Source organism: Paenarthrobacter sp. FR1, assembly GCF_051106045.1.
Taxonomy (GTDB): domain Bacteria; phylum Actinomycetota; class Actinomycetes; order Actinomycetales; family Micrococcaceae; genus Arthrobacter; species Arthrobacter nitroguajacolicus_A.
In genome coordinates this window covers 1-114,756 of record NZ_JBPFSF010000007.1, presented here as the reverse complement: position 1 = coordinate 114,756, position 114,756 = coordinate 1, and the positions used below count along the sequence as shown (strand labels likewise).

Below are 114,756 nucleotides of genomic sequence, written 5' to 3'. Positions count from 1 at the left end.
GGCAAGCATCGGGGTCAGCGTCCCCGCAGCCGCCGCGTTGTTGGCCGCTTCGGGTCCGGCGACACCCTCGATGGCTCCCTTGCCGAATTCCTCAGGGTGCTTGGTCAGGCGCTTCTCGGTGACGTAGGAGAGGAACGTTGGGATCTCGGCACCGCCGGCGGGCAGGGCGCCGAACGGGAAGCCGAATGCCGTACCACGGAGCCACGGCTTCCAGGAACGGGACCAGTCCTTCTTGCCCATCCACGGACGGCCTACCGGAATGACATGGAGCGGTGTGCGGCGCAGGTGGGCAGCAACCCAGAGGGCTTCACCGACGGCGAAGATCGCGACGGCGACCACCACGATGTCCAGGCCGTCCACCAGCAAAGGCTGGCCGAACGTCAGGCGGCGTTGGCCGGTAACGGAGTCGATACCCACCAGCCCGATCGCCAGGCCCAAAGCCAGAGAGGCAAAGCCGCGGAGCCTGGACGAACCAAGCACCGCAGTGACGGCCAGCAAAGCGAGGATCATGATCGCAAAGTAGCTCGGAGCGCCAAGGCTGACGGCGAACTGCACCACGATGGGTGCGAAGACGGCGAGCAACGCGGTGCCGATGGTGCCGGCGATGAAGGAACCAATGGCGGCGGTGGCCAGGGCTTGTGCCGCCCTGCCCGCTTTGGCCATCTTGTTGCCTTCGATGGCCGTCACCACCGACGACGATTCACCCGGAGTGTTCAGGAGGATCGAGGTAGTGGAACCGCCGAACATGCCGCCGTAGTAGATACCGGCGAACATGATGAACGCACTGGTGGGTTCCAACGCGGCGGTGACTGGGAGCAGCAACGCTACGGTCATGGCCGGGCCAAGCCCGGGAAGGACGCCGACGGCGGTGCCCAGGAGCACGCCGATGACGGCGAACAGGAGGTTCATGGGGGTCAGGGCGGTGGCGAAACCGTCCATCAATGAGGACCAGACGTCCATTAGAGGATTCCTTCCAGGAGCCCGGCAGGCAGTGCGATGCCCAGGCCGAGGTAGAAGCCGTAGAAGGTCAGCAGGGACAGGGCTATGGAGATCAGGCCGTCACGGATGTAGCGGCGGCTGCCAAGAGCCAACACGCTGCCCCAGAACAGGATGGTTCCGGAGATGACCCAGCCGGCCCAGTCGATGAGCAGGACGTTCAGGATGAAAGCTCCGGCCAGTGGGAGGACTGTTTTCCAGTCGGCCGGGTGGGCCAGGTCAACGTCTTCGCCACCTTCGGCTTCGCCCTTGCCGCCGCGGAGGACGTTGATGGCGAGGAGGACGGCGCAGACAATCAGTAGTCCGGAAACAATGAACGGGACGGTCTTGGGACCCACCGGGTCCGACTGCGAGTACGGGGTGACCAGGCCGTTCGCGTCCAGGAAAACCAGGACGCCGACCACGCCGAGCAGGAGGGAGACCCCCAGCTCGGCGCGGCCTTTCAGGCCTGTGGCTAAGGAGCTCACGCCAACCCGAGCTTGCTCAGGACGTCCGCCACCCGCTTGTCCTGATCAGTCAGGAACGTCTGGAATTCATCGCCGGTAACAAAGGCATCGGACCAGCTGTGGGTCTTGAGCGCTTCCTTCCAGCCAGCGGAGGCGTGCATCTTCTCAAGGGCGGCAATGAGGGACTTCTTGTCCTCGTCGCTGATGCCCGGAGGAGCCACGATGCCGCGCCAGTTGGTGAAGATCAGGTCAATGTTGGATTCCTTCAGCGTGGGTGCGTCCACGCCTTCAAGACGGTTCTCGCCACTGGTCGCCAGGACACGGATCTCGCCGGACTTGATCTGCTGCAAGTACTCACCGGCACCTGAAGCTGCGAAACCGAGCTTGTTGCCGAGGATGGCTGGGAGGAGGTCGCCACCGCCGTCGTAAGAAACGAAGTTGACCTTGGTGGCGTCGATGCCGACAGCACCGGCCAACTGCATGGGCAGGAGGTGGTCCGGGCCGCCCGGCGAGGAGCCACCGCCAACCGAGATGGAACCCGGGTTGGCCTTCCACGCGGTCACCAGGTCGTCGATGGTTTTGTACGGGGAGTCCTTGCCGACCATGATGGCGCCCGGTTCCTCGATGAGCTTGGCCAACGGTGTGGTCTCAGTCAGCTTGGACTCGGACTTGTTGGTGTAGCTGGCTCCAACAACACCCAGGCCCATGAGCATGGTGAGGTCGCCGTTCCCCTTTTCATTGACGATGCGGGCCAGGCCAACAGTGCCACCGGCGCCCGCCAGGTTGAACACCTCGGTGTTGGTGGAGATCTTCTCGTCATCCAGGACCTTCGCGGCGGCACGTGCCGTGGTGTCGTAGCCACCACCGGGAGTGTTCGGCACCATGATCTGAAGTCCCGTGATGGGTCCTGCTGCGCCGGTGCTTTCAGAACCGGTGGACTTACCTGTGGCACCGCAGCCGGTGGCCATCAGGGCGATGCCGGCGGCGACGGCGGCGACTCGCAATGCGCGGATCTGGCGCATGGTGTTCCTCTTCTCATCATTGAAAATTCGGTGCAGGGCCCTCAGCGTTGTGCCCCGCTCACTTGATGCTAGGTGCGTACGTGACGGCTATCACTCTTGTGTTCGCAGTGATCTTTAAGTTCATTGCGTTCACGGGATTGGACCTCTGAGCTGGTCTTCCGTGCCGCTGGGGTATAGTTCCGATACGCCACGGGGGAAGCTGTTGCCCGCCCCCTCACTGGCACCATCAAAGGAACCCAGCAGTGACTCGACTGACTCGACTGCCTCAACGAAGAGGCATGTCCCTTGCAGGGCAGTACCTTGTGCTGCAGTTGCTGATCGTGTTGGCCGTTCTGGTAGCAGTCGTTGCCATCTCCCTGGCCCAATCAGCTGCCGCATTCGAGCGGACTGAGGGCCGCCGGGCGTTGTCCGCCGCAGAGGCACTGGGCAACAACCCGGCAGTACGGGCCTTGCTGCCGGAGGCGGAACCGCGGGTTGGCTCAGCGCTCCCGGCTGTTGCGGAATCTGTCCGTACCGTTTCAGGCTCATCCCATGTTGCCCTGGCAAAGCTCGACGGCACGGTGGTGGCTTCTTCCGATCCCAGCCTTCTGGGCCAGCCGCTGCCCTTGGGTGAAAGCAGGGTCATGGAAGGGCGTGCCTGGACCGGTGTCCTGTCCGGTAGCAGCGGTGCGGTGTTGTCCGCCCACGTCCCCGTTTTGGATGACAGCGGAACCATGATCGGCATAGCCTCCATCAGCCGCAATTATCCATCCACCATCGAGCGTCTTGGGGACGCCGTTCCCAACCTGCTCACCTACTTGGGCGTGGCCAGCGTCTTGGGTGTTGCAGGTTCATTCCTGCTGTCCCGGCGCGTCAAGCGGCAGACCCTCGGTATGGAGCCTCGGGAAATCACGGGCCTCGTGGAGAACCGCGAAGCAATGCTGCAGGGACTGAAGGAGGGCGTGGTGGCCCTGGATCCCCACGAGCGCATCACGGTGGCCAACCAGAGCGCCCGGCAACTCCTTGGGCTTCCACCGGATTGCGTAGGGAAGAAGCTGCGATCCCTGCACGTCGATCCGGCATTGAAGGTGGTCCTCACCCGCGAACAGTCAGACCCGGATCAACTGGTGCTGGTGGGGGAGCGGCTGGTGGTCATGAACCGTGTTGCCCTCCGCTCGCACGGCCGCGACATCGGCTCCGTCACCACGCTGAGGGACCGGACAGAGCTCTCGTCCCTGGAGCGCGAACTCGGCGCTACCCGTACTGTCACCGATACCTTGAGGGCACAGGCACACGAGTTCGCCAACCAGCTCCACGTGATCTCCGGTCTCATCCAGATTGGCGAATACGACTCCGTAGTCCAGTTCGTCAACGGCGCCACCGTGGACAGGACGCGGCTCAACGACGACGTCACCAGCCGGATCGAGGACCCTGCGCTCGCAGCACTGCTGATTGCCAAAGCCAGCCTGGCTACCGAGCGTGGTGCGGAACTCAAACTGGACCCGCAGTCCGCGCTGTCGCGCGTCAAGGATGAACTCTCCCGGGACGTCACCACCGTGGTGGGAAACCTGGTGGATAACGCGTTCGACGCCGTCACCGGCCTTCCGGGGGCGTCGGTGCGGGTGCTGGTGGTCGACTCAAAGGACGGGGTCGCGGTCACCGTCCGGGACAACGGCCCGGGGGTGCCCTCCGGCTCCACCGAGGACATCTTCCGCCAGGGTTTCTCGACGAAGGAACCGGGTCAGGGCGATGCCAGGGGCTTCGGATTGGCGCTCTCGAGGGTGATTTGCCGACGATCCGGTGGAGACTTGACGGTGGCCAATGACAACGGTGCAGTCTTTACGGCACGATTCACCAAGCACGATGCAGATTCCACAAAGGGGGCAGCGAAGACATGATCAAGGTCCTGATTGTCGACGACGACTTCATGGTGGCCAAGGTCCACGCAGGTTTCATCCGGCGGACTCCCGGCTTCGAGGTGGTGGGTGTCGCCCACACCGGGGCGCAGGCATTGACGGAAGCACGGCGGCTGCAGCCGGATCTGGTGCTGCTGGATATACACCTCCCAGACATCAACGGCTTGGACCTCATGCACCAGCTGCGGGACGTCGCCCCGGACCTGGACGTGCTGGTGATCAGCGCCGCCCGGGAAGTGGAAACGGTCCGGAAAGCCCTGCGTGGCGGGATTGTGCACTACCTGATCAAGCCGTTCTCCCAGTCCGATTTACAGGAACGGCTGGAGCACTACCTCAGCGCCTACCAAGGGCTGGATGCTTCGAAACATGAGGCCGAACAGTCCGACGTCAACCGAGTTTTCGGGCTGAGTGGTTCCGAGCGGACCCTGCCCAAAGGCTGCAGCGTGGAGACCTTGGAACTGGTGGAGTCCGCATTGAAATCAGCGTCGGGTGATTTGTCAGCCGCTGAGCTTGCCGAACAACTCGGGACCTCCCGTGTCAGTGCCCGCCGCTACCTTGAGTACCTCCACGACGAAGGCTCCTTGGACGTTCGACTCAAGTACGGCGTCGGACGTCCTGAACGGCGATATGTGCTGAAGGGGCGGTGAGGTACCAGCGGCCCGGTTGCCAACGCAGGCCCATAACGCCTCACGGCGGGACCGACATTGTGATTGCTGGGCCTGGCTGGAGAGCAGAGAGCCCTCGACCAGATGTGCGCCGTTTGGCTCCAGTCGAGTGGCTCCACACCGAAACAGGGCCTAAACGGCGGCGAGTGGCTGTTGTTTGAGTTCGTTCAGCCGCGTTCGAAGTTCGTCTGAGGTCGGAGGGTTGGCGCCGGGTCGGCTCACGGTGATCGCTGCGGCTGCCGCTGCGGTCTGGCCGATGGTTTCGAGTGCTGTAGGGGCAAGCCCCTTTTCCCCTCTGGCCAGCAGCTCATAGATGAGGGCGGCCATGTACGAATCACCGGCACCGATGGTATCTGCAACGTGGGTCTTCACGGAGGGCATGCTGCGGCGGGCTGCGGCGGTGGCCAGAAGTGCGCCTTCCGAGCCCCGGGTGATGATTGCCAGCCGAGCCCCCTGTTTGAGGAGCACGGATGCTACGTCGTCCAGGGAGGACCCGGGGTACAGCCATTGAGCATCTTCATCGCTGAGTTTGATGACGTCGGTGAAGGGGAGCAGGTCTTCGAAGATCTGCTTTGCTTCGGCATGGCTGCCGAGCAGGGCTGGGCGGATGTTGGGGTCGTAGGTGACCAGGCAGGAGTCGTGACTTTGTTCGAGGAGGGCGCGCACGGTGGTGGCTCCGGGAGCCAGGAACGTGGCGATGGATCCGGTGTGAAGGATTTTCGGAATCATCGCCGGCGCTAAGGCGGCGAGGTCCCATACGATGTCGAACTCGTAGCTTGCGGAGCCGTCGGTTGCGAGCGTGGCGGTGGCGGTGGCGGTGCGCTGAAGGGACTCTGATCCGGGAAGTAGCTCGACGCCCGCGCTGTGGAGGTGCGTGGTGATCGCGGCGCCGTGTTCGTCCCCGCCGATTGCTGTGAGAAGCCCGGTCGGTACTCCCAGGCGACCCAGCCCGTAGGCGACATTCGCGGGGGAGCCACCTGGGTAGCTGATGGTTCCTTCTCGGGCGTTCACAATGTCGATCAAGGCTTCGCCAATGACGACAACATCCAGTTGCTGTTGGGCGGAGCCGCTCGGGTAGGTGCTGTGCATCTCGGTACTTTCGGTCAGGACGGCGGACGTATGGGTCCGTCCGCGGACCTGTCGGCAGGTCCACGGACGGAGAAATGGGTTCCGGTTGGACGGAAGGAAGGGTTCGGAGTGGACGTCAGGCCTTGGCCGCACCTGTCATGATGGCGACGGCGTCGGTCATGGAGTGGGATTGCGGGGTGATCGTGGCCGCGCATTTGCCCAGCCGCTGGATGTGTATGCGGTCAGCAACGTCGAACACATGGGGCATGTTGTGACTGATCAGGATGACCGGCAAGCCCCGGTCGCGAAGGTCACGGACCAACTGGAGCACCTGGTTGGATTCGCGGACACCCAAAGCCGCTGTCGGTTCGTCGAGGACCACCACTTTGGACCCGAAGGCCGCTGCCCTGGCCACGGCTACTGCTTGGCGCTGGCCACCGGAGAGATTTTCGACCGGAACCGTGACGTCCTGCAGGGTGGATATGCCCAACCGGGTCAGTTCCTCCTTGGCTTTCTTGCGCATGCCCTTGGTGTCGAGCATCCGCAACAGGCTCCCGAGGGGGCCGGGCAGGCGCTCTTCGCGGCCGAGGAACAGGTTGGAAGCGACATCGAGTGCCGGCGATACGGCCAGGTTCTGGTAAACCGTTTCGATTCCGTGGACACGGGCGTCCTGGGGTCGCTTGAAGTGGACCTGCTGCCCGGATACGAAGAGTTCTCCGGTGTCCGGGACCTCGGCGCCGGTGAGGCATTTGATGAGCGTGGACTTACCGGCGCCATTATCGCCGATGACGGCAAGGACTTCGCCCGGGTAAAGGTCCAGGCTGACGCCGTCGAGACCGACGACTCGACCGAAGGTTTTGACGAGGTTCCTGGCTTTGAGGATGGGCTCACGGGTTTCGGTACGGGGGGCTTCGTATTGTGTAGCGGTCATGACTTGACCTTTCGGATCCACTGATCGACGGAGACGGCAATGATGATCAGAATGCCCACGGCGAGGGTTTGATAGAGCACGTCCAGGCCGGCGAGGGACAGTCCGTTGCGGAAGACACCAACAATCAGCGCTCCGAGGAGCGAACCCCAGATCGAGCCGCGGCCGCCGAAGAGGCTGGTGCCACCGATCACGACGGCGGTGATGGAGTCCAAGTTCAGGTCGACGCCGGCGTTGGGGCTGGCGGCGTTGGTGCGGCCGATCTGGATCCACGCTCCGATAGCGAGGACTGCGCCTGCGGCGAGGTAAACACTCATCAGGACGCGGTTGACGGGGATGCCAGCCAGTCGGGCTGCTTCTTTGTCGTCTCCGACGGCGTAGACATGCCGTCCCCAGGCGGTCTTGCCCAGGATGAAGGCGACGGCGACGTAGAGGAGGAGCATCATGACCACGCCGGTGGAGATCCGGACAGGTCCTATGGGAAAGGTGCTGCCAAGCCAGGTGAGCATGTCCGGCATCGCGGAGCCACGCACGGTGCTGCCGCCGGAGTACAGGAGCGTCAGGGCGATGAAAATGTTCAAGGTTCCCAGCGTCACGATGAACGGTGGGAGCCGGAATCTTGTGACCAGGAAGCCGTTCAGAGCACCGGATCCCAGTCCGACGACGAGACCGGCAATCAGCGCAATCGGGCCCGGGATGCCGTTGCTGACCGCGAGTTGCGCGATGACCATTGAGGACAGGATCATCACCGCACCTACGGAGAGGTCGATTCCGGCTGTGAGGATGATCAGGGTTTGGGCGATCGCGAGGGTGCCGACCACGGCTACCTGTTGGGTGATCAGGGACAGATTCTCAACTCGCAGGAACCGGTCATTGAGGAGCCCGAAGACAATCACCGCGATCAGCAGGACAATGGCGGGGCTAAGGGCTGGGTATCGGTGGAGAATGTTGCGGATTCTGCTGAGGGGAGTCTGGCGGTCGAGGAATTCCTCGGCCAGGTCAGCATGCCCGGCACTTGGCGGGCCGGCGGTCTGTTGCTGGGTCACTTTGGGTTGCTCCTGAACTTCCATGTTCTGTAACTGCTGTGCGCGGGGAGACGCTGCTTGGCTCGCCTCCCCGCGTTCTGTGAGGTTCTACTTGCCCCAGCAGACTTGGGATGCTTCGGTGGTGGTGATGCTCTTCACGCCATCGACGGGCTTGTCAGTGACGAGTTCGACGCCTGTGTTGAAGAAGTCCAGGCCTTCGGAGTTGGCCGGCTTCTTGCCTGTCTTTGCCAGATCAACGATGGCCTTGACACCCAGCTCGGCCATCTTTACTGGGTATTGCTGCGCCGTTGCGCCGATCACACCGGATTTGACGTTGTTCACACCTGTGCAGCCACCGTCAACGGAGACAATCAGGACGTCCTTTTCCTTGCCAGCCGACTTCAGGGCCTCAAACGCGCCGGCGGCGGCGGGTTCGTTAATCGTGTAGACAACGTTGACATTCGGGTTCTTGGCCAGCAAGGTCTCCATCGCGGTCCGTCCACCGTCTTCGGCGCCTTGGGAAGCCTGGCTGCCAACGATTTCGTAGTCACCGCCCTTGCCGCCCGTGTAGGTTCCGGTCTTGGCTTCGTCGCCGTTTTTCTTCTTATCCGCAGTGTCGATACCAAGGCCGGTCAGGAAGCCCTGGTCGCGGTTGTAGTCCACCGAGACCACCTTGTCGTCAAAGAGGTCAATGAGAGCGATGACGGCCTTCTTGCCCGCCAGTTGCTGGGCGGTCCACTTGCCAATGAGCTCGCCGGCGTTGAAATTGTCGGTGGCGAACGTGATGTCAGCGGCATCGGCAGGGTCCGGGGGAGTGTCGAGGGCGATGACGAACAGGCCGGCGTCCTTGGCCTTCTTCAGGGCATCCACGACGGACGGGCCGTTGGGGGTGATGAGAATTCCCTTGTCGCCCTTGGAGATCGCATTCTCGATGGCCTGGATCTGGGTGTCCTCGTCGCCGTCCGCCTTTCCGGCAGCAAGCTTTAGATCGACGCCGTCGGCCTCGGCGGCCTTCTTAGCGCCGTCTTGCATGGAGACGAAGAACGGGTTGGAGGTGGTCTTGACGATCAGCGAGACACCGATTTTTTCATCTGGCCCTGCGCTGGATGAAGGAGTGGAGCTCCCTCCACAGGCGGTCAGGCTAAGTGCGCCGAGCGTCAGGACTGCACCGGCAGCAAGAAGGCGAGTCCGGGCGGACCGCGTGACTTTGGAACTCAACATTGAAACTCCTGTTTTTGTGGCTGTTGGAGACGCTTTTTCAGCGACTGACAACGTTGTCAGGTAACATGTAAGCAAGCTCACACGATAGAGTCAAGTGTTAATTCCAAGTTGAGGAGCAGCCAGTTGACAACGGTGTCTAATCGTTACCAATCCGATTCCGGGCGTAAGCGCCCGACGATGAAGAACGTGGCCGATCTCGCGGGGGTCGGGATAAAAACCGTTTCGCGAGTAGTAAATAACGAGCCGGGGGTGTCCGAGGCGACCCGCCAGCGGGTAATGCGTGCGACCGAACAATTGCAGTATCACTTGGACATCACAGCGGGCAGCCTGAAGCGTTCCGGACGTCAGACCCAGTCCATCGGCTTGCTGCTCCCGAGCGTGTCCAACCCGTTCAGCGGGGAGATTCATCGGGCCATGGAAGACGCACTGGCTGTGCGTGGAATCGCCGTCTTCGCTGCAAGCCTGGACGATGATCCTGACCGGGAGAGGAAGCTCATTTCGGCTTTTCTGGGCCGTCGGGTCGACGGGCTGGTGCTGACTACCATCGCCAAGAGCCAGGCTTACATGATCCCGGAGCACTCCAGGGATTTACCGCTGGTGTTCATTGACCGAGAGCCTGCCGGGATTGAGGCTGACGCGGTCGTCACTGACAACGAAGTTGGCGCGGCAAAGGCGGCGGCCCATCTCACACAACATGGGCACTCCCGTCTCGCTTACCTTGGGGACCGGACAGACATCCAGACTGCAGGGAGGCGTAAGGCGGGGTTCCTGGACGGTGTAGGACGAGCCGGCATCTCCGTGGTCGACGTCGATGTCCGGGAGGACCTTCACGATGAGGAAACCGCGTTCCGGGCGGCTTACGAACTGCTGACGAGCGAAAACCCCCCGACGGCCATCTTCTCCAGCCAGAACTTGGTGACGTTCGGCGCCATGCGGGCCCTGAAGGCCCTGGGGATGCATCACAAGATTGCTCTCATTGGTTTTGATGACTTCACCTTGGCCGACATGATGGACCCCGGCATCACGGTGATCGCCCAACACCCGGAACGCATTGGCAAGCTGGCAGCTGAGCGGATCCTTGCACGGATCGATGGTGACAAAAGCCCCGCCCGAACTCATGTCATCCCCACGGAACTGATACAGCGAGGTTCCGGCGAAATCCGCCCCTCCAGTTAATCCGAACAAACACCAGAAGAATCCGAAAACCAACCGAGCAAGGACAGGCAATGACCAAGACACTGTATGCAGAGTTCACCGTCAAGGAAGGCAGCGAGGCCCGCGTCGCGGAAATGATGTCAACGCTTACCGGGCACGTCCGAAACGAGCCCGGGAATGTGACGTTCCTGCCGTACACGCGGGAAACCAACCCGCGGGAGTACTTTGTCTTCGAGGTCTACCGGGACGAGCAGGCTTTTCAGGATCATATCGGTGCCGAATACGGACGGGAGTTCAACGCCGAACTTGCTGATCACATTGAAGGCGACGGTTCCGTCCTGACCTGGCTGACTCCACTGGTGTAGTGCTCCCGTGCCGCCCGCAGTGGTTGAACGATGCGGCCAGCAAAGGATGCGGTGGCCGGCGAAAGCCGGGCACCGCACCTTTTCTGTTTCTGCCAGTCCCGGTGTGCTTACTTCTTACCGGGAAGGAACATTGATTGTTCCATGGGAGTCACTGTGAGGGACTTCAGCTGCGCTGTCCCGCCTTCTGCGAAGAGGGCCATCTTGTCCGCGCCGGCGTTGGGGAATACCTGGTCGGTGATGGTCTTCAGCCCGTCTGCGGTGAATACTTCCACCGATGAGCGGTCCACATAAACCTGCAAGGTGATATTGCCCTTCTTATCCAAAGTGACCGGGGCGTCCTCGATGGAAGAGAATGCCGGGTGGAAAGTGGTGTTCCCGGACTTGGTGCGGTCAACGAAGATTTTTCCGGTGGTGGCGTCATAGCCGATGACGGTGGAGGAGTTGCCGTCGCCCAGGACGGTGATGCCTGACTTTTTTGCCGTTCCCGGCGCGAAAGTGATGTCCACTCGCTGGACCTGCCCCGAGGTGGCCGCGGGCAGGGGGGTTGTTCCGGCCTTGATGGCGCCGCCCTTCTTATCCGTGTAGCTGGGTTTCTTCGCCAGCTTGTCCACCTGCTTGACCACGTTTTGGGCAAGGCGAGGTCCGTCCGGAGTCTGCGTCAGCTGCACCTCCCGGGGCAGTGACATGGAGCTGCGCCAAGGATTGGTCGGGATGTTGTTGGCGTAGTCCCAGTTGCTCATCCACCCCAGCATGACCCGCTTGTTATCGGGCATGTTCGCAAAGGAAACGGCCGCGTAGTAGTCGCGTCCGTAGTCCAGCCAGTCATAGGCTTCCAGTCGGGACTGTGCGGCCGTGGAGCTGGCCGTGAACTCATCGGCGAGGATGTGCCCCCAGCCGAATCTGTTGTTGTCGACAACCTTGATGTGCGCCTGCTGGCCCACGAATTCCTTGACATTCCAGGAGGCCCAATCCAAGGTTTCACTGTCGTTGCCGGTGGCCGTGCGGACTACCTGCCCGTTGACGACCAGGTTCACCGTTTCCTCATCGGACCTGGGAACAGCGGCGGTGTCAGTGAGCATGACGTGGTCAAGGGTGAGATGGCCCCATCCTCCCGTAGCCTCGTCAACGATCCGCAGCTGTGCATTCTGTCCCGAGAACTCCGAAACGTCCCAGCCTTTCCAGTTCAACAAGCCGGAATTGTCGCCCGCCAGTGAGCGGACCACGTTGCCGTTGACGAGAAGCTGGACGGCAAGGGTCTGGCCGGAGTCCGCCGCGCGGTTGCCGCCTCCGACCAGCATGGACATGAAGTTCTTGGTGATGGGGAACGCCGGGGAGGTCAGGGTGCCCTGGCGGTCATCACCGGGCACGGTGCCGGTTTCGAAGGTGTTGATGCGCTTGGCCCCGATGTAGTAATCCCCGCCGCTGGTGGCGGGTTGGAAATTGGGGGTCAGGTCTCCGGTTCCGGTCCAGGCGGCGTCGGCCAGCGTTGTACCGTTGGGCACTTCGAAGCCGTCAAACTTCAGCTCTCCTGGCGGTGGGGTGTTGTCCAGTTTGTCGGAGACACGGGGGTGCTTGCCGCCGCCGACGAGGAAGTTAAGGTAGTCATCGGTCACCGTGAAGGTTGGTGACTGCATGGAGCCCACCGGCCAGTCGCCGTCGTTGAATGAGTTGATGAGGCCGGCTCCGCCGAATCCGGTGACCGGGCTCTGCCCGGGGAGGGAACCGGCTGCCGGGGTGTCGCCGAAGGGGCCGTTCTTCCAGTTGCCTGGTTCGTTGTGCAGGGTCCAGCCGTTGTAGGTTCCGTCGTTGAAGCCTGCCAAGACAGTGCCGGCCGGCGCTTCGGCTACTGGTTCGGTGGTGTCAGAGGTGAAGGTGGTGCCGTCGAAGTCGCCCACGAAGTACTGGCCGCCGGAACCGCCCGCGACGCCGCCTGGATTGATGCTTACGACCATGACCCATTTGATGTTGTTTTTATCCCCATCCACTGCCAGCGGGAACAAATCGGGACATTCCCATTGGCCGCCGGTCGCGTTGGCGGGTCCGAATTCACTCAGGGCCGTCCAGTCCTTGAGGTTGCTGGACTTGTACAGGAGAACCTTGTGATCCTGCGCTTCGACTGCCGTCATGACCCAGTAGCCACCGCCGGACGGATTGTCGTACCAAAACACTTTTGGATCCCGGAAGTTAGCTGAATTGCGGTTCAGCACCGGGTTTCCTGAGTATTTGGTCCACGTCTGGCCGTCGTCGATGCTGTAGGCAAGGGACTGGGCCTGCAGGCCACGGTGGGGTGAGGGGTCCTTGTAGGCGCTGGTGTAGATGGCCACCAGCGGGGGATTCTTCTTCGTTCCGAAGCCCGTGGTGTTGTCCTTATCGACCACAATGCTGCCGGAGAACACGTCCTCCTGCGCATCGGTGGACAGCGCCAGCGGCTGCTCCTGCCAGTGAACCAAATCCTTCGACGTGGCATGACCCCAGGACATATTGCCCCACGTGTTGCCGGAGGGGTTGTGCTGGTAATACATGTGGTAGACGCCTTTATGGAAGACCAACCCGTTGGGGTCGTTCATCCAGTTCTTGGCGGGCGTGTAGTGGTAGGCAGGTCGAAACTGCTCACTTCCCACCTCCGGTGCCGCAGAGGCTGGCGCCACACCGGCCAAGATGCCCGAAAGAGTCAGCCCCGCCAGCGTCAACGCGGACGTCGCTGCCCGCACCCTACTGATAGTGGATTTCGTCATTATTCTTCTGTTCGCCCTTCATTGCGCGTGCCCATCCCCAATTAGACAACGTTGTCAGTGCCTGTAAGTTATGACATGTCCATCGGACAAGTCAACGGAATTTTCGGAGTTCCACCGGGGGCTCGAAAGACGCGACTATGAAGACATCGTTGTCAGATGCGGTGTCGAAAAGATCTCCCATACGGCCGCAAGCGCGACGATTCCCCGCTCCAGGAGTTTGGTCAGCCGCCCATCCATTGAGGCCCGAAAGGGCGGGGGGCTCGCGAAATCGATCACTGCCTGCCTGGCCAGTGGGTGCCTGCCTCCAGCGAGTGGGCCCCAGCGCGCCGACGGGTCGGATGACTCAACAACTCCCGCGCCGAATAGGGGTGTTGACAGATTCCGAGTAACGCGGGTAACCTGAGTCACATGTCCGGGAGGTAACGCGCGTTACCAACGTAGGGTTTCCACCCGGTCTTCCAAACAAGAAGGTTTGGCGCAGACCCAAATCAGTGAAGAACACCGGAGCATTCGATGGCGAAAAGCACCAACCCAGACACCCCCATGGCTGTAAAGCAGCGGGGAATCACCATGAAGGATGTCGCCAAGCACGCCGGTGTTTCCCGCACAGCTGTTTCGTTTGTGCTCAGCAACCGGGAGAACGCGAGTATTTCCGAGGAAACCCGGACCCGGATCAACGACGCCGTGCAGGAATTGGGCTACCGCCCCAACGCCGGCGCCCGTGCGCTGGCATCCCGACGCAGTGACTGGTACGGGATCGTGACGGAGATCGTCACGGCTCCGTTCGCCGTCGACATCATCAAAGGAGCCCAGGACCAAGCCTGGCTTGACCGCCGGTTCCTGCTCATCGCGCCCTCCGACCAGGCCGATGCCGTGGGACCCAACCAGGGCCTGGAAGATGCTGCTACGGAGAAGCTGTTGGAACAACGGGTGGAAGGACTCCTCTACGCAGCCACCTTTCACCGGGGCGTTCACGTCCCCGAAAGTGCCAACGAAGTCCCCACTGTCCTGATCAACTGCTTCGACGCAGACGGAAAACTGCCCTCGATCGTCCCTGATGAGCGTGGGGGAGGCCGGGTCGCCGTCGAACGCTTGCTCCGCGCCGGCCACACCCGGATCGGAGTCATCAACCTTGACCCAGTGATTCCCGCTGCGGTAGGGCGATTGGAGGGTGCCCGCGAAGCACTCGCCGCTGCCGGACTGGAGCTGGATCCGGAATTGGTGGTGTCCGGATATGCAACGGCTGACGGCGGCTACGACGCCGCGTGCCAGATACTGGATCGCTACCCACAAAAGGAGAGGCCAACGGCGCTGTTCTGCCTCAACGACCGTATGGCGATGGGCGCTTATGACGCCATTAAGGAACGGGGCCTGACCATCCCCGGAGACATCGCCGTGATCGGCTTCGACAACCAGGAACTCATTGCGGCCTATTTGCGGCCAAAATTGACCACGGTTGCGTTGCCCTTCGAAAAAATGGGCGCCCTGGGCGTCCAGACACTCGCAGCTCTTACAGCAGGACAGCCGATCCTTGCCGACCAGCAATTGGTCGACTGTCCGCTGCTAGAACGCTCTTCGGTCTGACCGCGAAATCAACCTCGAAGAGCAAACCCTTACCCACCCCTTCACCTTGCTGATGAAGACAGGAAAGAGATAACCATCATGACACAACCCCGATACTTCCGGGCTGCCCGGATGACGGCGGCAAGCCTTGCAGTGGGCGCAATGCTGCTCACCGGCTGCACGGCCAATGTCACCAAAACAAGCACCTCCGACGCCGGAGCGAACGCCAGCGCGTTCCTCACTATCCCGCGTGAGGACATGGGCACGTTCGTGCAGAACTTCAACCCGTTCGCTCCCACGGTGAACCCGATGGTTCAGCAGTCCATCTACGAATCCCTCCTGATCTTCAACCCGGCCAAGGGAGAAACGGTGCCGTGGCTGGCCACCGAGTGGAAAGCAGCCGAGGACGGCAAGTCGGTCACCTTCACCCTCCGTGATGGTGTGAAGTGGTCCGACGGGCAGCCTTTCGTGGCTGACGATGTTGCCTACACGTTCGAACTTCAGAAGAAGATCAAGGGTGGCTTCGAGTACCTGGACACCGTCACCGCCGAGGGAAATAAGGTCACGTTCAACTTCAACAAGCCATGGTCACCGGCACTATACGACGTCGGCCAACTCACCATCCTGCCTAAGCACATCTGGTCGGCTATGCCGGACCCGGAAAAAGATGCCAACGCCAAGCCGGTCGGTACCGGACCGTACACCGAAGTTGATACTTTCCAGGCCCAGTCCTTCGTGCTGAAGAAGAACCCCAACTACTGGCAGCCTGAGAAGCAGAAGATCGCCGGCATCAAGATGCTCGCTTTCGCAGGCAACGACGGTGCCAACCTCGCCGCAGCGAACGGGGACGTGGACTGGGCCCCGCAGTACATTCCGAACATCGAAAAGACCTTTGTCTCCAAAGACAAGGAACACCGGCAGTACTGGTTCCCGGCTACGGGTGCCATGATCAACTGGCAGCTCAACACCACCAAAGCGCCGTTCAACGATGTCGACGTCCGCAAAGCACTGAGCATGGCCGTGGACCGCGAGCAGGTCACAAAGATCGGCATGAGCGGTTACGCCAAGCCGGCCGACTGCACCGGGTTGTCCGGCAACTACGAGACCTGGAAGAACACCCAGGTCAAGGACAACTGCACGTGGACCAACCACGATGTCCAAAAGGCCAACGAGCTCCTGGACAAGGCGGGCTACCCCAAGGGAGCTGACGGCAAGCGCACGTTCAAGGACGGGAAGCCTTTCGAGTTCAAGATCTCCGTGGGCGCGACGTCCTCTGATTGGCTGTCCGTGGCAAACGTGATCGCACAGAATTTGGCCGAGGTGGGCGTTACTGCCAAGGTGGAGTCCCCTGACTGGGCTGCAGTGGTTGCCGGCTACGAGACCGGCGACTTCGACTCCGGGATCGTCTGGAGCGCCAACGATCCCAGCCCTTACAAGTACTTCAACACCTCCATGGGCACCTCCACGGTCAAGCCGGTAGGCACGAAGACATTCGATAACTACCACCGCTTCGGCGATGCGAAGGTCGATGCCCTGCTGGCTGACTTCGTTGCGGAGGCCAACGAGTCCAAGCAGAAGGACATCGCTAACAAGCTGCAGGAAGAGTACAACGACGTAGCACCGTTGGTGCCGCTGTTCTCCGGCCCTGAATGGGGCGCCTTCAATGACACCCGCTTCACCGGTTGGCCCACCGAGGACAACCCTTACGCCACGCTCTCCGTCCGTTCACCTACGACGGTGCTGGTCCTGACCACGCTGGAACCGCGCAAGTAGTCCCACCCGCCACGAAGGTGTGCCTGGCTGGCCTCACAATGCACGCCCGGCGGCCCTCTGCCGCTGATCAGGCCACTCGCGTCTGACCCGGCAATACCGCCGGGCGTGCCCCCACATTTCCGCAATTCCCGAATGGAGGGAAACCGTGCGCTTCATCCTGCGCCGCCTGGGTTTCTACCTGATCGCCTTCTGGGCATCCATCACCCTGAATTTCCTGCTCCCGCGATTCATGCCGGGCGACCCCGTGTCCCGCATGTTTGCCCGCTCCCAGGACCGAATGCAACCTGAACAGATCGAGGCCCTGCGCAAGCTGCTGGGTGTTGATGATCGGCCCATTTGGGAGCAATACATCGACTACATGCACAACATCTTCACCGGGCAGATGGGCGTGTCCATTTCCCGTTTCCCCACCCCGGTCACCGAGGTCATCTCGTCCCAAATCGGCTGGACGCTCCTGCTGGGCGGAACCGCACTGGTGATCGCCGCCGTCGTGGGTAACCTGCTGGGCATCCTGGCCGCTTGGCGGCGCGGGGGAGCCATCGACTCCGCGCTTCCGCCCGTGCTGGTGTTCATTGGCTCGTTCCCGTACTTCTGGCTTGCGATGGGTGCGCTGTACCTGTTCGGCGTAGTGCTGGGTTGGTTCCCGATCCGGCATGCGTTCACGGACGGTTTGGAGCCGGCGTTCACCTGGGAGTTCATCGGCGACGTCGGTGCCCACCTTGTGCTGCCGGCGCTGACGATCGTTCTGGTGTCCATCGGCGGCTGGATGCTCGGCATGCGCAACACCATGATCGCCACGAATTCCGAGGACTACATCACCATGGCCGAAGCCAAGGGACTCCGCCCCGGCCGCATCATGCTCCGCTACGCAGCACGCAATGCCATGCTCCCGTCGGTGACGAGTTTTGGCATGGGACTGGGATTCGTGGTGGGTGGCGCGCTGCTTACGGAGGTGGTGTTTGCGTACCCCGGCGTCGGCTACCAGCTCCTCAACGCCGTCCAGGGACTGGACTACCCGCTGATGCAGGGCCTGTTCCTGACCATCACCGCTGCTGTTCTGCTGGCCAACTTCCTGGTGGACATCCTGTACGTCCGCCTCGACCCGCGCGTGCGCAGCATCTAGAGGACTGATCATGACAACCACACTTCTGAAGCAGACAACACCAACACCGGCTGTCCGCAAGCCCAACCGCAGCTTCATCCACGGCCTTATCAGCAACAAGAAAGCGCTGACGGGCATGGCCGTGATGGTCATCTTCCTTGCACTGGCTTTGCTGGCGCCCGTGCTGTTTCCTGGCGATCCCTCAAGGATCACCGCCATGGCTTCCCTTGAACCATCGGCCGAACACTGGCTGGGGACCACCGCCAAAGGACAGGACGTGCTCGCGCTGACCGTCCACGGCTCACGGAGTTCTTTGTTCGTGGGACTGACCGTGGGCCTGGCATCCACCTTTATCGGCATCCTGGTTGGCCTTGCTTCGGCATACTTCGGCAAATTCATTGACGAAGCACTGTCCTTGGTCACCAACGTTTTCCTGCTTCTGCCCGGCCTCCCACTCCTGGTCATCCTGGCCGCCTTCCTTCCGCCGGGTCTGGGCACAGTGATCCTGGTTCTCGTGGTCACCGGCTGGGCCGGGTCAGCCCGCGTCCTGCGCTCACAAGCACTATCCATCCGCTCCAAGGACTTTGTAGCCGCGGCCGTGGTGTCCGGCGAACGTGCAGGCCGGATCATGTTCCGCGAGATCCTGCCCAATATGGCCTCGATCGTCATGGGCACCCTGCTGGCGTGCGTCATTTACGGCATTGGCGCCCAAGCGGGCCTGGAGTTCCTGGGCCTGGGCGATGTCAGCACGGTCTCCTGGGGCAACAACCTCTTCTGGGCCGGCAACGAAGGCGCGCTGCTCACGGGCAGTTGGTGGGTCTTCGTACCCTCAGGCGTATGTATCGCGCTGGTCGCGTTCGCCCTTGCCCTGATCAACTACGCCGTGGATGAAGTCACTAATCCGCGGCTGCGAAAGATCAAGACTCCGAAAGACACCGAAACGAGCGCCGCCAAATGACCATCTCCCAAGTTTCCTTCGGATCCCACGAACCCGTCCTGGACGTCAAGGACCTCACGGTCAAGTACATCGGCGACACCCGCTCTACCACCGCCGTCGATCATGTTTCCTTCAGCATCGGCACCGGTGAGGTGTTCGGTCTCGCGGGGGAGTCCGGCTGCGGCAAGTCCACCATCGCAAACTCGATCATGAGGCTCCTGAAGGATCCCGCAAAGATCGCCGGTGGAAGCATTTCCTTCGGCGGCAAGGACGTCCTTGCCATGAGCCCTGAAGAACTGCGGCGCTTCCGCTGGCAGGACGTGGCCATGGTGTTCCAGTCGGCCATGAACTCCCTCAATCCGGTGCTGACCATCGGCGAACAGATCGTGGACATCTTCACCACCCACGCCGGTTACTCCCGCAAGGAATCGCTGCGCCGTGCCGGTGAACTGCTGGAGCTCGTGAGGATCGACCCCGCTCGACTCAAGTCCTATCCGCACCAGCTCTCCGGCGGAATGCGTCAACGTGCCGTCATTGCCATGGCCGTGGCGCTCAAGCCGTCACTGTTGATCCTGGACGAGCCCACCACCGCACTGGACGTGGTGGTGCAGCAGGAAATCATGGCGCAGATCAAAGAACTGCAACGCGAACTCGGCTTCTCCGTCCTCTTCATCACGCACGATATGTCCCTCATGGTGGAGCTTTCACACCGCATGGCCGTGATGTACGGCGGCCGGATCGTAGAGACCGCAAAAGCCCAGGACGTCTACGCCACCCCCCGCCACCCCTACACCCAGGCGCTTATGAGCGCGTTTCCGCCACTCACTGGGCCCCGCGTACCGCTGACAGGCCTGCCCGACGGCGTGAAGTTCCGGAACATCCCGGACCTCACCGAGGTGGTACCCGGCCATTTTGTGGCTCCGTTTGGTTCCGACGCTTCGGTGATTGATTCAGCAAACCTGGAAGGAGCTGCGCGATGAGCCACTCCCTGATGACCCCCTCAGCTGTGTCCAAGACCGGCACCCCTGCCCTGGAGATTCGCGGCCTGGGAAAGACTTTCCCGATTGGTGGTTTGTTCTCCCGCGATTCTGTCCGCGCCTTGCACGGGATCGATCTGACCATCGGCAACGGCGAGATTGTGGCGCTCGTGGGGGAGTCCGGTTCAGGCAAGAGCACTCTGGCTCGCTCTGTGGCACGGCTCGAGAAGCCGAGCTCGGGCGAGATCCTCATTGATGGCGTCGACGTCCTCAAACGCGACCGCTTCCAAGCATCACGGGCGTTTCGATCCCAACTGCAGATGGTGTTCCAGGACCCCTTTGGCTCCTTGAACCCGGCCCACAGGATCGAGCATTTCCTGCGGCGTTCCTTGGCGATCCACGGCAAAGGCGGCGGTTCCGGGGAGCAGACCCAGCGGCGGCTCGAAGAACTTATGACCACTGTTGGCCTGGAAGCTGACATGCTGAACTCATACCCGCACGAGCTCTCGGGCGGCCAGCGCCAACGCGTAGCGATAGCCCGGGCCCTGGCCGTTGAACCCCAGGTTATCCTGGCTGACGAGCCTACCTCCATGCTGGACGTCTCTGTCCGGATCGGCGTGCTGAACCTGATGCGCAAGCTCCGCGACGAGCAAGGTATCTCCATGCTCTACATCACCCACGACCTCGCGTCTGCCCGCTACTTGGCGGACCGGACGGCGGTCATGTTCGCCGGTGAGCTCGTTGAAGAGGGCGAATCCTTGGACCTGTTGGCCAACCCTGCGCACCCCTACACGCAACTCCTGGTCTCGGCCGTCCCGGATCCGGCCCGGGCAGGCTCTTACGATCCCGTCCGCCGGGCCGAATTGCGGCAGGCGGTCATGGCCTCGACACACTGCGTGTTCGACGGCGACCCGAACCAGGCCTGCTCTGCCGAAGAGCCCGTCCGCCATCAGGTGGGGGACCCCGCAAACCGCCACTGGGTGCGCTGCCACTTGTACCGTCCGTGGGCCGCTGCCGGTGGCCATGCCCTGGCGAGTGAACCTATCCAAACCGGCCACCCGGCGTCGAACGCTCAAGAAGAGGCTTCCGCATGACTGAACTGACCCATCCGCTCGCCACCGTTCCGCAGGATGAGTTGGTGACCCGCGCCGAAGCCGATCCGCTGAGGCCGCGCTTCCACTTTGTCTCCCCGGCCGGCTGGCTCAACGACCCCAACGGCGTCAGCCAATGGAACGGAACCTACCACCTCTTCTACCAGTACAACCCGGAAGGCGCGTTCCACCATCGCATCCAGTGGGGCCACGCCACCAGCCCCGATCTCGTCACCTGGACAGACCAGCCGGTTGCCTTGGAGCCTTCCGTAGGACCGGACGCTGAGGGCTGCTGGTCGGGGGTGTTGGTGAACGACGCCGGCACACCCACCTTGGTGTACTCAGGGCGGTTCGAGGGTAAGGAACTGCCCTGTGTCGCGGTGGGATCACCGGACCTGCTGAGCTGGACCAAGGAAGCCGCGAACCCCGTGATTGCAGCCCCTCCAAGCGGAGTGGAGGTCACTGCGTATCGCGACCACTGCGTATGGCGGGAGGGAACCAAGTGGCGACAGTTGGTGGGATCAGGCATTCGCCACCGCGGTGGGACGGCGTTCTTATACGAGTCCTCAGACCTTCGCTCCTGGGACTACGTCGGCCCCTTGTTCATCGGCGATGCGTCCCAGGGTGATCCCTCGGACACGGACTGGACCGGAACCATGTGGGAATGCGTTGACTTGTTCAGGGCGGGTCGTGGAACGTTGGGGTCTGCACCGAATGACAACTCGCCGGATGTGCTGGTCTTCTCTGCATGGGACGACGGCGATACCCGCCACCCGCTGTACTGGACCGGTCGCTACGCCGGCGACACCTTCAAGCCCGAGGCGCTGCACCGACTGGACTACGGAGGTCGTTTCTTCTACGCCCCGCAGTCTTTCCAGGATGAGTCCGGCCGGCGCGTCATGTTCGGTTGGATGCAAGAAGGCCGAAGTGATGCGGCAATGGTGGAAGCCGGCTGGTCCGGGGTCATGAGCCTGCCGCGTGTCACCACTTTGGCGAACGACGGAACCCTGGAGTTCGCACCTCTACCCGAAATCGAGAAACTGCGCAGAAATCACGTCAGCGTGCCGGCCCAGGTGTTGGTGGGGGACGGAACGCCCGTGACAACGGGAGTGTCCGGCAACCAGTTGGACCTTGAGCTGGATGTGCAGCTGGCTCCCGGTGCAGAGCTTCGGCTCGGAGTGCTGGTGTCCACGGATGGTGCTGAGGAAACGCTGATCGTGCTGAGCCGGCCCGCCGACGGAACGCTCGCTGCCACGCTCCGTCTGGACCGCACCCGCAGCAGCCTCAACCCTTCCGTTGATGTGGAAGACAAGTCCGGACCCCTTCCCATGACGGACGGTCGTGTTCGCCTGCGCGTGTTGGTGGACCGGTCCGCCGTCGAAATTTTCGCCAACGGAAAGCCGCTCACGGCCCGTATCTACCCGACTTTGGGCGGCGAGCACGTCACCCTGGCTGCCACTGAAGGTTCGGTGCGGCTCCTCACATTCGATGCATGGACCATGGCTGGGGTTTTTGAAGAGACCCGTAGCCTCTTGCCGGAACGGAAGTAAGACCCATGGAAAAATCACTGTCAGTTTCCCGGCGCGGACTTCTGACCGGCGCCGGTGCGGCCGCGCTGGGCGGCTCCCTGGCGCTGTCCACCCCCGTTGGGCCCGCCTCGGCGGCAGGTAACCCCTCGAAAGGATCGTCCCGGATGCGTCCCGTCTATCACTTCAGCGTGACCGACAACTGGAAAAACGATCCCCAACGTCCCATCTACCTGGATGGGGAGTACCACTATTACTACTTGTACAACGCCGACTACATCACGGGTGGTGGCGGCACGTCCTGGCGCCGGGCCACCACTTCAGATCACGTCGCGTTCCGGGACCGTGGTGTCGCGATACCGAAGTTCAGCAACGGCAATGGTGATTGTTGGTCCGGATGCCTGGTGGTGGATGAGGGAAATACTGCGGGATATGGTGCGGGAGCAGTCATTGCCCTTGTTACGCAGGCGCCGGAAGGCCGGCAAGCGCAGTACCTCTGGTACTCCACGGACAAAGGCCGTTCCTTTAAGCCGGGAGGCCAGGCGCCGGTACTGCCCAACCCGGGGGTGCCTGATTTCCGTGATCCCAAGGTGATATGGGATGAGGACCGTGGCAGGTGGTTCATGGCGAATGCCGAGGGACAAAAGCTGGGCTTCTACGCCTCCCGGGACCTGCGGTCCTGGAAACGTGTTGGCGAGTTTCTTCGCAGCGACTTGGGGCTTCTGGAGTGCCCTGACCTCTTTCGGATGACTGCCGACGACGGCACTTCGCATTGGGTCTTGGGCACCAGCGCCAACGGCAAGGGCCGCGGACTGCCAGCGACTTATGCGTATTGGACTGGGGCTTTCGACGGCAGTTCCTTCACGCCTGACCATTCCGAGCCGGAATGGCTCGATTATGGCTTCGATTTCTATGGTGCAGTGACGTACCCGCATCACGATGCGTCGGGGGCGGAGGACCCAACCCTCCGCCGGGCACTTGGTTGGGCCAATTTCTGGGATTACCCCCACAACACCCCAACCCTTGCCACTGACGGCTACAACGGCGATGACATGATTGTCCGCGATGTCCGGCTCAAGCGTGGAAACGGGGCCTATTACCTCGCATCCACCCCCACGTCTGCACTGGGGGAGCACGTGAAGCGCACACATCGACTGGGTGATGTGGCGGTTGCCGGTACTCATGACCTGAAGATCCGCTCGAACGCCTACGATCTGAGCTGCGAGCTGGTCTGGGACCCGGCGGCACCGCCGGCCAATCTCGGACTGGAGGTATGCCGTGCGCCAGATGGAGGCAGGCATGTGGCCGCAGGCGTCTTCCTGCGTGGCCCGTTTACCTACGTCAACCGCCGCCCCACGATCAACCCCACAGCGGGTGAAACCCAAACCCCGGTAGACCCCTCCGCAGGGAGACTCACGCTACGCATCCTGGTGGACCGCACCAGCGTGGAGGTGTTCGTCGGCGACGGGCGTGTGGTGCACTCGCACCGGGTCTTCCCTCTTGAAGGCGATGACGGCATCCGCCTCTACGCCCACGAAGGAGCGGCCACATTCCGGAACCTGACCATCCGTGAGTTCAAGTAAGGTCTAGGGTTTCGCTGAAGCCGACTAAGCCCCAACCGTCTTCAGGTAGTTCCGGATCCCATCCACCACCAGTTGGTGGTCATCGTCCGAGCTCAACCCGGAAACCGTAACCGCCCCCACCACCCCGGCACCACGCACGCGGACGGGGAACGAACCGCCGGCCAGCGTGTAATCCTCGTGGGCGAGCCAGCCCCCACCTACAGGGCTGTGGCCGCGGGCGGCGAAATCTTCGGAGAGCAACGCTGTGCTGTGCTCAAACCGCAGGACGGACGCGGACTTCCGGCGGATCCACTCTTCCTGGTCCGACGTTGCGCCGGGCAGGACACAACGGAAGAGCACGATGTTGTGGCGGCGGATGTCGATCGCCACTCCGAACTCGGAAGCGATGGCGTGGTTGGCGATGAGCGAGCCGAGCCGCCAAGCGTCGTGATGATCGAAGCTGGCGAAGACCAGCTCTTCTTCCTGCTGGCGGAGCTCGGTAAGGCGCGGTGAATCAGTCATTGTCGTTTCCTTCCAAGACGGCGTCTGAGTCGTAGCGGAGCCCTATCTGCCTGCGGATCTCATCCATCGCTGCCATGATGGCCACGCTCTCGCTCGGCGGCAGGATGGTTCCAGCAGTGGAACCGGCCCTGACCAGGCGTTCCAGCTCGGCTGCCTGGTACTGCATGCCCCGGCTGTTCACGGGCTGGTCGTACCGTTCGATAACGCTGCCGTCAACGGCATGAACGGTGAACGGCACGGGGTTGTACCAAGTGTGTTCGATGTCGATCCACCCCTCGGTGCCGATCACCATGGCCCGGTTGGCGCTGGCGGCGTCGAGTTCACAATCCACTAGTGCTTGCTGTCCGCCTGGATAGTCAAAAATGGCGGCCGTCTGCCGGTCCACACCCGTCGCGGTCATGGACGCGCTTGCCCGGATTGCGGCAGGCGTGCCAAGGATGTCGAACGCGAAGGAGATCGGGTAGATCCCCAGGTCCAGCAGCGCGCCACCGCCCAGAGCGGGATCGTTCAGCCGGTGGGCAGGGTCCTTGGGCAGGCTCTGGTTATGGCTGGCCACCACCTTCCGGACCTCGCCAATGGCGCCTTCCTGGATCAGTTCGCGGATGCGGATCATATGGGGGAGGAATCGCGTCCACATGGCCTCCAAAGCCACCAGGCCTTTGGCTTCGGCCAGAGCTACGATCTCCTGGGCTTGGCGGGCATTCATGGTGAACGCCTTTTCCACCAGCACGTGCTTGCCGGCGTTCAACGCCATGAGAGCGTTCGCGTGGTGGAAGGGATGCGGTGTGGCGATGTAGATGACGTCCACGTCATGGTCCGCCACCAGCGCTTCGTAGCTCCCGTGCGCCGTGGTCACACCGTATCGCCCAGCGAACGCCTTGCTTGATTCAAGGTTCCGCGAGCCAACGGCCTGCACGGTAAAGCCGTTCCCGTTGAGGTCCTGCGTTTGCAGGCCAGCGATGAATCCGGTGCCAAGGATGCCCCAGCGAATCGGGGAGGGAGAGGTCACGTCGTTAGTCCTTCGTTGAGTCTGCGAGTGGGTAGGCCACGAACGCAAAGTGCGTCGAGTCCGGCGACCAGCTGTTGACGTTGAGGGTACCTTGGCCGCCGAAGAGTGGCCATGTATGGAGGGGAACGGTCCAGTCCTCGGTCGAAACAAGCACGACGGCGACCGGCACGTCGGCGGGGTGGCCAACAGTACCGCTGGGGAACCGGAGATACGTGGCGTGGCTGCCATCGCGGGAGAGGTGCGGGAACCAGTCGACGGTCTCTGAATCGAGGAGTTGTTCAAAGTTGGACCCGTCCACGCGAATCCGGGCGAGCTGGGCATGGCCGGGCGCCGTGGTGAAGGACTCAGTGTTCAGGTAGAGCCATTTCCCATCGGGCGAGTACTCCGGGCCATCGCAGTGGCCTGAACCGACGTCGAGGGGCCTTGCATCGACCCGGGCGGCAGCACCGCCGTCGGACGCTATGGTCATCAGGCGACCCGGCTGCGTAAAGTCGCCGGCTTCGATCCCCACATACGCGAGTTCCTTGCCATCGGGGCTGACGCCGTGGAGGAAATGGAAGCAGCCGTCGTCATCCGTGATCCTGGTAGCGGGGCCACCCTCCAGCAGTCCACGGTAGATATGGCCGTCGTTGGCGGAGAGGAAGATGCCTTCGCCACCCGGTGCCAGGACGTGGTCGTTGTTCAGGGCCGGGATGCCGCTGAGTGGGATCTGGGTCAGTTTCGCAGTGGAAGCGTCAAGACGCCACAGTTTTCCGTCCCCGTTCAGGATGAGGGCTGAACCGTCCATGGTCCAGTTCGGGGCTTCGAGGAGAATGTGGTCAGTGGCGTAGAGGGTTTCGCTGTGGCCCGTGACCGACGCGATCCACACCTCGCAGCGCTGGCCGGGTTGAAGGGTGCGGATCACGGTTGGCTCCTTGCCACTTTAATGGGAGTTTTTGTACAGCTAACGCCCTGAAGAAGGCTTCAAAAGGGCGTTAGCTGTACAAAAACTCAGGAGGGTTAGTCCTGGCTGAAGGCGGCGTCGAAGCTGGTTTGGGAGGCGGGGAAGTCGAACTTCTTGAGGGCCGCGAGGGCTTCGGGGGCGCCGTGGAGGCGGTCCATGCCGGCGTCTTCCCATTCCACGGAGATGGGTCCGTTGTAGCCGATGGCGGTGAGGGCGCGGAAGGACGATTCCCAGGGCACGTCGCCGCGTCCGGCGGAGACGAAGTCCCAGCCGCGGCGGGGGTCGCCCCACGGCAGGTGCGAGCCCATGACCGTGTTCCGGCCGGTGGGGCGAAGCTTGGTGTCCTTGCAGTCCACGTGGTAGATCCGGTCCTTGAAGTCCCAGATGAAGGACACAGGATCGATGCCCTGCCACATGAAGTGCGACGGGTCCCAGTTCAGGCCGAACGCTTCGCGGTGGCCGATCGCTTCGAGGGTCCGGACGGTGGTCCAGTAGTCGTAGGCGATCTCGGAGGGGTGGACTTCGTGGGCGAAGCGGACCCCGTTTTCGTCGAAGACGTCCAGGATAGGGTTCCAGCGGTCGGCGAAGTCCTGGTAGCCGGCTTCGATGACCTTCTCGGGGACGGGCGGGAACATGGCCACGTACTGCCAGATGGAGGAGCCGGTAAACCCGACCACGGTGTCCACGCCCAGGGCGCGGGCGAGGCGGGCGGTGTGCTTCATTTCCTCGGCGGCCCGTTGGCGCACGCCTTCGGGTTCCCCGTCGCCCCAGACGCGGGAGCCGACGATGGCTTCGTGGCGGAAGTCGATGGGGTCATCGCACACGGCCTGGCCCTTGAGGTGGTTGGAGATGGCCCAGACCTTCAGGTTGTACTTCTCCAGGATGGCGAGTTTGGACTCGACGTAGCCGGGTTCGTCCCAGCGCCAGGCGTCCAGGTGGTCTCCGGAGACGGCGATTTCCAGACCGTCATAGCCCCAGCCCGAGGCAAGGCGCGCGACTTCCTCGAAGGGGAGGTCGGCCCACTGGCCGGTGAACAGGGTGTACGGGCGGGGCATGTCAGGCTCCTTCAATAGGGTTTGCGTGCAACTGGATCAGTGAGCTTTTGGCGGCCGCGGACTCTTCCACGGCAGCAAGGATGTGTTGGACGTTCAGGCCTTCTTCGAACGACGGCGACGGAGCCTCACCGGCCGCGATGGCCGTGAGGAAGTCCCGGATCTGGTGCGTGAAAGTGTGTTCCCAGCCGATGATGTGTCCCTGCGGCCACCAGGCTTCGAGGTAGGGGTGCTCGGGTTCGTTGACCAGGATCCGCAGGAAACCCTGTTCTCGGACGGGCACGGTAGCGTCCAGGAAGCCGAGTTCGTTCAGCGCTTCGAGGTCGAAGAGGATGGTGCCCTTGTCGCCGTAGATTTCGAGCTTGAGGGAGTTCTTTTGGCCCGTCGCCACGCGGGAGACCTCTACTGAGGCGATTGCTCCGGAGGCGAGTGTCAGCGTGGCCCAGGCGGCGTCGTCGACTGTTACATCTTCCAGGCCGTCAGCCCCGGGGCGGCGGTCCACGAAAGTGTGCAGGCGGCCGGAGACCTCGGTGACGGCATCGCCCAGGAGGAACAGGACTTGGTCGATCGCGTGGGAAGCGATGTCGCCCAGGGCGCCGGAGCCGGCGGTTTCCTTGCGGAGGCGCCAGGTCATGGGGGCTTCGGCGTCGGAGAGCCAGTCCTGCAGGTAGGCGGCGCGGACGTGCCGGACGGTGCCGAGGCGTCCTTCGGCAATGAGTTCGCGGGCCAGCGCCAGGGCTGGGACGCGGCGGTAGTTGAACCCGATCATGGACTGGACCCCCTGGGCCCGCGCCGTAATGGCCGCGGCAGTCATGGCTTCGGCTTCGGCAATGGTGTTGGCGAGCGGCTTTTCCACCAGAACATGCTTGCCCGCGGCCAAGGCGGCAGTGGCGATTTCCGCGTGCATCCACCCCGGGGCGCAGATATCGACAATGTGGATGTCGTCCCGTTCAATCACGGAGCGCCAGTCGGTGGCGGACTCGGCCCAACCGTACTTGGCTGCTGCCTCCGCTACTTGGGCGGCGTCCCGGCCAACCAGCACTTTCTGCTCGAAGGCCGGGACGTCGAAGAAGCTGGCCACGTTCCGCCACGCGTTCGAATGGGCCTTCCCCATGAAGGCATAGCCGATGGCGGCAACCCCTAACGGGGAGGATGCTGGGCGTTCGGCCGGGGAAGGCGTGTGGTCGGACGGGTGGGCGGGGGTGGTCATGTTCTTGTTCTCTTCCTATCGCCTTGCGGGCTGCTAGAGCGTTGCGGTTTCGGGCGCCCAGTCTTCAGGGAGGGCAGCCGAGACGGGTGCATTGCTGGTGACGTCCACGAACGAGCCGGATTCCACGGACTCGGCGATCGAGACCATGCTGTCCAGCACGTGGTAGGCGAGGTCGCCCGTGGCGCGGTGTGCGGTGCCGGCACGCAGTGCGCGGGCCATATCCAGCACACCCAGGCCGCGGCCGTTGGCAGGCCCGGTTGCCGGGATGATCTCCGGTTCTTCCGCGCCCGGACGCCACAGCTTCAGGTCGCCGTCGAAATAGTTCGGGTCCGGTAGTGACAGCGTAGCCTCCGAGCCCGTGATCTCCACGAAGCCCATCCGCAGGCGCGGCGATTCGAAGCTGAACACGCTGTGGCTGGATTGTCCGCCTTCGAACTGCGCCATCGCGGACACATGCGTGGGGACCTCGACGGCGAATTCCTCGCCGGCCTTGGGCCCGGAACCAATGACGCGGGTCGCCTTGGCGGAGGAGCCGACGGCGGCCACCTTGCGGATCGATCCGAACGTCTGGATCAGGGCGGTCAGGTAGTACGGGCCCATGTCGAACAGGGGGCCGGCGCCGTGCTGGAACAGGAAGGCCGGGTTCGGGTGCCAGGATTCCGGGCCCGGCGTCTGGAACGTGGTCATGCCGGTCAGGGGCGTGCCGATGTCGCCGCGCTCGATGATGCGCCGGGCGGTCTGCAAGCCTGCGCCGAGGAACGTGTCCGGGGCGGTGCCGAGGCGGATCCCGGCAGCATCGGCTGCTTTGAGCAGGCCCAGCCCGGATTCGCGGTCCAGCGAGAACGGCTTCTCGGTCCAGACGTGCTTACCCGCGTTGACTGCCGCCGTGGCCACCTCGACATGCGCTGCCGGGATGGTCAGGTTCACGATGATTTCGACGTCGGGATGGTTCAGTGCCAGCTCAGGGGCACCGAACTCCGGGATCCCGTATTCCTTGGCCCGTGCCTCGGCGGCCTCCACGAAGAGGTCGGCGATCACCAGGACTTTCAGGTCGGGGAAGACGGTGAGGTTGTCCAGGTATTGCTTGCTGATGTTGCCCGCGCCGATAACGGCGACGCCGACGGGACCCTTGCGGGTGGATGGTGCGAAGCTCATGCCTTGGCTCCTTCTGCTGCATCTGCGCTGGCGGCGGCAGTCAGGTAGTTCAGGCTCTCGGTGATGCCTTCGAAGATGTCTCCTGAGTAGTCGTCGAATTCCACCACGCCAACTTCCAAGGACTTGGCAGCAGCGATGACGTCCAACACGGGGATGGTGCCCTGCCCGGCGGGCTGCTGGGCTTTGGTGTCAGTGTTTCCCGGGCCGTCCTTAATGTGGATCAGCTTCACGCGGTCACCCAAACGAGCCAGGAGTTCCACGGGATCCTGGCCACCTACGGCCACCCAGTAGGTGTCGACCTCAAGGACGAGTTCCGGATCCAGCAGTCCTTCGAAGTACTCCAGCGCTGTCTTGCCCTCGATGGTGGACTCCAGCTCCCATGCGTGGTTGTGGTAACCCACGCGAATGCCATACTCAGCACCCTTCTTGGCGGCAGCATTGAGTTTGGCTGCCGTGCCCTGGATGGTCTCGGCGTCCTGCCAGTGCTCGGCCGGCAGGAAGGGATCGATCACCGTGGTGATGCCCAGTTCCTTGGCCGCGGCGAAGATCTCATCCTGATCCTGGGACAGGAGCGGTGCGTGCCCTGAAGGAGCGGTAAGTCCGTTCTCCTTCAGCGCGGCTCCGAGCTCTTTGGCGGTAGCCACGAAGTTGTACGGTTCAACCTGCGTGAAGCCGATCCCGGCTACCTTCTTGATGGTTCCAGGCAGGTCCTCCTGGATGGCATTGCGGAGGGTGTACAGCTGGAGTGAGTACGACATTGGGTTCCTTTTCGGGAGAGGGTTGTGCAGGGAATTCAGATTGGTGAAGGGAGTTGGCGCCAGTCTAGTTAGCGCCCGGCAAGGGAGCCACCGATTCCGCCAACGCTGAAGTACTTATTCAGGGTGGCGAAGACGATGATCGGCGGAAGCATCATCACCACGGCCAACGCCATCACGGAGGTCCAGTCCGTGGCGTTCTGCTGGAAGAAGGATTGGACACCCATCGGCAGTGTGAAGATCTCGTTGGAGCGGAGGAACACGATGGCTACCAGGTAGTCGTTCCAGGCCAGCAGGAAGGCGAAGATGGCGGTGGAGAGGATGCCGGGCAATGAGTTCCGGAGCACCACTTTGGTGAAGGAACCGAACACCGAGCAGCCATCAATCCAGGACGCTTCTTCGAGGCTGATGGGGATGGAGTCGAAGTAGGCGGCCATCATCCAGGTGGCCACGGTCATGGTGGAGCCGACGTAGATGATGGTGATGCCCAGCAGGTTATCCACCAGGCCCATGCCTGCGAACAGGATGAACAGCGGAACAACGGAGGTGATGATCGGCAAGGACTGCATCACGAACAGCAGCAGGGAGTACCCGGACACGGCCTTGCTGCGGCCGCGGGAGAGGACGTAGCCGGCGGGCGCTGCCACAGCGACGGAAACCACCACGGTGGAAAGGGTGGTCACCAGGCTGTTCTGCAGCCACGTTGCGGCCAGCGTGCCGTTGAAGACATTGGCGAGGTTCTCGAAGGTGAGGCCGGTTGCCGTGCTGTTGACGCCGGGGGTGAAGGCCAGGACCACGGTGACCATGATGGGGACCAGGACGATCACAGTGATGGCCAGGATCAGGACGAAGCGCCACCAGCGTCCGCGCATGCCGGCTTCGGAGAGGACGCGGCGGGTCTTGCCCGTGTCTGCGATGCCGAGGGCCGGGCCGGATTCGGGGTGTGCGTGGAGTACAGCGCTCATTATTCGACGCTCGACTTTCGGATCTGGCGGTACAGGATGACGGAGATGACCACCAAGGTCATGGTCATGAGGAAGGCGATGGCCACGCCGGGGCCGGTGGCGAAGTCCTGGAAGACCGTGCGGTAGGCCAGCACCACCAAGGAGGTGGTGGCGCTGACGGGGCCGCCGCCAGTGAGCAGGTAAATGGTGGGGAAGTCGTTGACGCAGAAGATCGTCATGAGGATCCACGAGATGTAGGTGGAGCGGGCGATCAGCGGCAGGGTGATCTGGGTGAACTGCTGCCACTTGGAGGCGCCGTCCATGCTGGCTGCTTCGTAGACGGTGGTGTCAACGGACGCCAAGGCCGCGGAAATCATCATCATCATGAACGGGAAGCTGACCCAGACCTTGAACACCATGACGGTGATGGAGGCGAGCGTCGGATCTGCCAGGAACAGCGGGGTTCCAAAGCCGAGGCCACGGAAGATCGACGGAATGAGGCTGTCCGGGGTGGCCACGAGCCAGTTCCAGGCGGTGGATGAGACCACGATCGGTACCACCCACGGCAGGAGCAGCAGGACTTTGAAGGTGTTGCCGGCAGGGATTTTGGTCCGCAGCAGGAGGGCCACTCCCAGGCCGACGAGCCAGGAGCCGAACACGCCAACAATCGTGAACCAGAGCGTGAACTGCGCTGCTTTCCAGAACGCGGGCGAGGACAGGACGCTGGCGAAGTTCTCGCCGCCTACGAAGTTGCCGGTCTGGAGCAGGTCGCCGTCGTGGGTTGCCTGGACGGCGGCATGGATCAGGGGGTAGCCGTGGATCAGGACCAGCAGGACCACGGAAGGGAGCAGCAGCCAGAAGAAGGTCCGGGTGGTTTGTGCGCTGAGCTTGCTCTTGCGCCCCGGGGAGGCCCCCGAGCCGCCGGGGGCCAGCCCCCGGCGGGCCCGGGACAGGCCTGATGTAGCAGTGGTGGATGACATGGCAGGTACCGTTCTACTTCTTCAGGACCGATTCGAGGCCGGACTGGAAAGTCTGGAGCGCGGTCTTGGCGTCGGGTGCCTGGCCTGTCAGGATCGACTGGCTGAACTGGTTCAATGCCTGGCCGCCGTCGAGGGCTGCGAGGTTGGCGTTGAGCGTGCTGCCCTGGGCCGCGAAGGTCTTGGCAATGGGCTGCCAGTCCTTGACGATCTTCACGTTGTTGGGGTCGTCGGCGAACTCGGGGAGCTCGGTGATGGACTTGAACACCGGGAGGGCTGACATGAGCTTCTGCTTCCACAGTTCCTTGAGCTGGCCCAGGTAGTACACCAGGAACTCTTCCGAGGCTTCCTGCGACGGGGTGTTCTTGTACATCATGATGTTGTTCGGGAACACGATGGTGGCTTTGTCGCCGTGCGGGCCGGTGATGGGATCGGCCACCAGCAAGTCGCCGGACGTGTCACCAACGCGCTGCGGAACGTTGACCTGGAACAGCCCGAAGCCAGCCTTCCCGTCCTTCCACTGAGCCGACATGTTGTCCGTGGTGTAGCTGACGGCCGCGGGATCAACGATGCCGTTGGAGACGAGTTCACGGACGAATTCGATTGCTTCGACGTTACGGTCGTTGAGCAGGTCCAGTTCGCCGTCCTTGTTCCACACGCCGCCCCCGTTGTTGACCATCATCATGATCATGGAGTGGTTGCCGTAGTTATTGCCTGAGCCTGCTCCGGTGGCGAAGCCGAACGCACCAAGCTTCTTCAGCGCCTTGCCGGCTTCCAGCAGGGACGGCCAGTCAGTGGGCAGTGCCACGTTGGCCTTTTCAAACAGCGACTTCCGGTACCAGAACACGCGCATGTCCAGCTGCCACGGCACAGCCACATAGCCCTTGTCCGACTTGAACGGGTCCAGCACGCCGGGGAGGAAGTCGTCGAACTGGCCGTTGGACTTCAGCTTCTCAATGACCTTGTCCGCGTAAGCGATCTGGCCCTGCTGCTCGAACTGGAAGGCCTGGAAACCGCCGCCGGTGGATACGGCCGGGCCCGTCTTGGACGCGATGGCGGAGGAGAACGTTTGATAGAAGTTGTTCCACTGGATGATCTGGTAGTTGGCCTTGGCATTGTTCGCGCCGGCGAAGCCTTCAGCGATCTTCTTGGCGGAGTCGTTGTAGGCGGGCGTCGCCCATGGCATGTCCCAGAACTTGACGGTCCCACCGGCACCGCCGCCTCCGCTCTGGGTTGCTGAACCGCCACCGCAGGCGGCAAGGAGCGGCACTGAGGCTGCTGCTGCTGTCAGGCCAAGGAAATTGCGGCGGGAGAAGGGACGGGTAGCTGCTGACTGAACATTCATAGTGATTCCTTTCGGGACCGGCAACGCGATGGTGGCGTTGGTCTTCCGGTCCAGCTCAACTTTGAGTAGGGCAAACGGATACTGAATGGCTTGGTAGTGCTGTTGTGGTGGTAATTCAGGTGAGGGTTGCGATGGATTCCGAGGTTGCGGCGAAGCGCTGCAGATCGGAGGGGATGGTGCCGGCGTCGAGGTGTTCCTTGAGCCGGCGCCAGGTAGCGCGATGGGCGGATTCGTAGATGGTGGGAAGAAGCAGCTCGCCCTGCGGTCCGGTGACTCTGACCGTTGCCGGCCACGCAGCCACGGGTGCCGGCAGCGTGGCGCTGACACCGCCGTCGTCGGTCAACAGCGTGACGTTGACGCCCGCGGGCCGTGCGCCGGTCACGATGCCCTGCACTGCAACCGGCGCACTGTTGGCAAGCACCGCCGTCGCCGTGTAACCGTGCGGTCCGCGGGTAACCAGCCGGAGGTTCGCCAACGGTCCCGCCATGCGGACGACGGCGGAAAGATGGTCTGCGAGCAGCTCACCGATGTCGGTTCCCACCGGAGCGGTGGCGACGGTGTCGAGGACGGCGGCGCGGCCGGTCATGGAACGCATGGCGTCCTCGGCTGCCGGGAGGGCGGGGTTGGTCGCCCAGCGCTGGTCGAGGACCACCACGGCGGCGTTTCGTTGGGCGGTTGCCTGCAGGGATTCGGTGCTTTCCGGTGCCGGGTTCACCACCACCACTCCGCGGGCTCCCGCAGTGATGGCTTGTGCAGCGTCGGCGGTCCAGCCCGGACGGCCAGCGATGACGACGACGTCGGCTGCGTTTCCACCGACTGCCGGACCGAACGATTCGGGAAGGGACGCGACGGCAAGTGCCACGGCGCCGGCTTCCCGGGCCTCAGGCGTGGCCTGGACGGTGTACTGCTTGGTCTCCACGGGGGCGCTCATGCGTGGGCTCCTTCGGGGACGGCGGGCAAGGTTGTGTGCCGGGCGTCGAAGCGGGCAACCGTGGCATCTGCGATGTCCAAGGCGAACGTGAGGTCGTCGATGAGGGTCTGTGCGGGCGGTGGCTGCTTGGTGCCGGTGGCCAGGGCAGCGAGTTCACGCCACTCGCCTTCGTAGCCGTTGTGCTCGAAGGGGCCAAGGCTTGTGGTCACGGCACCGGTTGTCCCTCCGCTTTTCGAGAACGTCGCCACCGCGGAGCCGGCCTGGACGTAGGACGGAGTGAAGTCGATGCGGAGGGCGGCGTCGTCGGAAAAGGCCTCAAAGCTCCATTCAGGCTTCCAGGTGTTGTTCATGGCGGCACGGAGTTCGATGGTCCGGGTAGGGGTTCGCAGCGAGATGACGTAGCCAAACGGCCGGACATGGCGGGCCTCCAGCACTTCGATGTCCTTGAAGTCGGGCGTGAACCTGCGAATCAAGGGAAGGTCGTGGATTGCCAGTCCCATGATGCCGCCGCGGAGTGCGCCCTTGATGACCTCTGGGTCCGAGTAATCCGGGGAGCCGCCTGCTGGACGGGTGATGATCTCGGTGGCGAAGTCCTCAAATCGTGCGTTGGGCGGAAGGACGATGGAGGAGCGGATGGTGTGCGCGGTCTCGGGGAGGTCATCCCAGTTCTCCTGGGCAGCGAGCCAGCCGGGATCGAAGGTGTGCATGGCGCCCACAATGATCGGGACTCCGGTTTCCTCGCTGACGGCGGAGATCTGTGCGGCTTCTTCGGCGTTCATGGCGAACGGCTTCTCGCACAGGACCGCTTTCTTACCGGCTCGGCAAGCGACGATGACTTGTTCTGCATGGAACTGGTGCGGACTGCAGATGGCGACAATTTCCACCGCGGGGTCCCCAAGGAGGGCTTCGATGCTGGTGCTGTGGGCGGCCCCCACGCGGGCTGCGACTGACTCAGCCACGGCGGGGTCGACGTCCATGATGTGGCGGACGGTGAGGATGTCGCCCAAACGGGCGAGGGACGGCAAGTGGATGGCCTGGGTGACCGGGCCGGCGCCGAGGATGCCGACTCCCAAAGGGGCGACGTCTAGGTGGCTGGACAAGTTCAGTTACCTCTTCGTAAGCGGACTGGCTCTTGAGTGGAAGGGGAACTCGATGCTGCTGGGACTCATCATCGAGGGGCTTGCTGTGCTGCTCATCACAACCTAGGGGGACTTTTGTCGAGCGTCAAGCAAAAGTTGAAATATTGCCGACAAACTTCTGTTGCATGACACGCATAAGCAATCGTGCTTCACTAAAGGCATGACAACAGCCGCCGGAAACGACCCCGGAAATACCTCCGTCCTGGAGGCCGGCAATCTCTCGCGCGCTGGCGACCTCTTCCAACTTCTCCGCGACGGCCGAGCCCGCACCCGCGCCGAACTCGCCGTCACCACCGGGCTGGCCCGTTCCACCGTCGCGTCCCGCATTGACGCCCTCATCAATTCCGGTCTGGTTGGACCGGCCGGTGAGGCAACCTCCAGCGGCGGCAGGCCGCCGTCGCGCTTTGCCTTCAACCCCGCCGCGCGCGTCGTCCTGGCCGTCGACGTCGGAGCTACCCACGTGATTGTCGCCGTCACCGACCTCAGCGGAAGCATCCTCGCCGAGCGGCGGCTGGGCCAGGAAGTCGCCGACGGGCCGGAAGTCGTCCTGGGGCGCGTTGTCTCCGCCGGCCGTGAACTTCTCGCCGAAGCGGGCCGCGAACTTGGCGACCTCGCCGGCATGGGAATCGGACTGCCCGGCCCCGTGGAACACGACACCGGACGGCCGGTGAAGCCGCCGATCATGCCGGGGTGGGACGGATTCGACGTCGTCACGTACGTTCAGCGCTCGCTGCCCGTTCCGGTCTTGGTGGACAACGACGTCAACATCATGGCCCTGGGCGAACGAACCGCGTATTGGCCGGACCACCACAACTTTTTGTTCATCAAGGTAGCCACAGGCATTGGTGCGGGCATCATCAGCAGCGGTGAACTGCAGCGCGGAGCCAACGGCACCGCCGGCGACCTCGGCCATGTACGTGTGCCACGGGGCGACGACGTCCTCTGCCGGTGTGGCAACCACGGCTGCCTTGAAGCGCTCGCCTCAGGTCCCGCCGTCGCGCGTCAACTGCAGTCCCAGGGGCTGGAGGCTACCAACGGCGCTGACGTCCTGCGGCTGGTGGGCGAGGGGAATCTGCAGGCCATCCAGGCCCTGCGGCAGGCCGGACGCGACGTTGGCGATGTACTGGCAACCGTGGTCAACCTGCTCAATCCGTCCATGATCATCATCGGTGGCAGCGTGGGGGAGGCCGGTGAACACCTCGTGGCCGGCATCCGCGAAGTGGTCTATCGGCGCTCCCTGCCGCTGGCCACTACGCACTTGCGCATCGGTATTTCGATGGCCGGTGACCGCGCGGCCATCCTTGGTGCCAGTCAGATGGTCACCCAACACGTCCTGTCCCCGGCAGTGATTGAGGCCACGCTCCAAGCGACGGGATAAACGCCGTTGGGTGCAGCTTGGCAGCTGACGGCGTGATAGCAATGAAAGTGATGAAAACGCTTCCTGCCACCGTTCGCAGCACACCATGAGCCAATTCCTCGCCAAGATTCCCCGCGGCTGGCTGATCCTTGCCTGCATCGGCCTCATTGCCCTCAACATGCGCGGACCCTTCGTGGCCGTGGCGCCCGTGGTGGACCTGCTGCGGCAGGACCTGGGGTTCTCACCGGTGGAACTCGGGCTGCTGACCGGAATTCCGGTGCTCTGCTTCTCCCTCGCGTCCCCTTTGGCGTCGTTGGCAGGCCGCAGGCTGGGGGCTGAATTCGCCGTCATGCTCACTTTGCTGGGCGTGCTGGCCGGCGTGGTGATCCGCTCCAGCGGCGGGGGTGCGTTGGTGATGGCTGGAACGGTCATCATCGGCGTGGCCATCACCATCGGCAACATCGCGGTGCCGCTGATCATCCGGCGCGACTTCGCTCCCAGACGGCAGGCCACCGCGATGGGCGTATACACGGCCGCCCTGAACATCGGCTCCTTCCTCACCTCCGTGGCCACCGCGCCGCTGGCGGAGCTGGTGGGCTGGCGGCTTGCCCTGGCCGCGAGTGCCCTGCTGGCCTTGGCCGCGATCCTGTTCTGGGTGCCCACTGTCGGTGCACGGCGCGCGTTCGTTCCGGCGGCCGTGCCTGTTGCTCCTGCTTCCTCGTCCGGCGGCGTTGCGGGCGTCCGTTGGCTGACCGTGGGCCTGACTCTTGGCTTCGCGGGCCAGGCCTTCTCCTACTACGGCGTCACCGCGTGGTTGCCGAGCTTCCTGTCCGACGAACTCGCCATGGGCACCGCCGAAGCCGGCGCGGGCTCCTCGCTCTTCCAGATCTTCGCGATTGTGGGCGGCTTGGGCGTTCCGCTCCTGGCCCGCTTCGCCAGTACGACGACGGTGGCGGTCACCTTGAGCGCGCTGTGGCTGACGGTCCCCGTGGGTTTACTGCTGGCCCCTGGTTTCTGGTGGCTGTGGTCCTCGCTGGGCGGGGTTGCCCAGGGCGGTGGCATCACGGTGATCTTCATTGCCATCATCCAGTTCGCCCATTCACAGGCCGCCGCGGGGAAGATGTCCGCCGTGGTGCAGGGGGTGGGCTACTGCTTCGCCGCCCTGGCTCCCACCATTGTTGGGTACGTGCACAGTGTGTCCGACGGCTGGACGGTGCCGCTCTTCGTGATCCTCGGCTCGGTGCTCGCGTTCTGCGTGTGCACCACGTTGTCCGTGCGCTGGGTGGCCCGGCAGCGCTAGGTCGCTGCGCGGCGGGCGGGTTTGCCCCTTCCGCCGCCGATTCGGGGGTTCCCTGCGGAGGATGCCGTTCGCACGGCATCCTGTGCAGCGAAACCCCGAACCGGGAGGTCCTGAGCATGGAAATGCCCCGGTGCTGGGCTGCCTCCCCGACGGTCGGGGTCACTTGTTGCGAAGAGTGCAGGCAGCCCAGCGTCGGGGCTTGGTTCGTCGCTGCTAGGCGGCGACGAGTTCCTCCTCCGTGGCCTCTTCACGGGCCTCGGTGAGGAAGCGGGCGTACGCAGGAATGGTCAGGAACGTGGGGAACTCCTCGGCCAGTGTGACTTCCTCGAAGATGGCGCGGGCATCAGCGAAGCGGTCGCCGTCGAAGCGTTCCAGGCGGGCGAATTCCTCGTCCAACAGGTCCTCCACCCATTCACGGGTGATGATGTCGCCGTTCTCGACGATGGCGTGGGAGTGGATCCACTGCCACAGCTGGGACCGGGAGATCTCCGCGGTGGCGGCGTCCTCCATGAGGTTGTGGATGGCCACAGCCCCGTTGCCCCGCAGCCAAGACTCGATGTAGCGGATGCCCACCTCGATGTTCAGCCGAACCCCGGACTCCGTGATGGTGCCCTCGGTGCTGGCGATGTCGATGAGTGCGCGGTCATCCGGCGTGACGTCCTCGCGGCTGCGGTCCAGCTGGTTGGGGCGGTCTCCAAGAACCTCATCGAAGACCGAGCGGCATACCGGCACCAGGTCCGGGTGCGCCACCCAGGAGCCGTCGAAACCGTCGTTGGCTTCGCGGGTCTTGTCCGCACGGACCTTCTCGAACGACGCCGTGTTGGCCGCCTCGTCCTTCCGGTTCGGGACCGCTGCTGCCATGCCCCCAATTGCCATGGCACCGCGGCGGTGGCAAGCCCGGACCAACTGTTCGGTGTAGGCCCGCATGAACGGCTGGGTCATGGTTACCTGGCCGCGGTCCGGGAGCACGAAGCGCGGACCCCGGGTGCGGAAGTTCTTGATCAGGGAGAAGATGTAGTCCCAGCGCCCGGCATTCAAGCCGCTCGCGTGGTCGCGCAGTTCGTACAGGATCTCCTCCATCTCGAAGGCTGCCGTGATGGTTTCGATCAACACCGTGGCGCGGATGGTGCCCTGCGGAATGCCGAGCAGATCCTGTGCCAGGACGAAAATGTCATTCCACAAGCGGGCTTCGAGGTGGTTCTCGATCTTCGGCAGGTAGAAGTACGGGCCTTTGCCCTGAGCGAGCAGGCGGCGGGCGTTGTGGAAGAAGAACAGGCCGAAGTCCACGATGCCGCCGGCGATCGGCTTGCCGTCGATCAGCATGTGCTTCTCCGGCAGGTGCCAGCCACGCGGGCGGACCACGATGGTGGGCAGGTCCTCGGCCGACTTGAGCTTGTATTCCTTGCCCTCAGGGGTGGTGAAATCGATCCGGCGTTCCAAGGCGTCCGTCAGGTTCAACTGCCCCTGGATGACGTTTCGCCACGTCGGCGTGGACGAATCCTCCATGTCGGCCAGCCACACCTTGGCGCCGGAGTTCAGGGCGTTGATGGTCATCTTCTTGTCCACCGGACCGGTGATCTCGACGCGACGATCCTCCAAGCCCGGAGCCGGGGGAGCCACGCGCCAGGACGGATCGTTCCGGATTGCCTCAGTCTGCGGCAGGAAACGGGGATCCTGGCCGCTGGAAATCTGGTTGCGGCGTGCATGCCGCGCTTGCATCAGCTCCTGACGACGATCAGCCGTAGCCCGGTGCAGTTGGCCGATGAACTCCAAAGCGTCCGGCGTGAGGACCTCGTTCTGCCGGCAAATGGGCTGCGCGGTCAAGGTAATGCCATTGATAGTGAAGTTGTCAGTGAAGCTGTTCATGGGAATGTCCTTTCAAGGTCCCAACTGACTGGCAGTAGTGGTTGTTCTGAGCCTTCAAAACAACCACTACTGCTATCTAGTTGGGCAAGTTCTTAGTGGAATTGGCCTTCTTCGGTGGATCCCACCAGGGCCAAAGTGGATGCGTTCGGGTTGAGCGCGGTCGCGATGTCGTCGAAGTAGCCGGTGCCGACTTCGCGCTGGTGCTTGGTGGCGGTGTAGCCGCGGGACTCGGAGGCGAATTCCTTTTCCTGGAGCTCGACGTAGGCGCTCATGCCTTCACGTGCGTAGCCGTGGGCGAGGTCGAACATCGAGTAGTTCAGGGCGTGGAAGCCGGCCAAAGTGATGAACTGGAACGTGAAGCCCATGGCACCGAGTTCGCGCTGGAACTTGGCGATGGTGGTGTCGTCCAGGTGCTTGCGCCAGTTGAAGGACGGGGAGCAGTTGTAGGAGAGCATCTGGTCCGGGAACTCGGCCTTGACCGATTCGGCGAACTTGCGGGCCAGCTCCAGGTCCGGGGTGCCGGTCTCCATCCAGATGAGGTCGGAGTACGGTGCGTAGGCCTTGGCACGGGCGATGCAGGGTTCGATGCCGTTGCGGACCTTGTAGAAGCCCTCGGCGGTACGTTCACCGGTGATGAATTCCTGGTCCCGCTCGTCGACGTCGGAGGTGATCAGCGTTGCTGCCTCGGCGTCGGTGCGGGCGATGACCACCGTGGGGGTGCCGGCGACGTCGGCTGCCAGGCGGGCTGCGTTCAGGGTCCGGATGTGCTGCTGGGTGGGGATCAGCACCTTGCCGCCCAGGTGGCCGCACTTCTTTTCCGAAGCGAGCTGGTCTTCCCAGTGAACGCCCGAGGCGCCGGCGGTAATCATGGATTTCATGAGTTCGTAGGCGTTCAGCGGGCCACCGAAGCCGGCTTCAGCGTCGGCGACGATCGGGACAAGCCAGTCTTCAACGGTCTTGACGCCTTCGGCATACTCGATCTGGTCTGCGCGGAGCAGGGCGTTGTTGATGCGGCGGACAACCTGGGGTACCGAGTTGGCCGGGTACAGGGACTGGTCCGGGTAGGTCTGGCCCGAGAGGTTGGCGTCAGCGGCCACCTGCCAACCGGAAAGGTAGATGGCGCGGAGGCCGGCCTTGACCTGCTGCACGGCCTGGTTGCCGGTCAGTGCGCCCAAGGCGTTGGTGTAGCCGCCGGTGGGAGCTTCCTCGGTGAGCTGCTTCCAGAGCTTCTCCGAACCGCGCCGGGCCAGGGTGTGCTCTTCGGAGACGCGGCCACGGAGGCGGACGACGTCGGAAGCCGAGTAATCACGGGTGACGCCTTCCCACCGCGGGTTGGCGGACCATTCGAGTTCCAGCGCTGCTGCCTGCTCGCTTGCTGTCTCCTGTGTGGAGTGCTGTTCTGCTGGTTCAAACGATGCGGTCATTGCATGTCTCCTAATAATCCAAGCGGGGCTCCCCGGGCCGGCCTCCGCTGCACCTTTGCTGCATCGGCCGGCTTACCCGGGGTCTGTATTTCTTTTTCGTAAGACCTACTTTTCTGCACTTCCAAGAGGGTTGCTAGAGGAAAACTATGGAAAGAAATGCACTTCTTCGCGTATTCTCAAGAAATGTCGCCTGTGAGCTGGAATCGTGAAGTCGCGTCGCCGTCGTTGTCCCCTGCGTCCCCCGAACTGGACGTCATCAGCCTTGGCCGCCGCGTGCGCCATCTGCGCAAGCAGGCGGGGCTGACGCTCGATGACCTGAGTGCCGCCGTCGGGACCGCTCCAAGCCAGCTGAGCCTGATCGAAAACGGCAAGCGCGAACCCAAACTGGGGCTGCTGCAGCAGCTTGCTGCCTCCCTCAACGTGAGCATCGATCAGCTGCTCGGGGCCGAACCGCCCAGCCGTCGCGCTGCCCTGGAAATAGAGCTGGAGCGGTACCAGCGCGGACCGCTCTACGAATCGTTGAACCTGCCCAAAATCCGCATCAGCTCGCGGCTTCCGCTGGATGTGCTGGAGTCGCAGGTGGGGCTGCTTCAGGAGCTCGAACGCAAACTTAATGAGCAAGTCGCGACGCCGGAAGAGGCCCGCCGCGCGAACGGCGAGTTGCGTGCCATGATGCGTGAGCGCGGTAACTATTTCCCCGAGTATGAAGCCGAAGCGCAGAAGGTCCTCAAGGGGGTTGGTTACACCACGGGTCCGTTGAGCCAGCACGTCATTGCAGACATCGCTGAGAACCTTGGTTTCAGCCTGCATCACGTGGGCGATCTGCCACATTCCACGCGGTCGGTGACTGACTTGAAGAACCGCAGAATTTATCTGACGCAGAACCAGCGCCAGGATCACGACCCCCGCTCAGTCCTGCTTCAGGCCCTGGGTCACTATGTCCTGGGGCATGAAACTCCGCGTAACTACGGCGATTTCCTGGCGCAGCGGGTGGCCACCAACTACTTCGCTGCGGCATTGCTGCTGCCCGAGCAGGCCACGGTGGAGTTCCTCCAAAAGGCCAAGGCCGCCAAGGAGATCGCAGTGGAGGACATCCGCGACGCCTTCGCCGTGTCCTACGAAACAGCTGCGCACCGGTTCACGAACCTCGCCACCAAGCACCTGGGCATCACCACACACTTCCAGAAGACGCACCAATCCGGCATCATCTACAAGGCCTACGAGAACGATGGCGTGACCTTCCCGCAGGACCACACCGGGGCGATCGAGGGGCAGCCGTCGTGCAAGGCATGGACCTCGCGGGCCGTTTTCGATGTGCCGGACAAGTTCAGCGCCTACAGCCAGTACACGGATACGCCGTCGGGCACGTACTGGTGCACGGCCCGTACGGAGCGCTCCGCAGCCGGGGAGTTTTCGCTGAGTATTGGTGTGCCGTACCAGCACGTGAAGTGGTTCCGTGGCCGGGAAACGACTGCCCGTGCCACATCCAACTGCCCGGACCCGAACTGCTGCAAGCGGCCCCCGGCTTCTTTGGCGAACGAGTGGGCCGGTAACGCGTGGCCCTCCGCCCGGGCCCACTCGCACCTGCTCGCAGCCATGCCTCCGGGTGCGTTCCCCGGCGTGGACGAGACCGAGGTGTACTCCTTCCTTGCGGCGCACTCCGAGCGCTGACGCTCTCTCACATTCCAGCAGCATTTGGCGATCCCTCTCTCACATCGCGTGTGCCTGAGTTTGGGCTCTCGAGAGGCAGCCCTCGCAGAAAGGTTCGGTGCATGGCTGCGGACCACCGGGTTGCGACTGATTCGAGCGACACTTGACTCTGACACTGTGGAAGGCGGGAGAACTAAGACATGTTATCCATCGGAGCTTTCGCGCAGATCGGGCAGGTGACCCACCGCATGCTTCGGCATTGGGATGCCGCAGGTCTGCTCGTGCCAACTCACGTGGACGAGTACAGCGGCTACAGATCCTATGATCCTTCTCAACTTGAGCGTCTGCATCGAATCGTTGCCCTGCGCCAGCTTGGTTTCGGTCTCAATGACATTTCGTCGATTCTTGACCAAGGCGTCGAGGCTGATCGCATCGCAGCTCTGTTGCGGATCCGCCGCGCAGAGGTGGAGCAGGAACATCAGATCGCTGCTGGCCGTCTCCTTGACGTGCAACGGCGGCTCCATCTCATCGAGAAAGAGAATCACATGTCCCAGATCGAAATTATCGAGAAACCCCTGCCCGGCGTCCGTCTCGCAGCCCGCCGCGCGGTCGTAGCAGACCAACCTGAGGTCGCCGGTATCGTGGGCCCCTCCTTTGACGCTGTTGCCGAGATTATCGGCGATGAGTGTGGGGTTCTGACAACGCCGGTCGCGCAGTACCAGACCGTTGAAGAGGGCCTGCAGATCATTGCCGGCTACGCCTATGGGGGTCCCGCAGGTGAAGGCTTCGAGATCATCGAACTTCCCGCCGTGGAAACTGCTGTTTGCGGGGTCCATCTGGGCTCCATGGACCACATTGCCGAGAGCTGGCAGGCTCTCCACGCTGAGATATTCGCGCGGGGGCTTGTCCATTCAGGGCCATGCCGGGAACTGTATGTCCGAGCGATTTCAGAGGATCAGTCCGACTGGGTTACCGAGTTGCAGCAGCCTGTTCGCCGCGTCTAAGGCAATCCATGGTTCTTCCCATTGCTCGAATTGGAGATCCTTGCAGGGGGTAGGGCGCCCGTGGAGGATCACCCGCCCGTGGCTGGTCGAGGTGGCTTTGAATCAACACCTTGAATAAACGAGGGGCAGGAGTGGGGATCAGCGGACCAGCCGCTGCACCAGCACCGCTGCGGCGTTGACTACCTCGTCCGCCTCGCGCTTGGTGGCACTCAATGCCACTTCCTGGCCCGACACCGTCACGATGTCCGTGATCACGGCAACGGTGAGCCGGCCCAAGGTGTCGTCACTGGTCCCGAGGAGTACCGAATTTTGGCGGACCCACTCGCGTCCGCGTTCGCGCCGCAAAACCTCGAAGCCCGGGGGAGTGTCGCCTTCAATGAACACCCGCTCCAGCTCCCGGTGCTTCCAGGTGTAGTCGAAGTAGCTGCGGCTGCCCACGTTGAAGAGCGCCAGGGGATCGTTTTCGCCGGCCTTGCGGGCTTTGGCCACGGCCGCTGCAACGAGTCTCTCGTGCTCGTTTTGGTAGTCGTCCCACAGGGCAAGGAAGAGCTCGGTCTTGCCGCCGAAGTGGTGGTAGAGGCTGCCGACGCTCGACCCTGCGCGGGAAACGATGTCGGAGATGCTCGCGTCGGTGAAGCCATGTTCGACGAACACTTCGGTGGCCGCGTCCAACAGGGTGCGCTGGGTTGCCGCGGTGCGGGTCCACTGCCAGGAGCCCGCGTTGCTGGCAACGTCGGAGGTCTTGCGGACCATGGTGATGCTCCTCCCGCAGTCAGGACGAAGACCGGAGTGTCGACCCCGGCTATTTTTGGAATCCTACCCTCGGAAGAATCCACATAGCCAGCAGCAAGCCTTGACGGACCTATGAATCAGAGGAAATAATTCTGGAAGTCTGTTCTAGAAATACATGTTGCGGCATGTATCCGAATGCTGCGATTTTTGACGTCGGACGCCCCGAAACCCGGGTGCCGTTTTCACCGTCGGGCTGCAACTGGTTGAATCGCTATATAGCGCCAACTGGTCGCAGCCAAACAAGCCAGAGAGGAACGCGGCCTGATGTCCGTTTCAAGCAAGTCGTCCGGGATCACGTCGAACAGGTGGTTCAAGCCCGTCGTCGTCACCGCAGGAGCTTTGGTGGTGGCCCTGATCCTGGTGCTCGTCGCGCAATGGCTGCGGACCCTTCAACCGGTCCAGCAATTCCTGGTGGACTACCCCGGGCACTCGGCAGTTCCTGAAGGCACTCCCACTGGCTTCCCCGCCTGGCTGGGGTGGCAACACTTCCTGAACATGTTCTTCATCGTCCTGATCATCCGGTCGGGGTGGCAAGTGCGGACCACCACGCGTCCGGCCGCAAACTGGACCCGGAACAACAAGGGCTTCATCAAGACCAAGAACCCGCCAACCAAGATCAGCCTGGATCTGTGGTTCCACCTGACGCTGGATGCCCTCTGGGTTCTGAACGGCATCATCTTCATCGTGCTGCTCTTCGCCACCGGCCAATGGTTGAGGATCGTCCCCACCACCTGGGATGTCTTCCCCAACGCCATCTCAGCGGGACTGCAGTACGCTTCGCTGAACTGGCCAGTCGAGAACGGCTGGAACAACTACAACAGCCTCCAGCTCCTGACCTACTTCATCACGGTGTTCATCGCAGCACCTTTGGCCATCATTACCGGCCTTCGGATGTCCGGTGCATGGCCCAAGAGGGCCGCAATCAACAAGTTCTACCCGATCGAACTGGCCCGCAAGATCCACTTCCCGGTGATGATCTACTTCGTTGCCTTCGTGATCGTCCACGTGACACTGGTGCTGGCCACGGGCGCGCTGAGAAACCTCAACCATATGTACGCCTCGAACGACGACAACAACAGCTGGTGGGGGTTCGGTATCTTCGCGGCTTCGATCATCTTCACGGCGGCAGCCTGGTTCCTTGCCCGCCCGCTGTTCCTCCGACCCATCGCCTCGCTCATGGGTAAGGTCTCGCGCTGACCCGCACGTAAAGAACCCGCACGCAAGAACCCGCACGCAAAGAAACAGCCGCCCCGGAAGCGATCCGGGGCGGCTGTTCTCGTTGTGCAAGAGCTAGGACAAAGCGCCGCCCTGCCACAGAGCATCAAAGGGGGCCCCGGAGGATACACGGTTCTTGATGCCCGCCGTCACAAAAGCCTTCGCCGTACGAGCTGCTTCCAGCGGCGTTGCGCCCTTGGCCAGCTCGGCGGTCACTGCGGCAGCCAGCGAGCATCCGGCGCCGGACACGGCAACCTCGCCCACCTTCGCTGCCCGCAGAACTTCCAGCGTCTCGCCGTCGTAGTAAACGTCGACGGCGTCCGGGCCTTCCAGCCGCACCCCGCCCTTGGCGAGGACTGCTGCGCCGCTGATCTCGTGGATACGGATGGCGGCAGCCTTGAGCGACTCTTCATCGGTAATGGTCAGCCCTGACAGGGACTCGGCCTCGAAATGGTTCGGCGTGACGAAGGTTGCCAGCGGCAGGATCTGCGCCTTCAAAGCCTGGTCGGTGTCCAGTGCGTGGCCCGGCTCCTGGCCCTTGCAGATCAACACGGGATCCAGAACCACGTGCTTGAACGAGCCGTCCGTCAAGGCCTTCTCTACGGTGCTGATGGTTGCCGGGCTTCCGAGCATGCCAATCTTCACGGTATCCAGCACCGACGGTGCGCCGGAAGCGGCACCGTAGGCCGCCGTCGTGGCTTCCAACTGGTCCGCGATGACCTGCTGGTCCACCGGCACAAAGCGGTGGTTCCAGTTGTCCTGCGGGTTAAAGGAAACGATGCACGTGAGGTTCGCGATGCCGAACACTCCGAGTTCCTGGAAAGTCTTGAGGTCCGCCTGCGCGCCGGCGCCACCGGTCGCTTCGGAGCCGGCAATGGTCAGGGCAATGGCAGGGGCAACGGCTGAAGTCATGGTTTCCATTTTGCCAGTTGCCCTGCCGTCCGCCGATTCGAGGGCGGCTCAGCCGTGCAGACGCCGATATGCCGCTTCCGCTGCGGGGTGCAGGGGAACTCCCGCGGTGTTGATCAGAGTCTCGGGGCTGAGGAATTGGACGCCAGTGCTCGATTTCGGAACCAGGTCCTGGGCCTGTTCCACCAACAGTTCCACGGTCTGCCGAACCACATGGTCGGCCAGATCCCTCCGGCATAGGAGCAGATTCGCGACGCCGATGGTCCACACGGCGGGTGCGTCGCCGTAGCTGTTGGCGGGAATCAGGACGCGGTCATAGAAGAACCCCGACTCCGCCCGTGTTGCGGGAATGAGGTCGGAAAGATCCAGGAGCCTGACCGCAATGCCCTGGGCAGCGGCGGCGATGGGGGCCGTCGGAACGCCACCCGACTGGATCATGACGTCGATCGACCCGTCCTTCAGCGAAGCCAGTGCCTGGTTCAGGCCGAGGTTCACCTGCTTCAGAGCGCGGCCCGGGCCGGACAGCCCAGCGGCCGTAATGATGCGCCCAGCAGTCAGCGTGGTCCCCGAGCCAACTTCGCCCACGCCGGCGGTCTTCCCGGCGAGGTCGGCGAAGGTTTGGATACCGCTGTCCTCCCGCACGATGCAGTGGACGTAGTTCTGGTACACCTTGCCCAGCGCCACCAGGCCCTCTCCGGGCTGTGTTGATTTCCCGCCGGGAGCCGTTGCCTGGGCGGCTGCATCGGCCAGGGCGACGGCGAAGGTCGCCTCGCCGGACAGGACCCGCTGGATGTTCTCGAGACTCCCGCCAGTAGTGAGCGCAACGGCCCGTTCGGCGACGCGCTCCCGCTGGAGCAAGTCCGCCAGCAGCGTGGCGAACTCAAGGTAAAAGCCGCCTGATTCACCACCGGCAACCGTAAGTTCCCTTGGGCGTTCCTCCGGCGTGCAGGCGGCAGTTGATCCGAGCAGACCGCCCAGGCCAAGAGCGACGGCTGATTTGAGGGCGCTTCGCCGGGACAGATGATCAGGCATGCATGTCCTCCTCCGGCTTCGCGAATTCGAGGCGCGCCGTCAGGCCGTGCGGCTTGTGCGGTTCCAGGACCAGCCGGCCGCGGTTGGCCTGTGCCAGCCGCTCCACGATGGTCATGCCCAAGCCGTTGCCGGGGATCTTGCTGTGCTGCGGCGCGCGCCAGAACCTGCTGGTGGAGGCAGCGAGCTGTTCGGCTGGGAGGCCTGGACCGTCGTCGGAAATCACGACGGCGGTACCGCCTTGCGTCTGCAGGGTCGCCACTGTGATGTGGGCGCCCGGGGCGTACTTGATGGCGTTGGTGAGGAGTTCGCCCACCATGTGTGCAAGTTCGTCGGGGTCGCAGGCGATCTGGTTTCCGGGCGCGAGGCCTTCCAAAGACAGCTGGGATCCAGCATTCCTGGCTGCGGGGGCCGCGCGTTCCACTTCGCCCTGCAGGATCGGGAAGGGATCAATGACGGCGTGGCGTTGGTGCTCCGCTTGGTCCGCACGGGCAGCCCCTTCGAAGGCGCGATGTTCCGCAGTAGCCAGCTTCAGCACGCCGTCGAGCATTTCCTCCACGCGCTCAAGTTCCGCCACAACGCCTGCCGCCGCAGCCTTTTCCGGCTCACTTTTCAGCTCGAGCTGCAGAAGATCGATCCGCAAGCGCAGCGCGCCAACAGGGTTGCGGAGCTGGTGCGAGGTATCGGCGATGAGCCGGCGCTGGGACTCCATGCTGTCGGTCACGGTGCCGGCCATGGCGGTGAACGAACGGCTCAGCTCGCGCAATTCGGGCGGACCGGCCTCGGGAAGCTGACCCGTTTTGCCCGTGGTTTCCAGTTCGTGGACAGCCCTGCTCAGTCTGTGGACCGGACGGAGAACCCAAGCCGTGATGCGCGCTGCCGCCAGCAAAAGCAGGGCACCCAGGGCCACTGCGGCAAGCACGACGGCGATCCAACGCTCCCGTAGCTTCTGTCGCGCCGCGTCCAGATTCACCTCCATGACAACCTCACCAAGTACTTGGCTGGCCGTGCCGAAGGACCTTGAGATGGTGTCTCCGCCGGTTCCGAAGGCCCGGACAGGGTTGAGTGTGGTGTCGCTGAGATTGAGGCTTGCCCGGTTCAGTGCATTGCCGACGTCGGGGTGGTCCTCGCTGAGACCGCCGGAATGGATGATTCGCCCCTGCAACCTGATCAGGATTCCCTCGCCGTAGAGTTCGGAGTACCGATCCATCTCGCGCTGGAGCTGGGTAGTGTCGTTGTCTTCCGCGGCATCGCTGGCCAGCTGCGCGAAACGGTTGAGGGCTGCGACGCGGTTGATTTGCAGTTCCTGCGTGAGCTCCCGGCTGGCCGAGGTCAGGATCACGCTGGACACCGTCACCACGATGATCACCACCAGCAGGCTCAAGATGCCAAGTACGCGGACTTTCACGGCTGCTCAACGCGATAGCCGACGCCGCGCACGTTGATGATGAAGCCAGGCAACTGAAGCTTGGACCTGAGCCCGGTCAGGTGCACGTCCAAGGAACGTGAGTGTGCCAGGAAAGCGTCGCCCCAGAGGGCATCCAGGATCTGCTCGCGGGTGACCACCGAGCCTGCGTTCCTGACGAGGAGGCTGAGAAGGTCGAACTCCGTTGCCGTGAGGGCCAGTTGCCGTTCCCCGACGGCGGCCACGCGGCGATCGAGGTCCACTTCCAGTTCTCCGAGCACGATGCTGTGCGGAGCATCCTGGCCGGCGCGGTTGGTACGCCGAGTCACTGCCTCGATCCTGGCGAGCAACTCCACGAGTTTCACGGGCTTCACCAGGTAGTCATCAGCCCCCGAACGCAGGCCCAGCACCACGCTTCGCTCGTCGTCACGGGCCGTCAGGATCAGGATGGGAACTGTTGTGACTTGGCGCAGCTTCCGCAAGACGTCCAAACCGTCCATGTCCGGAAGGCCAAGGTCCAGCAGGATGACCTCGTGCTGTCGGTGGGCCAGGAGCGCGTCCTCGCCACGGGACACCCGGGTGTGTTTGTGGCCGGCCGAGGCGACGGCTGCGCTCAGGGCTGACGCCATGGCGTCGTCATCCTCGACGATGAGCACGTGCACGGTCTGATCCTTCGGGTTGCGGGCTGGTTCGCTACTAGAGCTTAACGTTGTGAGGCCCGCCCTGCGCCCTTCGGAGGATCCAAAGGGCGCAGAGCGGGCCTCGCAAGGCAGCCAGGTCAGGCGTTGACGAGGTCCTTCTTGTCGTCGTCGTCCTTCGCCGTGCCTTTGGCGACGAAGGCGTTGCCCTGCTCGGCATCCAGGTGCGTCGGCTTCTTGTTCTTGAGGGCGAAAATGTACACCAGCAGCGAGATGAAGATGGCGGCCGTGACGTAGGTGAAGAACATGTCCACCTGGCCGGACTTCTGCAACGCTGCACCAATCAGCGGAACCGTACCGCCGAACAGCGAGTTGGCGATCGCGTAGCCCAGGCCTACGCCGAGCGCACGGATGGACGCAGGGAACAGTTCAGCCTTCACCAGCGCGTTGATGGACGTGTAGCCACCCACCATCAGCAGTCCACCAAACATCAGCAGGAATGCCACGAACGGATCCTTGGTCCCGGCCAGCGCCGAGAGCAGGGGCCAGGTGAACAGAACGCCCGTCACACCGAACCAGATCAGCAGCGGCTTCCGGCCGATCTTGTCCGAAAGCATGCCGTAGACGGGCTGGAGCAGCATGAAGATGAAGAGCGCCCAGAAGTTGATCACGGAGGTATCCGTCTTGGCGATACCGGACGTATCGTTCATGAACTTCAGGATGAAGTTGGTGTATGTGTAGAAGGCAACCGTGCCGCCGAGCGTGATGCCGATGCAGATCAGCAGCGGCTTCCAATGCTTGGTGAACAGGAGCTTCATGGTGCCCGGCTGGGCTTCGCCTTCAACCTTGATGTGCGCAGCGCGCAGCTGATCGGCAGAGAGGGTCTCTTCCATGGAGCGTCGCAGCCAGAGCACTACCAGGGCAGCGACGCCACCAATCGCGAAGGGAATCCTCCAGCCCCACTGCGTCAGGTCTTCCTTGCTCATGGTGTTCTGCAGGATCACGAGCACCAGGAGGGCCAGCATCTGGCCGCCAATCAGCGTCACGTATTGGAAGCTGGAGAAGAAGCCACGGCGTTTGGCCGTCGCTGCCTCGGACATGTAGGTGGCGCTGGTTCCGTACTCGCCGCCCACCGAGAAGCCTTGGACCATGCGGATGAAGACCAGGAGGATCATGGCCCACAGACCGATGACATCCTGGGTGGGCATGATCGCAATGGCGAACGAGCCGGCGGACATCATGGTCACGCTGAGCGTGAGCGCGGCTTTACGGCCCTTGCGGTCGGCATAGCGGCCGAAGAACCAGCTACCGATCGGGCGCATGAGGAACGACGTCGAGAAGACGGCCATCGCTTCAAGGCCGGCCTGGAGATCGTCGGAGGAGTTGAAGAAGTGCGACTGGAAATACGCCGCAAATGCGGTGTAAACGTACACGTCGAACCACTCCACGAGGTTGCCCGCGGAGCCTTTGAGGATGTTGCTCACTGCCTTGCGTGTCTGGGCGGCTTCGCTCAGAGGTACAGCTTGTTGGGTGCTCATCAATGAACCTTCCTGGCGGCTGCGCATACGGCAGCCGTGTCTTGCATGAGTTCGTTCTGTCCATGAAGCTCGTGCTCATGGCGTCCTTGCGCATGGCTCTTCGTCGACTAAGAAAGGCCCTCCGGGGTGAAGAGGACATGTTCCAAACTATGGGTGATGCACGGCACAGCCATAGTTGGCCGGGCATTTCCTAACACTTCCTTAGGTTTCGGATGAGGCCGGTCAGCGCTCGCCCCACCGTCGCTCTCTCACATCCCGTCGTGTTTTGGTGGACGCTCTCTCACATCACAGGGATTTTCGGGAGTACCGTGCTGGCATGGCGAGATTATCGGGGGCGGCCGAGGGGACGTTGCCCAGCTGGAAGAGAGCCTTCGGCAATGTTCCGCTGCCTCCTGGACAAGTGACTGGGCTGGCGGTGTGCGTCCTGCTCCAAAGGCTGCATCCCGTGCGGCTTCCCGGTCCGCGGCTCCTTAACGGACTGGTGGGAACCGGACTGGTACTCGCCGGCGTCGGTATCAATACATGGGCACTTATTGAACGGCGACGACGGTCGGCTGGCCCGTTCGCTCTTGAGCGGCCGGACGTTCTGGTCACCAGCGGCCCATATGCGTACACCCGTCATCCGATGTACGTCGGTTGGTGGCTCGTCCATCTGGGTGCCGGCGGTTTAGCTGGTACGGCCTGGGGCTTTGCCACGATGCCTGCCGGGTCGCTCGCGGAACATTGGGGTGTGCTTCATGAGGAGGCCACACTGTCGGAGCAGTTTCAACAGGCTTACGCCGACTATTCGGCAAGGGTTCCCCGCTACGTCGGATTCCGGCGACGCGACCCTGGGGACCGCCGTCGTAATGGCGTGATGTGAGCGAGCGTTACCTCAACGGTGCGAATATCTGAGAGAGGATCGGGTGAAACCCTCACTTATGTGAGAGAGGGTTCTCCCGAGAGGGTTGCTCGTTCGTCACAACGAGCCTCCAGATGGCCAAGCGGCCGACGCCGGCCGCGAGGGCGATGGACAACGAGAACAGCAGCGGACCGGTTGCCGAGAGTCCGCCAAAGGGCAGGCACATGAGCAACCCAACTGTGAAGAAGGCCGCAACGTGAAGCCACTGGTTACGGACACGACGCAGGGCCAGGCCTACGAGTGATCCCACCACTGCGCCGACTACCCAGGCGGGGAGCAGACTGTAGATGAAAAGGATCAAGGCCCATCCCAGGGAGTGAAACGCCCAGAAGATGCAAAACGTCAGGTGCGCTACGGCGATTCCAACTGCCAGTCCTTTGCCGCCGAGTACCACTCGATCCTTCGCGCCGTAGCGCCAATCGCTTGACGGCCTCCGCACTGCCAGCGAGTACTCATCCTCGTCAGTCCATGGTTCCTGGCTCATGGCGACCTTCCTAGTGATGTGAGAGAGGGATCGGCTGAGGTGGTGGTTATGTGAGAGAGGGATCGGAATGCCCTGCGGCGATCTCGCCGAGCGCACCGGCCAACGAAGGGTACTCAAACGCGAAACCCGCGTCGAGCAACTTCCGGGGTTCCACCCACCGGCTCTTCAGCACCAGTTCGGTCTGGGTCCGGATGAGCACGGCCCCGGCCTCGAGCAGCCACGATGGCGTCGGGACGCCAAAGGGGACACCCATGCTCCGCCTGACCAATGACATGAGCTCACGGTTATCCACCGGCTGGGGCGTCGCCGCGTTCACTGGACCGCTAAGGCCAAGCTGCCCGTGGACGAACAGGACAACACGGAACAAGTCCTCCACATGGATCCAGCTGAACTTCTGCGTTCCGGGCCCCATGTGCCCACCCAAGCCGAGCCGGGCGAGGTTCCGGAGGGGGCTCATGACGCCACCTGCCCCCAGCACGATCGCCATGCGAAGCGGCACCTTGCGCGTGCCGGGCACAACCGCAGCCTCCAACTCGTTCTCCCAGGCACGGGCCACGTCCACGGAGAACCCGCTGCCCAATTCACCCGAGCCCTCGGACTGCGGATGGTCGTCCGCGTGCCGGTAAATGGTTCCGGTACTGGAGTTGATCCATGTACGGGGAGGTTCGGCACATCGCGCCGTAGCCCGGCCCAAGGCACGCGTTGTGAGAACCCGGGAGTCCAAGATCTCCCTCCTGTGCCGCTCGTCATAACGGCAATTCACGGATCGTCCGGCGAGGTTCACCAGCAGTTCGGCACCGTCCAGCACTTTGGTGATGGCGCCGTCGTCGTACCACTGCGCGTCAGCCGAAGCGTCCCGCCCAACGGTCCGGACCTGCCAGCCCTCTTGAAGGAACCGCCGCTGGAAGTAGCTGCCAATGAAGCCGGAAGCGCCCGCGATCACCACCGTCGACGGGGTCATGAGTCTGCCTTGACGTTGCGCACGAGTCCCAGGACGTCGTCGAACACTTTGCTCACGCCGGGAATCTTCGCGAGCGATAAGCCGCGCGCCACCAGTGGCGCGGCGCCGTCGATCAGCTTGCGGGTGCGGCGTTGGCCCTCTGACGTGTCGTAGACCCAGAACAGCGCGACTCCCATGTACGTCAGCCACAGCAGCTCGGGCAAATCGCCGCGCAGCTTCTTCGCGACGGCGGGGGAGGAGCCCTCGACGGCGGACCGGAAGATCGCGAGCGAGGCCTCGCGGGCGGCAGTGGACGCCTCACCGAACGGGTTGACGGGCGACGTCGGCCGGATCGCGGTGGCAATGAAGTCGGAGCCGAACTGGTGGTACGGGTTCATGACATCGACGCCGGTGTGCAGCACTGCCTTGAGTCGTCCGGCGAGATCCTGGACGCCTTCGAGGGCCTCGGCCGCCACCACCGCATGCTCGTCCTGCACCTGGATGTACAGCTCTTGGACCAGTTCGTCCTTGGACGCGAAGTAGTAGTAGGCATTGCCGACCGAGACGCCGGCCTCTTGGGCTATGGCGCGCATGGTGGTCTTTTCGAAGCCGATTTCGCGGAACATCTTCAGTGCGACGTCGGCCACCAGTTGGCGGGTCTGTTCACTCTTTGCAGCCATGCGTTGCTCCTCGCGGAAAGTTTTGAACGTGTTCAACAATGAGTATGCCATTATTTCTGAACGTGTTCAAAATGAGATTGGTGGGTGGGATGTGAGAGAGGGATGCCCGAAAAGGGGTGGGATGTGAGAGAGGGGCCGTGGGTGGGAGAATGGAAGCGGTGCCGGGCCGAATGCCCCACCACCCACAGTGCTAATACAGCGGGGCAACCTCACCTAGGAAGCCTGCGCGAACCACTAAGAAATGGATGACCCATGCCCTCGCCCTCCGGCTCCAGTACCTTGAGCAAGCCCGCTCCGCGCTTCGCTTCAATCGGCTCCCCGTACTTCGGCATCATGCTGGCCGTCATGGCCGTGGTGCTGATCCTGTCCAATATCGGCGCGTCCAAGGGCGTGGTGCTCGGGCCCATCATCACCGATGGCGGGTTCTTCCTTTTCCCGCTGGCCTACATCCTGGGTGATGTGATGAGCGAGGTTTACGGCTTCAAAGTGGCGCGGAAGGCCATCATTACTTCGTTCGCGCTCTCAGTGTTCGCGTCCCTCTGCTACTGGATCATCATCGTGCTGCCCGGCTTCACCGACGACTACGGAACCGCCAAGCAGGCTGCCATCGAAGGTGCCCTCGGTCCCGTGCCGCAGATCGTGCTCGCGTCGCTGCTTGCGTTCCTGGCAGGTCAGACCATCAACTCGTGGATCCTGGTGAAAATGAAGGCACGCACCGGCGAAAAGAGCCTGTGGGCACGCCTCATGGGCTCCTCCGTGGTGGGCGAATTCGTGGACACGTTGATCTTCTGCAGCATCGCGGCGTCGGTCATCGGCATCACGGACGCGGGATCATTCGTCAATTACGTCCTGGTGGGCTTCGTCTACAAGACCGCCGTGGAGTTCCTGTTCGTGCCGCTCACCGTGCTGGTTGTTGGCTGGATCAAGAAGCGCGAGCCCAGCTACGGAGTTAGCTAAGCACGCAGGAACAGCGCCACAGACGCGGGAGCTGTGCGAGATCGCCGGATACGAGCGGCGATCTCGCACGGATCCCGCTTCCCCGCACAGGCTCGGCGATCTCGCGAACCAGCACGACGGCGGTACGCGCGGCCCGCGTCGAGCTCACCGATGGAGGGCCTTCAGAACGCGCGCTTTGAACTCCTGCTCCTGAAACAGGTCCCGCCACTCCACCCGGATGAAGAACCAGCCGTCCTCAACGAGCGCTTTCTCCCGGCGTCGTTCCTCGAAGATCACCCGGTCCGTTCGGGCGTACTTGAAGTACTTGACCTCTCCGTCGAACTCGAGGGCCACCTTCTCCCGCTTCCACGCAAAGTCCATCCGATAGCGACCGATCCGGCTTTGCACCTCTACCTGCGCCGCGGGCATCGGTACCTTGAGCCGTTGGAGGAGTTCCCGGCATAGCGTCTCTCCTGCGGATTCGGAGGTGGGGTCAGCATTGGCCAAGCATCTCCGCAGAGTCGTGACTCCCCGCCTTCCCGACAAGGTGCCCGCGTGCGCCATCATGAGCGGCTTGTCCGCTCCGAGCCGAAGCGCGTGATCCATGATGATCAGGGCCTGCCGGTAGCTCAACGTCATGGCACAGTCCACCACCGTTCGTTCCAGGTCGGTCACCGGAAGATACTCCACCATGACGATCTGGGAGGGAGGCAACCGCAGCCTGTGGCCGCGGACATCCTTGCCAAGCCGACCGCTGGAGGGGTTGGTGGGAAGAATGAGATGGATCAGCTGGTCCACGTTCCATAGGAACAAGCCGTGCAGCCGAGCCGCAGAAGTATGACTGTAGACGAAGCCCCCATTGGACGTGATGAGAGTTCCGTGAGCATGCGCGTGTATCAGTTGTTTGCCGCGGGCATCGACTGGCTGTTTGTCCCACGCCGCCTTTCGGACGTAGCATCCCTGGCGCACGCGGAGAAGCTCACCCTTCCGGACGAGTTCGGCGATTGCGCGTGAACCAAGTCCCAGTTCATTGAGCTGTTGTGTGCGCCAAAGCGTTCCCAGCTGGGGGAGGGTCGACGTCTGTTTCTGACTCATGTACCAAGCCTTGGCTGCGCACACGGCCCAAGGTAGCCCCTGCTGCCGCTATGTGGACAACGCCTGAGATCGCTGTGCGCATGCCGACGACGCGGGAGCCGTGCGAAGTCGCGGCTCCGCTCCAGCGATTTGGCACCGCTCCAGCGATTTGGCACCGGACCAGCGATTTGGCACCGGACCCGCGATTTGGCTCAGCTCCAGCGAGTTGGCACCGGACCAGCGATGTCGGGGCGGGAGCGAGCCCATGCCGGGTCTACGAGTAGTACCGGCCCAGCGTCTCGGCCTTAAACTCGAAGAAGTCCCCGGATTCGATGGCCAGGCGGGCATCGTCCACCATCTTCACCACGAACCGCTCGTTGTGGATGGAGATCAGCGTTGCCGAGATCATTTCCTTGGCCTTGAACAGATGGTGGATGTAAGCGCGGGAGTAGTTCACGCACGTGTAGCAGTCGCAGCCGTCCTGCAGGGGGCCGAAGTCCGTCTTGTAACGGGCTCCGGACAGGTTGAAGCGCCCGAACGGGGTGTAGAACGCGGAATTCCGGGCCACTCGGGTGGGGGAGACACAGTCGAACGTGTCGGCGCCGTTCTCGATGGCCGTGAAGATGTCGTCCGGTTCGGAGATGCCCAGCAGGTGCCGCGGTTTGTCCTCGGGAAGTTCCTCGTTGCACCAGCGGACAATCGTGCCCAGGTTTTCCTTTTCCAGCGCACCGCCGATTCCATAGCCATCAAAGGGCATGGCGCCAAGGTCCTGGCAGGCCTTGCGGCGCAGGTCCTCATACTGGGCGCCCTGGATCACGCCGAACAGCGCCTGGTACGGCTTACCAACGCGGGACGCGGTCAGGGAAGCATGTTCCGCCAAGCACCGCAGAGCCCACAAACGCGTCCGCTCCAGGGATTCCTCCTGATACGCCCGAGAGTTCTGCAACGTGGTGAGCTCGTCAAAGGCGAACATGATGTCCGCGCCGATCTGGTGCTGGACCTGCATGGAGATCTCGGGGGAGAATCGATGCCGGTCCCCGTTCAGGTGCGACTTGAACCAGACGCCGTCATCGTCAATGTGCGCCAGCCGTTCCTTGCCGGGAGCCACGGCGTCATCCGGACCGGAAGAATCCACGTTCTTCATGTCGATGACCTTCTTGAACCCCGAGCCCAGGCTCATCACCTGGAATCCGCCGGAGTCGGTGAACGTGGGACCGGACCAGTTCATGAACGCGCCCAGCCCGCCCGCGGCATCGAGGATTTCGGGCCCCGGCTGCAGGTACAGGTGGTAGGCGTTGGCCAGGACTGCCTGGGCGCCGAGCTCAGCGATGGACTCAGGAAGCACTGCTTTCACGGTGGCTTTGGTCCCGACGGCGATGAACGCGGGCGTCTGGATGGTCCCGTGCGGCGTGGTGATGGTTCCGGTCCGGCCCAGGAACGCGCCGCCGTTGGCGTCTATTTGGGCGTCCGACGGCGAGCACGTTTCAGTGAGGCGCGTGCCCACCGAGAAGGAGAACTCTGATTGCCGGTGGGACAATCCGGGCAGCGCAGGAGAAGAAGCAGGAGCAGAAGAGGAAGCTGGCACGCTACCAAGTGTGCCAGCTTTACCGGGAGTAACCTGCGGAGCGGGCCCTACGACCCGTAGTTCTCAGCCTTCCAGTTGTCCCACGACGACCGGATGTCCGCCAAGGTGTGCGCCCCCAAATCGTATGTGGAGGCAATCACCATGGAGCCGCCGTCGGGCCTTTTTTCCGGAATCGGCAGCTGCTCGGCGACGATCAGGAGCCCATCTCCATGCTCGGCGTAGCTATGGACGGTGAGGCCAACCTGGTGCCGGCTCTTGAACCAGACCTTGCCGGAGATCTTCTCACCCGTGGCGAGGGTCAGCGAATACTCCTCCCCAACAGGCGGCAAATCACCCAGTCCCAGCTTCTCAATGGCCGGGCCGCCCTTGCCCGGGAGGGAGATAAAGTGCGTCCGCCGGTGCCCGTGCGGGTGACGTTCCAAGGCAAAGCGGAGTTGGTGCAGGAACGTGAGCCAGCCTTGGGTGATGTCCTCGTCCCAGTCGGCCCATTCGGAGTCGTGGTCCAAGGCAACCCTGGTGACCCTCACTTCCGTGCCGCCTGAGACCGGGTGGAGTTCGAAAATGTCTCCGCCGTTGACGGTCAGGCTGGTGTGATCGGGCCCTTCCACAACGTCCGTGTTGAAGTAGATCTGTTTGATTTCGTCGGTGAGATCGTCGGCTTCCCAGCCATGCCATTGGGCTACCAGCGACGGTTCACGCAGCATGGTCCAAACCTGCTGCGCATCGGCATTAACCACAACGCTCAGATTGTTCGTCATGGCCCCGAATCTACCGCCGTTCGCGCCCACATAACAGGTCTTGAAATCCCCCAAAAAGGCTTAAGCGCGCACCGATTCCAGCTCGTTGCCGATCCGCCGGGCCAACTCGTCCTCACCGATGGTCTTGGACCCGCCGTGGGCGCGCAGGAACATGAGTGCTTCCAGACGCAGGAACCGCCATTCGCGTTCGGCTTCGTGGTTGCCGTTGTCGATTGCGCGGAAGATTTCCTTGTCGTACAGGTTGGGTTCGTTGAGCGAGCGCTGGCGCACCCTGGCGTTGATCCGGGCCTTGAACGGGTCCTCTTCCTGGGACTCGGGGGCTCGGAGCAGCTTCTCGTACACGGCGGCACGCTCGGCTTGGCCTGCTTCGCGGCAGATGAAACTGGACAATGCCAATGCCCTCTCGATCGACGCCCAGCGATCCAGGTTTCCGTCAAAGGGCAGCACGTTCAGCAGGTCCGCGACGGCCAAAGCGTGGTCCGGATCGCGAAGCACGATGCATAGATCGAACGCGAGGTCGCTCAGGTCCCGGAGGCAGCTGCCGGATTTGGTGTTGATGCCTTTCGAGAGCCGTTCGGCAAGTACTTGAACGCCGTTCTTGCCCTTGTGGTTGGCGGCGGCGGCGCTCACCACAGCTTCGTGGGTTCCTTCGGGTTCGGGAATGAGCGCGAGTTCTTCAGCGCTCGGTCCGGTATACGTCGGCGGCGACTCGGGGCGCGGAGGTACGACGACGGCAGGTCCAGCGGGAGCATCGGCGTCGGCATCCGCGGCGGTGCTGGAGTCGGTGGTGCCGGAGTCGGGCCCGGGCGAGTCGGCTGTGCCGGCGTCGCCGGCGTCCGCGCCTGAGCCGGCCGCTACTCCGTCACCCACAGGAACACTGGACCCGACAGCTATCCGTACCGTGCCGCCGTCGACCATTGTCGCAAGCAGCAGGGCGGCCACGCCGTAGTCGTCGTTGTGCACCTCGATGCTGCGGATTTCCTCGGCTGGTCCGTCACCGGGCGGGAACACAAAGTCTCCGGGCTGCAGGTCCCCAGCCTGCTTCTCTCTGTACTGCTGTGTGGCTGGGCTGTGAGTCATCGGAAGTCCTTTGGTTCTCTTGGGGTCCGCCGTCCAGTCTACAAAGACCGGCCGCTGCAGGGCTCGGGACCCGCTAGAGAACCACGCCCGAGAATGCCAAGGCCTGCCGCACAAGGTTTCCGCGGCCGCCCTCGAATTCCTGCTGGACGTCGTCGCTCAGCACCTCCTGAGGCGTCATCCAGGTCAGTTCCAAGGCGTCCTGTCGCGGTTCGCATTCGCCGGTCACGGGGATGATGTAGACCAGCGACACAGCGTGCTGGCGGTCGTCCGTGAAGCCCGTCTGGGACGGGGCCGGGAAGTATTCGGCCACTGTGAACGGAACCGGGCTGATGGGCAACTGCGGGAAGGCAAGGGGACCGAGGTCCTTTTCCATGTGCCGCAGGAGCGCCGCGCGGATGGTTTCGCGGTAGAGGACGCGGCCGGAGACGAGGTAGCGCACCATGTTGCCGTCGGCGTCGCCCTGCAGGAGCGTGCCAACCTCGTTCACATACCCGAGCGGATCCAGCCTGACCGGAACAGCCTCCACGTAGACCATGGGGAGGCGGCCGCGGGCTTCGAAGAGGTCTTCATCTGAAAGCCAGCCTGGATACGGGTCGGGTGTACGTACGCTCATGGTTAAGTTCTACCCCATCCCCAGCCGAAGTTCCTTGGTGGCGTCCCGGCGGCTGGGCGGTTACGCTCTCGGCGGCATTAGAGCGCCAGAATCGATTCGAGTGGCTCCCCGGATGTTATGCGCGCAAGGATGTCCGGCTCGGCGGCGTCCGATTGCAGCGCCTTGGCCAGAACGTCCCGTGCAGCGTCGGGTGAAAGCACGATCAGCCCGTTGTCGTCCCCCAGCACCAGGTCGCCGGGGTTGACCTCCACGCCGCCGCACCTCACGGGGACGTTCACGGCGGACCCGTTCCCGTGGAGGCGCTTGGTGGTGAGGCACGAGGTCCCGCGGGCGAACACCGGCAAGCCGGTTTGCCGCAGTTCCAGCACGTCGGTGGCCACGCCATCAACCACGACGGCGGCAGCACCTTGGGCGAGCGCCGCGGCTGCCGTCACGGCCCCGACGGGCGCATGCCGGTGGTCGCCGAGCATGTCCACCACCAGGACGTCCCCGGGTTTGAGTGCCAGGAGAGCGCGGTTCATGGCGATGGCGTCCTGGTCGGCGATCCGGACGGTGACGGCTGGGCCGGCGATCTTCACGTTGTCCAGAAGCGACTGGACAGCGGGGGAGACGAAGCCCTCTTCGAGGAAGTGGCCGATGGTCGGGTAACTGACGTCGGTCAGGTCCTCCAAGCTGGTGGGGGTCACTGGGCAACCTCTGGTTTCCCGGCAAGGACTGCCACGCATTCAATTTCCAAGGAGACGCCCCACAAGCTCACGCACACGGTGGTCCGGGCAGGCTTGGCGGTTCCGAAGTACTCCACGTATACGCGGTTGTACTCTTCCAGCTGGTCCGGGCTGGTCAGGTAGGTGTTGATCTTGACCACGTGCTGCAGGCTGGATCCTGCAGCCGCCAACACCTCGGCGAGGTTCTGGATGGTTTGCCGGACCTGCCCTTCGAAGGTGTCCGGTTGATCGTCAAGTCCCGTGATGGCGGGGATCTGGCCGGAGGTGAACACAAAGCCGTTCGCAATGACCGCCGGGGAAAAGGGCCCGACGGCGGGCGCCTGGCCGGGGATGCCTGCCAGGCGCTCGATGGTGGTGACGGTCACCGGGCTGCCGCGGCTTCTGCGGAGCCAGCGGACGCGGGTGCCTCGTCGACGGCGTCGATGTTGCCGTACCGGGTTTCGGTCAGCAGGAAGAGTGCCACCAGGGACAGTCCGGCTGCGGCCATGATGTACCAGGCGATGGACGAGCTCTGACCCGTCATGCCCAAGAGCCACGTGGTGACGAACGGGGTGGCGGCACTGCCCAGGAGGCCGGACAACATGTAAGCCACCGACAGGCCGGAGTAGCGGACCTTGGAGCCGAACAGCTCGGCCAGGAACGTGGCGATGGGGCCGTAGTTGGCGCAGAACGCGGTCATCATGGCCAGGTAGGCGACGAAGAGCAGTGCCACCGATTTGGTGTCCATGAGCCAGAACATGGGGAAGGCGAGTGCTGCCTCGGCTGCCACGCCGGCGAAGATGATGGGTTTGCGACCATACTTATCCGACAGCTTGCCGAAGAACGGGATGAGGAACAGTCCCAGGATGCAGGAGGCCAGGACCACCCAGAGCATCAGGCTCTCGGAGTGGCCGAGTTCCTTCTTGCCATAGGAGACGCCGGAGGCCACCAACAGGGTGAATGTGCTGCCCGTGGAAAGGGTGGCGACGCCGCCCAGGACAACCTGCTTCCAGTACTTGGCCATCAGTGCCGCGAACGGCATCTTGGCCTTGGCTCCGGCGGTCTTGACTGCCTGGAAGGAAGGAGTTTCCTCGATGTGCAGGCGGATGTAGATGCCCACAGTGACCAGGAGGACCGAGGCCAGGAACGGGATGCGCCAGCCCCACGAATACAGGGCTTCGGTGCTGACGGTGGAGGCAACAATCAGGAAGGCCACGTTGGCGATCAAGGTGCCGGCGGGAACGCCGACCTGCACCAGCGAACCGTAGAAACCACGGCGGGCAGGAGGAGCGTGTTCAACGGTCATGAGCACGGCGCCGCCCCATTCGCCGCCGAGGGCCAGGCCCTGGATGACGCGGAGGAAGAGCAACAGGAGCGGGGCCATGATGCCGATGCTGTTGTAATCCGGCAGCAGGCCAATGGCGAACGTAGCTGCCCCCATGGTCAGGAGGGAGACCAGGAGCATGGACTTGCGGCCCAGCCGGTCACCGAAGTGTCCGAAGATGATGGCGCCGACCATGCGGGCAATGTAGGCGGAAGCGAAGGTGCCGAAGGCCAGCATGGTGCCGACGATTGGATCGAAGCTGGGGAAGAAGATCTTGTTGAAGACAAGGGCCGACGCCGTCCCGAAGACGAAAAGGTCGTACCACTCGACGGTGGTGCCAATAACGCTGGCGAGGGCAATCTTGCGCATCTTTGCCAGGTCCAGCCTGGATGTTGATGCGGAGGCAGTATCTACCGTGTGGGCCATCTGATTCTCCGGATGGGGTGCGGGGACGAGTGTCCGGTGCAAGGTAGCTCCAACTATGGTGTGTGCTCGATCACACCATCAATGGCATAACTTCCAGCAAACCGAGCCCGGGAATGTGAGAACACACACCGACGCCACGGGGCGCGGAATTCCCGACGCCGGGCCTCCTGGTGGGGGGCTGCTGCCTGCCGCCGCGGCTTGGTGGCCTCATTTTGACCCCAGACGAGCCGAAATCAACCCTTTTCGGTCACTTTTCGCCTTCGCAGCCGGAAAACAAGGTCAGGAAGAAACGCGGCCGCGAAAGTGTTAGGCCCACGCCACCACCAGCCGGGCCGTCTTTGCGGGAACGGCAAGGTCTATCCCCGTCAGCTCCTGGAACCGGTTGAGGCGGTTGAGGATGGTGTTGCGGTGGCAGAAGAGTTGCTCGGAGGTGACGGTGATGTTGCCCGTGCTGAGGTAGTTCCGGACTGTTTCCAGCAAGCGTTCGCGCTCGCCGCCCCGGCAGTCAGCCAAGGCCGCCTCGAGTTCTGCGGCGAGGTCCAGCCCGGCGTCTTGCAGGTTCTGTTGGGCCAGCCGCGCCCAGGCGGAATCGGCGGAGAGGGGGCCGGTGTCCCGGGGGCGGAGCAGGGCAGCCAGGCTTTCGGCGGTTCGGGCAGCCCCCGGTAGGGCGCGCAGGCCCAGGACTTCGGGCACGTACCCGCAAGGGACATTCACGACGCCGGGTGGCAGCTGCTGGCTGTCGACTTCCGGGCTGTGAGCCTCGCCTCGGGGTTCAGGTCCTCGCGTCCGTGCCGCAGGCAGCGCCCAGAAGACATAGGTGTTGCCGCCGGATTCGTGCAGGAACAACCGCTGCCGGGTGTGCTGCCCCGATCCGAACTGGGACGTGGCTGCCCGCAGCCGTGCACCGGGTTCGCCGCTGGCTGCCACCAAGGCAAACCGCGACTCCGGGTTGATGCCTAACGCGGAAGCCACTTGCGCGGAGGTTTCCAACGATGGGCTGCTCTGGTTGAACAGGCGGGCGATGAACTCGCGTTGGATGCTCGACTCTTCCTGGGCCATCCTGACCCGCTCGGTCAAGTAGCTCGTGTGGGTGCGGGTGGCGAATTCGTCCACGACGCTCCACACCTGGTCCACCCTGGTGGCCAGCAGGGCGGCATCTTCGGTGTGGGCGATCTCCAGCAGTTCGGCCCACAGGATGCTGAAGTCCAAGCGCACGGCGGAGGTCAGCGACTCCGGTGGGATACCGGCCCGGGCGCGCTTGGACCCGAGGTCGGAAGCGAAGTCCAGCAGGCCATCGCGGCTGTCGATGCGGCCATTCCTGAGGCCGCTGATCAGGCGCCGAAAAGTCTCCCGTGCTGTCTCCTGGATTTCCAGGACGGTCACTTGGCTTTCGCCGTATTCGGGGATCTCACGGACCCTCGTGGTGAAGGCCTGCGCCAAGGTGTCCAGCCTGCCCTCGAGCTGATCCACCAGCTCAGTCCACCGAACAGCATGCCCCGAGGTATCAGAATTGTGCATTCACACATTCTAGCGCCATGATTCCGTGGTGGATTGCTAGTCATTTTGGGAAAAACTACTGGCACTATGGATTGAGTCACACAAATTTGCCCGGGCACCCCCAACGTCCGGTCCCGTTCGCACTCATGGAGCAACAATGGCAAGCACGGTCAGCGGAGCCACGGACACCAGTCCCACGGCAGTACGCGTCGTCGATGAAAGCGTTACCAAGAAGGTGGCCCTGGCCGCCCTGGTGGGCACTGCGCTGGAATGGTACGACTTCTTCCTTTTCACCACAGCCGCTGCGCTGGTGTTCAACGCACAGTTCTTCGTCTCCCAGGACCCCTTCGTGGCGGCCATGGGATCCTTCGCAACACTCGCGGTAGGCTTCGTGGCCCGTCCGATCGGTGGCTTCATCTTCGGCGCCCTCGGAGACAAGGTGGGCCGCAAGAAGATCCTCATGGTCACCATCGTGGGCATCGGCATTGTCACCGGTCTCATCGGCTTGCTGCCGAACTACATGACCATCGGCTTGGCCGCCCCCATCCTCCTGGTGGCGCTGCGCATCGTCCAGGGACTCGCCGTCGGCGGTGAGTGGAGCGGCGCGGTGATCATCGCCGTCGAGAATGCTCCGGTGGAAAAGCGCGCACGCTACGCCGCCCTGCCGCAGATCGGTTCCCCGATCGGCACCATCCTCTCCTCCGGTGGCTTCTTCGGCATGCTGTTCCTGGTAGGACAGACCAACTTTGACGCTTGGGGCTGGCGCATCCCGTTCATCGCCGCCATCCCGTTGCTGGCCATCTCGCTGTGGATCCGCAGCCGCCTCAGCGAATCCCCCGAATTCGAAGCCCTGATGGAATCCGGCGAGACGGAGCACGCTCCCATCCGCGGCGTGCTGAAGAACAGCTGGCGGCAAATCCTGGTGGGCATGTGCTCGGCGTTGCTCGGCATTGGTGGCTTCTACCTCATCACCAGCTTCGTGGTCTTCTACGGCACCAAAGTCCTGAAGTTGCCCTCTGAACTCCTGCTCCTGGGCACCCTGCTTGCTGCGGCACTTGAGATCGCCGCACTGATCTGGGCAGGCCGCCTGGGCGAGAAGTACGGCGCCAGCAAGGTCATCCTGTGGGGCGGCGTGGCCTCGGCCATCATTGCGATCCCCGTCTTCCTGGCCATCGACAGCCGCAACCCCGTCCTGGTGGTCCTCGCCATGATGATCGGCGTCGCTGTCCTCTCCATCCCTTACGCCGTCTCCGGAACCGCACTGACTGCGCTGTTCGCCACGAAGGTCCGCTACACCGGCGTCGCCATCACCTCCAACACTGCAGGCGTCATCTCAGGCTTCGTGCCTCTGATCGCCACCGCCCTGGTAGCCGCCAACAACTCCTTCTGGCCTGGAGCGATCATCCTCCTGGTCGTGTCCGCACTGACTGCGCTCTCCGGCCTGTTCCTCCCCGCCCTTTCCATCGAAGAAGAAGGAATGAAGCATTGAGCACAACCACCGCCGGCCACCTGATTGTTAACCAACTCGAACGGGCAGGCGTCCAACGCGTCTACACCGTGCCGGGCGAGAGCTTCCTGGACGTCCTTGACGGACTGCACGGCTCGCCGATCCGGAACGTGGTGGCCCGGCAGGAGGGCGGTGCCGGGTTCATGGCACTGGCCGAAGGCCGCCTGACCGAGCTTCCTGGCATCGCCATGGTGACCCGTGGTCCGGGTGCTGCCAACGCCTTCATTGCCATCCATACCGCCCACCAGGACGCCACGCCGCTGATCCTGTTCGTCGGCCTGATCCCGGTGGCTGATCGTGGCCGCGAGTCGTTCCAGGAGTTCGACATCAATGCCTGGTTCGGCAGCACAGCCAAGAAGGTAGTGACCCTCGACGACGCCGCTTCCGCCGCCCGCGTGGTGGACGACGCGATCTTCACCGCCCTCAGCGGACGCCCCGGACCCGTGGTGATCGGCCTGCCGGAGGATGTTCTGGTGCATGTCGTTGAGGACGCCACTGTGGAACCTCGTACGGTTGCCCGTCCCGAGCCCGCCGCGGCCGAGCTGTCCGGCCTCACCCAAAAGTTGGAGAAGGCGCGCAAGCCGCTGGTCGTCGTCGGCGGTGAAGGCTGGACGCAGGAGTCCGGCGAGCAGCTGGCCGCGTGGGCGAGCCGCAACAGCGTCCCGGTGGTGGCCGACTTCCGCGCCTACGACGCCGTCCCGCACCGCAGCGACGCCTACGCCGGCTATCTGGGCTACGGCCGCAGCGACGCCAACTCCCAGCGCCTGGACGACGCCGATTTGCTGATCTTTGTTGGCTGCGTCCGCGGCGACGTCCTGTCCGACGGCTACAAGCGCGGGCTCGACGCCGAGACCGTAATAGTCAACGCCGATGCCAACCTCCTGGGCCACTTCGGCCGCGTGGACCAGCACATCATCGCGGACGTCAGCGCCTTCGCCGCTGTGCTGGCTTCATTTCCTGCGGCCGGCGAGCGCGAGGACGGCTGGTTCGCCAGCGCCCGCGCCGATCAGCTCACGTTCTCCACGCCGCGGCCCGACGGCGGCATTGGCGTCGACTTGGGTGTCGCCATGGAGGTCCTCAAGAAGGAAATGGACCCCGACGCCGTCCTGACGTTCGGTGCCGGAAACCACGCGATCTGGCCCGCTCGCTACCTGGACCACAACTCCGCCAACTCCCTGGCCGCTCCGCGTAACGGGGCCATGGGCATGGGCATCCCGGCGGCCGTAGCGGCGTCGCTGGCATACCCCGGCCGGCAGGTCATTTCCGTGGCCGGTGATGGCTGCTTCATGATGAACGGCCAGGAGATCGCCACGGCTATGGGCTACGGCGCCAAGTTCATCGTCCTGGTAGTGGACAACGGCATTTTCGCCACCATCCGCGAACATCAGGAAGCGCACTACCCGGACCGACCGTCCGGCACGCACATGACCAACCCGGACTTCGCGGCACTCGCCCGCTCCTACGGCGGCTACGGCGAGCGCGTGGACCGCACGGAAGACTTCGCTGCCGCGTTCCGCCGCGCCGTCGACTCCGGCCTCCCGGCCCTCTTGCATCTGCCGCAGGACCCCACCACGCGTTCCCCCAAGACATCAACAAACTGACCGGAGCCTCACCGTGATCCAGCTTCAGAACATCATCAACGGCGAGTCCGTGGACGACGCGGCCAGCCTGCCGTTCTTCGACCCCGCCACGGGCCAGCAAATCGGCACGGCGCCGGACAGTGGCGCCGCCGCCGTCGACTCCGCCTTCCAAGCCGCCGCCGCGGCTTTCAAGAGTTACAAGCGCACGACGCCGGGAACGCGCCAGTCGCTGCTGTTGCAGTTGGCGGACCTCATTGAGGCGAATGCCGATCGTCTCCTCGAGGCAGAGGTTGCCTGCACGGGCAAGCCAGCAGCCCTTACCAAGGAGCTCGAAATCCTGCGCGGCGCGGACCAACTGCGTTTCTTCGCCGGGGCCTGCCGGGTTGTTTCCGGCACGGCCCAGACAGAGTACGTTGAGGGCTTCTCATCCACCATCCGGCGGGAACCCATTGGGGTGGTCGCCCAGATCACGCCGTGGAACTACCCGTTCATGATGGCCATCTGGAAGATCGGTCCCGCCCTCGCAGCGGGTAACACCCTGGTCCTCAAGCCCGCCGACACCACACCCTGGTCAACCGTGGTCCTGGGGGAACTGGCCCAGCAGGTGTACCCGGCCGGCGTGGTGAACGTGGTCTGCGGTGGTCGGGAAGCCGGCGCTGCGATGGTGGAGCACGACATCCCGGAGATGGTTTCCATCACCGGTTCCACCCGGGCCGGTGCCCAGGTCATGTCGGCGGCTTCCAAGACCCTGAAGGACGTCCATTTGGAGCTCGGTGGCAAAGCGCCCGCCGTGGTGTTTGCCGACGTCGACATCCGGCGGACCGCGGGCGAAATCGCCCTTGCTGCCTTCTTCAATGCCGGGCAGGACTGCACGGCGGTGACCCGGGTGCTGGTCCACCAGGACATCCACACCGAGTTCGCGGCGGCTCTGGCCGACGCCGCTTCCGCCCTGAAGGTAGGGGGCGACGATGCCGACCTTGGTCCGCTCAACAGCGCTGCCCAGTTGGATCGCGTGGAGGGCTTCATGTCCCGGCTGCCTGCCAACGCCCGTGTCCTGTCCGGCGGCAAGCGCACCGGCACGGGCTTCCACTTCGAGCCGACGGTCATCGATGGCGTGTTCCAGACGGACGAAGTGGTGTGCGATGAAATCTTCGGCCCCGTGCTGACGGTCCAGCCGTTCGCCACCGAGGACGAAGCCATTGAACTGGCCAACGGCACCAAGTACGCCCTGGCATCCAGCGTGTGGTCCGAGAATCACGGTGTGGTGACCCGCGTGTCCAACGAGCTCGATTTCGGTGCCGTATGGATCAACTGCCACCAGGTGATTCCGGCCGAAGCGCCCCACGGCGGATTCAAGCACTCCGGAACCGGCAAGGATCTCTCCGTGTACGGCCTCGAGGACTACACGCGCATCAAGTCCGTCACCACTTCGCACCGCTAGAACCTGACATGAAACTCGATCTCCTCCTGCGGAACGCAGACATCATCACCATGGACCCGTCGCGCCCGGTGGCCAGTTCGCTGGGCATCTGGCAAGGGCGCATCGTGGGCCTCGACGAGGACGTCGCCGGGCTGGATGCCCGTGAGGTTTTGGACCTCGACGGCGCCACGGTAACGCCAGGCTTCATCGACGCCCATTGCCACACCACGTGGTTCGGGCTGGGCCTGGCGGAACTGGACGTCTCCGGCGCCCGCGGTCTGGAGGAGCTGTATGGGCTTCTCCGCGGTGCTGTGACTCACGGCGGGGCCGACCGCGGGGCGTGGCTTTTCGCCACCGGATTCAGCCAGACCCAGCACGGCGGTTCTTTCCCGGACATCGCCGAGCTGGACCGCATCACGGGGGAGCGGCCGCTGTTCATGCGGCACAACTCCGGGCACATGGCTGTGGTCAACACAGCCGCGTTGCGGCTGGCAGGTGCCGAGTCGCCGTCGTTCCCCGATCCCGACGGCGGAGCGATCGTCCGCGATGCAGCTGGACGTCCCACGGGACTCGTCCAGGAGACGGCCCAGGAACTGATCCAGCAGCTGATCCTGCCGTATTCGCTGGAGGACATCGAGGCCGCCCTCGAACGGGCAACGCTGTACTACGCGTCCGAAGGCATCACGAGCTTCACCGAGGCCGGCGTGGGTGGCGGGTGGATCGGGCACAGCCCGGCCGAGCTCGCCGCCTACCAAGGCGCCGCGGCGCACGGACGGCTCCACGCCCGGGCACAGGTGATGCCGGTGCTGGACGTGCTGCACGGACTCAACGGGCATGCCTCCGACAGTGTTGGCGCGGCCCCGGCCGGGCTGGACCTTGGCATCACCAGCGGTTTCGGAAACGAGTACCTGTCCCTTGGTCCCGCGAAGGTCTTCCTTGACGGCTCGCTACTTGGCGAAACCGCGGCCGTGAGCCACGAGTTCTGCAGTCACGGGCACAAGGACAACCGCGGCAACATTGGCTACTTCCAAGCAGACCCCGCCCAACTGCGGGAACGCATTGAGGCCGCCTACGCCGCCGGGTGGTCCATCGCGGCGCACGCCATCGGGGACCGGGCCATCGACCTCGCCGTGGATATCATCACGGACTGCCAAGCTGTGTACGGGCCGCGTCGGGTGCCCAACAGGATCGAACACGCCTCCATGACGCGCCCCGATCAACTCGCCAGGCTTGCGGACGCCGGCATCGCCGTGACACCCCAGGCAAGCTTCTTCCGGGACGGTGGGGACGGCATGACCGCTTCCCTCGGACCGGACCGCCTGCCGTGGGCGTACCGGGCAGCCAGCTTCCTGGAAGCAGGAGTGGTGCTCGCGGGAAGCTCGGACCGGCCCGTCGCGGACGGGAACGTCCTCCGCGGCATGCAAGCTTTTGTTGACCGCAAGACGGAGTCCGGGGCCGTCTTTGGCAACCCGGCCGAGCGCCTCACCCCGCAGCAGGCACTTGCCGCGTACACCAGCGCCGCCGCCGCAGCCACCGGATCCCTTGCGGAGAAGGGCACGCTGTCACCGGGCAAGCTCGCCGATTTCGTTGTCCTGTCCGCCTCACCGCTGACCGCACCGGCCATCAGCCAACTGCGGGTCTTGGCCACCGCCGTCGGAGGCCGTTTCACCCATCAATCAACCGACTTCAACGCTGAACTTTCCAAAGAAAGTCCGTTCGCGGGCCGTGTTTCAGCGACGCAGAGCTCATAGGGGAGACCATGACAACCACCACACGTTTCACCGCCCAGGACACCGCCTTCGTGCAGGACTTCCACACCATGAGCGCCTTCGGTGCCACCGAAAACGGAGGCGTGGACCGCCAGGCCGCCACCATTCCCGACGGCGAACAGCGCCGCTGGCTCGCGGGCCTCCTCGAGGAACACGGCTTCACGGTGAAGTTCGACCACGCAGGCAACCAGTGGGGCCTCTACGAGGCCGTGCCCGGTGCGCCCTTCGTGGTGGTCGGCTCCCACATGGATTCACAGCCGACGGCGGGACGATACGACGGCGCGTACGGCGTCCTCGCCGCTGCCCACGCCGCGTTCCGCCTGGCAGCGCGCTGGGAAGCCGGCGCCACGGCACCCACGTTCAACCTCGCCGTCGTCAACTGGTTCAACGAAGAAGGCAGCCGCTTCAAGCCGTCCATGATGGGCTCGTCCGTGTACACCGGCAAACTGGACCTGGAGGATGCGCTCGACACCAAGGACGCCGCCGGAATTTCCGTGCGGGACGCGCTGGACGCGATCGGTTGCCGCGGAACGTTTGAAGGGCCGGAGGCGGCCTACTGCGCCGAAATCCACATCGAGCAGGGACGCAGCATGGAGCGTGAGGGCGTTACCATCGGCCTGGTCAGCTCCAACTGGGCAGCGAACAAGTATGAGTTCGTGGTCCACGGCGAGCAGGCGCACACCGGGTCCACAGTGATCGCTGACCGCAAGGACGCCCTCCTGGGAGCGTCGATGCTGGTGGTCGCGGCGCGTGAACTCGCCGACCGCTTCCCGGGCGTCCTGCACACCTCGGTGGGGCAGCTCAATGTGTACCCCAACTCACCCGTGGTGGTCCCTTCCCGCGTGAACCTGCTCCTGGACCTGCGCAGCGCCGACGAAGCCGTCCTGGCCGAGGCCGATGCACTGCTGCACGCCCGCATCACGGAGATCGAACGGCTCGCCAACGTGTCCGTTGAAAAGAACCACTCACATTCCTGGGCCGTCACGCCGTACCAGCCGGAAGGGGTGGAACTCGCGGCCAAGGTTGCGGCGGACCTGGGGCTGTCCAACAAGGAAGTCATGACCCTCGCCGGGCACGACTCCACCAACATGAAGGACCTGGTCCCCACTGTGATGCTCTTTGTGCCCAGCGTGGATGGCATCTCCCACAACGAGCACGAATACACCAAGGACGAAGACATCGTCGCCGGGCTCACCATGCTCACCGAGGTGGTTGCCCGTCTATGTGACGGGGCGCTGGAAGACTAGCTTCCCGGGTTGGCCGGTGTCTGTTGTGCGGGGGCCTTCTTCACCACAATCGACGCCGGCGCGGAACCGCCCACGGCATCCGGATTGGCCACGTACAGGACGTCCTCGCTGATCCGCGCCTCAATTTTCGCCCCGGTGAGCCGTCTCAGCACGGGTTCCAACTCGCCGTCGTACTCCAAAGCCAGGTCCCCGGACCCGGCAACGGCGCCGTGGATCACGCGCAGGATGCCGCCGTTCTTGGTGCTGAAGGTGGCTGATTCGTCGTCCGAGGTCCGCGGCCGGGCACCGATGTTACGGAGCTCCTGGGCGGAACCGTCGACGTCGGGACTCACCCAGGTGGCCACCACCATGAGGGCCGGGTCGGCTCGATGCGAGGTAGCCCACGTGCCGTCTTCCGCTGTGTGGGCTTGATCGGCGAGGAACTGGAAACCGTCCTTGGCGGTCACTTGGACCGTGGTTCCGTGGGACGCTTCGGTGACGTCCGCCTGCGTGCCGTCCTCCCGAGTCCGGCGGGCGAACTCCTCCAAGATCCCCACCTCCACGCCAAACACCGTTGTCCCATCCTCCGGGGAACCGTGCGCTGCGGCATGCAGCGCGAGGCGACCGGATCCGGCGTCGAACTCCCGCCAGTCGCCCTGATCCACCACCTTGACCAGGCCCAGGGCGGTGAGCACCTCGGTCCATTGCTCCATGCGTGACGTGAAATGTAGGGGGCGGGCTCGCAACATTGGTCCTCCTGGGGTGTGGCAGGGCTTCTACGTTTCAGCCTAGGCCGTGATGGCTGTTTCCCTGCAGTGCCTGTTCACAGCAGAATGGGGCCATGCCCATTGAGCTTGAGGAACTTCTTATCCACGACGGGCCCGCGTGGCGCGCGTGGTTGGCCGAACACGCTGCCGACAGTCCTGGAGTGTGGCTGATCCTGCATAAAAAGGGCGGGAACGTCACGGAACTGGACTATGACGCCGCCTTGGACGAAGCCCTGTGTTTCGGCTGGATCGACGGCCAAGCGAGAAGCCGCGACGCCGAAAGCTACTTCCAGCGGATGACACCGCGGGGCCGCAAGAGCATCTGGTCCGTGCGGAACGTGGGGCATATCGCCCGGCTGGAATCCGAAGGCAAGATGACCGACGCCGGGCGTGCCGCCGTCGAGGCCGCCAAAGCCGATGGCCGCTGGGAGGCTGCTTACGCCGGCCCCGCCGACTCCGTCGTTCCGGACGACCTCGCCGCGGCCATAGCTGCCGTCCCCGAAGCCCAGGCCATGTTCGACGTCCTGACCTCCCAGAACCGCTTCGCACTTATCCACCGCACCAACGGGGTCAAGCGTGCCGAGACGCGGGCGCGCAAAATCGCCGGCTTCGTGGAGATGCTTGCCCGGCACGAAACGCCGTACCCGCAGCGCAAGAAACCCAACTGACTGGCATTAGTGGTTGTTTTGAAGCGTCATAACAACCACTACTGCGAGTTAGTTGGGGCAAGCGTCGCCGCAGCTTCCAGCGCCATCCACGCCTGAAGCTGCGTGGAAAGTTCGACGGCGGCACCCACCGGATACGTTTCCGTCGCCGGCCGCAGGGGATCGAAGGAGAACACCACGGCAGGGACTCCGCGACGGACCTTACTTCCAGCCTCTGCTTCGTGGCGTCCCGCCCAGAACGCTTCGGCTGTGCTGAGGACCAAGGACCTGGCTGTTTCCCTGGTGGTCGCGGAGAGCCGTTGGTCCCTTGCGGCCAACGCAAGATAGCGGAGCAGGATGCCGGTGAAGAGCCCGCCATCGCCGGTGCCATCGCCCCGGACGACACGCGTGCCTGGAAGCGTCAGCTCACGGGCCACGGCGTCCACCAGCTGGCCCGCCCGGCGCAGGTTGTCGTCGCCGCCGAGTTCCAGCAGCGCGCCCAGGACGGGGCCTTGGTTATAGGTGTAAACGGCGTCGTCAACCACCAACTGGCCGTTGCTGATCCGCAGGCCATCCAAATACACGCCGCGTTCGGGATGGAGGAGCTTGCTGTTGAGCCAGTTCACCAGCGATTGCGCCTGTTCACGGTGGTCAGTCCGCGCATAGTAGAGGGCTACGGGGGCAGTGGCGGGGGTGTTCTTGAAGTCCCGCTTGGTGCTCCAGAACGTTCCTCCGCCGAAGTCGTCAGTGGATGCCGAATCAAACTGCAGGGTCAGGCTCTTGCGCACATACGCATTACGACGACGGCCCGGTTTCTTGGTCTCCTCGGCCAGTTTCTCCAAGCGAAGCGTGGCGAGCGCGAGCCATGCCATGTCGTCGTAGTAATCGTTCACGAACCGGAACAGGTTGCGCAGGCGGATGGTGGTGACCAGCCTCGAAGCGAGTCGGCCCGCGCTGGGGCGGGAGCCGCCGTCGAACTTTGCTTTGCCCGCGAGTTCGCGGCGGCCGGCGTCCACCAGGCAATCGACGTAGTGCGCCTGCCACCAGTAGTGCCACGGGCCGGCGAGGCGCTGGGTGGCTTTGCCCGGCAGGCTCACCGCGCCGATGTGTGTGCCGGGCAGGAAGAACAGGCGCCGGCCGAAACTACGCGTCACGGAGCGGGCTGCTTGGTTGGCGCGCGCAGCCCATTCAGTCGCGTCAGCAGTGGAGGTCGGGCGGCCGGCAGGTTCGTGGACGGGCATGGGACCAGCCTATCGGGGCTGCCGGGGTGCACTGGCTCACAATTACAGTTAACATGCATTAACGGATTTGAGTCTGCATCAAGGAGGATGAATGGACATCAAGGGCACGGTCGCGCTGGTTACCGGCGGGGCGTCGGGGCTGGGGGCTGCCACCGCGAAGCGCTTGTTCGACGCAGGAGCATCGGTGGTACTGGTGGATCTGCCGCAGTCAGCGGGTGAAGACTATGCGGCGGAGCTCAACGACGGTTCGGGTTCGCGAGCGATCTTTGCACCCGCGGACGTGACCAACGAAGCGCAAGTCCAGGCCGCCGTCGATGCCGCAGTTTCGCTGGGGCCGCTCCGGATCGTGGTCAACTGCGCCGGGATCGCGACGCCGGGGAAGGTTCTTGGCCGCGACGGTGTGCTGCCCCTTGAGACCTTCAACAAGGTCATCCAGATCAACCTTGTAGGCACCTTCAACGTGGTCCGTCTTGCCGCCGCGGCCATGGTGGACAGCGAGCCAGTGTCCACGGAACTGGGTGGACCCGAGCGCGGGGTCATCATCAACACCGCGTCCGTTGCAGCCTTTGAGGGGCAGATCGGGCAGCCCGCCTACGCCGCCTCCAAGGGCGCCGTTGCGGCCATGACCCTTCCGTTGGCGCGCGAATTTGCCCGTTCGCTGATCAGGGTAGCAACCATCGCGCCGGGCATCTTTGAAACACCCATGATGGCCGGACTTCCCCAAGCAGCCCAGGATTCGCTGGGCCAGCAGGTCCCGCATCCTGCCCGACTGGGACGTGCAGCCGAGTACGCCAACCTGGCCGCCCACATCGTGGAGAACGCAATGCTCAACGGGGAAACCATCCGCTTGGACGGTGCCATCCGCATGGGGCTCAAATGATGGGCGACTATAGCGGCGGGCACCTCCCGGGCGGTTCCGCAGGGCCTATCCCGGCGTCGATAGCGGACCTGCCCACCGCAGACTTTTTCGACTTCGAGTCGCTGCTCAGCGTTCAGGAGCAGCGGAAACTCAACGAACTACGGGCATTCCTGGCCTCCGAAATCGCGCCGTACGCCGGGCAATGGTGGGAGAAAGCCGAGTTCCCTGAGCACATTCTCCCCAAGCTTGCGGCCCTTCGCCTCAGCGCGCCGGCGCAGCGTGGCTACACGCACCTCTTCGCTGGCCTGGTGATCGCCGAGATGACGCGCGTCGATACCTCCATCGCCACCTTCTTCATGGTTCACCACGATCTCTTCGTCGAGTCGCTCTACGACTTCGGCAGCGATGCGCAACAGGACCGCTATCTGGACGACGCCTCCAACCTCCGCACCACCGGTGCCTTCGCCCTTACCGAGCCAAACCACGGTTCCGATGTTGCGGGGGGAATGGAGACCACTGCGCGTCGGGTCGAGCGGGCAGAGTCCGACGGCGGTGACTACTGGGTGATCAACGGCGCCAAGCGCTGGATCGGCAACGGGACGTTCTGCGACTACATGCTCGTCTGGGCGAAGGAAGAAAGTGGCGGTGCCGTGCGTGCCTTCATCGTGGATGCTTCCCTGCCGGGCATCACGCGGACCCGGATTGAGAACAAGATTGCCCTGCGGACAGTGCAGAACGCCGACATCGTGTTCACCGACGTCCAGGTCTCGGAGGCGGATCGTTTCGCCGGCATCAGCAGCTTCGCCGACACCAACCACCTGCTGCGCGGCTCCAGGATCATGGTTGCCTGGCAGGCCGTGGGGCAGCAACTGGCAGCGTTCGATGTCGCCCGACAGTATGCCGTTGAGCGGATTCAATTCGGGAAGCCCTTGGCCAAGTTCCAGCTCATTCAGCAACACCTGGTGGATATGCTCGGCAATGCGGTAGCCAGCATGGGCATGATGGTCCGCATCGCGCAACTACAGGAAGACATCTTCTCGGACGCCCACGGCGTGCGTCATGGGGGCGCCGACATGGCGCAGGTGGCGCTCGCCAAGGCGTATTGCAGCGCCAGGATGCGGGAGACGGTGGCCCTGGGCCGTTCCATTCTTGGCGGGAACGGAATTGTCACCGACTACCGGATCGCCAAGATTTTCGCGGACGCCGAAGCCATCTTCACCTACGAAGGCTCCTACGAGATCAACTCGCTCATTGTTGGCCGTGCAGTGACTGGAGTTTCGGCCATCGCCTAGGCCTGACGTCCCAGTGTCCAAGCGCTAGTCCTGAGGGAGCTTCTCTCCGGCCTCAACCCGCACGTCGATGGAATTGCCTCGTACGGGCATAGGGCATGTCCCGTACGGCGTGAAAGCGCTGGGATAGTTGATGGTGCGGTTGAAGTCGATCACCACGGATCCATCCGGGCGGGGGCGGGGGATGAACACTTTTCGCCACTCGTCGGTAGTGTCGCCGTTGGTCTCGTCGTGGAAGGTCACGTTGAGCGCACCCAGTTTCTCCTCTTCGGCATGGAGGCGAATCTCATGCGGGACACCTGGCACGCGGAAAACCACCTCGCCCACGGAGCGGTGGACACCATCCACCAGGGGGTTGGCCGTGCCGATGGGTACGTCTTGGGGCTCGGCGTAGGCCTCGAACCGGCCCTCGATAACCCAGTCCGGGTTGTAGTCGTACGTGGGGACACTCCTGAACTCGGTCAGCACTGGAGATCCGTTGTCCCGTGTGCGGATGGCGTACTTATCCGCGCGCATAGCTAGCTCCACCACCACCTGTTTGCCATCGGCGCCACCGTATTGCACCCACATCAGGGACTCTTCGTCGTGCAGCACTGCGCTTATGGTGCCTTCCACCGTGTTGCCGGTCTCGACGAAAGTGAGTCCGTCCTCGGCGCTCGCCGAGAGAAAAGCCGTTGTGCCATCGGTAGACCAGAGACCCGGAACAAATTCGACATCCGAGGGTTTTTCTTCCAGCCATTGGAATGAAGTCAACGTCAACCAGCCATGGTCAGCGGCGAGCGCGGCATTTCGACCGGCACGAAACCGTTCCCATCGGGCGAGTTGGGCATCGGTGGCGATGGTGGGCGAGCTCATGGTTCTCCTCGGCTGGTGTTCGCGGTGTATGCACTGTTCTCATCTATGCACTGTGCTCAACTATCCGCTGGACCTCGGCATTCCCGGAATCCGTGGGCTGGGGACCGGGCCGTCAGCAGGCGTGGAACGACTCGCGCTGGCCCCCAACCCATGCCAGCGCGAGCCGTGGTTTTGCCCCTCTGTTACGACCCTCCTACTACGACCGTCGCCTCACCCAACGAGCACCAACGAACGCCAGCAAGGACCCGAGGGCCAGGAATGCGGCGGCCACGAAGATGAACGCCGATCCCTGGGCGCCGGTGTTGGCCAGCTGCTCAGAGGTATCCGCTTGGGTAGGTTTCGACGGTATTTCCGTGGGCACCACATTCACAGGGCTGGTGGGTGTGGGGGTGGGGGTTGCTGTGGTGGGGGTCGGTGTGGGTGTGGGGGTAGCTGTGCTGGGGGTCGGTGTGGGTGTGGGGGTTGCTGTGGGTGTGGGGGTTGCTGTGGTGGGGGTGGGTGTGGGCGCGGGCATGGTGGTGCCATCTCCGGTGCCGCCTGCGTCATTTCGACGAAGCTGTGCCACTACAGGGCTTTCTTTGCCTGCGATGGTCACTGTCCCACTGTTCTCGTAGACGTCCAAGGATGGGTCCGTCACCTTGGTTGCGACAAAGAGTTCCACATGCTCGCCTTCGGGGAGCCCGGTCCAGCTGACAGTGAGCTCCTGCGGGGTGCAGTCGATGGTCGCTGGGTACAGGTTGTTGTCATAGGGCTCAACAACGTTGCCGGTGCTGCTCACGTTCTTCCCAACGCGCGGCGTAACCCTGTTGCAGTCCATTTCCAGGCCGGGTGCGGGAGTATCGGTAACCACAACGTCGTTGGTTTCCGAGGCCATGGGGGGCATGGAGAATATCGATTCGAGCTCGGTCTGGGAGGAATCAATCCATCGCATTGACTTGCCGGCTGAGGTTGGTACGCCAGGGCCGCAGTCTCCGGTGCACGGCTCGATGACCACGGGGACCCGAACCACGCTGGATCCCACCGTGAAGGTCAGTTCCTTCGTTTCACCGGGTCCAGGCTCCAATGAGTACTGAGTACTGAATGAACATGTCCCACCAACGTTGAGCGGATGCGAGACCACGAAATCGGTCAAGGTGAACACCACCAGGCCTGCGTCGTTTGCCACCGCCGTGGCAACCGTCTCGCCGTCGGGGTTGTCCAGATTGAAAGAAGTAGCTCCGAACCAGCGCAGTTCGGACGGGAGCTGGATGCTGAAAGTGTCACCGGGTTGTGAATTGTCAGGGACGGACCATTCACAGGCCAGGTCCATTTGGTCCCATTGACTCGACACCACTGATTCCGTGCTGATGGTGATTTCCGCCTCCGTCAGGTTTGCGGCTTTGGCCGGCAACGCCCACATGCACACTCCCAGGAGGGTCAAGGCAGAGGCCAAGAGCGCGGCCACCCTCGACAAGGTTTTTAGATGGATCTGGTAGTTCATGAGATGGATGGTCCCTAACGTCCTCGGTGAAGTGTTCCGTCGGATGTTGAGTGTTCGTACCAACGGGTTCATGACGCCATCAGGTTGCCGTCCGGCCTATTTTGTTTCGCAGGAGGAGTCTTGGGCCGCTGCTGCAGGGGTGGCAGGCAATGACGCAGCCGCCGCGGAAAGCGGGTAAAACTTCATGTGCGCAGGACTCAGCGCACCGTCGCCCAGAGCTTCCATGGCGGCTTTGCACTTCACCAGTCGGGAAAGGTTGCTCTCGCTGAGGGGGAACAGAACATGGATGGCGGAGTTTTGGTACATGGCCGTTGCGCCGGTTCCACCTAGTTGCCCTTGGACCGTTTCCCCCATGCGGGCCAACAGTGTCCAGCAATGGCTGCGGCTGTCACGGGGTTGGGGTACGGAAATGACGGCCAGCGCGTGCCGCCCAAGGCACTCCGATCCAAACATTGACACTTCGTGGATCCGACGCTGGAAGTGGGCCTGGGTTGCAAGCCCGGTGTAGACATCCGTGCAAGAGATGGGAGGTGCCGTTTCCGCGACTTCTGCCCACCCTTCTGCCAACGACTGGAGGGCATCGACATCCGGGGTTTGCCCTGCGGCGGCGAACAGGGCTCGTAGGTCGGTCATCGTTTCACTGATGCTGACGCCATTCCTGGCGCGGGCGGCGCCCAGGGACTTCGCCGTCGCCCCCGGAATCATTGCGCGGGTTGCCAGTGACGTCACAACTGTCCGGACTTCGGGCAGGAACCAATCGGCGCGGAACCGCCAACCTGTCTCATAACTCGTGGTCTGCCATCTACGCAGCAGAAGGTGCCGCGAGAACGTGCATTCAGCGAATGAATTTGTCCGGAACGATGTCATATCCGAACAGTGCGCGGAGTGGCCATTTCGTGACGTGGTTGGTCCGGGGATTCGTTGCTAAAGACACTGTACAAAATCGCGTCACGACTGGCCGCCCCGAGTCACTTCATTAACATGGGCAGGTTTCTTTACGGTTTGGGGGTGCCATAGATGGCACAGCGGTCGCATGCGAGCAGCAGCAACGTGGACGTCGATAGCGACGGTCACCTTATAGATTTGGTCCGCGGCGGGGATATGTCCGCATTTGACGACCTCTATGAACGCCACCTCTCCATTGCCTCCACCGTCGCCCGGCGCAACGTGGACAACCCCAGTGATGCTGAGGACGTTGTGGCCGAGGCCTTCCAGTCCGTCCTGCAAAGCCTCGTCGCGGGCAAGGGGCCGGATACCTTCTTCCGCGCTTACCTGCTGTCCACTGTCACGAGGTTGTCCCACCAACGGAATCGCAAGGCTGGCAGGGTCCTCCCCAGCGGTGACGAATCTGTTCTTGACCAAACGTTGACCGATTCGGACGCCGCCGTCAGCGCTTTTGAGTCGCGGACGGTGGCCAAAGCTTTCCGCTCCCTGCCGGAACGTTGGCAGGCAGTGCTGTGGTATTTAGACGTTGAACGGATGAAGCCGGCTGTTGTGGCGCCAATCCTCGGGCTCTCTCCCAATGCGGTTTCGGCGCTCGCTCTCCGCGCACGTGAGGGCCTGAGGCGGCAATACCTGCAATGCCACATCGCTGATCAGCCTGATGCCAGATGTGCCGAGTGCGCCTCGAAGCTGGGCAACTTCATCCGAGGAGGCCTATCCAACGCCGCGGAGCGCAAGGTTCGTGAGCACCTGCAGGGCTGTTCCCAGTGCACGTCCGCGCTCGCTGAGCTAAAGGATGTTCAGGGAAGCATGAGGGCTGTACTCCTACCCCTGGTGACTGGCGTTCCCCTTGCACTGTGGGCGGGAAAAGGCGCGGGGCTGGGCGTTCTCGGAGGGATAGTCCCCGTCAAGGTGGCCATCGCTATTCCAACCCTTGCGCAACCGGTTGTTATGGCCGTCATCGCAGCAGCCGGGGTTGGGTTGGTGTTGGGGGCCGTGGGAATCGTGGACCACCTGACTCCGGATGCCTACATGGAGCAGCCGGCAGTCGCGACGGAGGCCACGCGGCTGGAAGGGGATCCCGGGTCGGCCGATCCAACCCCGACACCATCAGTCATTCCGGCTCCGGCGCCCCCCTTTCAGGCTCCACTGCCTGTCGCACCGGAGCCCCCAGCGCAGGAGGTTCCCCAGGAGCCGCTGGTCACTCCTTCTGCGGTTGCTCCTCCGGCTCGCACTCCAACGCCGGAGCCTTCCGCGGCATCACCCAGGACGAGTTCGGTGGAGATCACTGCATCGGCGGAGCGGAACCGCAACCCTGACTCCGGCGATACCACTGTGGAAGTGGACTTCACAGCTTCCGGCACCCAACCCCTAAGTGGCGGCAAGGCAGTTTTTTCAGTTGGGGAGGACTCTTGGATTGTGGAAGATTCCGTTAGCGCCCCGGATGGGTGGACATGCAGCGTGGAAAGCCACAAAGTTGTCATTTGCGCTACCAAATCGGTGCAGCGAGACGATCTTCACTTCCGCGTCACAACAGATTCCAAGCGGAAGCGGGACGTCCGTGTCCTGACGTATTCCCTGTACGGCGCCTATATAGCCCCGAACAAGTTTTCATATACCTATTGACCCGAACCAGCGAGTATCCACCTCGAATCAGTGAGCAGTATGGCGTCACGAAGCTCATCATCGGTGCACTCATCCATGGACGCTGCACGAACGGCAGATGTGCGCACGGACCTAGGGGGGAAATGAAAGCAACGTTGGGTAGGCCGGCGCAGACTCCTGTGGGGCGGTTCTGATGGCACGAATTTTGGTGACAGGAGTTGGCGGCGCCGCCGGTGCCTCATTGGCTCGCCAACTCATGGCCAAGGGCCACTGGGTCCTGGGAGTAGACAGGCAGCGCACCCGCCCCGGGGTTGCCGATATCGTGGCCGTCGTTTCTCCCTGTCGTGCCCCCGAATATCTCTGGGAGTTGCGTGGCCTCGTGGCCAAGTATGATATCCAATTCCTCATTCCGACTGTCAGCGAGGAACTGGTTTTAGCAGCCGAAGCCCGTGACGATTTCGCGCCGGGTGTGGATGTCGTGATCGCTCAACCGGCCCCTGTCCGGACGGCTAACGACAAATACCTGACCATGACCTGCCTTCAGAGCGCCGGGGTCAGTGTTCCGGCTTTCGGGCTGCCGAGTGTTCTTGGCTCTGTGCATGAAGCCATGGACACTCTGGGCGGGGCGCTGGTGGTCAAGCCCCGGATTTCACGAGACGGCCGTGGTATCCGGCTTCTGGAAAGAACGTCCGACGGCGGGGCCCGGGCCGCGCGCATCTGGGCCACCCTGGATGATTCATGGATTGTGCAGCGCTTTGCATCGGGGACCGAATATGCTTCCGCGATCCTTCGGGGCGGGTCCACCCCCGAGCCTGGGGATCTGGTTGTGGTCTTGGAAAAGACGTTGCCCCCAATGCCTCGAAGCGGTCGTTCCTACAGCATCCGAAAGCTGGACGGGATAGCAGAGCCGGATGTTGGCCGGTTGGCCACAGCCGCCGCATCCTCCTTGGGCCTGACAGGTCCTGTTGGCGTGGACATCCGGCGCATGCAGAACGGCATCCCGGTGGTGCTGGAGGTTGAGGCCCGGTTTGGGGCATACAGTGCCCATGCCCCACAGCTCGTGGACAACGTGCTGGGCCGTTACCTGCATGGCCAGCTGTTGGGGCGGTCTGCGTGACGCTGTCGGAACTCCCTGGAACTGGATGGCGCACCTGGTTTAACCGGGCTATGCCCGCGAAGGTTCGGTACTCGCTCATCGACGAGCGGCCTTTGGTATCCGTGATTGTGCCGGGCTGCAACCACGCCGAAGTCATCAATCAGTGCGTGGAGTCAGTCCTTGCAAGCCGCTACTTGCGCATGGAGATCGTTTTGGTGGACGGCGGTTCCACGGACTCTACTGCCCGTATTATGCAGGGTCTCGCCCAGCAGCACGATCGGGTGCGGTTCTTATCCGATGCTCCGGCCGGCGAGGGGGCGGCCTTGGCCCGTGGAATGGATGCTGCGCTCGGGGACATCTTGGTGGTGGTCGAAGCAGAGGCAGTCTGTGCCTCAGGAACTTTGCTTCACCTGCTTGAGGGATTCGACCATCCGAAAGTGGGTGCTGTGCGCCTGCTGGACGGCACTGCCGCCTTCAGGAACGAGGCGGTCAGGGAGGTCGGCGGGTTCCCGCCGGGAACCCCGGTGAGGGTTCTTGAATTGGCGCAGCGGGTCCACAAGGCTGGTTATCGTGTTCGGTCCCGGCCCGCTGGCCACAGCATCGGCGAAGTAGTCCATACGATCACCTGAACAGTTGGTACGGGGAAGGCTGTGGTGGCCCGCTCTTGCGGAGTACCCTGACCGCATGGGGATCGATGCTGTGGTTGCTCTGGTGGTCAGTGTTGCGCTGATCCTTGGTTCGATGTGGGCGGGTATGCGCCTGCTCCAGCGAGGGGTTCCGGCGAAAGGTGCCACGGGCACACTGGGCAGCGTCTTGTCCATGATTGAGCCAGCTACCGGCGCGCCCACCAGGTTGGAGGCCGCTGCAGCCCTTGAGGAGTTGCGGCAGCGGAGGCACGAAAGTCTTTCTGCAGGTCCGGGCCCTGCAGGCGACGAGCTGTTCGGCGGGAAGGTGATCCTTCCAGGTCCGTCCGAAAGTATCCCAAAAGGTGACGCCAGAATCTGAGACGTATTGCTTGCGTTTACTTCGGTACGGGTAAGATCCCGTAGGAAACATCAGTAATCCGGCTCACAGTATCCAGCGCAGTGTACGAGCCAAACCAGATCCCGAAGGTATGTATCCATGGTTCACACTGCCCATCAAGCCGCCGATCTTGCCGCCGAACTGCGAGCCGATGTTCGCCGCGTTTCCACTCTGCTGGGCGAGTCCCTGGTACGGCAGCACGGTCCGGAGCTGCTCCAACTCGTTGAGCAGGTCCGCCTGCTGACCAAGGAATCGAAGGAAGCCGCCCGCGGCGGCGCGGATGCCACCGGACCTTGGAGCGCGCACGACGTCGTTGCCCAGGTCCGCGAGTTGCTCGCCTCCTTGCCACTTGACCAGGCGACGGACCTGGTCCGGGCCTTCGCTTTTTATTTCCACCTCAGCAACGCGGCCGAGCAAGTGCACCGCGTCCGGGGACTCCGCACTCGCCAGGAGAAGGATGGCTGGCTGGCAAAGGCTGTTTCCGAGATCGCCGGCCAAGCAGGACCGCAGGTCCTGCAGGACGTCATCAACGAACTCGATGTACGCCCCATTTTTACGGCGCACCCCACTGAAGCGTCACGTCGTTCGGTGCTGGATAAGGTTCGGAAGCTGTCCGATGTCCTCGCCGAGCCCACTGCCGAGGGGACGTCCGCGAGGCGTCGCCAAGACCGCCAGCTTGCCGAGATCATCGACCAGATGTGGCAGACGGATGAGCTTCGCCAGGTCCGGCCCACTCCCGTGGATGAGGCGCGCAACGCCATCTACTACTTGAACAGCATCCTTACCGACGCCATGCCGGAAATGCTCACCGACCTCTCAGAACTCCTCGGCGAGCACGGCGTCGCCCTGCCGGCCAGTGCTGCGCCGATTCGCTTCGGCTCGTGGATTGGTGGCGACCGTGACGGCAACCCGAATGTCACTGCGGCCGTGACCCGTGAAATCCTGCAACTCCAGAACCAGAACGCTGTTCGCATCAGCATTGCGTTGATCGACGAACTCATTTCAGTTCTCTCCAATTCCACCGCGCTGTTTGGGGCCGATCAGGAGTTGCTGGATTCGATCACCGAAGACCTCAAGAACCTTCCGGGGCTGGACAAGCGCATCCTTGAACTGAACGCGCAGGAGCCCTACAGGCTTAAGCTCACGTGCATCAAGGCCAAGCTCATCAACACAGGGCGTCGCGTTTCCGGCTCGACGTACCACCAGCCCGGACGCGACTACGCCACCACGTCCGAGTTGCTGGCAGAGTTCGGCCTGCTCGAAGCGTCGCTGCGAAACCACTCGGCTGGACTGGTGGCGGATGGCGCCCTGGCGCGGGTGCGCCGGGCTATCGCTGCGTTCGGCCTGCACTTGGCCACGCTGGACATCCGTGAGCACGCTGACTACCACCATGATGCTGTTGGGCAGTTGGTGGACAGGCTCGGCACTGAAAAGCCGTACGGTGATCTGACCCGCGAGGAGCGCTTTGAGTTCCTCGGTGCGGAACTGGCTTCCCGCCGCCCTCTCTCAGGCCATCCGATCAAGCTCGAGGGCACTGCAGACGGGACCTACGACGTCTTCCGCAGCATTCGCCAGGCACTGCACACCTATGGGCCCGATGTCGTGGAGACCTACATCATCTCCATGACCCGAGGCGCCGACGACGTCTTGGCTGCAGCTGTCCTTGCCCGCGAGGCCGGGCTGATTGATCTCTTCGGCGCCAAGCCGCACGCCAAGATCGGCTTCGCTCCGCTGCTGGAGACTGTGGAAGAACTGCGCGCCTCGGCTGAAATCGTGGACCAATTGCTGTCCGATCCGTCGTACAGGGAACTCGTGCGTCTCCGTGGCGATGTCCAAGAGGTCATGCTCGGGTACTCCGATTCCAACAAGGAATCCGGAGTGATGACCAGTCAGTGGGAGATCCACAAGACCCAACGCAAGCTGCGTGATGTGGCCGCCAAACACGGCGTCCGGGTCCGTCTGTTCCATGGTCGCGGTGGTTCAGTGGGCCGCGGCGGTGGACCCACCTATGACGCCATCATGGCCCAGCCCAACGGCGTTCTCGAAGGTGAAATCAAGTTCACCGAACAGGGCGAAGTGATCTCGGACAAGTACTCGCTCCCTGAGCTTGCCCGCGAGAATCTCGAGCTGTCCTTGGCCGCAGTCATGCAGGGTTCCGCCCTGCACCGCACCCCGCGCACCTCGGAAGACGAACGCGAGCGGTTCGCCAACGTCATGGAGACCATCTCGGACGCCGCGTTCGCCCGCTACCGTAGGCTGATCGACGATCCCGAGCTGCCTGCCTACTTCCTTGCTTCCACGCCGGTGGAACAGTTGGGATCGTTGAACATCGGATCGCGTCCCTCCAAGCGCCCGGACTCCGGCGCGGGACTTGGCGGCCTCCGCGCCATCCCGTGGGTGTTCGGCTGGACCCAGTCCCGCCAGATCGTCCCCGGTTGGTTCGGCGTGGGGTCAGGTCTGAAGGCTGCCCGCGAGGCCGGCAGCACGGACCAGTTGGTCGAAATGATGGACCGCTGGCATTTCTTCCGCTCTGTGATCTCCAATGTGGAAATGACGCTGGCGAAGACAGACATGGAGATTGCGGGACATTACGTTTCTTCGCTCGTCCCGGAAGAACTGCACCGGCTGTTCCACATGATCCGTGACGAGTACGAACTCACTGTCGCCGAAATCGAAAGGCTCACCGGCGAGACCGAATTGCTGGATGCGCAGCCTACGCTGAAGCGTTCCCTGGAAATCCGTGACCAATACCTTGACCCCATCAGCTACCTGCAGGTGGAACTTCTTCGCCGCGTTCGCGAAGAGTCGGTGTCCGGCGCCGAGATTGACGAGAGGCTCCAGCGCGCCATGCTGATTACCGTCAACGGTGTAGCTGCCGGCCTGCGCAACACCGGCTAGCAGACGCTCTCTCACATCCAGCGGGCTTTTGGCGATCCCTCTCTCATTCGGTGAGAGAGGGATCCGCCCGGGGGTGTGGGATGTGAGAGAGGGATCCGCCCGGGGGTGTGGGATGTGAGAGAGCGTTAGGGTAGTGGGATGCCGTCGTTCCAGACCAAGTTGAAGATCACTGGCCTCAAACCGGGCAATGCACCTGAGTCAGTCATGACCGCAGCCGTAGAAGCCTTGGAAACCCGCCACCATGTGGAAGCCAACCAGCTGGATATCGTGGGTGGCGTCCCCCAGATCAGCCTGCGCTTCACGGTGAATGACCGCGACTACTCGGGTGAGAACGACGAAGCCCGGGCGTCGGCCGCCATGATGCGTGACGCCGTCGAGCGTGTTGCGGTGACCGGAAGCCTGTACGTGTTGCGCCGCAACCGCGGGCGCTGGGCCCCGGTCTAGAGGGTCGGCGCTACTCGGGTTGTGGCACGTCGCCGTCGTATGGTTCATCCACGGGTGACCGGGTTCCGCGTCGCCGGGTAACGATCAACCCGACCACTACGCCGATCACCAGTCCGACGCCCACGCCAATCAGGGAGCTGGCCCAGAAGGGGAGCTTGGTGGTGGAACCGGTGAAGTAGCCCAGGCCCACTTGCCATACCGCCCACAGCACCGCCCCCAATCCGGCGCAGAGGGAAAACCCGCGGACCGAAACGTTGGCAATGCCCGCAGCGGAGGATGTGGCGAGCCTGCCGCCGGGGATGAAACGAGCGCCGATGATGGCACCGTAGGTTGAGGATCGGCCGGCTTTGGCGATGGCCTCATGGATTCCGCGATGGATTCTGCGGCCCCACGACCAGCGGTCCAGGACGTGACTGATGCGCCGCTTGAAAAGCATGAACACGGCCATGTCGCCAAGCCAGGAAGCGAACGCGGCCAAGAACAGGATCAGCCAGAAGTTGGCGTGACCGTCGGCGGCCAGGGCTCCACCGGTGATGACCACCATCTCGGAAGGGATCGGCGGGAAAATGGCGTCGCCCAGCACAATGGGGACGATCCACAGGTAAATTGCGGATCCCCACGTCTCGGGGGCGGTGAAGTCCATGGGCACAAGGTACCGCACTTGCCGCTCATGCCGCGCCGGCGCCAGACTGGCGGCATGCGAATCGACATCCTGCACGACGACATCACCAAGCGCACTGTGGACGTGATCGTTAACGCGGCCAACTCTTCTCTGCTCGGTGGAGGGGGAGTGGACGGTGCCATTCACCGCGCCGCCGGCCCGGACCTTCTTGAGGCATGCCGAGAATTGCGTCGGACGGAACTGCCTTCCGGCCTGCCGGTGGGTGCCGCCGTCGCGACGCCTGGCTTCCGCCTCCCGGCACGCTGGGTGATCCATACCGTGGGACCCAATCGGCACGCCGGGCAGACCGATCCGGCGCTGCTCTCATCCTGCTTCCGGGAAAGCCTGAAGGTGGCAGCGGAGCTTGGTGCGCGCTCCCTCGCGTTCCCGGCGATCAGCGCCGGAATCTACGGTTGGGACGCCCGTCAGGTTGCCGAAAAAGCGTTCGACGTCGTGAGGTCCTTCTCGTCGTCAGCGTCTGTAGGGGCCGCTCCGGACAGCCTGCTGGAGGTGGTGGAGTTCGTGCTGTTTTCGGAGGAGACCACAGCGGTCTTCCGGTCCGTGTTTGAATCCTGACCGGCGGAAGGTCAGCCGTGGGCTTCGCTGAGCTCGAGCTGGCTCCGGTATTCAACGGGCTGCTTGGTGATGGGGTCCACGAACGTGATGCCGCGCGCCAGCAGCTGGAGTGGCTTGCCGTAGTCGTCCGGGGCCTTGTCCAGCAGATCCGGGTAGAAGGCATCGTTGACGATACCCAGCCCGAGCGAGGCCATGTGCACCCGGAGCTGGTGCGTCTTACCCGTGTGCGGCTCCAAGCGGTAGAGCGCGCGCTGGTGAGTGCCGGCGTCGAACGTTCTTGTCTGTTCAATGCGCGTCTCCGCATTCGGTTCGCCGTCGATGACTTCGGCCAGCAGGTAGCTGCGGGACTTGGTCATCCGGTTGCGGACGGTGGCGGGAAATTCGACGGCGGGAAAACCTGCCGCCGGTGCCGCGGCGGACACGCACTCGTATTCCTTCCGGACCTGGCGTTTCTCGAAGAGCACTTGGTACTTGCCGCGCGTTTCCGGGTTGGTGGAGAGCAGCAGCAGGCCGGCGGTCATGCGGTCCAGGCGGTGCATGGGGATGAGGTCCGGGAGATCCAGCAGGTTCCGGAGCCGGACCAGGGCTGACTCTTGGATGTACGTGCCGCCGGGCGTGGTGGGGAGGAAGTGCGGCTTGTCCACCACCAGGATGTGCTCGTCCTGGTGCAGGATGTTGATCTCCACCGGCAACCGCGTCTCCGGCGGGAGGGTGCGGTAGTACCAGATGAAGGTGTGGTCCTCCAGCTTAGTGCTGCGGTCCAGCGGCACACCGCCTTCGCCCACGATTTCGCCGGCGTCGAACCGGTCCTCGATGCCCTGGGGATCGATGTGTCCCCAGCGGTGCATCATGTAGTCCATGGCGGTGGTCCATGGGCCCTCGTCCGGCAGGCGCAGGCGAGTGGCGTTCACGCCGTCGCGCACGGGGAGGGGGGATTGCATCACCGAATGATTCTACTTTGCCTGCGTTGTGAGGCCTGCTTTGCGTCCAATTCGTGGCTGAAAGCGCGCAGAAGAGGCCCCACAACAGATGCAGCTTCCGAACATAAAAAAGTTCTTGACAATAAAAGTTGTCGGTAGCCATACTGGAAGCATGTTGGACATCGAAGTGATTGAGGACCCGGCTGCGGCGGAAGCGTCGTTGGACCCCATCCGCACCCGCATCCTCCAGGAACTCGCTGTACCCGCGTCGGCCACGCAACTGGCCACCAAAGTTGGGCTGCCCCGCCAAAAGGTGAACTACCACCTCAAAGCCCTGGAGCGCCACGGCCTGGTGGCATTGGTGGAGGAGCGCAGGAAGGGCAACGTTACCGAGCGCGTCCTGCAGGCGACGGCGGCCTCCTACCTCATCTCGCCGGGGGCGTTGGCGTCCGTGGCGCCGGACCCGCGGCGTTTCTCGGACCGGTTCTCCGCTTTCTGGCTCCTCTCGCTGGCCTCCCGGACAGTACAGGAGGTGGGCAAGCTCATCGCGGGCGCTGCCGTGGCCAAGAAGAAGCTGGCCAGTTTCGCTATCGACGGCGAGATCACGTTCCGCTCCGCCTCAGAACGCGCAGCGTTCGCCGAAGAGCTCGGCGTAGCGGTGACGCAGCTCGTGGATAAGTACCACGACGACGGTGCTGCCGCAGCGGCGGGCGGCGCACGAAAGCACCGGCTCGTCGTCGTACTTCACCCCGCACTCAAGACCCCTTCAACTGAAGTCACAGCAGAAAAGGACCACAACAATGACTGACAACCGTAAATTCGAAATCGTCGCGGACACCGAACTGCCCGGCACTCCGGAGCGAGTGTGGGAAGCGGTCACCAAGGGTACGCCGGCGTGGATGTTCCCCACTGATCAGTGGCCGGACGTGAAAACGGTCCAGGAATACCCGGGTCATCTGGTGTCCCGGATGGACGGTCCGGACGGCTGGTTCAACCAGCTGGAACACGTCCTGGAACCTGCGGAAGGCGGCCGCGCCAAGCTGCATTACGTCCACAGTGGGATCTTCGCTGACAACTGGGACGAGCAGTACGACGGCGCCAGCAAGCACACCGAGTTCTACCTCCATACGCTGGGCCAGTACCTGCAGCATTTCGACGGCAAGCCAGTGGTATTCACGGACATCCAGTCGCCTGCTTCGTCGCAGACGCCCGGTGGATTTGTGCAGCTGAAGCAGGCTTTGGGGGTGGACGGCGTCGCTGCTGGCTCGGCTTTTGAGGTGGAGCTCGACGGCGTGGGGCGGCTGAGCGGCGAGGTGGACTTCTCCAACGAGAACTTCCTTGGGCTGCGGACGTCGGACACGCTCTACCGCTTCTTTGGCCGGAACGCGTTCGGGGCACCCGTGGGCATGACGGTGCACGACTTCAGTGGCTCGGGGGATTCCGAACTCACGGCGAAGGCGTGGACCGGGTTCCTGGAGAAGGTGTACGCGTAAGGGGTACTCGCCCAACTGGCTGGCATTAGTGGTTGTTTTCAGCGCTGAGAACAACCACTAATGCCAGTCAGTTTCCGTTTAAGGGGCCCAAGCGCGCGCCACGGACTCGAGCGCGGCTTCGTAGATTCCCGGCCAGTCCGTTGCGGGGTGGTTCATCTGGGCCAACTCCAAAGCAACCAGCCCGTGCACCTGGCCCCAGATGGCCATCGCCACCACTGCGGGGTCGTCGGTCCGGAGCCGCCCCGCCGCCTGTGCTGCGGTGACGGCCTCCACCAGGGGGAGCATCGAGTCGGAGGCGACTTCCGGCGTCGGACTGCAATCAATATAGGCAGCCAAAGCGCCGCCAAACATGAGGCGGTAGAGGGCCGGATGCTCCAGTGCCCAAACGCGGTACGCCCGGCCGAGTTCCAAGAGCCCGCCGGTGGCGGCCTCCCGTTGGGATTCGCCGAAGGACCGGAAACCGTGGTCGACGGCGGCCGTCAACAGTTGTGCTTTCCCGCCGAACAGCGAGTAGATCGCCGTGGTGGACGTGTCCGCAGCGGCAGCGACGTCGCGGAGAGTCACGCGTGCCGGTCCCTCGCGGTCCACGAGTTCGGCCGTGACGGCCAGAAGCCGCTGCTGGACGTGCTGATCATGAACGATGGGTCTTGCCATGCCTCCAAGTGTTTCATAACATTGTTTCATAACAACGTTATAAAACCTCACCACAGGAACTTGGCGGTTCCCCAATCGAAGGATTCACATGGCACAGGAGATCTTCCCCGGACGGTTCACCGCGGACATCGGGCGCGACACAGTGACCGTCTTCCTCATCGGGATGCGGGCCAATCGGTGGTGGAAGACGGGCCGCGTAGCAAAAGTGGCGTCGGCAATGCCCAAGATGATGCAGCACCTCGCCGCGAATCCGGAGGCGGGCCTGCTGGGCAGCGAGCAGTGGTTTGGGCGGACCACCGTCCTGCTCAGCTACTGGGAAAGCCCGGAGCACTTGAGGCGCTTCGCCGCGGACAGGGATTCACCGCATCTGGGTCCGTGGCGGAAGTTCATGAAGGAGATCGCCGGCAGCGGAGACGTTGGCGTGTGGCACGAGACGTACCAGGTGCCGGCGTCGGGAATTGAGGTGGTGTACAACGGCATGCCGCTGTTTGGCCTGGCCAAGGCAACCTCGCACGTTCCCGTAGGGCCCGGCAGCAATACTGCGAAACAGCGCATGGGTTCGGCCGCGCGCGAGTCTGCCAAGTAGCTGACAATAGTGGTTGTTCTCAGCGCTCAGAACAACCACTAATGCCAGTTAGTTGGGATGTTAGGCGACCGCGACGGCGGCGGGCCGCTCAGTCTTGAGGGTCCGGCGGAGTTGGGGCGAGGCATCCAGCTTGTCCTGGGCGGCACGGAGCGCGCGGACGGCCAATTCCAGCTGGGCTGGTGGCAGCGTGTAGGGCACGCGCATGTAGTGCTCAAAGGCACCCCCCACTCCGAAGCGGGGTCCGGCCGCCAGTCGAACCCCGAAGTCCGGCGCGAGCACCGTTAGGGCCGTGCTGCACGGTGAGGGCAGGCGGCACCACACCGTGAGCCCGCCCCGCGGGCGCTCCAGCTCCCATTCCGGCAGATGCTCAGCCAGCAGTCCGAATAGCGATTCCCGATTGTGCCGGAGCTCCTCAAGCCGGGCGTCCAACGGCTCGGCGAAGGATCTGACCAGGCGCGCCGCGGCCAGTTGCTCAACTACGGGACCACCCAGGTCCATGACGGTCCGCGTTGCGACAAAGCGGGCAACCAGGTCCTCATCTGCCCGGATCCAACCGGTCCGCAGGCCCGCCCAGTGGGACTTGCTCAGCGACCCTATCGAAACCACCGCGGAACCGAAGGTCGACATCGGCGCGGTACGGACGCCGTCGAGGTTCAACCCCCGCAATGTCTCATCAACCACCAGTACCGTGCCCGCGGAAGCGGCTGCGCGCACCAGCCGTCGGCGCTGTAAATCTGACATGATGCGCCCGGTGGGGTTGTGGAAGTCCGGAACGAGGTAGGCCATGGCGGGCCGTTGGTGGTTCATCAGGGCCACCATGGCATCGATGTCCCAAGCCGGTGATGTGCCGGCGGGCAGTGCAACAGGCAGGGGTTTGCATCCTGCGGCGCGGATCGCGTCCAGGGCGTTGGGGTAGGTGGGATGCTCCACCATCACCCGGTCCTGCTTGCCGGCGAGGGTGCGCAGCACGATGTTGAGGGCATGCTGCGCGCCGGAGGTGACCAGGACCTGCTCGGGTGTGGTGGGGACCCCCTCCGCGGTGTACTTGTGGGCGATTGCTTCGCGAAGGGCCGGCACTCCCACTGCGTCGTATCCGAATCCCGGCAGGAGTGCAGGCAGTTCGGTCAGGGCGTCCGCGAAGGCCCGGTGCACTACCTCGCCCGCTGCGGACAACGACGCGTACGCCAGATCCAGGAGCCCCTCCGGGGCGGCGAGGCCCGGCATGCTGGCGGGCGCGGTACGGTGCGGAATGCAAGTCCGGCCCCGGCTGCCTTGACCGGCGGTGAGGAAGCCCTGCTCACGCAGGTTCGCATAGGCTGCGGTAACGGTGGTCCGGCTGAGGCCAAGTGTCTGCGCCAGCGACCGCTCGCTGGGCAGAGCGACGTCCAGCGGGATGCGGCCATCCATCACCAGCAAACGTACGACGTCGGCCAACTCGCGGTAAGCGGGCAGGGCACCGGAGTTCCAGGAGCCCAGAAGGCGGACGAGTGCTGTGGGATTCAATGAGCCGGGCATAAGACCAGTATTCCAAACTGGCTATGGAATACAAGGCCAGTTTTCTTGGAAGATGTAGTTCATGATGACCCGAAGAATCACACAACTCCTGATCGGCCTCGCAATGTATGGCATCTCCTTGGCCATGTTCATCCGGGCCGGCCTTGGCTTGGACCCCTGGGATGTGTTCCACCAAGGGGTGTCCGAAAAAACCGGGTTCAGCATCGGCGTTGTGGTGATCGCGGTCAGCTTCCTGGTTCTCCTCCTATGGATCCCCTTGCGGCAGATGCCAGGCATCGGGACCATCGCCAACGCAGTGCTGGTGGGCCTGTTCGCCGACCTCGGCCTTTGGCTCATTCCGGAGTTCTCCCACCTCGGCGGACAGATCGCCATGTTGGCCGGGGCCGTGATCCTCAACGGCATCGCCTCCGCCTGCTACATCGGTGCCCGCTTGGGCGCCGGTGCCCGGGACGGGCTCATGACGGGCCTGGTTCGGCGGACAGGTTGGTCCGTGCGGCTGGTTCGTACCGGCATCGAAGTGGTTGTCCTGGCCGTGGGCTTCCTCCTGGGCGGGTCCGTGGGCGTGGGCACTGTGGTGTACGCCCTCGCGATCGGGCCCATCGTGCAGGTCCTGCTGCCGAAATTCATGGTGCCGGAACGGTCAAAGGGAACGGCCCCCACGGAAGCCGTGGAGGCCGCAACCGCCGCCTAGCGGCGCCTAGGGAGAGGGAGCCGGTTGGCAACGCGGGCAAAAGTAGATGTCCCGTTCCTCGGTTCCATCCGGGCCGGCCAGCAGGCCACGGCGGATCGTGGCACCGCACCGCCTGCATGGTTGGCGTTCCCGGCCGTAAACCCAGTACCCGGGACGCAGGGCTCGTGGGCCCAGTGTGGTGCGGCGGCCAGGTCCAAGGTTTTCGCCCAATAGGCGTTTGGCGTCATTGACCGTCTTGGCCAGATCCGGGACGTCTCCGAGTGGCAGGGCCGGGTGGATGCCGGACAGGAAACAGGCCTCGCAGCGGTAGATGTTGCCGATCCCTGCCAGTTTCCGCTGGTCCAGCCATGCGAAGCCGACCGTAACATCCGGCTCGGCCCGGAGTCTGCGGAGTGCTTCCTCTTCGTCCCAGTCCGGGCCGAGGAGGTCCGGCCCCAAGTGTCCTACCACCTTGTCTTCCTCCGCCGTGGGCACTACTTCCAGGATGCCCAACGAGAATCCGACGGCGTCGGCGGTACTCGTCCGAAGGACACATCGTGCCGTGTGGCCGGGCTTGGTCCAACGACCACCGGGCTGGTAGATCATCCAGTTGCCTTCCATTTTCAGGTGGGAGTGGATGGTCAGGGCACGGGGTTTCCTGCTGGCGCCGGGCTCCTCATCAACGGGTCCCGCCAAGCGCATCAGAAGGTGCTTGCCCCGGGGCACCACCTCGGTGATGGTCCAGCCCGCCAGGTTGAGCGTGGCGAAACGTGGCACGCGGAAGTCCGAAGCGGTGATGATTTTTCCTGCCAACGCCTGGTTCAAGCGTGACGCGGCCCGCCAGATGGAATCGCCTTCAGGCACGGATCCGGAGTCCCTTCGGTGTTGAGTACGCGCCCGCGGCGGCCAAGGCAACAGCAATCGGTGTCTCAAGGAGATCGTGGCCGTTGACCTTCTCCATGAAGAGCTTGTCCACGGCACCGCGCCGCACCACATCAACCAACGCTTGGGCAGCAACTGCCAGCACTGCCTCGTCCTGGCTGAAGGTGAGCAGCGTCTTTCCGCCGCGTTCCACGTAAAGGACCAACGCGCCGTCGACCATCACCACCAGCGCCCCTGCCTTCCGCCCCGGACGGTGCCCCGATCCGGCGTCCACGGACAGCGCGGGCCAGGGGAGTGCGGCGCCGTAGGGATTGGCAGGGTCTGTTGCCGCCAGCGCCAACGCCGACGGCTCCGCCTTGGAGATGCGGGCGTCTTCCGTGAAGGACCTCAGCCGGTCCACCGTCGCGGGAACGGCGAACTGGGCCGCTCCGAGGTGCTCTATGAAGTAACCACGGCGGCACCGGCCAGCCTCTTCGAGCCGGGCCAGGACTTTGTACATCAGCCCGAAGCCCCCAATGATGTTCTCTGCCATGACCGAACCGCGGGTGAGCACGCCGTACCTGTCCAGCAGGAGTTCAGCCGTGCCTCGGGCATGGATGGTGGGGTCCAGTTCGGGCGCAGGCAGCGCAGACCACCGGCCCACAGCCGACGGTGGTGCGGGTGCGATGCCGCCGCTCACTGAGCCGTACCGTCCGCCGGTGAGACCGGGCGAACCCAGCAACCCGGTTCCGTGCGAGCGGCCAAGCCTGCTCATCCGCGGAGTCCTCGCCCTGGGGGCCTTGGCAACTTGCCGGTGGGCCGTCTTGCCGCCGGAGATCATGGCCCGCACGGGGGCGAAGGTATCGCCGGTGACGCGGCCGGCCCACACCAGGTCCCACAGGGCCGTAACGACGGCGTCGTCGCTGAGCACTGCATCCATGCCGCCTGCCACTTCGGTAAGTTGCCGGAAGAAGTAGCCGCCCCCGGCACTGAAGTGCTCAAGGAGCCGCTGCTGCGCGTCGCCCGGTTCAAAGTCAGGGGCGGGATTGAGGGTCAGTTCTGCGGAATCGGCCACGTGCAGGCTGATCCAGCCGTCGTTCCCCGGCAACGACCCCGCACCGGACCACAGCAGTTCCCCTGCAGCCATCAGCTCGTCCAGCATGGCCGGTTTGTAGTCCGCCACCCGGCTTGCCAACACCAGCGGTTCCCAAGCGGAGGCCGGGATAGGCACACCGGAGAGTTGGTCCACGGCCGTGATGATGCCGTCGAGTCCGCGCAGCGCCTGGCTGCGGGACTTCCCGGGGGCGGTCACGTTCTGCCACGCAGGCAGGAACCGCCCGTAGGCCGCCGTGTCCACGGGTTCCACTTCCGCTCGCAGCGCTGCGAGCGAACGTCGCCGGAGCTTTCTGAGGACCTCGGCATCGCACCACTCGCTGGACGGCGGAGCGTCAAGGGTCATAAGTTCCGGTTCAGCAGCCTCAGTGGGTTGCTCCGCGACAGCGTGTGGCCGGAACTCGCCTTCCACTACGCGGCCATCCCCAGCCAGGCGTTTCAGGGCGGTATTGACGACGGCGACACCTAGTCCCAGCCTTGCCGCTGCCTCAGCTGCCGTGAAGGGCCCGTGGGTTCGGGCGTAGCGGGAAACGAGATCGCCCAAGGGGTCGCTGACCGGTTCGATGAAGGCGAGCGGAACACCCATGGGCAGCGGTACGCCGATAGCGTCGCGCAACCGGGCCGCGTCCTCAATGGCCGCAAAACGCTCGACGCCGCCGATGGTCACCTTGAGCGCACGATTGGCTTTCTGCAGGGCTGCGAGGTGGGCTCCGGCGTCGAGGATGCTGCCCGGTGGTGCGGTCGGGGGCGTGTCCTCCATCTGCTCGGTCGCGTCGAGCTGTTCCGGAGCGTCGGGCTGCGTGCTTGTATCCGGCTGCTGGGCACCCTCGAGCCGCTCAGCCACCTCTTCAACGCTGAGTGGTCCGAGCAGCCGCAGGAGATCCGCCACCCCCTCCATCCCACGAACTCTTCGGTCCGGGGCGAGGCGCTGCAGCTCCCGTTCGGTGGAATCGATGACCGCTGCGTCCAGGAGTTCGCGAAGTTCCACGCGGCCCAGGAGTTCGTTGAGGAGCGTCGAGTCCAAGGCCAGCGCGGCGGCCCGCCGCTCGGCCAGGGGGGAATCGCCCTCGTAGAGGAACTGGGCCACGTACCCGAACAGCAATGACTTAGCGAAGGGGGACGGCTGCTGGGTGGTGGTCTCCACGATCCGAAGTTCACGCCGCTCAACGGATGCCGCAATGTCTTTCAGCGCGGGCAGATCGTAGACGTCTTGAAGACATTCGCGCACCGTTTCGAGCACGATGGGGAACGACGGGTACTTCCGGGCGACATCCAGCAACTGGGCAGAGCGCTGGCGCTGCTGCCACAGGGGTTGGCGCTTGGCGGGATTCTGGCGGGGGAGGAGCAGGGCCCTGGCGGCGCACTCGCGGAACCTTGAGGCGAACAGGGCGCTGCCACCGACCTCTGCCGTGACGATTTGCTCGAGTTCCTCGGGGTCGAAGAGGAAGAGCTCAGCTCCGGGTGGTTCGTCTTCCATCATGGGCACGCGCAGGACGATCCCGTCGTCAGCCGCCATGGCCGAGCCGTCCAGGCCGTAGCGCTGCTGGAGGCGCTGCCCCACGGCGAGGGCCCACGGGGCGTGGACCGGCATGCCGAAGGGACTGTGCAGGACCACTCGCCAGTCTCCGAGTTCATCGTGGAATCGCTCCACCACCAGGGTCCGGTCACTGGGGACGATCTCCGTGGCTTCTTTTTGCTCCCGGAGGTACTGGAGCAGGTTGCTCGCGGCGAAGGCGTCCAATCCACTGGCTTGGCAGCGCTCCATGGCTGGAGCCTCGTCGGCAGCCGAAAGTTCCCGAATGAAGGCACCCAAGGCGCGCCCCAGATCCACGGGCCGGCCGAGGGAATCACCCTTCCAGAACGGAAGTTTGCCGGGTTGGCCGAAAGCGGGGGACACCAGGACGCGATCATGGGTGATGTCCTCGATCTTCCAGCTGGTGGCACCGAGCGCGAAGACATCGCCTACCCGGGACTCGTAGACCATCTCTTCATCCAGTTCACCAACCCGGCGACCACCCTTGGCGGCGCGGGCAGAGGCTGTGGGTTCACTGCCGTCCGTACTGGCCGGGGAGGACGAGCCCTCAACTTCTGTGCCGATGATGTACACGCCGAACAACCCACGGTCCGGGATGGTGCCACCAGAGGTGACAGCCAGGCGTTGGGCGCCGGGCCGGCCTTCGATGGTTCCAGCGTGCCGGTCCCAGATGATGCGGGGCCTGAGTTCTGCGAATTCGTCCGAGGGATAGCGTCCGGCCAACAGATCCAAGGTTGCCTCGAACGCTGAGCGGGGCAGGCTCGCAAATGGAGCCGACCGCCGCACCGTGCTGAACCAGTCCTCCACGTCAATGCTGCCCAATGCCGTGGCCGCCACGGTTTGTTGGGCCAGGATGTCCAACGGATTGGCAGGGATGCTCAGGCGCTCGATCTGCCCGCTGAGCATGCGTTCCACGGTGACGCTGGTGTGGAGAAGATCAGCGCGATGCTTGGGGAACAGCACGCCCTCGGAGATTTCGCCCACCTGGTGACCGGCACGCCCCACACGCTGGAGGCCGCTGGCCACCGAGGGAGGCGACTCCACCTGGACCACCAGGTCCACGGCTCCCATGTCGATGCCCAGTTCCAGGGATGAGGTAGCAACCACGCAGCGCAGCCGGCCGGACTTGAGGTCGTCCTCGATCATGGCCCGTTGGTCCTTGGAGACCGAACCGTGGTGCGCGCGGGCCAGCACGGGGTCCGCACCAGTGGTGCTGCCGGCCTGGGCCATCATGTGTGCTGGCGTTGCCGTGGAGGCGGGGACGGCTGGCGCCGGAACGCCGGCGTTCGACTCGGGGGAAGCCCACTCGCCACCGCCCACCGCCATCAGTTGGCGTTCGGCATAGATTTCGTTCAACCGGGCGGTCAGGCGCTCAGAGAGTCGACGGGAGTTGGCGAAAACGATGGTGGACTGCTTGGACAGGACCAGATCGACGATCTGTTCCTCCACATGCGGCCAGATGGACGCCTGGGGCTGCAACCCGGAGGCCGGGCCGGAATCGAACGCGCCGGCAGCACCCTGCAGGTCCGACATGTCCTCTACAGGCACAGTGACGGTGAGGTTCCAGTTCTTCTTGGACGGCGGAGCGACAATCTCCACAGGAGCCTGTCCAGCCAGGAACTGTGCCACGAGTTCGCGCGGCTGCACCGTGGCCGACAGTCCAATGCGCTGTGCCGGCTTGGGCAGGAGGGCGTCGAGCCGTTCCAAGGAGACGGCCAAGTGTGCGCCGCGCTTGGTTCCCGCGACAGCGTGAACCTCATCAATGATGATCGTGTCTACTTCGCTGAGGGTTTCCCGGGCGCGGGACGTCAGCATAAGGAACAGGGATTCCGGGGTGGTAATGAGGATATCCGGTGGGTTGGTCAACAGCGTTCGGCGATCTGCCGCCGTCGTATCTCCGGAGCGGACACCCACCGTCACCAGCGGTGCCGGTAACCCCAGCCGCTTGGCGGTTTGGGTGATGCCGATCAGGGGCGCACGGAGGTTGCGCTCAACGTCCACGCCCAGCGCCTTCAGCGGCGAGATATAGAGGACGCGGGTTTTGGTCTTGGGGCGTTTGGCTCGGCCCTTCCCGTTGGCTGGCACTGTCTCGAGCCCCGGCAGCGTGTCGGTCGGCCTGGCATGCAGCCTGTCCAGTGCCCAGAGGAAGGCAGCGAGGGTCTTACCCGAACCAGTGGGCGCCACAACAAGGGCATGCGAGCCCGAGGAGATCGCGTTCCAGGCGCCGTCCTGGGCGGGCGTGGGCTCGGAGAAAGCGCCGAGGAACCATTCCCTGGTTGCCTGGCTGAAACGGCTGATGGCGCCATCCGGCGCCTGCGGCTCCTGCATCCCTCCATCATGCCCCACGGCCCCGACAGAATAAGCCGGAGCCGTGGGCCGAAGGTCAAACGGCCTGGAAAGCGGTGATGGTCAGGAGCTTGATGCCGGCATTGCTGCACGCGTCGTGAGGTTCGGCGACGAAGAGCGACGCTGTGTCGTTCGGCGGGTAGATCCGGAATCCTGCTGCAGGGACCTTGGTGCAATCGCCGTAGTTACCGGCTTGCGTGTACCGGATTTCGGCCCAGGCAGACTTGCCCGGTGCCAGCTCAATTTTGGTGACCGGGGTGGTGGTTTCGCGGGTCGCCGGTTCGCCGATGGGTTCGCCACTGGAATCGGCGGTCAGGGAGACGCCGGCGAAGCCTTCCAGTACGCACGGCGTGGTCCCGGAGTTGGTCAGGATCAACTTCTCGTAGATGCTGCCTGCTGCGCCGCCGCCGGTCGCATCGGTGGCCGCTGTCAGCGACGCCGCCTTGCACAGGGCTGGAGCGGCGGGCGCTGCCGACGTTGCCGTTGCGGACGGTGATGGTTGCGTGGTGGCCGTTTCAGAAGGAGAGGCCGATGCCGACGGGGATGAAGAAGTCGGCGGTGCGCTGCTGGTTCCTGAAGGGCTGGGGCTTGGCCCACACGCTGCAAGAAGCAGCAGTGAAGCGGCTGCCGTCGTCGTCACAAGGCCGGTTTTGATGCGCTGAGTCCACATGGGCACCAGCCTTGCGGCGCGTGTGACGCGAGTCAATTCAGCCACGGCCGTGACGGCGGATTGGCGCCCGGATCGTGATCTTCCGGGCGCCCAACCTTCCTCTGCTACTTGGTGGTGGCCTTGGCCGGGGCAGGCTTGGCGGAGCGGCTGCGGAAGAACGCCGCGCCACCGAGCCCAAGGCCCGCGATGCCCGCGATCAGGCCGGCCCAGCTCCGGGCCTGCGACCCGTCGTCGGTGACGGCAGCCGCCTGCACCGTGGACACGGTGGATGCCGCGTGGTGGTCGCCCGCTGCGTCGGCCGGGGTGATGGCGATGGCCGGCGCCGGCGACTTCAGGTCATCCTCGCTCTGGCCATCCTTGGGGATCTCGATCCAGTCCGTCTTGCCCGTTTCGCAGGTCTGGTACGTGGGGAAATAGATGGTCTTACCGGCGGCGTCCGGCAGCTTTACCGAGAGGACCAAGGCATCGCGCATGTGCGGATCCAGTGGCGCCTTGGCCGTGTACACGATCTGGCTGGTGCGCTTGGTGATGGATGTGCCGTCTTCCAGCTTCTTGGGTTCAGGCAGGTTCTCTGTGACTTTCTCCACCGTCCAGTTGGCGTTCACGGTGGGGGTTGCGTCGGTCAGTTCCTCGGGAAGGCTGATGGCCACTTTTGTGGTGCCGGATGTGCCGCAGCCGTGGGGTACACCGAAGGTCAGCAGCGCATACGAGTTCGCCGCGGTCTTGTTGGGATCGACGGAAACGTGCGCTGACGCGCCGGCGATGCCGGCCATCATCAGGGCTGCGGTTCCACCGGCAACGGCGGTGGCGGACAGGGTGCGACGGAGCGAGGACTTCTTCATGGGATTGCCTTTCGGGGGCGCCAAATGAGGGCGCGGGGGTACGGGTTTGGGCCCGTCACCTTGCAAAGGCTTGTGCTGGCTTTGCAGCTTTGGTGCTTTGCAGCTTTGGTGCCGGGCGGAACTAGGGAAGTACGACGGCGGCGGGCGGGCCGCGCCGGCTGTCTTGCCTGAGGTTCCGCCAAGGGCGGGGGATGAAAACGGCGGGTGCGGCGACAGCCACAGCCGAGGTGCCGGCGTCGGGCCTGAACAACAACGTGGGCAGGGCGACCAGCGGACGCAGCCACGCGGCCAGCTGCCACAGCGCATCCTCGCCCTTGGCCAGGACGACCGCCGAACCGAGAGTGGCAATGACGTGGCTCAGCACCATCAAGGCGCCGAAGGTGGTGCCGAGTTCATGCGTGTGTTCGGTGGCGGCATGGAGCGCCGGGCTTAGTGACTCGTTGGCCAGGTGATGGGCTGGACCTTGCGTGCTGGCAGTAACTGGCCCCAGGGCACTGAAGGCTTCATGCAGGGCGAGTTGTCCTGCGCCCAGGAGCGCGGCCATGGTCACGACGTTCAGCTTGAACCGCGTGGCCAGTGTTGTGGCCAGCGCCGTCAGGGCAATGAGTGCCAACAGGACCGGTGCCGTGGGGAGTACGCCGCCACCAGCGACGTGGGCTCCGGCGGCAAGAAGCACCACCACCAATGAGATCGCGCCGGACCGCAGCGCATGGAAGGGCGCCCTGGACTGCGATGTGCGCACGGGTCCCCCCCCATCTCTGTGACTGCTGCCGGATTGTCAGCGTTTTGATTCTATCGGGAGTTCGGTGCCGGCCCGTCCTCGGATGGGTCCTATGTGGATACGTGCGACGCAAGGTGAGTGCTAACCCCTCGAAGTCCGCACGAAGGTGGCTTTCGGTGGCTCGGGTACCTTCGCTGCAGCTCCGGAACGTCGACGGCGGAGCTCAAGTTTGAGGCTCTCCTCACCGCGCGCCATGGCCCATTGGTGATTGGCGGAGAAGGCAGGCTTGAGGAGCCAACTCAACCGTCTGAGGAGGGGCTTCGCGGCACTGACCCGCCAGTCGTAGGTGATGACAACCTCCGGGCCGTCGGCATCGAAGGTCCAGCGGCCGGTCCCGTTGAGGTCCCCTTGGGCTGTCAGTGCGAAGCCGTTAAGCGTGACCGGTTCGGTGATGGTGAGCCGCCAGCGCAGCGTGTACGGGAGCCAGCCCTTGGTATGCAGGTCGAAGGAGGCGCCCACGCCGTCGGGGCCGCCCTGGGCTACAGGTGTCACCGAGAGGTAGACCGAGGGCCACCATTGCTTGAGGGTCGTGGCGTTGCCAAGGACGCCGACCACTTCTTCACGAGTGCCTGCCACCCGCCATACAGTGACGAACGCATAATCCGTGCTTTTGCCCGCTAGTATGGCCACTGTTGCCTCCACGGTCCGCAGGTTCAGGGGGTGTCTGACGGCATCCGTGATTAATCTACTCTTGGCTGCGCGGAAGGGTTAGGTCCCGTCTCCTTCAGCGCTCGAAAGTGTTGAGGTCCCTCGGCAACCGGAGACCTAGTCGCCCGAGTTCTCCCGCGATGTGATGCCGAACGGCGGCGACTGAAGCTCAGTGAAGTTTCCGACGCTGGCCCGCACCGTGCATTGTGGCGTGATCTGCAAGGCCGTCACCGTGAGCCCTGAGCTGTCCACTGCCAAAGCACCGCCGCAGCCGTCAGCGAACCGCACCCCCTTCTCGCCGCCGGTTACGGAGGCGAGCATTTGCGAGGGTTTGCCGGACGCAGGACTGACGTACAGCGGATTGAGTTCATCGGCTCCGCCGGCCCACACCGGAACCAAGGTGATTTTCAAGGGGCTGGGCGTGACCACCCGGGCAGGCATCCGCACCTCCACACCCTTCAGGCGTTGGACGGGATACGCGGTGCCTTTGACTGCAGGGTCCTGAGTGGCGGCCGCGGTTGCCTCGGACCCGGCGCGCAGCCACGAGTCCATTGCCTTCTGGTCTGCGGGAGCCACCGGAACCTTGGCGGTCAGCTGCACTGATCCTCCAGCGGGGATCTCCACGCCGGACAGTTTCCATCCGCACGCAACATCCACACCTGTGATGGACGCCTGGTTGCGGCCCGCGGTGCCGCCATCCCACGTCACGGCCGGGCATGCTTCTCCATCAGCCAACCCCGGGATGACCTCAAGGAACTCACCGGACAACGGCGCTTTCTGTGCCGCGTAGGACACTGTCAAACGGACCTGGCCGGACGACGGCTCGTACGTGGCACTCCGGGAAATGGTGAGTCCAGTGGGTAGGGCTGGGTCTTGCAACTGCGCTGACAACTGCTGTCCGGGAGGCGTGGGCGCGGCCTGCTGGGTGGTGGGGGACAAAAGAACAAAGCCCACAACCATCGCCACGATCAGTAGGACCGCACCACCGGCAAGGAGCAGCGCTTTGCGGGTCCGCCAAAACGGAGTCGCATCCTTCTCCTTTTTCGACTCCTCCGCCGGGGGCCGCATTTCGCGGCGGGGCATGGGGCGGGCGATGGTTGCGCTGCCGGCCTGCCCGAGGTCCGGAACCACGGCATCGACGCCGGCAGCCGGGGCCGCCGCGAAGGCTGCGAGTTCGTCATCGGTAAAGGCGCCACGCACCACCGTGGCGGGACGCTCGACGTCGTCGAAGTCTTCGGGCGCCTCCCCCCGGGCGATCGGGCTGCTGCCGGCAAGACCGGGTGCCAGCCGCCGGAGCGTCGAAGCAGCCTCACGCGCAGTTGGGCGGGAAGCAGGGTCCTTGGACAACAGCTGATCGAGGATGCCCCAGAGTGCGTCGTCCACGGGAATGCGCGGTGGACGTGCGGAAACATGGCGGTATGCAACGCTGAAGTCCGTGCCGGGACCTGCGAACGGAGTCCTTCCCGCAAGGAGTTCGTACAGCAGGACGCCCGTGGAGTAGACATCGCCGGGAGGTCCGGACCGGCCTTGGCTGATGAGCTCGGGAGGCATGTATTGCGGAGTGCCGATGAGTCCGGTGGTCTGGCGGATTTTCTCGCCTACGACATCGGAAATGCCGAAGTCGGAAACCCTGATGTCCCCGGTTTCACGCTCGGACCACGGACGGGTGAGGAGCACATTGTCCGGCTTGATATCCCGATGCGTTACGCCTCGCGAATGTGCGAATGCGAGGGCGTCGAAGATTTCAGCGGCAATGTTTACGGCATCTTCGGGTGCCAGCGGTCCGGCTTCCTTGACCATGTCGCGTAACGAACCGCCGGCGATGTAGTCCATGACGATGGCCAGCCGTTCACCCTCAACCACCATGTCCCGCACGGTGACGATGTGGGAGTCCTGAAGTCCCAACAGCACGGATCGCTCGCGGACGAACCTCTCCACCAGGGACGGATCATCGGCATGCTCCGGACGCAACACTTTGGCCGCCAATGTCCGGCCGTCCGTCGAAGTGACGGTCCAGACCTCGCCAACAGCACCGGAACCCACCCGTTCGCCGAAGCGGTAAGACGCTCCGAGCGCCTGCCCCGTCTGTGCCAATTGCATGTCCGTACTCTCCAAAGCTATCGATCTGATTCCCCAAAGCCATCCAGCGCAAGGCGCCTGCTTCCCGTCGGCTCAGCTCCCGGGACTTACCGACTGGATGAGCGACACTTGCCCGCCCACCCCTATGTACCCGCGCCCGGCAGTCAGCGCCACGGGAGCCTTCCGCGGAAGGGTGGCACCCAGCAGTTCGCCGTCGTAATTCACGTCCGGCTGGAGCAGCACGCCCAGGCGCGATTTGCGGACAGTCTTGGTCCAGTGGCTGTACAGTCCTCGCAGATCAGTGGCCCGCCCGGCCGCGATGATACACAACCCCGGCGGCCCGGAGGCCACGATCCCGGCGATGGACTGATCGGTGTCCTCGAAGCGTTCGGCATCATCTATCAGCAGGAACACCGGGCCGCGCTCGATCCGCAGGGAAGCGAGCAGCGCCGGCACCTCGTCCGCGCCAACGGCTACCCGATCCAGGGTGGCCGTGGCCAAAGGCGAGCGGCGGTCGCAGATCCCCCAGACCTGGGCCGGACCCCGGGAGGTGGCTACGCCAGTAACGGCCTCGGCCAGGGCCAGCAGCAAGGTGGACTTGCCCGAACGGGCCGGTCCGGCGATCAAGGCGTGCTCGCCCTCATAGATTTCCAGGAAGGCGGGGGCGAGGTCAGTCTCGCGGATTCCCACGGGGATGTGCCAGGGCTCGGTTTCCAGTTGCGGCTTCACTCCCAAATCCGCCATGCTGACGTCAGTGGGTAGGCTCCGGATCGCCGTGGTCTTCGCCGGTGCATCTGCCCAGCTGTGCCGGACGCGATCCACAGCGGCCTCCAACCCGATTCCGGGAGTGGCAACGTGCATTTGCAGGGAGGTGCGAGGGTCCACGCAGCGCCCAGGGAGTGCCGCGGGGACATTCTTGGCCCGCACGCCCAGCGAGGAGTAGTCGTAGTTATCGGCGAGCCGGAAGAGCCACTTCTGAAGCGTTACTTCATTCATGACGGAGGGAACCGCTTTGGCACGGGTGGTGGTCACGGCGAAGGACAGGCCAAGCGCCGGGCCGTCGGCGTATGCGCGGTACAGCAGGCCCAGAAGTTGCTGCCCTTCAAAGTCCTGGAATTCGTCACGGAGGGATGCCAGGCCGTCAAGCAGCACCACCATGCGGCGATGCGTACCCGGTGCCGCGCGGCGGCTCTCCAGCTCAGTGCTCAGATGGCGCAGGAATCGGGCTTGCTGCTCTTTGGCACCGGCACCCGTTCCTACGTATGCCACGGTGTGCGGCAGGCGTTTCAGCATCTCAAGGTCCCCGGAGCCCATGTCCAGAATCATCAGATCCAGTTCAGTTGGATCTGCCTCCCTGGCAAGCGTCAACGCGATGGACGCCAGAGTGGTGCTCGTGCCGGAGCCTGCCACACCCATCAGCATCAGGTTGCCCACGGACATGTCCCATCCGGCTGCGGACTGGCGCTGCAGTTCTGGCTCGTCCAGCAGGGTCACCATCACGGCGGACCCATGGACGCGGCCCACTGTCGGTCGCCCTGGGGTAGGGGCGTGTGACGGAGAGGCCTCCGCCGCGAACCCGTCCAGCTCCACACGCTCACCCAACGCCTTCGGCCAGACCTGCCGCGGAGGAGCGTAGCCGGCCTCGGTATTGGCCTCCACAACGGCGTCGATGAGGAGATCCAGATCATTCTCGTCCACTGCTGCGGACCGCGGAACTGCCGGTGCCGGGGCGGGGACCCCGAACTGCCGGATGTCGCGGACATCGACGGCGGGACCGCCGTCGAGCTGTGCCTGACCGGTGACCAGCGCGGTCTGAACCGGCGTGATGTCGTCCTGGCCAAGTTTTACAAAGGCGCGGCCCATCTGCGCCCTGCCGATGGCAGAAGCGGCGGGTACGCCGATGACGTTGTTGGAGTCGTCACGGCTCTGGACACGTAGCGCCACCCGCAGGTTGGTGTTTGCGAGGATGTCGTCGCTGACCACACCAGCCGGCCGCTGCGTCGCCAGGATCATATGGACTCCCAAGGTACGGCCCACAGCGCCGATGCTGACGAGGGCGGTGAGCACGTCCGGGAAATCCTTGGCCAGCATGGCGAATTCATCCACCACCAGCAGCAGGCGTGGCATTGGTTCGGCCGGGTTCGTGGCCAGGTAGGCATTGAGGTTGTCGATGCCTTCGCCTGCCTCGGCGAAAACCCGCTGGCGGCGTTCCATCTCCGCTTCCAAAGCGATCAGGGCGCGGTCTGCCAGCTGTTCGTCCAGGTTGGAGATGGTTCCGATGGTGTGCGGCAGGCGTTCGCAGGCCTTGAAGGCGGCGCCACCCTTGAAGTCAACCAGGATGAAGTTGAGACGGGTCGGATCGTTGCGGGCAGCGAGGCCGGCCACGAGCGAGCGCAGGAACTCGGACTTTCCGGATCCGGTGGTGCCGCCCACAAGGCCGTGCGGGCCGTCCTTGACGAGGTCCAGGGTCAGTGGCCCGTTTTCGCCAGTACCTATTGGCGTGGAGACACCGGTGGGGGCCTGCCACAGCCGGCGGATCGTCGCCGCGTCGGGGCGCTCGAAGCCCAGCAGACCGGGCAGCCGGACCAGTGAGGGCAGGGACGCCCCGGGGACGCTGAGCTCCGGGTCGTCGAAATGCGCCAGGCGCGTGGCACAGCGCAGAGCCTCTTCTTGGTCGAGGCCTGCCAGGATGACGTCCTCCACGCGCGTCAGGTCTTCCGGCTGGTCCACGGTGGCCGCAGCATCCGTCCCCACCCTGATGATGGTGGTGCAGGACGCAGGCAATTGCTCTTCGGACGTGGCGATGACGATGCCCGCCACCCGGGGTGGGCGCTGCTGCGGGTTGATGTGGCCTCCCGGGACGGAACGGCCCATGCCGAGCAGTGCTCGGGCCGGGGCGTCCCTGCCTTCAGTGAGGACATCGGAATCGAGGACCACCATAAGAGCCGGCGTGGGCAGTTCTTCCACGGAGTCCTTAAGGGCGCGCAGCATTGCCAGGCTCGTCTCGCGGTGCGCGCACATCCATCGCTCGCCCGTGCTGCTGCCCGTTTGGCGGGTATGGGGAAGCCACGAGGCCCATTCCCACTCATCGGCCCGGCCGGCGTCACAGAAAACACCGATTGTCAGATCCGCCGGACCAACGTGCACCGCGGCCTGGGCTACAAGGGAGCGGGCCAAGGCCAAAGCGCCGTCCCGCGAGCCAACGATGCCCACCACGCCGGCGTCTGTGAGGTCCACGAGCACGGGTGCGGCCAAGAGACGGGCTGCGGTGAGGGATTCCTTGACTTTTTCGTCCGGACGCGAGCCTGCAGCCCGGTCCACTTCAGGCTTCCACGGCACATCACCGGTGCCGGCATGCAGGGCCAGGAAGTCGTCCGAGTCCGCACGGCGTTGCCACAGCGAGGTAGCCGGGAGCGCAGGACGACGTACAACCGTGGCGGGATCGGGGACCATCCGGTGTCTCCGGGCGGTTTCCACCTCGGCGGCCTTGCGGATCTGCTGCTCGAACTCCTTGAGCGCCCCGTCGAAGCGCTCTGCCTCTTCCTTGAGGCCGCGGGCGTGGCGGCGTTTCTGCTCGAACCACATGCCCACCGCCATCACGGGACTCAGCATGGCGAACATGGCGAAGCGCATGTCCCTCAGGATCATCACCATCGCAACCGCCATGACCAGTGGCGCCAGAACCGTGATGTAACTGAACTTGTTGGCCGGCGGCACGTCCTTGCGGCTCGGAGGAACCAACGGATCGCCGGCCGGGGCGCGGCCGGGACGCGGTGGTCTGTTGAAGGGAGCGGTTGAAGCCGGAGTCAGGTTGTGCAGGCTCCCCGGGGCGGGGGCGGGTGTTTCCTCCAGGTTTGGTCGGAGGAGAAGGACCGTGCCGCCTGCCGTGATGGTGGCTGTCTGAGTGACCAGGACTCCGTCCTCGCCCACGGGCTCGCCGTTGACCAAGGTGCCGTTGGTGGAGCCTCCATCCACCACCCGAAGTCCGTCCTCTTCGCGGCGAAGACGGAAGTGATCCCACGACGCGCTCTCAGTAGGCAGACTGAGATCGGCATGGGGAGACCTGCCGATGAGCATGTCGCGCCCCTGCGGAACCTCCACCACACCACCGGTGCGCTGACCACCGGCCAGCGTCAGGCTCCACCCACGTACGCGGTCCGGAACAGGCCAGGGCGCTCGCGAGATGCGGCTGCCTTCCAGCAGAATCAGTTCGGAGAGTGGCGTGGCACCCCGGACCTCTGTCTCATTGACGAACACCGGCTCGTCAGGCGAAACCCTGGGGCCCCCGGAGGCTTCCACTAAGTCGGACAGTGTGATGGCGGGCGCAGCGTGGGCAACCTCGCACTCAAAACGACGATCGTCCAAGTCGATCAGCACACGCACCGGGGCGCTCCTCCTCTAGTGGATCTGTTCCTGCAGACGCGGGGACAGGAAGGTTGGTTAGGGGCTGACTGGCGCCGGGACCCAGACAAGCCGCGGGGCGTTCTCATCCGCTGGACGGAGCCCGAGGTCCTGAGGGGATGCGTACACCGGGGTTGCTTCAGCGGTGAGCGCCTGCGATTGCGAGAAGTCCAGCGTGGGCCCGGCGAGGCCTTCTCCGGGACCGAAGGACATGGTGCGAAGAGACGCTGCCACCTTCGACGGATCGGTGCTCCCGGCCAGGGCGCCTGCGCGGACCAGGGCCACCACAGCGTCATGGCTGCGTGCGTCCGCAGCCCAGGCGTCCGCCGAGAACGGTGTATCGTCCGTCAGGTTCTTGATCTCCGGATTCCCGGTAGCCAGTCTGATGCCGGCGAGGAATGCGGACATTCCCCGCCCTTGGGCGTCCTGCTGGAGCGCGACAGCGTCGCCGGTTGCCAGCGCAATGCTGACCAGCTGTCCCGAAGCAGTGCCGTCCAGCTCCGAAAGCGAGGATGCGAACGCGGGGGTGGTGGCGCCGTCGGGAAGTACCAGCGGTACTGACACGTCGCGTGACTGGAGGGCCTGTACAAGCCGTGCCAAGCGCTGCGGGGTGGCCGCCGACACCACAACAGCGTCTGCGGGGTTGGCAATCCGTGTGCCCTCAGCATCAGCCGGCGCATCCTTGGACGGCGGACGAAGCTGGTCGCCTGTACGGATGGCAGCTTCCTGGGCCAAACCGGACACGTCGGCGAAGCCATCCAGTGCCAGCGTGTCCGCGGGTGCGACGGACGCCGGGACCTGGCCGCCGTCGCTGACCAGCAGCACCCGGCTCTTGCCGGCAAGGGCGGTCCCCAAGCCAGCCTGGACAGAGGCTGCTGTTGGTCCAGTAGTCCACGTGGTTTGGGTCGGTTCTGACGCCTCGCTGTAGGGCAAGATGACCGGGAGGTTGAGTTCCTCAGCCGCCTTCGCGGCTGCACGGGCTTGCGGCCCTGTGCTGGCTACGACAACACCGGACACACCCTGCTCGGCGAGTGCAGCGACGGCGGCGCGGGCGCCGTCTTCCGTCCCCCGGTCGTTGTGGGTGGGGAGGGCGACTGTTGCCCCGCCTTGGGCGAAACGCTGTGCCGCCACCACGGCACCCTGTGCTGCCCGGTTGTATTCGGTACCGGGTTCGCCGGACTGGCCGAACGTCATGACGATGCCGATCGAAAAGTCCGCCGGCAGGCCGTCAGCCTTCAGGGCAACTGGTACTGTCGCGGCCACAGGATCGGGCCGGGGAGCTTCCGCGGGGCGGTTCAGCGTGATGGTCAAGACCACGGCAGCAGCAATTACGACGGCGGCTCCCGCAGCGATCAGGGCGAAGAGACGGTTCCGGGGGCTCACGCGTTGCCGCCGATCTTCAGTGTGTACAGCGTCTGTGACGTCGCACCTGCAGGGACCTCGAGTTGGAACGGCGGCAGTTCATCCACCGCAGTGAGCGAGGCCTTGAACTGGGCCTGGCGCAGCAGGAGTCCTGCAACATCGCGGGAGCGGATGTTGGCGTAGCCTTCAGCGTTCTGGGAGGCCAACGCCAACTGGAAGTCCGCGGTATCCGCTTTGGCCGCGCTGGTCGCCATGGAGCCGAGCAGGCCCGAGCCGTTGACCGCGCGGTCGCCAAGATCCAGCATCACTTTGTTGAGGCTGGAGGCGAGAAGGGCGCTGGCACCTTCGACGTCGCGGGTGGAGCCGGACGTGCTGGACGCGATGTTGTCCAGCGAGGACTGTGTGCTCTTGGACAGGGCGGCTGTGAGGTCACCGCTCTGCCCCAACAGCTCGTCCCGCTGTTTGTTGACCGTTCCCTCGGCATCCTTCACAACATCGTCCGAAGTGGACTTCAGCCCGGAAATGGACCGGTTGAAGGCTGTGGTCACGGCTTCAGAGCTGGCATCGCCGATGTCGGCAACCTGACGTACTTGTTCGCCCACGGTTTTGTAGACCTCGGCAGCAGTTTCGGCGGAAACGTCGCGCAGGGAATCCTTGATCTTTTCGCCAAGGCCGTCCTGCTGCTCTTTCAACTTCGCCAGTGCGGTGGTCACTGTTCCGGAGGAGTCAATCGCGTCAGCGAGTGCAGCATCCAGCGCCTCAAGTCCCCGTTTGGTGCCGTTGACGTTTCCTGTTGCGGCGCCGTCGAGCGTCTTGACGGCCGTCTTGATCGCTTCGAGTTTGGTGTCGGCGTCGTCGAAGGTGGTCTCCAATGCAGAGAACGCCTGGCCGATTGCCTGGTCGGCAGCGGTGGTGTCGGTGGCTGCAAGAACCTCGTCCCAAGCAGCTGACTGGCCTCCAAGCCGAACGTCCAAAGGCTCTTTGAAGCCCGGGGGCGTATTCAGCGCGGGTGAGGGATTGCTGTCCTCATCAGTCGGTTCGCATGGCACGGACGTCAAATAGGAACGCAGCCGCTCAACGTCCTTCGCGGACAACTTGCCTTTGCCGGGGATGAGGCCGTCATCGGATAGCTTGCACAGCTCGTCTGCCACCTTCTGGTTCTGCTGCAGCATGGAGCCGTTCAGCCATGTCCCTTGACCGAGTTCGCCCTTTGCGGACTTGGCATTGGTGGCGATGGCGAGCAGTTTCTGCCGGAGGGCGTCCACGCTGGTTTGGGCAGCGGTGGCTGCTTTCCGCGTCGTGGCTGCAGAGTCGGCAGCGGACTTGATGGCCATGTCCAGAGCAGCCAGTGCCTTGCTGTAATCCTCGGAAGTTCCGGAGCCGTCAAGCATCGCACCGAGGTCGGTGCGCACTTTTTCAAGTGCGACGGCGGAAGTCGCCTGGTCTTTGATCGCGCCTTCGACGACCTGCGGCTGGAGGCCAGAGACAAGCTCGTCGCCCTTTTGCACCAGGCCCAGAAGGGCTCCGGTAACTGTCACGGCCGAGCCGTAAAGGGAGCAGGTCATGGAACCCTGCTCAGCGCACTCCGCAGGCGTGGGGTTTTCGGGTCCCATGGTGGCTTTGAGGGCGCCGGCAACAGTGTCCCTGCAACTCGCGCTGACTTTCGCGTAGGCATCCAACTGTGAAGACATCGTGAGGACGCTGGAGTACACCGTGGCCGCCGGCGATGCCTTGGCAACCTCAGCGGTGCAACCGTCACCGGTGATGGGAGCGACCGGGGGCGTGGCGGACGTATCGCCCAGCATCGCGTCCACGGCGGAGACCGTCAGCTTCAACTGGGACATGGTGGTGGATTGGGTGGCTGTGGTGGAAGACTCCAAATCAGTGCCGAGAACCTTCAGCTGCTGCTTCAGGTCCGACATCGTCGCAGCCAGTGCCTGGGAGTTATCGCGCAGTTCACCGGCTGTCTTGGCGCCGAGGGTCTGCGACGTTGCCTGCAGGTTCCGGCGAACCTCGGTGATAGTGGACCCGGCCTTGGCCAGGACCGTGTTGACGTCCGAAACCAGCGAGATTGTCCGGCGCTGCAGCTCCATTTCCGAACCTGTCCCGGACGAGAAGGCGCTGGAGAGCACTCCGTTGGCACTGAGGTCCGTATTGAGGCCAGGCTGAACAGCGACGTCGAATTCGGGAACCTGGAAGTCCTTCACGTCTGCGGCGAGACGCAGCGTCGTGCTCGCTCCGGAACGTGGGGGAGCCAGGACTGTGGCCCACTGGACCACGGTGGCGCCGTCTTCAGTGCTGCTCAGGACGCCGTTGGTACCTGTGGCGCCGTCGGCCGATCCGGCCCTGACATCGTCTGCGCGGACACCGGGAAGTTTCGTCGATGCGGCAATTGTCAGCGGGGCGCCTACCAAAGCGGTGTCGGAGCGGGTCTGCCCTGCGGCGTCATACTGGATGTTCTGCGGTTTGACGGTGAGGTTTTCGAGAGTCAGGTTGATCTCCACCGGACCGGTGTGGCCTTTCAGCTCAGCGAGGTCGGAGCCTGACTTTTCCCCGGCACGGTACTGAAGGCTCACACGCACCGGGAGTTCGCCCACTACCTGGGCGGTGTCGTACGTGGTGTTCTCCGCGGAGGAGTCCCCTGCAGCGGATACGGAAATGGTGGTGCCTTCAATCGTCTGGACTCCGGCAGCAGGGGACAAGCCCACGCGCACGCTCTGAAGGAGTTTGACGGGGTTGGTCACCGGCTCCGGCTCGGGAGTCTGGGTGCAGGATGTCGTCGCGATCAATCCCAGGGCAACCAAGGCGATGCCGAGTGCGCGGCCCGGGGGGATGCGACGCCCCGGGTGGTGCTGGTTAAAACTAGCCTGCCTGGGCATGGATCGTCCCCTCATTCGTTCACGGTGCCTTGAGTATCATACGGGGTTGCGCTCACGAATGGACTAATCCTTCCGCATAGAGATCGTGCAGGTCACAGCCGGAAACGCGAAGTAAGAGTTATTTGTCCGTTTGTTGGATTTATTGGGTGGTGTTGGTAGTTTAGGCATCGTCTGGTCGCCTGGACTGGTTTTGGTTTGGGTGTTGCGATTGTTCTTATTGGGAGGAAAGTTCTATGTCGCGTGTGTTGTCTACTGAGCAGGCCAAGGCTGCTATTGGTCAGGTGCAGTCGATTATTACTGGTGGGTTTACTGATCAGATTTCGGCGTTGGATGCGCAGGGTCGTGTGTTGTCGGATC

97 protein-coding genes (1 of these 97 only partly in view) are annotated in these 114,756 nt (G+C 63.8%); 38 read left to right on the top strand and 59 right to left on the bottom strand.

Features of this window, described 5'->3' with window-relative positions:
* The 3 genes in view from ACR30Z_RS14905 to ACR30Z_RS14895 are tightly spaced (each overlapping or abutting the next) and all read right to left on the bottom strand, a layout consistent with a single transcriptional unit that may run on beyond the window.
* Positions 1-960, bottom strand: the 5' portion of a protein-coding gene (locus ACR30Z_RS14905) for a tripartite tricarboxylate transporter permease (RefSeq protein ID WP_434373295.1). Its footprint begins 579 nt before the window's first position; 960 of the gene's 1,539 nt are visible here — the first part of the coding sequence; the start codon lies at positions 958-960; its stop codon lies off the left edge, out of view.
* The gene (locus tag ACR30Z_RS14900; protein ID WP_434373294.1) at positions 960-1,463 is read right to left on the bottom strand and encodes a tripartite tricarboxylate transporter TctB family protein; all 504 of its coding nucleotides are present in this window, start codon (positions 1,461-1,463) and stop codon (positions 960-962) included. The genes ACR30Z_RS14905 and ACR30Z_RS14900 overlap by 1 nt, the downstream gene beginning before the upstream one ends.
* Positions 1,460-2,464: a Bug family tripartite tricarboxylate transporter substrate binding protein gene (locus tag ACR30Z_RS14895; protein WP_144650226.1), complete on the bottom strand. Its 1,005-nt coding sequence runs from the start codon at positions 2,462-2,464 to the stop codon at positions 1,460-1,462. Before ACR30Z_RS14895 ends, ACR30Z_RS14900 begins: the two co-directional genes overlap by 4 nt.
* A gap of 278 nt (positions 2,465-2,742) precedes the next feature.
* Between ACR30Z_RS14895 and ACR30Z_RS14890 the strand changes: the two genes are divergently transcribed.
* A complete protein-coding gene (locus ACR30Z_RS14890) occupies positions 2,743-4,341 on the top strand; it encodes a sensor histidine kinase (RefSeq protein WP_434373293.1) in 1,599 nt (532 codons plus the stop codon).
* A complete protein-coding gene (locus tag ACR30Z_RS14885; RefSeq protein WP_434373292.1) occupies positions 4,338-5,006 on the top strand; it encodes a response regulator in 669 nt (222 codons plus the stop codon). Before ACR30Z_RS14890 ends, ACR30Z_RS14885 begins: the two co-directional genes overlap by 4 nt.
* A gap of 150 nt (positions 5,007-5,156) precedes the next feature.
* Here the strand turns inward: ACR30Z_RS14885 and ACR30Z_RS14880 are convergent, their stop codons facing one another.
* From ACR30Z_RS14880 to ACR30Z_RS14865, 4 genes are all read right to left on the bottom strand, one after another.
* The gene (locus tag ACR30Z_RS14880; RefSeq protein ID WP_434373291.1) at positions 5,157-6,113 is read right to left on the bottom strand and encodes a carbohydrate kinase family protein; all 957 of its coding nucleotides are present in this window, start codon (positions 6,111-6,113) and stop codon (positions 5,157-5,159) included.
* 115 nt (positions 6,114-6,228) lie between these two features.
* The gene (locus ACR30Z_RS14875) at positions 6,229-7,023 is read right to left on the bottom strand and encodes an ATP-binding cassette domain-containing protein (RefSeq protein WP_434373290.1); all 795 of its coding nucleotides are present in this window, start codon (positions 7,021-7,023) and stop codon (positions 6,229-6,231) included.
* The gene (locus ACR30Z_RS14870; RefSeq protein WP_434373289.1) at positions 7,020-8,066 is read right to left on the bottom strand and encodes an ABC transporter permease; all 1,047 of its coding nucleotides are present in this window, start codon (positions 8,064-8,066) and stop codon (positions 7,020-7,022) included. Before ACR30Z_RS14870 ends, ACR30Z_RS14875 begins: the two co-directional genes overlap by 4 nt.
* Positions 8,067-8,153: 87 nt before the next feature.
* Complete coding sequence (locus ACR30Z_RS14865) at positions 8,154-9,266, bottom strand: substrate-binding domain-containing protein (RefSeq protein ID WP_434373288.1); 1,113 nt, start codon at positions 9,264-9,266, stop codon at positions 8,154-8,156.
* 177 nt (positions 9,267-9,443) lie between these two features.
* On the opposite strand from ACR30Z_RS14865, the gene ACR30Z_RS14860 reads away from it, so the two are divergent.
* The gene (locus ACR30Z_RS14860; protein ID WP_434373287.1) at positions 9,444-10,442 is read left to right on the top strand and encodes a LacI family DNA-binding transcriptional regulator; all 999 of its coding nucleotides are present in this window, start codon (positions 9,444-9,446) and stop codon (positions 10,440-10,442) included.
* A gap of 50 nt (positions 10,443-10,492) precedes the next feature.
* Positions 10,493-10,786, top strand: a complete 294-nt coding sequence (locus tag ACR30Z_RS14855) for a putative quinol monooxygenase (RefSeq protein ID WP_434373286.1) — start codon at positions 10,493-10,495, stop codon at positions 10,784-10,786.
* A 107-nt stretch (positions 10,787-10,893) separates the two neighbouring features.
* Here the strand turns inward: ACR30Z_RS14855 and ACR30Z_RS14850 are convergent, their stop codons facing one another.
* Complete coding sequence (locus ACR30Z_RS14850) at positions 10,894-13,521, bottom strand: GH32 C-terminal domain-containing protein (RefSeq protein ID WP_434373285.1); 2,628 nt, start codon at positions 13,519-13,521, stop codon at positions 10,894-10,896.
* 513 nt (positions 13,522-14,034) lie between these two features.
* Here ACR30Z_RS14850 and ACR30Z_RS14845 point away from each other — a divergent pair.
* The 8 genes from ACR30Z_RS14845 (at position 14,035) to ACR30Z_RS14810 (ending at position 24,073) form a co-directional block, all read left to right on the top strand.
* On the top strand, positions 14,035-15,105 hold the full coding sequence (locus tag ACR30Z_RS14845) for a LacI family DNA-binding transcriptional regulator (RefSeq protein ID WP_434373283.1): 1,071 nt from the start codon (positions 14,035-14,037) through the stop codon (positions 15,103-15,105).
* Between the two features lie 78 nt (positions 15,106-15,183).
* On the top strand, positions 15,184-16,857 hold the full coding sequence (locus ACR30Z_RS14840) for an ABC transporter substrate-binding protein (RefSeq protein WP_434373282.1): 1,674 nt from the start codon (positions 15,184-15,186) through the stop codon (positions 16,855-16,857).
* Positions 16,858-17,002: 145 nt separating this feature from the next.
* Positions 17,003-17,980 carry an ABC transporter permease gene (locus ACR30Z_RS14835; protein ID WP_434373281.1) on the top strand — a complete coding sequence of 326 codons (978 nt, stop codon included), beginning with the start codon at positions 17,003-17,005 and terminating at the stop codon, positions 17,978-17,980.
* Positions 17,981-17,990: 10 nt separating this feature from the next.
* Entirely contained in the window at positions 17,991-18,917 is a 927-nt protein-coding gene (locus tag ACR30Z_RS14830; RefSeq protein WP_434373280.1) for an ABC transporter permease, read from the top strand.
* The gene (locus ACR30Z_RS14825) at positions 18,914-19,876 is read left to right on the top strand and encodes an ABC transporter ATP-binding protein (RefSeq protein WP_434373279.1); all 963 of its coding nucleotides are present in this window, start codon (positions 18,914-18,916) and stop codon (positions 19,874-19,876) included. Before ACR30Z_RS14830 ends, ACR30Z_RS14825 begins: the two co-directional genes overlap by 4 nt.
* Complete coding sequence (locus ACR30Z_RS14820; RefSeq protein WP_434373277.1) at positions 19,873-20,967, top strand: ATP-binding cassette domain-containing protein; 1,095 nt, start codon at positions 19,873-19,875, stop codon at positions 20,965-20,967. The genes ACR30Z_RS14825 and ACR30Z_RS14820 overlap by 4 nt, the downstream gene beginning before the upstream one ends.
* A complete protein-coding gene (locus tag ACR30Z_RS14815; RefSeq protein WP_434373276.1) occupies positions 20,964-22,514 on the top strand; it encodes a glycoside hydrolase family 32 protein in 1,551 nt (516 codons plus the stop codon). The genes ACR30Z_RS14820 and ACR30Z_RS14815 overlap by 4 nt, the downstream gene beginning before the upstream one ends.
* A 143-nt stretch (positions 22,515-22,657) precedes the next feature.
* On the top strand, positions 22,658-24,073 hold the full coding sequence (locus ACR30Z_RS14810; RefSeq protein WP_144650407.1) for a glycoside hydrolase family 32 protein: 1,416 nt from the start codon (positions 22,658-22,660) through the stop codon (positions 24,071-24,073).
* Between the two features lie 24 nt (positions 24,074-24,097).
* Here the strand turns inward: ACR30Z_RS14810 and ACR30Z_RS14805 are convergent, their stop codons facing one another.
* The 12 genes from ACR30Z_RS14805 to ACR30Z_RS14750 form a co-directional block, all read right to left on the bottom strand.
* Positions 24,098-24,574: a heme-degrading domain-containing protein gene (locus ACR30Z_RS14805; protein WP_144650243.1), complete on the bottom strand. Its 477-nt coding sequence runs from the start codon at positions 24,572-24,574 to the stop codon at positions 24,098-24,100.
* Positions 24,567-25,583, bottom strand: coding sequence for a Gfo/Idh/MocA family protein (locus tag ACR30Z_RS14800; RefSeq protein ID WP_144650244.1), 1,017 nt, complete (start codon positions 25,581-25,583; stop codon positions 24,567-24,569). The genes ACR30Z_RS14805 and ACR30Z_RS14800 overlap by 8 nt, the downstream gene beginning before the upstream one ends.
* A gap of 4 nt (positions 25,584-25,587) precedes the next feature.
* Positions 25,588-26,487, bottom strand: coding sequence for a TolB family protein (locus tag ACR30Z_RS14795; RefSeq protein ID WP_434373275.1), 900 nt, complete (start codon positions 26,485-26,487; stop codon positions 25,588-25,590).
* A 95-nt stretch (positions 26,488-26,582) separates the two neighbouring features.
* The gene (locus ACR30Z_RS14790) at positions 26,583-27,581 is read right to left on the bottom strand and encodes a sugar phosphate isomerase/epimerase family protein (RefSeq protein ID WP_434373273.1); all 999 of its coding nucleotides are present in this window, start codon (positions 27,579-27,581) and stop codon (positions 26,583-26,585) included.
* 1 nt (position 27,582) lies between these two features.
* The gene (locus ACR30Z_RS14785) at positions 27,583-28,788 is read right to left on the bottom strand and encodes a Gfo/Idh/MocA family protein (RefSeq protein WP_434373271.1); all 1,206 of its coding nucleotides are present in this window, start codon (positions 28,786-28,788) and stop codon (positions 27,583-27,585) included.
* Between the two features lie 33 nt (positions 28,789-28,821).
* Positions 28,822-29,943, bottom strand: coding sequence for a Gfo/Idh/MocA family protein (locus ACR30Z_RS14780; protein WP_144650252.1), 1,122 nt, complete (start codon positions 29,941-29,943; stop codon positions 28,822-28,824).
* The gene (locus tag ACR30Z_RS14775; RefSeq protein WP_434373270.1) at positions 29,940-30,701 is read right to left on the bottom strand and encodes a sugar phosphate isomerase/epimerase family protein; all 762 of its coding nucleotides are present in this window, start codon (positions 30,699-30,701) and stop codon (positions 29,940-29,942) included. The genes ACR30Z_RS14780 and ACR30Z_RS14775 overlap by 4 nt, the downstream gene beginning before the upstream one ends.
* 68 nt (positions 30,702-30,769) lie before the next feature.
* Positions 30,770-31,663, bottom strand: a complete 894-nt coding sequence (locus tag ACR30Z_RS14770) for a carbohydrate ABC transporter permease (protein ID WP_144650255.1) — start codon at positions 31,661-31,663, stop codon at positions 30,770-30,772.
* On the bottom strand, positions 31,663-32,622 hold the full coding sequence (locus ACR30Z_RS14765) for a carbohydrate ABC transporter permease (RefSeq protein ID WP_434373268.1): 960 nt from the start codon (positions 32,620-32,622) through the stop codon (positions 31,663-31,665). The genes ACR30Z_RS14770 and ACR30Z_RS14765 overlap by 1 nt, the downstream gene beginning before the upstream one ends.
* A gap of 13 nt (positions 32,623-32,635) precedes the next feature.
* Positions 32,636-33,964, bottom strand: a complete 1,329-nt coding sequence (locus ACR30Z_RS14760) for an ABC transporter substrate-binding protein (protein ID WP_434373266.1) — start codon at positions 33,962-33,964, stop codon at positions 32,636-32,638.
* A gap of 115 nt (positions 33,965-34,079) precedes the next feature.
* Positions 34,080-34,895: a hypothetical protein gene (locus ACR30Z_RS14755; protein ID WP_434373264.1), complete on the bottom strand. Its 816-nt coding sequence runs from the start codon at positions 34,893-34,895 to the stop codon at positions 34,080-34,082.
* Positions 34,892-35,995 (bottom strand): Gfo/Idh/MocA family protein, encoded by a 1,104-nt coding sequence (locus tag ACR30Z_RS14750; RefSeq protein ID WP_434373262.1) that lies wholly within the window; start codon positions 35,993-35,995, stop codon positions 34,892-34,894. Before ACR30Z_RS14750 ends, ACR30Z_RS14755 begins: the two co-directional genes overlap by 4 nt.
* 199 nt (positions 35,996-36,194) lie before the next feature.
* Between ACR30Z_RS14750 and ACR30Z_RS14745 the strand changes: the two genes are divergently transcribed.
* Positions 36,195-37,412, top strand: a complete 1,218-nt coding sequence (locus ACR30Z_RS14745) for an ROK family transcriptional regulator (RefSeq protein ID WP_144650266.1) — start codon at positions 36,195-36,197, stop codon at positions 37,410-37,412.
* Between the two features lie 85 nt (positions 37,413-37,497).
* On the top strand, positions 37,498-38,691 hold the full coding sequence (locus ACR30Z_RS14740; protein ID WP_144650267.1) for an MFS transporter: 1,194 nt from the start codon (positions 37,498-37,500) through the stop codon (positions 38,689-38,691).
* 213 nt (positions 38,692-38,904) lie between these two features.
* On the opposite strand, the gene aceB is transcribed toward ACR30Z_RS14740, so the two are convergent.
* Both aceB and aceA read right to left on the bottom strand, forming a co-directional pair.
* Positions 38,905-40,557 carry a malate synthase A gene (gene aceB / locus ACR30Z_RS14735; protein WP_144650269.1) on the bottom strand — a complete coding sequence of 551 codons (1,653 nt, stop codon included), beginning with the start codon at positions 40,555-40,557 and terminating at the stop codon, positions 38,905-38,907.
* A 92-nt stretch (positions 40,558-40,649) separates the two neighbouring features.
* Positions 40,650-41,981 (bottom strand): isocitrate lyase, encoded by a 1,332-nt coding sequence (aceA, locus tag ACR30Z_RS14730; RefSeq protein WP_144650270.1) that lies wholly within the window; start codon positions 41,979-41,981, stop codon positions 40,650-40,652.
* Between the two features lie 156 nt (positions 41,982-42,137).
* On the opposite strand from aceA, the gene ACR30Z_RS14725 reads away from it, so the two are divergent.
* Together ACR30Z_RS14725 and ACR30Z_RS14720 are read left to right on the top strand one after the other, a co-directional pair.
* Positions 42,138-43,652 carry an XRE family transcriptional regulator gene (locus ACR30Z_RS14725; protein WP_020608529.1) on the top strand — a complete coding sequence of 505 codons (1,515 nt, stop codon included), beginning with the start codon at positions 42,138-42,140 and terminating at the stop codon, positions 43,650-43,652.
* A 179-nt stretch (positions 43,653-43,831) separates the two neighbouring features.
* Positions 43,832-44,635: a MerR family transcriptional regulator gene (locus tag ACR30Z_RS14720; protein ID WP_434373261.1), complete on the top strand. Its 804-nt coding sequence runs from the start codon at positions 43,832-43,834 to the stop codon at positions 44,633-44,635.
* 138 nt (positions 44,636-44,773) lie between these two features.
* On the opposite strand, the gene ACR30Z_RS14715 is transcribed toward ACR30Z_RS14720, so the two are convergent.
* A complete protein-coding gene (locus tag ACR30Z_RS14715) occupies positions 44,774-45,388 on the bottom strand; it encodes a TetR/AcrR family transcriptional regulator (protein ID WP_144650276.1) in 615 nt (204 codons plus the stop codon).
* A gap of 303 nt (positions 45,389-45,691) precedes the next feature.
* Here ACR30Z_RS14715 and ACR30Z_RS14710 point away from each other — a divergent pair, with 303 nt between their 5' ends.
* Positions 45,692-46,624 carry a cytochrome b/b6 domain-containing protein gene (locus ACR30Z_RS14710; protein WP_434373260.1) on the top strand — a complete coding sequence of 311 codons (933 nt, stop codon included), beginning with the start codon at positions 45,692-45,694 and terminating at the stop codon, positions 46,622-46,624.
* 93 nt (positions 46,625-46,717) lie between these two features.
* On the opposite strand, the gene ACR30Z_RS14705 is transcribed toward ACR30Z_RS14710, so the two are convergent.
* From ACR30Z_RS14705 to ACR30Z_RS14685, 5 genes are all read right to left on the bottom strand, one after another.
* Complete coding sequence (locus tag ACR30Z_RS14705; RefSeq protein WP_434373259.1) at positions 46,718-47,554, bottom strand: hydroxymethylpyrimidine/phosphomethylpyrimidine kinase; 837 nt, start codon at positions 47,552-47,554, stop codon at positions 46,718-46,720.
* Positions 47,555-47,602: 48 nt separating this feature from the next.
* Positions 47,603-48,583 carry a TAXI family TRAP transporter solute-binding subunit gene (locus ACR30Z_RS14700; protein WP_434373258.1) on the bottom strand — a complete coding sequence of 327 codons (981 nt, stop codon included), beginning with the start codon at positions 48,581-48,583 and terminating at the stop codon, positions 47,603-47,605.
* Complete coding sequence (locus ACR30Z_RS14695; protein WP_434373257.1) at positions 48,576-49,988, bottom strand: sensor histidine kinase; 1,413 nt, start codon at positions 49,986-49,988, stop codon at positions 48,576-48,578. Before ACR30Z_RS14695 ends, ACR30Z_RS14700 begins: the two co-directional genes overlap by 8 nt.
* A complete protein-coding gene (locus tag ACR30Z_RS14690; RefSeq protein ID WP_144650286.1) occupies positions 49,985-50,647 on the bottom strand; it encodes a response regulator transcription factor in 663 nt (220 codons plus the stop codon). The genes ACR30Z_RS14695 and ACR30Z_RS14690 overlap by 4 nt, the downstream gene beginning before the upstream one ends.
* A 116-nt stretch (positions 50,648-50,763) precedes the next feature.
* Positions 50,764-52,161: an MFS transporter gene (locus ACR30Z_RS14685; protein WP_434373256.1), complete on the bottom strand. Its 1,398-nt coding sequence runs from the start codon at positions 52,159-52,161 to the stop codon at positions 50,764-50,766.
* Between the two features lie 316 nt (positions 52,162-52,477).
* Here ACR30Z_RS14685 and ACR30Z_RS14680 point away from each other — a divergent pair, with 316 nt between their 5' ends.
* Positions 52,478-53,023, top strand: a complete 546-nt coding sequence (locus ACR30Z_RS14680; protein WP_434373254.1) for a methyltransferase family protein — start codon at positions 52,478-52,480, stop codon at positions 53,021-53,023.
* A gap of 52 nt (positions 53,024-53,075) precedes the next feature.
* On the opposite strand, the gene ACR30Z_RS14675 is transcribed toward ACR30Z_RS14680, so the two are convergent.
* From ACR30Z_RS14675 to ACR30Z_RS14665, 3 genes are read right to left on the bottom strand one after another with little or no spacing between them, the layout of a single operon-like run.
* Entirely contained in the window at positions 53,076-53,546 is a 471-nt protein-coding gene (locus ACR30Z_RS14675; RefSeq protein WP_434373252.1) for a hypothetical protein, read from the bottom strand.
* Between the two features lie 46 nt (positions 53,547-53,592).
* Positions 53,593-54,507, bottom strand: a complete 915-nt coding sequence (locus ACR30Z_RS14670) for a TIGR01777 family oxidoreductase (protein WP_434373251.1) — start codon at positions 54,505-54,507, stop codon at positions 53,593-53,595.
* Positions 54,504-55,166: a TetR/AcrR family transcriptional regulator gene (locus ACR30Z_RS14665; protein WP_434373250.1), complete on the bottom strand. Its 663-nt coding sequence runs from the start codon at positions 55,164-55,166 to the stop codon at positions 54,504-54,506. The genes ACR30Z_RS14670 and ACR30Z_RS14665 overlap by 4 nt, the downstream gene beginning before the upstream one ends.
* Before the next feature lie 252 nt (positions 55,167-55,418).
* On the opposite strand from ACR30Z_RS14665, the gene ACR30Z_RS14660 reads away from it, so the two are divergent.
* Positions 55,419-56,123, top strand: a complete 705-nt coding sequence (locus ACR30Z_RS14660; protein WP_434373249.1) for a queuosine precursor transporter — start codon at positions 55,419-55,421, stop codon at positions 56,121-56,123.
* A 144-nt stretch (positions 56,124-56,267) separates the two neighbouring features.
* On the opposite strand, the gene ACR30Z_RS14655 is transcribed toward ACR30Z_RS14660, so the two are convergent.
* From ACR30Z_RS14655 to ACR30Z_RS14615, 9 genes are all read right to left on the bottom strand, one after another.
* Complete coding sequence (locus ACR30Z_RS14655) at positions 56,268-57,197, bottom strand: type IV toxin-antitoxin system AbiEi family antitoxin domain-containing protein (protein ID WP_434373248.1); 930 nt, start codon at positions 57,195-57,197, stop codon at positions 56,268-56,270.
* A 253-nt stretch (positions 57,198-57,450) separates the two neighbouring features.
* On the bottom strand, positions 57,451-58,761 hold the full coding sequence (gene tgt / locus ACR30Z_RS14650; RefSeq protein WP_434373247.1) for a tRNA guanosine(34) transglycosylase Tgt: 1,311 nt from the start codon (positions 58,759-58,761) through the stop codon (positions 57,451-57,453).
* A gap of 47 nt (positions 58,762-58,808) precedes the next feature.
* The gene (locus ACR30Z_RS14645; RefSeq protein ID WP_434373246.1) at positions 58,809-59,519 is read right to left on the bottom strand and encodes an SRPBCC family protein; all 711 of its coding nucleotides are present in this window, start codon (positions 59,517-59,519) and stop codon (positions 58,809-58,811) included.
* Positions 59,520-59,579: 60 nt separating this feature from the next.
* Positions 59,580-60,599: a DUF6707 family protein gene (locus ACR30Z_RS14640; protein ID WP_434373244.1), complete on the bottom strand. Its 1,020-nt coding sequence runs from the start codon at positions 60,597-60,599 to the stop codon at positions 59,580-59,582.
* 73 nt (positions 60,600-60,672) lie between these two features.
* Positions 60,673-61,212, bottom strand: coding sequence for an NUDIX hydrolase family protein (locus tag ACR30Z_RS14635; RefSeq protein ID WP_144650308.1), 540 nt, complete (start codon positions 61,210-61,212; stop codon positions 60,673-60,675).
* Between the two features lie 77 nt (positions 61,213-61,289).
* Entirely contained in the window at positions 61,290-61,898 is a 609-nt protein-coding gene (locus ACR30Z_RS14630) for an RraA family protein (RefSeq protein WP_434373243.1), read from the bottom strand.
* Entirely contained in the window at positions 61,895-62,302 is a 408-nt protein-coding gene (locus ACR30Z_RS14625) for a RidA family protein (RefSeq protein ID WP_434373241.1), read from the bottom strand. Before ACR30Z_RS14625 ends, ACR30Z_RS14630 begins: the two co-directional genes overlap by 4 nt.
* A complete protein-coding gene (locus tag ACR30Z_RS14620) occupies positions 62,299-63,666 on the bottom strand; it encodes an MFS transporter (RefSeq protein WP_434373239.1) in 1,368 nt (455 codons plus the stop codon). The genes ACR30Z_RS14625 and ACR30Z_RS14620 overlap by 4 nt, the downstream gene beginning before the upstream one ends.
* 306 nt (positions 63,667-63,972) lie before the next feature.
* Positions 63,973-65,184 carry a PucR family transcriptional regulator gene (locus ACR30Z_RS14615; protein WP_434373238.1) on the bottom strand — a complete coding sequence of 404 codons (1,212 nt, stop codon included), beginning with the start codon at positions 65,182-65,184 and terminating at the stop codon, positions 63,973-63,975.
* Positions 65,185-65,320: 136 nt separating this feature from the next.
* Here ACR30Z_RS14615 and ACR30Z_RS14610 point away from each other — a divergent pair, with 136 nt between their 5' ends.
* From ACR30Z_RS14610 to ACR30Z_RS14590, 5 genes are read left to right on the top strand one after another with little or no spacing between them, the layout of a single operon-like run.
* On the top strand, positions 65,321-66,652 hold the full coding sequence (locus ACR30Z_RS14610; RefSeq protein ID WP_144650316.1) for an MFS transporter: 1,332 nt from the start codon (positions 65,321-65,323) through the stop codon (positions 66,650-66,652).
* Positions 66,649-68,271, top strand: a complete 1,623-nt coding sequence (locus ACR30Z_RS14605; protein ID WP_434373236.1) for a thiamine pyrophosphate-dependent enzyme — start codon at positions 66,649-66,651, stop codon at positions 68,269-68,271. Before ACR30Z_RS14610 ends, ACR30Z_RS14605 begins: the two co-directional genes overlap by 4 nt.
* 13 nt (positions 68,272-68,284) lie before the next feature.
* The gene (locus ACR30Z_RS14600; protein WP_434373234.1) at positions 68,285-69,691 is read left to right on the top strand and encodes a gamma-aminobutyraldehyde dehydrogenase; all 1,407 of its coding nucleotides are present in this window, start codon (positions 68,285-68,287) and stop codon (positions 69,689-69,691) included.
* A gap of 8 nt (positions 69,692-69,699) precedes the next feature.
* Positions 69,700-71,421, top strand: a complete 1,722-nt coding sequence (locus ACR30Z_RS14595; protein WP_434373232.1) for an amidohydrolase — start codon at positions 69,700-69,702, stop codon at positions 71,419-71,421.
* Between the two features lie 8 nt (positions 71,422-71,429).
* Entirely contained in the window at positions 71,430-72,686 is a 1,257-nt protein-coding gene (locus ACR30Z_RS14590) for a M20 family metallo-hydrolase (protein WP_434373231.1), read from the top strand.
* Here ACR30Z_RS14590 and ACR30Z_RS14585 read toward each other — a convergent pair.
* Positions 72,683-73,378: a hypothetical protein gene (locus ACR30Z_RS14585; protein ID WP_434373230.1), complete on the bottom strand. Its 696-nt coding sequence runs from the start codon at positions 73,376-73,378 to the stop codon at positions 72,683-72,685. The two genes, ACR30Z_RS14590 and ACR30Z_RS14585, sit on opposite strands and share 4 nt — an antisense overlap.
* A gap of 128 nt (positions 73,379-73,506) precedes the next feature.
* On the opposite strand from ACR30Z_RS14585, the gene ACR30Z_RS14580 reads away from it, so the two are divergent.
* A complete protein-coding gene (locus ACR30Z_RS14580) occupies positions 73,507-74,100 on the top strand; it encodes a YdeI/OmpD-associated family protein (protein WP_144650328.1) in 594 nt (197 codons plus the stop codon).
* Positions 74,101-74,138: 38 nt separating this feature from the next.
* Here the strand turns inward: ACR30Z_RS14580 and ACR30Z_RS14575 are convergent, their stop codons facing one another.
* Entirely contained in the window at positions 74,139-75,317 is a 1,179-nt protein-coding gene (locus tag ACR30Z_RS14575; protein WP_434373229.1) for a glycoside hydrolase family 76 protein, read from the bottom strand.
* A gap of 91 nt (positions 75,318-75,408) precedes the next feature.
* Here ACR30Z_RS14575 and ACR30Z_RS14570 point away from each other — a divergent pair, with 91 nt between their 5' ends.
* Positions 75,409-76,197, top strand: a complete 789-nt coding sequence (locus tag ACR30Z_RS14570; protein WP_434373228.1) for an SDR family NAD(P)-dependent oxidoreductase — start codon at positions 75,409-75,411, stop codon at positions 76,195-76,197.
* Complete coding sequence (locus ACR30Z_RS14565) at positions 76,197-77,468, top strand: acyl-CoA dehydrogenase family protein (RefSeq protein ID WP_434373385.1); 1,272 nt, start codon at positions 76,197-76,199, stop codon at positions 77,466-77,468. Before ACR30Z_RS14570 ends, ACR30Z_RS14565 begins: the two co-directional genes overlap by 1 nt.
* Before the next feature lie 24 nt (positions 77,469-77,492).
* On the opposite strand, the gene ACR30Z_RS14560 is transcribed toward ACR30Z_RS14565, so the two are convergent.
* The 3 genes from ACR30Z_RS14560 to ACR30Z_RS14550 form a co-directional block, all read right to left on the bottom strand.
* Positions 77,493-78,320 (bottom strand): DUF1684 domain-containing protein, encoded by an 828-nt coding sequence (locus ACR30Z_RS14560; protein ID WP_434373226.1) that lies wholly within the window; start codon positions 78,318-78,320, stop codon positions 77,493-77,495.
* Positions 78,321-78,516: 196 nt separating this feature from the next.
* On the bottom strand, positions 78,517-79,800 hold the full coding sequence (locus ACR30Z_RS14555; RefSeq protein WP_434373225.1) for an Ig-like domain-containing protein: 1,284 nt from the start codon (positions 79,798-79,800) through the stop codon (positions 78,517-78,519).
* A 96-nt stretch (positions 79,801-79,896) separates the two neighbouring features.
* The gene (locus tag ACR30Z_RS14550; protein ID WP_144650338.1) at positions 79,897-80,667 is read right to left on the bottom strand and encodes a hypothetical protein; all 771 of its coding nucleotides are present in this window, start codon (positions 80,665-80,667) and stop codon (positions 79,897-79,899) included.
* A gap of 150 nt (positions 80,668-80,817) precedes the next feature.
* Between ACR30Z_RS14550 and ACR30Z_RS14545 the strand changes: the two genes are divergently transcribed.
* The 6 genes from ACR30Z_RS14545 to ACR30Z_RS14520 all read left to right on the top strand — a co-directional run bounded on the left by ACR30Z_RS14545 (position 80,818) and on the right by ACR30Z_RS14520 (position 87,808).
* Positions 80,818-82,368, top strand: coding sequence for a sigma-70 family RNA polymerase sigma factor (locus tag ACR30Z_RS14545; RefSeq protein ID WP_434373224.1), 1,551 nt, complete (start codon positions 80,818-80,820; stop codon positions 82,366-82,368).
* A 172-nt stretch (positions 82,369-82,540) separates the two neighbouring features.
* The gene (locus ACR30Z_RS14540; protein ID WP_434373222.1) at positions 82,541-83,464 is read left to right on the top strand and encodes an ATP-grasp domain-containing protein; all 924 of its coding nucleotides are present in this window, start codon (positions 82,541-82,543) and stop codon (positions 83,462-83,464) included.
* A 50-nt stretch (positions 83,465-83,514) separates the two neighbouring features.
* Complete coding sequence (locus ACR30Z_RS14535; protein WP_434373220.1) at positions 83,515-84,072, top strand: glycosyltransferase; 558 nt, start codon at positions 83,515-83,517, stop codon at positions 84,070-84,072.
* Positions 84,073-84,127: 55 nt separating this feature from the next.
* Entirely contained in the window at positions 84,128-84,448 is a 321-nt protein-coding gene (locus tag ACR30Z_RS14530) for a hypothetical protein (protein ID WP_434373219.1), read from the top strand.
* A 117-nt stretch (positions 84,449-84,565) separates the two neighbouring features.
* Positions 84,566-87,364 (top strand): phosphoenolpyruvate carboxylase, encoded by a 2,799-nt coding sequence (ppc, locus tag ACR30Z_RS14525; protein WP_144650344.1) that lies wholly within the window; start codon positions 84,566-84,568, stop codon positions 87,362-87,364.
* Positions 87,365-87,502: 138 nt separating this feature from the next.
* Positions 87,503-87,808, top strand: coding sequence for a hypothetical protein (locus ACR30Z_RS14520; RefSeq protein WP_434373217.1), 306 nt, complete (start codon positions 87,503-87,505; stop codon positions 87,806-87,808).
* A 10-nt stretch (positions 87,809-87,818) separates the two neighbouring features.
* On the opposite strand, the gene ACR30Z_RS14515 is transcribed toward ACR30Z_RS14520, so the two are convergent.
* Positions 87,819-88,451 (bottom strand): DedA family protein, encoded by a 633-nt coding sequence (locus tag ACR30Z_RS14515; RefSeq protein ID WP_144650348.1) that lies wholly within the window; start codon positions 88,449-88,451, stop codon positions 87,819-87,821.
* A gap of 54 nt (positions 88,452-88,505) precedes the next feature.
* On the opposite strand from ACR30Z_RS14515, the gene ACR30Z_RS14510 reads away from it, so the two are divergent.
* Positions 88,506-89,045: an O-acetyl-ADP-ribose deacetylase gene (locus ACR30Z_RS14510; RefSeq protein ID WP_434373214.1), complete on the top strand. Its 540-nt coding sequence runs from the start codon at positions 88,506-88,508 to the stop codon at positions 89,043-89,045.
* A gap of 11 nt (positions 89,046-89,056) precedes the next feature.
* On the opposite strand, the gene ACR30Z_RS14505 is transcribed toward ACR30Z_RS14510, so the two are convergent.
* A complete protein-coding gene (locus ACR30Z_RS14505; RefSeq protein WP_434373384.1) occupies positions 89,057-89,986 on the bottom strand; it encodes an RluA family pseudouridine synthase in 930 nt (309 codons plus the stop codon).
* A gap of 151 nt (positions 89,987-90,137) precedes the next feature.
* Here ACR30Z_RS14505 and ACR30Z_RS14500 point away from each other — a divergent pair, with 151 nt between their 5' ends.
* Positions 90,138-90,773, top strand: coding sequence for a helix-turn-helix domain-containing protein (locus tag ACR30Z_RS14500; protein ID WP_434373213.1), 636 nt, complete (start codon positions 90,138-90,140; stop codon positions 90,771-90,773).
* Positions 90,766-91,458, top strand: a complete 693-nt coding sequence (locus ACR30Z_RS14495) for an SRPBCC family protein (RefSeq protein WP_434373211.1) — start codon at positions 90,766-90,768, stop codon at positions 91,456-91,458. The genes ACR30Z_RS14500 and ACR30Z_RS14495 overlap by 8 nt, the downstream gene beginning before the upstream one ends.
* 78 nt (positions 91,459-91,536) lie before the next feature.
* Here ACR30Z_RS14495 and ACR30Z_RS14490 read toward each other — a convergent pair whose 3' ends face one another.
* Entirely contained in the window at positions 91,537-92,112 is a 576-nt protein-coding gene (locus ACR30Z_RS14490; protein WP_434373210.1) for a TetR-like C-terminal domain-containing protein, read from the bottom strand.
* Between the two features lie 88 nt (positions 92,113-92,200).
* Between ACR30Z_RS14490 and ACR30Z_RS14485 the strand changes: the two genes are divergently transcribed.
* Positions 92,201-92,698: a DUF4188 domain-containing protein gene (locus ACR30Z_RS14485; RefSeq protein WP_434373208.1), complete on the top strand. Its 498-nt coding sequence runs from the start codon at positions 92,201-92,203 to the stop codon at positions 92,696-92,698.
* A gap of 60 nt (positions 92,699-92,758) precedes the next feature.
* Here the strand turns inward: ACR30Z_RS14485 and ACR30Z_RS14480 are convergent, their stop codons facing one another.
* Positions 92,759-94,213, bottom strand: coding sequence for a PLP-dependent aminotransferase family protein (locus ACR30Z_RS14480; protein ID WP_434373207.1), 1,455 nt, complete (start codon positions 94,211-94,213; stop codon positions 92,759-92,761).
* A gap of 61 nt (positions 94,214-94,274) precedes the next feature.
* Here ACR30Z_RS14480 and ACR30Z_RS14475 point away from each other — a divergent pair, with 61 nt between their 5' ends.
* Positions 94,275-94,904, top strand: coding sequence for a YczE/YyaS/YitT family protein (locus tag ACR30Z_RS14475; protein WP_434373206.1), 630 nt, complete (start codon positions 94,275-94,277; stop codon positions 94,902-94,904).
* Between the two features lie 6 nt (positions 94,905-94,910).
* Here ACR30Z_RS14475 and ACR30Z_RS14470 read toward each other — a convergent pair whose 3' ends face one another.
* From ACR30Z_RS14470 to ACR30Z_RS14425, 10 genes are all read right to left on the bottom strand, one after another.
* The gene (locus tag ACR30Z_RS14470) at positions 94,911-95,747 is read right to left on the bottom strand and encodes a DNA-formamidopyrimidine glycosylase family protein (RefSeq protein WP_434373204.1); all 837 of its coding nucleotides are present in this window, start codon (positions 95,745-95,747) and stop codon (positions 94,911-94,913) included.
* Positions 95,740-100,719: a DNA glycosylase AlkZ-like family protein gene (locus tag ACR30Z_RS14465; protein WP_434373203.1), complete on the bottom strand. Its 4,980-nt coding sequence runs from the start codon at positions 100,717-100,719 to the stop codon at positions 95,740-95,742. The genes ACR30Z_RS14470 and ACR30Z_RS14465 overlap by 8 nt, the downstream gene beginning before the upstream one ends.
* 55 nt (positions 100,720-100,774) lie before the next feature.
* Positions 100,775-101,407, bottom strand: coding sequence for a DUF4232 domain-containing protein (locus tag ACR30Z_RS14460; protein WP_144650368.1), 633 nt, complete (start codon positions 101,405-101,407; stop codon positions 100,775-100,777).
* 104 nt (positions 101,408-101,511) lie between these two features.
* Complete coding sequence (locus ACR30Z_RS14455; protein ID WP_144650370.1) at positions 101,512-102,249, bottom strand: YcnI family copper-binding membrane protein; 738 nt, start codon at positions 102,247-102,249, stop codon at positions 101,512-101,514.
* A 121-nt stretch (positions 102,250-102,370) separates the two neighbouring features.
* Positions 102,371-102,991: a hypothetical protein gene (locus ACR30Z_RS14450; protein WP_144650372.1), complete on the bottom strand. Its 621-nt coding sequence runs from the start codon at positions 102,989-102,991 to the stop codon at positions 102,371-102,373.
* 120 nt (positions 102,992-103,111) lie between these two features.
* Positions 103,112-103,660: an SRPBCC family protein gene (locus ACR30Z_RS14445; RefSeq protein WP_144650422.1), complete on the bottom strand. Its 549-nt coding sequence runs from the start codon at positions 103,658-103,660 to the stop codon at positions 103,112-103,114.
* 135 nt (positions 103,661-103,795) lie between these two features.
* Positions 103,796-105,778, bottom strand: coding sequence for a serine/threonine-protein kinase (locus tag ACR30Z_RS14440; protein WP_144650374.1), 1,983 nt, complete (start codon positions 105,776-105,778; stop codon positions 103,796-103,798).
* Positions 105,779-105,850: 72 nt separating this feature from the next.
* Positions 105,851-110,140 carry an FtsK/SpoIIIE domain-containing protein gene (locus tag ACR30Z_RS14435; protein WP_144650376.1) on the bottom strand — a complete coding sequence of 1,430 codons (4,290 nt, stop codon included), beginning with the start codon at positions 110,138-110,140 and terminating at the stop codon, positions 105,851-105,853.
* A 57-nt stretch (positions 110,141-110,197) separates the two neighbouring features.
* Positions 110,198-111,541: a hypothetical protein gene (locus tag ACR30Z_RS14430; RefSeq protein WP_434373200.1), complete on the bottom strand. Its 1,344-nt coding sequence runs from the start codon at positions 111,539-111,541 to the stop codon at positions 110,198-110,200.
* Complete coding sequence (locus tag ACR30Z_RS14425) at positions 111,538-114,399, bottom strand: hypothetical protein (protein WP_144650380.1); 2,862 nt, start codon at positions 114,397-114,399, stop codon at positions 111,538-111,540. The genes ACR30Z_RS14430 and ACR30Z_RS14425 overlap by 4 nt, the downstream gene beginning before the upstream one ends.
* Positions 114,400-114,756: the final 357 nt, after the last annotated feature.

Bases quoted from the DNA above. Each gene is read 5' to 3' on its own strand.
- ACR30Z_RS14895 (WP_144650226.1), bottom strand. From the start codon at position 2,464: ATGCGCCAGATCCGCGCATTGCGAGTCGCCGCCGTCGCCGCCGGCATC.
- ACR30Z_RS14890 (WP_434373293.1), top strand. From the start codon at position 2,743: ATGTCCCTTGCAGGGCAGTACCTTGTGCTGCAGTTGCTGATCGTGTTG.
- ACR30Z_RS14885 (WP_434373292.1), top strand. From the start codon at position 4,338: ATGATCAAGGTCCTGATTGTCGACGACGACTTCATGGTGGCCAAGGTC.
- ACR30Z_RS14880 (WP_434373291.1), bottom strand. From the start codon at position 6,113: ATGCACAGCACCTACCCGAGCGGCTCCGCCCAACAGCAACTGGATGTT.
- ACR30Z_RS14875 (WP_434373290.1), bottom strand. From the start codon at position 7,023: ATGACCGCTACACAATACGAAGCCCCCCGTACCGAAACCCGTGAGCCC.
- ACR30Z_RS14865 (WP_434373288.1), bottom strand. From the start codon at position 9,266: ATGTTGAGTTCCAAAGTCACGCGGTCCGCCCGGACTCGCCTTCTTGCT.
- ACR30Z_RS14860 (WP_434373287.1), top strand. From the start codon at position 9,444: ATGAAGAACGTGGCCGATCTCGCGGGGGTCGGGATAAAAACCGTTTCG.
- ACR30Z_RS14855 (WP_434373286.1), top strand. From the start codon at position 10,493: ATGACCAAGACACTGTATGCAGAGTTCACCGTCAAGGAAGGCAGCGAG.
- ACR30Z_RS14850 (WP_434373285.1), bottom strand. From the start codon at position 13,521: ATGACGAAATCCACTATCAGTAGGGTGCGGGCAGCGACGTCCGCGTTG.
- ACR30Z_RS14845 (WP_434373283.1), top strand. From the start codon at position 14,035: ATGGCGAAAAGCACCAACCCAGACACCCCCATGGCTGTAAAGCAGCGG.
- ACR30Z_RS14840 (WP_434373282.1), top strand. From the start codon at position 15,184: ATGACACAACCCCGATACTTCCGGGCTGCCCGGATGACGGCGGCAAGC.
- ACR30Z_RS14830 (WP_434373280.1), top strand. From the start codon at position 17,991: ATGACAACCACACTTCTGAAGCAGACAACACCAACACCGGCTGTCCGC.
- ACR30Z_RS14825 (WP_434373279.1), top strand. From the start codon at position 18,914: ATGACCATCTCCCAAGTTTCCTTCGGATCCCACGAACCCGTCCTGGAC.
- ACR30Z_RS14820 (WP_434373277.1), top strand. From the start codon at position 19,873: ATGAGCCACTCCCTGATGACCCCCTCAGCTGTGTCCAAGACCGGCACC.
- ACR30Z_RS14815 (WP_434373276.1), top strand. From the start codon at position 20,964: ATGACTGAACTGACCCATCCGCTCGCCACCGTTCCGCAGGATGAGTTG.
- ACR30Z_RS14810 (WP_144650407.1), top strand. From the start codon at position 22,658: ATGCGTCCCGTCTATCACTTCAGCGTGACCGACAACTGGAAAAACGAT.
- ACR30Z_RS14805 (WP_144650243.1), bottom strand. From the start codon at position 24,574: ATGACTGATTCACCGCGCCTTACCGAGCTCCGCCAGCAGGAAGAAGAG.
- ACR30Z_RS14790 (WP_434373273.1), bottom strand. From the start codon at position 27,581: ATGCCCCGCCCGTACACCCTGTTCACCGGCCAGTGGGCCGACCTCCCC.
- ACR30Z_RS14785 (WP_434373271.1), bottom strand. From the start codon at position 28,788: ATGACCACCCCCGCCCACCCGTCCGACCACACGCCTTCCCCGGCCGAA.
- ACR30Z_RS14780 (WP_144650252.1), bottom strand. From the start codon at position 29,943: ATGAGCTTCGCACCATCCACCCGCAAGGGTCCCGTCGGCGTCGCCGTT.
- ACR30Z_RS14775 (WP_434373270.1), bottom strand. From the start codon at position 30,701: ATGTCGTACTCACTCCAGCTGTACACCCTCCGCAATGCCATCCAGGAG.
- ACR30Z_RS14770 (WP_144650255.1), bottom strand. From the start codon at position 31,663: ATGAGCGCTGTACTCCACGCACACCCCGAATCCGGCCCGGCCCTCGGC.
- ACR30Z_RS14765 (WP_434373268.1), bottom strand. From the start codon at position 32,622: ATGTCATCCACCACTGCTACATCAGGCCTGTCCCGGGCCCGCCGGGGG.
- ACR30Z_RS14760 (WP_434373266.1), bottom strand. From the start codon at position 33,964: ATGAATGTTCAGTCAGCAGCTACCCGTCCCTTCTCCCGCCGCAATTTC.
- ACR30Z_RS14755 (WP_434373264.1), bottom strand. From the start codon at position 34,895: ATGAGCGCCCCCGTGGAGACCAAGCAGTACACCGTCCAGGCCACGCCT.
- ACR30Z_RS14745 (WP_144650266.1), top strand. From the start codon at position 36,195: ATGACAACAGCCGCCGGAAACGACCCCGGAAATACCTCCGTCCTGGAG.
- ACR30Z_RS14740 (WP_144650267.1), top strand. From the start codon at position 37,498: ATGAGCCAATTCCTCGCCAAGATTCCCCGCGGCTGGCTGATCCTTGCC.
- aceB (WP_144650269.1), bottom strand. From the start codon at position 40,557: ATGAACAGCTTCACTGACAACTTCACTATCAATGGCATTACCTTGACC.
- aceA (WP_144650270.1), bottom strand. From the start codon at position 41,981: ATGACCGCATCGTTTGAACCAGCAGAACAGCACTCCACACAGGAGACA.
- ACR30Z_RS14725 (WP_020608529.1), top strand. From the start codon at position 42,138: ATGCACTTCTTCGCGTATTCTCAAGAAATGTCGCCTGTGAGCTGGAAT.
- ACR30Z_RS14720 (WP_434373261.1), top strand. From the start codon at position 43,832: ATGTTATCCATCGGAGCTTTCGCGCAGATCGGGCAGGTGACCCACCGC.
- ACR30Z_RS14715 (WP_144650276.1), bottom strand. From the start codon at position 45,388: ATGGTCCGCAAGACCTCCGACGTTGCCAGCAACGCGGGCTCCTGGCAG.
- ACR30Z_RS14710 (WP_434373260.1), top strand. From the start codon at position 45,692: ATGTCCGTTTCAAGCAAGTCGTCCGGGATCACGTCGAACAGGTGGTTC.
- ACR30Z_RS14705 (WP_434373259.1), bottom strand. From the start codon at position 47,554: ATGACTTCAGCCGTTGCCCCTGCCATTGCCCTGACCATTGCCGGCTCC.
- ACR30Z_RS14700 (WP_434373258.1), bottom strand. From the start codon at position 48,583: ATGCCTGATCATCTGTCCCGGCGAAGCGCCCTCAAATCAGCCGTCGCT.
- ACR30Z_RS14685 (WP_434373256.1), bottom strand. From the start codon at position 52,161: ATGAGCACCCAACAAGCTGTACCTCTGAGCGAAGCCGCCCAGACACGC.
- ACR30Z_RS14680 (WP_434373254.1), top strand. From the start codon at position 52,478: ATGGCGAGATTATCGGGGGCGGCCGAGGGGACGTTGCCCAGCTGGAAG.
- ACR30Z_RS14675 (WP_434373252.1), bottom strand. From the start codon at position 53,546: ATGAGCCAGGAACCATGGACTGACGAGGATGAGTACTCGCTGGCAGTG.
- ACR30Z_RS14670 (WP_434373251.1), bottom strand. From the start codon at position 54,507: ATGACCCCGTCGACGGTGGTGATCGCGGGCGCTTCCGGCTTCATTGGC.
- ACR30Z_RS14665 (WP_434373250.1), bottom strand. From the start codon at position 55,166: ATGGCTGCAAAGAGTGAACAGACCCGCCAACTGGTGGCCGACGTCGCA.
- ACR30Z_RS14660 (WP_434373249.1), top strand. From the start codon at position 55,419: ATGCCCTCGCCCTCCGGCTCCAGTACCTTGAGCAAGCCCGCTCCGCGC.
- ACR30Z_RS14655 (WP_434373248.1), bottom strand. From the start codon at position 57,197: ATGAGTCAGAAACAGACGTCGACCCTCCCCCAGCTGGGAACGCTTTGG.
- ACR30Z_RS14645 (WP_434373246.1), bottom strand. From the start codon at position 59,519: ATGACGAACAATCTGAGCGTTGTGGTTAATGCCGATGCGCAGCAGGTT.
- ACR30Z_RS14640 (WP_434373244.1), bottom strand. From the start codon at position 60,599: ATGACTCACAGCCCAGCCACACAGCAGTACAGAGAGAAGCAGGCTGGG.
- ACR30Z_RS14635 (WP_144650308.1), bottom strand. From the start codon at position 61,212: ATGAGCGTACGTACACCCGACCCGTATCCAGGCTGGCTTTCAGATGAA.
- ACR30Z_RS14620 (WP_434373239.1), bottom strand. From the start codon at position 63,666: ATGGCCCACACGGTAGATACTGCCTCCGCATCAACATCCAGGCTGGAC.
- ACR30Z_RS14615 (WP_434373238.1), bottom strand. From the start codon at position 65,184: ATGCACAATTCTGATACCTCGGGGCATGCTGTTCGGTGGACTGAGCTG.
- ACR30Z_RS14610 (WP_144650316.1), top strand. From the start codon at position 65,321: ATGGCAAGCACGGTCAGCGGAGCCACGGACACCAGTCCCACGGCAGTA.
- ACR30Z_RS14595 (WP_434373232.1), top strand. From the start codon at position 69,700: ATGAAACTCGATCTCCTCCTGCGGAACGCAGACATCATCACCATGGAC.
- ACR30Z_RS14590 (WP_434373231.1), top strand. From the start codon at position 71,430: ATGACAACCACCACACGTTTCACCGCCCAGGACACCGCCTTCGTGCAG.
- ACR30Z_RS14585 (WP_434373230.1), bottom strand. From the start codon at position 73,378: ATGGAGCAATGGACCGAGGTGCTCACCGCCCTGGGCCTGGTCAAGGTG.
- ACR30Z_RS14580 (WP_144650328.1), top strand. From the start codon at position 73,507: ATGCCCATTGAGCTTGAGGAACTTCTTATCCACGACGGGCCCGCGTGG.
- ACR30Z_RS14575 (WP_434373229.1), bottom strand. From the start codon at position 75,317: ATGCCCGTCCACGAACCTGCCGGCCGCCCGACCTCCACTGCTGACGCG.
- ACR30Z_RS14570 (WP_434373228.1), top strand. From the start codon at position 75,409: ATGGACATCAAGGGCACGGTCGCGCTGGTTACCGGCGGGGCGTCGGGG.
- ACR30Z_RS14565 (WP_434373385.1), top strand. From the start codon at position 76,197: ATGGGCGACTATAGCGGCGGGCACCTCCCGGGCGGTTCCGCAGGGCCT.
- ACR30Z_RS14560 (WP_434373226.1), bottom strand. From the start codon at position 78,320: ATGAGCTCGCCCACCATCGCCACCGATGCCCAACTCGCCCGATGGGAA.
- ACR30Z_RS14555 (WP_434373225.1), bottom strand. From the start codon at position 79,800: ATGAACTACCAGATCCATCTAAAAACCTTGTCGAGGGTGGCCGCGCTC.
- ACR30Z_RS14550 (WP_144650338.1), bottom strand. From the start codon at position 80,667: ATGACATCGTTCCGGACAAATTCATTCGCTGAATGCACGTTCTCGCGG.
- ACR30Z_RS14545 (WP_434373224.1), top strand. From the start codon at position 80,818: ATGGCACAGCGGTCGCATGCGAGCAGCAGCAACGTGGACGTCGATAGC.
- ACR30Z_RS14540 (WP_434373222.1), top strand. From the start codon at position 82,541: ATGGCACGAATTTTGGTGACAGGAGTTGGCGGCGCCGCCGGTGCCTCA.
- ACR30Z_RS14535 (WP_434373220.1), top strand. From the start codon at position 83,515: ATGCCCGCGAAGGTTCGGTACTCGCTCATCGACGAGCGGCCTTTGGTA.
- ACR30Z_RS14530 (WP_434373219.1), top strand. From the start codon at position 84,128: ATGGGGATCGATGCTGTGGTTGCTCTGGTGGTCAGTGTTGCGCTGATC.
- ppc (WP_144650344.1), top strand. From the start codon at position 84,566: ATGGTTCACACTGCCCATCAAGCCGCCGATCTTGCCGCCGAACTGCGA.
- ACR30Z_RS14520 (WP_434373217.1), top strand. From the start codon at position 87,503: ATGCCGTCGTTCCAGACCAAGTTGAAGATCACTGGCCTCAAACCGGGC.
- ACR30Z_RS14515 (WP_144650348.1), bottom strand. From the start codon at position 88,451: ATGGACTTCACCGCCCCCGAGACGTGGGGATCCGCAATTTACCTGTGG.
- ACR30Z_RS14510 (WP_434373214.1), top strand. From the start codon at position 88,506: ATGCGAATCGACATCCTGCACGACGACATCACCAAGCGCACTGTGGAC.
- ACR30Z_RS14505 (WP_434373384.1), bottom strand. From the start codon at position 89,986: ATGCAATCCCCCCTCCCCGTGCGCGACGGCGTGAACGCCACTCGCCTG.
- ACR30Z_RS14500 (WP_434373213.1), top strand. From the start codon at position 90,138: ATGTTGGACATCGAAGTGATTGAGGACCCGGCTGCGGCGGAAGCGTCG.
- ACR30Z_RS14495 (WP_434373211.1), top strand. From the start codon at position 90,766: ATGACTGACAACCGTAAATTCGAAATCGTCGCGGACACCGAACTGCCC.
- ACR30Z_RS14490 (WP_434373210.1), bottom strand. From the start codon at position 92,112: ATGGCAAGACCCATCGTTCATGATCAGCACGTCCAGCAGCGGCTTCTG.
- ACR30Z_RS14485 (WP_434373208.1), top strand. From the start codon at position 92,201: ATGGCACAGGAGATCTTCCCCGGACGGTTCACCGCGGACATCGGGCGC.
- ACR30Z_RS14480 (WP_434373207.1), bottom strand. From the start codon at position 94,213: ATGCCCGGCTCATTGAATCCCACAGCACTCGTCCGCCTTCTGGGCTCC.
- ACR30Z_RS14475 (WP_434373206.1), top strand. From the start codon at position 94,275: ATGATGACCCGAAGAATCACACAACTCCTGATCGGCCTCGCAATGTAT.
- ACR30Z_RS14465 (WP_434373203.1), bottom strand. From the start codon at position 100,719: ATGCAGGAGCCGCAGGCGCCGGATGGCGCCATCAGCCGTTTCAGCCAG.
- ACR30Z_RS14460 (WP_144650368.1), bottom strand. From the start codon at position 101,407: ATGTGGACTCAGCGCATCAAAACCGGCCTTGTGACGACGACGGCAGCC.
- ACR30Z_RS14455 (WP_144650370.1), bottom strand. From the start codon at position 102,249: ATGAAGAAGTCCTCGCTCCGTCGCACCCTGTCCGCCACCGCCGTTGCC.
- ACR30Z_RS14440 (WP_144650374.1), bottom strand. From the start codon at position 105,778: ATGCAATTGGCACAGACGGGGCAGGCGCTCGGAGCGTCTTACCGCTTC.
- ACR30Z_RS14425 (WP_144650380.1), bottom strand. From the start codon at position 114,399: ATGCCCAGGCAGGCTAGTTTTAACCAGCACCACCCGGGGCGTCGCATC.